Genomic DNA, 114,071 nt, shown 5'->3' with positions numbered 1-114,071 from the left:
TACCGTCTACAAACCCAAGAAAGCGCCCAGTGGTACGACACCTTCCGCCAGCAGGAGGCGGACCTGCGTGGCAATATGCAACGTGTCGAGAACTTCCGGATCGACCTGCTGCACAAGCAAATCAAGTCCGAATTGGCCAAGGTCCGTGTCACCCAGGGGGCGTGCAAAGAGAACCGTCAGGTAATCGCCTGCTTTGATGCAGAAGTGCCCAAAGATGCCAGCCAGAAAATCTATCTCTGGGTACAGGACGGTTGGAGCCTGAACGAATCATCTTTCCTGGCCGAGGCGCGTAAAGCCAACCCGGATCTGCCGACGCTTTACCTCTATATCCCCGCGCGTAACCGTTCCGAGCTGAACAACGCCATCATCCATCAGGAAGCTGCCGATGCGACCCTGAGCCTGCGCGGTATGCCTAATACCGTAGCGGGTGATGATGCCCGCAAGGCGATGGAAACCCGCCAGCGTGATGCACAGAAGCAGGTCGACCAGCTTCTCAAGGAGATTCTTTCAGGCGTACAAGTGCTACAGGCCGGTGGTGCGGAAGTAGACGGCAACAGCATTGCCGAGCGCATTCAAGCCGGCGCTCAAGCTTCCGTGGTACGCCTCTACCGCGAATTCGATATGGCCGACAGCCCACATTGGGCCAAGGTTTACGACCGTGCCCGCAAGGACGGCGGTCAGAACGCCCTGGAAGCCGTGGGTTTCAGTGGTGATACCGAAAAGCACCCGGTATGTGCCTCGCTCCTGCGTTACATCGGCGCTTCCAAGAAAGGCAACGAGATCCGCGATCAGTTTGCTGCAGCCCCCTACGGCTGGCAGCAGGACACTATCGATGGTGCGTTGTTCGCCCTGGTTGCAGCGGGTGTACTGCGTGCCACCGATGCCAGCGGCAATGCGCTGACGGCGCAAAGCCTGGAGCGGCAGAAACTCACCCAGAGCACCTTCCGTCCTGAGACTGTGACGATCCGTCCGGTGGATCTGATCAAGATCCGTGGCTTGATCAGCTCGTTGGGTATCGACTGTCCACCAGGTGAAGAGCAGGCCCGTTTGCCGGCACTGATCAACCTGGCTCGCGAGCTGCACTATGCGGCAGGCGGTGAGGCGCCTGCGCCTGCGCGTCCGGACGCCAGCTTGATTGATGAGATCGCCAAGGAAAGTGGCAATACCCAGCTCAAGTTGGTGCTGGATAACAAGGATGCCATCAAGCCGTTGCTTGACACCTGGCGCAGCCTGGGTGAACAGCTGCGTGTCCGCCGCAGTGATTGGGACCTGCTGCAAACCCTACTGCGGCTTAGCAAGGGCCTGGCCTTCGGTGAGAAGCTCAGTGGCGAAGTGGATGCCATCAAGAGCAATCGCAGCCTGTTGGCCGAGCCCAATCCGCTCGAGAGTCTGATCAGCACCACCGTCAGCCAACTGCGTGAGGCGATCAACCACCACTTCCGCGCCTTCCAAACCGAATACCAAAAGCGCCAGGCTGAGCTGGTGGCAGATAGTCACTGGCAACAGCTCTCTGCTGCCCAGCAGAATGAGCTACTGGCTCGCCGAGGCTTGGTTGAGCCTGAAGCGCTGAGCCTCGGTAGCCGCGAAGAGGTCATCGACAGCCTGGAAACCACCAGTCTGGAGCAGTGGACTGATCGTAAAGACAGCCTGGCTGCCAAGTTTGAAAGCGCCCGCCAGGAAGCGGTCAAACTGCTGCAACCCAAGGTTCAGCATGTCAGCCTGCCTAAGCGCACCTTCGAAAACGAAGCCCAGCTACGCCAATGGTTGACGGAAATCGAGGCTCAGCTGCTGGCCAAGCTGGCGGAAGGCCCCGTGATGGTCTGATTCCTCCCGCAGCATAGTGGCCCGTAGGGTGGGTTAGCCGCAGCGCGGCGTAGCCCACTCAAGCGGAGCCAACAAAATTGAATAATTGATTACTTGGCTTGCCGGTTGATAGGGCAGGCCGACTGAATACCCCAGCACTGGCTGTGGCAAGGACGTACTCATGCGCGAGTTCCTCGACAAAAAGCTTCGCAAACAACTGGAAACCACCGTCATCAAGGCGCGGGATATCGCCGAGCAAGCCGCGCAAGAGGCACTCACCCGGCTCAGTGTTGGCGACGCCAGCGCGGCCAATTACCTGGATGACGAGCAGCGTGCATTGCGCAACCGCCTGCGTGCCCATGGTCGTCAGCTGGGGGACCTGCGCGATGCCCGTACCGGCCAGCAGGAAACTCAGCGCCTTTGTGTGGAAATAGCCTACGAGCATTGGCACCGCATGCTGTTTGCGCGCTTTCTGGAGCAGAACCACCTGCTGATGTACGACCCGCATACCGCACTTACCCTGGAAGAGTGCCAGGAGCTGGCAGCGGATGAAGGCTGTGCCAATGGCTGGGAGCTGGCGGGCAAGCTGGCCTCACGCATGCTGCCCCAGGTATTTCGTGCGGACTCACCCGCTTTGGCGGTCCCCCTAGCCTTTAACCACGTACGTGCGTTGGAAAAGCTGATTGCTGATCTGGACAAGGCCACCTTCGAGGCGGCCGATAGCTTGGGCTGGGTTTACCAATACTGGCAGGCCAAGAAGAAGGATGAAGTGAACGCTTCGGGCGTGAAGATTGGCGCGGACGAGTTGTCGCCCGTAACCCAGCTTTTCACCGAGCCCTATATGGTGCAATTCTTGCTGGATAACAGCCTAGGCGCTTGGTGGGTGACCCACTACCCGCAGCATCGTGATCTGCTGCCACTCACCTACCTGCGCACTGTGCCTGCATCTGCCGAAGGTGATTCCTCCACCAATGAGCAAGTGCCTGCCGCAGGTACCTTTGACGGCTGGCCGCAAAGCTTGGCGCAATTCAAGATGCTGGATCCGTGCTGCGGTTCCGGCCATTTCCTTGTGGCCACCTTGTTGATGCTGGTGCCGATGCGTATGGCGGCCGAAGGCCTGTCAGCAGATCAATCCGTTGATGCGGTGATCAGCCAGAACCTCCATGGCCTGGAGCTGGATCAGCGCTGTGTCGAGCTCGCAGCTTTTGCGGTGGCTCTGGAAGCCTGGCGTTACCCTGGTGCCGGCGGTTACCGCAGCTTGCCGACGCTCAATATCGCTTGTGTGGGGCAGCGTATTCAGACACCACGTGAGCAGTGGTTGGCATTGGCCGGCCACAACGCCGAGATTAAAGCTGGCATGGCCCGTCTGTATGACACTTTCCGCGATGCGCCGATTCTAGGTTCCCTGATTGATCCTGCTCGCAGCCTGAAAGGTGATTTGATTACAGCTGATTGGGGGCAGGTGCAGCCCCTTTTTGGCAAGGCGCTTTCATTAGCCGAGTCCTTAGAAAGCGAGTTATATGAAGCTGCAATCGTGGCTCAAGGCCTTGCTGTGGCGGCAGAGATCTTATCTCAGCAATTTGATTTGATAGTCACTAATGTTCCCTATCTTGGGATTCGCAAGCAGTGCGGAAAACTTCGTGACTTTTGTGAGGCCCAATACCACGCCGGCCGCCATGATTTGGCAGCCGCTTTCATTCTTAGAGCTCTGGAACTTTGTAAGAGCGAAGGTCTAGTGCAAGCTGTATCTCCATCTAGTTGGCTTCAAAGCGGGTCCTACGAAAAACTTCGTCATTATCTTTTAGAAAAAATAAAAATAGACTGGGTTGTGAAGTTGGGTGCTGGAGCTTTTTCCGGGATATCCGGCGAGGTTGTTAATGTCGTGCTTACTCAGTTTCAGAATAAGATGCCGAGTAAGTTTAGTAATATTTTTACCATTGATCTTGAAGGTGCTCAGGGAGCAGAGTCTAAGGCCGTTAGTCTCATTGATGCCAGTATCCTGAAGATAAGCCAGAGTGAGCAGTTCTTAAATCCTGATTCCCGTATTCTTGTTGGTGTGGAGCAAGGAGGGAAAGAGCTATTATCTAAATTCGCTGATAGCTTGGCTGGAATTCAAAATGGTGATTCTCCTCGCTTCCAGCGCATGTTCTGGGAGCTGATCGGTCCTTCTGAATTTTGGGTGCTTCAACAGGTTTGCGTTAATGCGAGTACTGAATTTGGGGGCTGCAACCTCCTTATTAATTATGACTTAAAGGCTGGGCATCTTCGCGAGACGAAAGAAATTAGGCGGTCACGACTTCATGATTCGGATCAAAGAGGGAAATCGGCTTGGGGGAAGAGGGGTGTTTTAATTAGTAGGATGGGTAGCCTACCTGTAACGCTATATGCGGGAGTGCCATTTGATCAAAATGCGGCAATCATGCTGCCTAAAGAAGATAAGTATACTCTACCTATTTGGGTATACAGCCTATCAGATGACTACGCCGAGGCAGTTAGATCTATAGATAACAAGCTGAATGTAACAAGTGCAACTTTAGCAAAAGTTCCGTTTGACTTGACGTATTGGCAAAAGATTGCCGCCGAGCTCTATCCTGAGGGGTTGCCAAAGCCCTACTCCTGCGATTCGACACAATGGCTCTTCCACGGCCACCCACAGCCCGCTACCGAGCCGCTGCAGGTCGCCGTTGCCCGTTTGCTCGATTACCACTGGCCGGCAGAATCGGACTTCGAGATGGAGCTCTCCGATGAGGCTCGCGATTGGATCGCTCGCTGCACTCCGCTGAATGCCCTTTCCGATGACGATGGCATCGTCTGTCTTTCGCCTTTACGCGGCGAGAAAGCGGCTGCTGAACGTCTGGAAAGTTTGTTGCACGCGGCGTTCGGCACGGATTGGACTCCCCAACTTCGCAACCAGCTATTGGAGCAGGTCGGCGCCCAAAGCCTGGAGTCCTGGCTGCGCGACAAGTTCTTCGAGCAGCACTGCAAGCTGTTCCATCACCGCCCCTTTATCTGGCAGATCTGGGATGGCCTCAAGGACGGCTTTAGCGCCTTGGTCAACTACCACAAGCTCGACCGCAACAACCTGGAGCGTCTGATCTACACCTACCTGGATACCTGGATCAGCAACCAGCAGCGTGCCGCGAGTGAGAAAGTGGACGGCGCCGATGCTCGCCTGGCTGCAGCACAGGATCTGAAAACCCGTCTGGTGCGTATTCTCGAAGGCGAAGCCCCTTACGACATTTTCGTACGCTGGAAGCCTCTGGAGCAGCAGCCTATTGGCTGGAACCCTGACCTCAACGACGGTGTGCGCCTCAACATCCGCCCCTTTATGACTGCCGAAGTCCTGCGCCACAACAAAAAGCCCAAGCTCAACATCGAGTGGAAAAAGGATCGCGGCAACGACGTCCCCAGCGCCCCCTGGTACACCTTGGGCCTTGAGTACGGCGAAAAAGAAGGCGCCCGCATCAACGACCACCACCTGACCTTGGCCGAGAAAAAATTGGCTAAACGATAGAAGCTTTGAGTATTAATATTTAAAAAGGAGTTTTCATGGCTTGGCAAATAGTAGCGGCAGCAGTGGGTGGGCTCGCAGTCGGAGTTTGGGGCTGGGTTAAACGCGACAAAGTCGTTGCAGCCTGGGACTCACTAGTGATTGCTCTGAGGGGCAAGAAAGTCACTGTTCTTGGGGCAAGAGGATCGGGTAAAACCACTCTGCTAACTTTCTTGTCTAAAGGCGAGTTGCCCAAAGGCAACGCGCAAACGACATCAGCAAAGCGGGTTGCTGCCAATCGTTTAAAGTTAAAAGATTTGCAGCTTGATTTGAAAGAAACTAAGGACCTTCCTGGTGGTGAAGCAGCCATACAGCAGTGGAAAGAGCTGCATGATGCATCAGATTTTGTTATCTATTTGATTAAAGCCCATGAAATGGATGTGGGGCGAGTAGAGTATGACCTTAAATTGATAAGTGAGTGGCAGGAAAAGCATAAAAGCAAACCTAGGCTGCTAGTTGTTGCTACTCACATGGACCTAGATAAAGGATTCGTTATGCTCAAGGAGAATGAGCAAGGAGATTTCCATGATCGATTTGTCGGGAAGCTTCAGCGTTGCTTTAGTAGCTTCAAGACCATGCCAAGTCTCTATCTGGGCGGCTTAAATAATCAGTCAAATACCGAGGATTTGGTGATTAAAGTTATTGGCTGGATGCACAATGCCTAAGGTCTTGGCGGTATTCGCTCAGGCACTAGATAATCATTCGGATGATCACGTGTTCATGGAGGGTCGGCATCTCCCGAGTAGAGCTGCTGCAGAACGACAGCAAGCATCTGATTTAATATCAACTGTGACCAGTGAAGGTGACAAGGTCTTTGCGTCTGATGGCGTTGAGCTGTTCTGTAGCGGTCCTTTGTGCGTGGTTGAGATTGTTTCAGAACAGTTGGATGCTGCTGGTCGTCTCGCTCCAATATCCGTTTGCATTGATCTGACAGGGGGCGATCAGGTTGCGGATGTGGTTCGGCAGCTAACGGAAATCTCTCATTCGATTGAACGTACGATAAGTCCTGTGTATTTAGATGCTGTTAGTCAGGGCTTGACTGAAGAGCAAAAAAAAAAGCGCCCCATGGGATGTCTCTTCCCATTCCTGTAATGACTGCGTCTCCGTTAGTTGATACTGATTCTTGTAAGGATTCGAGAGAAATGAGTGAGAGTGAATTTCCTGCTTTTCATGGTGCGCGTCGGGCAATAGTGGTCTTGAAGAAAAATGATATCCGCCTTGTTAGAAATGACCCAACCTTTGAAGGCCGAGAGTTCCTTTATGATGACGAGGCATTCGTACTCGAGTATCCGCCAAATGAGGACGAGCTAGGGCAGTCTAAAGCTTTGGAGAATATCGTTTATTCAGATCTGGCGCGACCGGGGGCAGTTTTGGTTCAGAGCCCATATGAGAAAGATTCATATGTCGAGCTTGAGCGAGCAGCTGAAGTTTTTGCTATTGAAAAAATCCACCATTTCTCAAGGCTATGTCAGTTGCTGGGGGCTAATTTTGTTGAAACTGAGCAGGTCGAAATAAAGCGAGAAGGTCAATCGAAAGCATATGATGCGAAAGGCAATATTGGCCCATTAAAAGGTGATGGGAAGATGGCGATGTCAGAGGACCAAAGTCTTACGCGGAAATTTACTATTTCTACAGTAATGGATGGTCGTGAGGCTGATATAGCAGCTGCTGAGAATTTTTTAAGGAGTAAGAGTCTGATGGGTGATAGGGTCATGCGCAGTCTTATAGAGCAGCGAGCAGACGCTACCAATCCCGTTCGCGAGCAGCGAGTTACAATTAGTCTTTCAAGTGAAGCAAAAAGCACATTCAGTATTGTTGGAAGGCTTAATTTGCCAAGTAAGTTTGGTGTTTCGGCAGGGTATAAGAGTGTCGCCACTAGGGAAGAGGAATATTCGTTGACCTTGCTTGTTAAGTTTGATTCTTGAGGTCGCTTTGAGGGCGAGTGATGAGCAAGAAAATTAGTGGTGCCGAATATCCGCTGTCAAAAATATTTAGCTCTGAATTCGACTATGTCATCCCACCTTATCAGCGCCCTTATGCTTGGACAAAAGATCAGGCAGGTGAACTGTTTGATGACCTCTATGATTTTTTTAGGAATGAGGTCGAGGACAGCTACTTTCTGGGATCGATTGTTCTTATTAAGGATGAGGGTAAGCCTGCAGCTGAGGTTATTGACGGGCAGCAGCGTTTAACAACCTTGACGATTTTGCTGTCAGCCCTGACGTCTCTGTTGTCCGGGGACAATCATTCCTCTTTCTACAGTTTTATTCGTGAGCCAGGGAACGTGGCGTTGAAGCTCAATCCCAAGCCTCGTTTGGCACTGCGGGAGAGGGATCGCGGCTTTTTTGCTCAGTATGTGCAAGCGCTTCGATTTGATGATCTGGTACAGATTGATCCTGCTCAACTTGATAATGAGTCGCAGCGAAACATACAAGGAAATGCTCGTCTGCTGAGAGACCGGCTTCAGGAAAAATTTCGAGGTGATGAGGCCGCTTTAGTCGACTTCGGTTCGTTTCTGCTGATGCGCTGCTTTCTGGTTACCGTCACCACCCCAAGTCAACAGTCGGCCTTCAGGGTCTTCTCGGTTTTGAACAACCGAGGCTTGGATCTTCTACCGACAGATATCATTAAAGCGGAGGTCATCGGCAAGCTTCCGGAAGACAAGCGTGAAGCTTTCAATGATCGCTGGGAAGACCTTGAGGTTGCGACCGGCCGCGATGGCTTTAACGAGCTTTTTGGTCATATTCGGATGATCTATGCCCGCTTTAAGGCTCGGCGCATGCTGCTTGAAGAGTTCAAGGATCACGTGCTGAGTCAGGTGACGTCCTCTGAGGCTTTGGTCGATGAGGTGGTTGCGCCCTACGCAGAGGCCTATTTGATCGCCAAACAGTGCCAGTACGTCTCGACTTCATCGGCGGAAAAAATTAACGAGCTGTTCACGTGGCTGAACAGAATTGACAACTCAGACTGGTTACCCGTGGCGATTGCCTTCCTAGCCCGACAAGGCAACGATGCCGCGGCTGTGTTGGACTTCATTTCTCGGCTTGAACGCCTAGCAGCCTTCCTGCACCTGACCGCCAAGAATGTGAACCAGCGTATCGAGCGTTATGCCCTGGTCATCGAGGACATTCTGAAAGGGGTTTACGTCGACAGAGTCGAGCTAACGCCAGGTGAGTGCGCTGAGATGTTGCGAGCTCTGGATGGGAACGTCTATGAGATGACCGCCCGGCGTCGCAACTATTTGATCCTGCGCTTGGACTCATTTGTCTCCGCGATGGCGGCTAACTACACGCCGAATGTCCTGACAATCGAGCACATCCTGCCTCAAACTGTCGATCCTGCTAGTGAGTGGGCAACCACTTGGCCAGACGCCGTTATGCGGATGAAATGGTTGCATCGCTTGGCGAACCTGGTGCCTCTGACGCGTGCCAGAAATTCTAAGGCCCTGAACTATGACTTTGCCAAGAAAAAGTCCGCGTATTTCGCCGGTAGCAGTGGCGTAACGCCGTATGCTTTGACAAGCCAAGTGTTGCACCAGCATGAGTGGACGCCTGCGCAGGTTGAAGCTCGCCAGAAGGATCTTTTGAACGCGCTTTCTGCCAGCTGGCGTTTGGCGTAGCGAATCAGGCATTTTCTGTTTTTAATTGTGAGCAAATTGATGACCGTACTTGAGGCTTTGGCTGCGAGCCTTCGTGCTGCAGCGCAGTACAACGCCAGTTCCCAGGTTGCACCTACAGCGATCCTTTGGCCTGACAAGGATCGCGAGTGGTTGCCTGTGCTTGGTCAACTCCAAAGCGCGCTTCCGGAGCTTTTTTCGCTCGGAAGCTATAAGCCCGATCACCGTCAAGGCCCAGCCATATGGCTCAAGTGCGTAATCGCAGATGCGTTGCCTGAGATCTCTTTACCGGTCGGCCAAACCCCGATCATCTACTTGCCGGGTGTGAGTCGGCAGGATTTGCGGGCGATCACTGCATGTCCTGTAGATCTACAACCATTGGCTGAGCTGCAGTATCGGGGCGTGCTGTGGAGCCAGGTGAACGCCAAGGACTGGACCGTCAATGCATTTCTGATTTCTCGCACTGGTGGCTTGGGGCTGGATGTTGCGCAGGATGCCAAAACCCAAACAGCAATGCTGCGTGCGCTCGAACCATTACTCGATACTGATGTTTCACAGCTCCAAGGCCGACGACTGGAGGCCAGTGACTTCAACCAGCTTCTCAGTACCGATAGCGTACGAGATGTGCTGACGTGGCTCAGTGACAGCCAGGCTGTGCAGGCCAGTTGGGCTGGAGCCCGTTGGGATGCCTTTGTCGGCATCTGCCATAGCGAATTTTTGGTTCATCCCGAGAAAGATGGCGATCTGGTCGCGGCAGAGAATCTTTGCGCCCGGCTGGGGCCCTGGGCACGCGTCTGGGAACGGTTCATTGAGAACACCGCTGCTTTTTCAAGGTTGCCGAGTGTCTTGATGCGCTGCCAGCCAGATCTAGCAGCGGATGTCTCGACCTATCCAAGCTATAACCAGCAGCAGGAAAACGATCTGCTGGCGCAGCTGCGTTCGCTTTCCACTTGCGGTAGCAACGAGCTGCGTAAGGGGCTTATTGACCTTGATGCCCACCACGGTGTGCGTCGGTCATGGGTATGGGCCGAGATGGGGTTAGCGCCTATTGCCCAGTTGCTCGAGCCGCTGGTGCTGATTGCTAAAACAGTTGCTGGCAGTGGTCTTTCCGGCACTACCCCCGAGGAAATGGCCGAGCATTATCGGAGCCATTATTGGATCGTTGACGATGCTCAGCTTCGAGCCCTGGCGATGGCCCGAGAGCCGTCAGTTCAGTTGGTGGTGAGGGATATCCTTAACAGCCTGTATACGCCCTGGCTGCACGAGACGGCGCTGAACTTCCAGCAGCTGGTGAGAGCGAAAGGCTACCCAGGGAGCGACGGTGTCAATGAAGCTGTTGCCACCTATCAAACCTCCAGTGAGGTCGTTTTCTTTGTCGATGGACTGCGCTATGACGTAGCGCAGCGTTTGGCAGTTCGTCTGCAAAGCTTGGGTGATGTTAGGCAGCGGACAAATTGGGCTGCGCTGCCTTCGGTGACGGCCACGGCTAAAGCTGCCGTGATGCCGATTCATCATCAGGTAACGGGGCGTACAACCGATACTGACTTCCAGCCCAGCTTGAAGACTGAGGACAAGCCGCTGAGCGCTTATTACTTCCGCAAGTTAATGGAAGAGGGCGGTTGGCAAGTCCTGGGGGCTGAGGAGAATGGTGATCCGCAAGGATTGGCCTGGGTGCAAACCGGCAATATCGATGAAGCAGGCCACACAGACAATCTGCGTCTGGCAGGCCGGATTGATTCTCTGCTGCAGGACGTATACCTGCGCGTTGAGGAGCTGCTGCAGGCCGGCTGGCGAAAAATCCGTATCGTCACGGATCACGGTTGGCTTTTGACGCCACAGCCGATGGCTAAAGTCGATCTACCCAAGCACCTTGCAGAAGTGCGCTGGGCTCGCTGTGCTGAAATCAAGGGCACCGTCCAGACCTCTCTGCCCACCGTCAATTGGCGCTGGAATCTAGAGCAAACCATTGCCGTTGCACCTGGAGCCAGTGCCTTCCTTGCTGGGCGTCACTACGATCACGGCGGTTTGAGCCTGCAGGAGTGTTTGACGCCAATCATCGAGGTGCTCAGCACCGCTGCGCCGTCGTTGAAGCTCAGTGCCGCCGCTATCACAAAGGTGCAGTGGTTGGGCTTGACCTGTCGCGTAGAGGTACAAAGTACAGCCGCTGATCTGAGTGTCGATCTGCGCAGTAGCCCTGCGGATCCGGCAAGCTCGCTTGTGCGTGCCAAAAGCCTCAAGGGGGGCAAGTGCAGCCTGCCGGTGGAGGACGATGATCGGGAGGGGGATGCAGTCATCGTAGTTGTTCTAGACAGCGCGGGGAATGTGCTCGCTAAGCAGGCGACCTTGGTTGGAGAAGAAGCGTGATCGAACTGGACATTCTTGACTCGAAAGCTGCGGCAGCCTTTGAGGGATATATCGTCCGCAAAGATCTGGTTAGGACCTTTGCCAGGCAATTCCCTGTGCCGACCTATGTTGTCGAGTTTTTGTTGGGCCGATACTGCGCCAGCACCGATCCTGATGAGATCGAAGAGGGTATCGAGATCGTAGAGCGTCAGCTCTCCTCCCGGACCGTTAAGGCCGGCGAGGAGGAGCTGTTCAAGGCACGTGCATACAAGAACGGCACGGTGAAGTTGATTGATCTTGTGAGTGCGCGCTTCAGTCAGAAAGACAACGGTTATCTCGCAAGTCTGCCCAGCGTGCAGCTCACAAACGTTCGCATCGCAGACAAGTTAGTGGACGATAACGAACGCCTTCTCACGGGTGGTTTCTATGCGGAAATCACGCTGGAGTACGACCCCGCGATAGCGGAGGAGCGAGGCAATCCGTTTGGCGTGCAAGACCTGCGGCCCATTCAGCTTTCGAAGCGCGATGTGCTCGACACCCTTGGAGAGGCGCGAAAGTCTTTCAGTAGTGAGGAGTGGAAGGATTTTCTGCTTAGATCTATCGGCCTCGAGCCTGAGAGACTGGATGCCCGAGCCAAGGATGCGCTACTGCTCCGCATGGTTCCTTTCGTTGAACGGAACTACAACCTGGTTGAGCTGGGGCCGCGCGGTACGGGTAAGAGCCATCTGTTTCAACAGGTCTCTCCCTATGCGCATCTAATCTCAGGTGGCAAGGCAACTATTGCCAAGATGTTCGTCAACAACGCCAGTGGACAGCGAGGTTTGGTGTGTCAGTACGACGTGGTCTGCTTTGACGAGATCAGCGGTATTTCCTTCGACTCGAAGGAAGGCATCAACATCATGAAAGGGTACATGGAGTCTGGCGAATTCAGCCGCGGTAAGGAGAGCATCCGTGCCGATGGTTCGCTGGTCTTCGTGGGAAATTTCGATGTAGACGTTGAGCATCAGCAGCGAGTGGGGCATCTGTTTGGGCCGCTGCCTCAGGAAATGCGTGATGACACCGCCTGGATGGACCGGATTCACTGCTTCCTACCTGGCTGGGATGTGCCCAAGATGAATCGCGAGCTGACCACCGATCATTTCGGGTTAGTGAGTGATTTCTTCTCGGAGTGCTTGAGCCGTCTTCGCTATGAGAGCAGGGTCAGTGCGCTGCAGAACCGAGTCCATCTGGGCGGCGCTTTGAGCGGCCGAGATACCAATGCGGTGAACAAGACGGTGTCCGGACTTCTCAAGCTGCTCTATCCCGATTCATCTCAGACGATTTCAGATGAAGACCTTGAGTGGGCAACGCGCCTTGCTCTTGAGGTGCGCCGCCGGGTCAAAGAGCAGCAGAAGCGTATTGGTTCTGCTGAGTTTCGAAACACCCACTTCAGCTACTTCATTGGTGATGACGGTGTCGAGAAATTCGTTGCGACCCCTGAGCTGCGTGCGGATAACGAGATCGGGGATGACCCCCTAGAGCCTGGCCAGATCTGGACAATCAGTGAGGGCGGGGCAGAAATCGATGATAACGCGGGCCTGTACCGGATTGAGGTCAACGAAGGGCCAGGTTCTGGGGTGAAGATCCTCAATAATCCAGTGCCGCCAGCTTTCAAAGAGTCGGTCCGCTACGCAGAGCAAAACCTGTACGCTCGTGCCTCACAACTGATTGGAGATCGCGATCCTCGCGCGCATGAGTTCACTGTCCAGCTGCGCGCTTTTGATGCGGCCAAGCGCGGCTCCAAGCTCGGTGTCGCGGCTCTGATTGCGATGTGTAGCAGCCTGCTGAAGAAGTCTGTTCGGGGCGGGTTGATTGTGGTGGGCGAGATCAACCTAGGTGGGTCTATCGAGCCTGTGCTTAACCCGGTGAGCATCGCCGAGTTGGCGGTAGAGAAGGGGGCTAGTGCCCTACTGATGCCGGTCACCTGCCGGCGTCAGCTCTATGACCTGTCTGATGACATGGCCACGAAGATTGATATCCAGTTCTATCAGGATGCTAGGGACGCGTTTTTGAAGGCGATTGTGGAGTAGGTTGTAAGTCAGTCGTGTCCATGATCCTCGCTAGTTACCGAGCTCGATCGTGCAGTGGAAGGTAGGGCTTTGTTGGTATTGGTCTTCCAAGCCCTTTAAGCTGTTGTAATCAGAGAGTTGAATAATTGGGGGCTTCCTGAGGTAACAGATTCCTCAGCTCAGGAAGCTTCCTGGCCTACTTACCAGCTTTCGACAAATCTCTGTTGAAGCGCTTTCAAGCGTGCCGGCAGGGCATGATGGCAGGTCACTCCCAGATATGTTGCGGCTCGGGTTGCGCCAACATACAAGTAGCGCTCGAATAGTTCTGGCTTCGTCGTCGCGAGTTCGTCGACACCGACAAAGAAGACCGCCTCGAACTCAAGACCCTTGATATGCTGCATATCGAACACACGGACGTCCGTCTCGTCTCCCAAGGTCTGGCCGTCGACACACGCGACTGCACGCAGGTTTATGGACTCCAGCTGCTCCGTTAGGGCTTCAGCCATCGGCTTCACATGTTTTTCCGAGGGAACCAACACGGCAATGCTCGGCATTTCACGAACCAGCCGCTCAATCTCACCAATTCGATCCGCCAGCCAGCTGGAGATAGACTTGCTATCAAGATTCTCTGCCAGGGCCGGCATAACTCCTTCGTGGGTTGAATGCTCTGGCAGGTTGCCGGAAGCCTCAAGGTCGCCCCCCATCAGGCTAAGCAGCTCGCTGGCGAATGCGTTCAACAGTCGGCTCTGTCGATACACCGTGTTGATGCGCCGATACCTCAGGCGATCAGATATCCATTGCAATTGCTCAAGATTTCGCAGGCCATTGCCGGTGATCCGCTGGTTGAAGTCCCCGCAAGCAAAGAACGATCTGGTGCGAGGGTCGCTCAAGTTTTCCATGCAGGCGAGCTGAAGCGCTGAAAAGTCGGTCGCTTCATCGACCAGTACCTGGTACTGAAATTGGTTCGAGATTCTGAGTAGCTCGGTAAACCTAGGTTGATCGAGATGGCGCCTCACGAAGTCCTGTTGGATCAGCTCTCGAGCCGAGCTGAGCATCAGAAGGAGAATCGCGTCGAGTTCTGTAGTGTCGATGTGGGTAGGGCTTTCAGGGCGTTGATATCCGTACGTCTGATCAAGAAGGCACTGACGACGAAACGCTCGGTAACTGATCGGAACGTCCAAAACGTAGCGTTTCCAGGCATTACGGAAACGGCGTAGCGCATTCTGGAAGGTCATCTCGCCGCCCAGGCTCTTCAGCCACTCATCTGAGGGCACGCGTTCGTCGAGCCAGTCCCGAATGCGTGCAGCCCGACTGGTCTTGCCCAGACTACGTCCGCGGTAGCGGCTGCGGGCATAGCTTTGTAAGAAGCGTTGGAATGCCAAGAACGCTTTCTGCACCTCATTATGCGAAGGCTGTGTAGTTTCTTCGCCGCTATCGTCATCAAACTCTTCGCCGTCATCATCTTCGTCGTCGCTTTGCCCGAGCGAATCCAAAAAACTGGCGAGTTCAGAAAATACTTTTTTATTCTTGTTGTAGAGAAGGTTGCCTTGTTCTCTGATGAGTTTGTCTGTCTTCTCGCGGCTTGCCCTAAGCAATGGCTCGATCCGATCTTCCAAATCATTCCAGGCAGCATAGGCTTCGAGCAATTGCCCTGATTCTGTATTCGGGACCGCGCTCAGTACTTGATCAACAACTGGTCGGGTATGCTCTGGAGCCGAGTCACTAAGTAGGGCCGCACCCTCCTGCAAGTCTTTGATAATCCGGTGACGATGAAAAGCTTTAACTGCATCGAACCAATGGCAAGGGTCGTCGATGGTCTCCGTACCGCAATGATGGCGGTCTTCTTTGAGGATGAACGTGCCGCCGGTATTGGTTTTCAAGATGCCGAATACTGATCTTGCTAGCTCATGTCGGCGCTTAGCCCAAGTCTTAATGTGTTCATCGGAGGCCGGGACATTTTCTCGGCTGAAGGCTTCCTTGACGTAATGCTTGAGGAGTTCCGAAGGGGTGAACATCACCCAGCGTGAGCGGTAATGGGCTGCATTCAGCAAGGAGCGTTCGTGCTCGTCCAAAGCCTCCCAGTCAAGCTTCTGACCTAGGCGTTTAATCAGCGTGGTGGTCTTGCCGGTGCCCGGTGGGCCAAGAATGATCAATTGACGATCAATCGGTAAGCGGAAAATATCGTCCTGGAATTTATCCAGGATCGCCTGGTCACGCAGCGCCATGGCACTACGAATCTGGTGCCTTAGACCTTCGACGAATTTTTGTTCGTCGTCAGTGTTTCCAGCCAGCATTGCCGCAAAATCGTCCTGATCATGGGGCGCGATCAGCTTGCGTAAAGAGGGGATGGTCTGGGGCGGTTCATCCTCACGTCGCCAAATTCCCCCGATAGAGTCCCACTGACCATCAGCCTTGTTGGGCTTCAGCTCCAGGTTTTCTAGAACGCGCAGTACAACCCGTGTGTCACCGATCTGAACTTCCACTTCGTCACCGGCGCCGCGGGAGGCCAGACGACCAAGATCAGTTCGATAGCTTGCGAGTTTCGCCCCGTTCAGCGAGATTCCTGTTGTACGACAGATATAGTAGGTATCTATTTCGCCATCGTCCCTCTCAACGGTGACGCGGGAAATGGCTGGTTCGCGAACCAGGTTAAGAAGCGACTGGGTCACGCTGTCGGTGATAGCGGCGATGCGATCAACAACCGTGGAGCCGTTAAATGTGTTGATTGCAGCTAAGGCGCCCGTAGCATCGCTGCCCCGGTTGGCCAATTTTTCGGAGGCGCGGTTCTCGATTTCCTGAATGACGCCCAGCGCGTTATTGGCAAGTTCGACTGCTTCGCTTGCACTCATTGAGGCTCTCCCTGTTCTAGTTTTCCGTGCCTCAAAGTTTTGAAGGCAGTGGTATGCGGAACCCTGCTCTGCGCCGAGGCCAATGTTTAAACCGCTAAACCATATCTGCTTCGCGGGCACAGAGCCAGCATGGCTATGCGTACATGTAAAGAAATTCTGCAGGTCCGATTGAATGCCAGGTACCGATCCAGAGCATTTTGACAAACGACAAGCTACGAGCGGTCGGTCTCCATAAAGGAGCAAGCAGCCTAGTCTGTTGAGCGGGATGCCAAAATTACGTCCAAACGGTCTCCCAAAATGCCCCAGGCCTCGGTTTTCTCCTTCGCATAGTCGTGGTGTAGATAGTGCCGGCGTACCTTGGATCCGCCTAGCAGGTGGTTCTGGCAGCGGTCAATGATCTCCAGTGTGACACCCAGCTCTTGCATCATGGTCGCACCAGTACGGCGCAAGTCATGTGGTGTCCATTCACCTTTGGTGCCATTGCTCAGTACCAACGAGTCGTCGTGATGGCGGCCCGCCAGAGGCTTGCTGCGGTTCTTGAAACGGCACTGTCGGTCTCCGATGAGCTTGCTGACCGTCTTGGTGTCGACGTGGTTTTCTCCATCCTTGCTGGGGAAGCAGAACGGTGTATCGCTGGTTTCTTTGTGCAGTCGCTTGAATTGCTTAAGAGCAAAGGCTGAAAGAAAGACGTGGTGATCCTGGCGCTTACCCTTATGGCCCTTGGTCGCTTCGGCCGGGATGAACCAAGTGCCTTTCTCCAGATCCACGTGGCGCCATTCGGATTTGAGTAGCTCGCCGATACGGCAAAGCGTACTCAAGCAGATCCATACAGCACACTGGACACGTAGGTTGACTGGGCGAATGCCTGAGTATTTCTGGCCGGCGGGTAGCGCCTCATAGTCACGCTCAAGGCGTTCGAAGATATCGCGTAGCTCGCGGATCTCATCCGGCGCAAGCAGGCGGTCGCGTTGTTCTTCGTAGTCGTGGTCGAGCAGCTTGTTGACGTCGATCAGGTCGGCGGGGTTGCCGTCTGCCATCAGGGTGCGCCACGGCTTACGCTTTTCTCCCCAGCGCAGCATCTGACCGATGTCCTTGCTGCGGATCACGACCGTACGGTTCAGGCCGCGTGCTTTGACTGAGCGTAGAACGGTGAGTAAATCTTTCTCTGTCAGGCTGCGTAGCGGCTTCTTGCCAATGAGGGGGAGCACGTCTTTTTTGAAGCTGCGGATCAGTTCAGCATTGCCATCCTGCCGAGAAACGCCGTCGCGTATCCATTCGCCAAACAGGTCTGCCACTGTTTTGTTTTCGGCGGCTTCACGTTCGGCCTCAGCAATCGTAGCGACAATGGCCGCTTGTGCCTCGATCCGTGCGGCTTTGGCGGCAAGGGTAGGGTGCAGGCCTTTCGTAACCAGAGTCCGGGCTTCGTCTCGCTCAGCTCGGATTTGCGCCAGGCTTTTCTTCGGCCAACTGCCCAGTCGCTTTCTGGTTCTGGAGCCATCCAGTTTGAATTCATAGCTGAATTGAACAGTGACTCCGCGTACGCCAGCTCGCACCTCGGCCACCAGCCCTCCATCCTCTCGGAAGACCTTTCCATGATCTTCAGCTGTGAAAGCCTCCAGTTGCTTGATCGTCAGCTTGGCCACACTCTACCCCTAGTAAAATTTTTCGCGTCCGAATTTTGTGCCACTTTTGTGCCACCGAAACGCTTGGCTGCTGGTGGACGATAGTGGACGCCACGGGAAGGTAAAATAGCCTGAAAGCCCCGTAATTACTAGGTTATAGGTTGTTTGCGGTTGTCTATGGTGATCTATGGAAATCCACTAAATAAGCGCATGGGGTGCAAGGGGTCGAGTGTTCGAATCACTCCGTCCCGACCAAAAAACCCTAAAAATCCAGCCATCTAACGATGGCTGGATTTTTTATGTACAATGGTTTTTAGACGCTCCTGAATTTTGCCCCACTTTTTGCCACATCGGCGGTTTTTGCTGCACTCTATCGAGTGAGAGGCTATGAGCCAGTTGTTCCTGTGGGCTTCGATTCTGCTGGCCGACGGAGCGATGCTTGACTTCAGCTCTGTCGAGGCCGCTTGCGCTCATCGAGCACGCAAATCTACGAGATGACGGGCTCTAGAAATCCCTGGCCGATGAACTTGGAGCAAACCTCCGGCACTTGTGCCTGAGGGCTGGACTCATAAGGTGAAGTGCCGCTCTAGCGAGGTGTTGAGTGCGCCACTCCTTCTTGCTGATGGGTACCAAACGCATCCACTTGAGTTGCATCGAGCCTCGGCAAAACCGGAAGCTTGAGTGAGTCCTGGCCCCTCGTGCCATGACAGCCTTCCAACGGGAGTTACTATGACCCGTCTCCGCTTTATCCCCAGCCAACTGACACGTTCCCCACATACGAACGAAGCGCTACTCGCCATTGCCCTTTGGCCTGCGCTGTTCGCGGTCGGCTGCTGGCAAACGCCACAGATCGCCCAGTTCCTGAACGCTCAAGGGCTTGAGATCAGCTCGTTGCAGGTTTTTCTGGCAGGTTTTGGGGCCTACCTGTTTTTGCTCGGCAAGCACCGAATATTCAACCGCCGCCATTTCGTGCGCCACGCAGTCGAGATTGCCTGGTACCGCCGGCTGTGCGAGGTTGAGCAGGATATAGTTGCCGCAGGCCAGGCTGGTACCGATGCGCACAAGGCTGTGATGAGCGAGATAGTGCAGCTTCACAAGGAACTGGGTTTCCTGATCGAAGCGGACAACTTCTATCGCAAGCTGAGAGTCTTGATCAGTGTGATGAGCTGGCTGCGCAGCAAGCTCAAATAACTCAAGTCTTCACCGGCAAAACACAGTCCGGGTTCGCAGCACTGAACTCGGCTTCTACACGTACCCGATCAGGCAGCTCAATCACGACCATGACAACCGAGCTAAACACTCACGACATCAGGCGACTCACCCGTCTCGCACTGCCTGCTGACGATGGATACATCTACCGACTAGGGGCGCGCTGTATGGCTGGTCTGCCCCTGAACTGGTGGACAGCGATTGGCTGGACAAAGACTCCCTGTTTCATCGCGCTGGGCGACACGCTTGAAAGGCGTCGCATCCGTTATATTGCATTCATGCGCCAAGCCGTTCCATCAAGTGCGATTGATTTGATTCGTGCAGCACTGCAGAGGGAAGCTAACCGGAAGTGCTCGTTTCGTGGATGAAATAGAGAGAATCCAAGGTCTTCGGGTTGAACTATGCGGTCAGGGCAGGCCTAAGCGGAAGCTCGAAAAATAAATCTGTCCCTTTTTCTCCTGTGCCAGGGAGCCCGCCTGGTCATCTCCCGCCTACTCCGCCTCCAGCGACGATTCCTCCCGAGGATCACCGAGCACGAAGGTTTCGCCGGTGACCGCCGTCAGCCAGCCCGTGCCCATGTTGCGTAGCAGCCATTGCCATTGGCCGTAGCGGCTGGTCAGTGTGCCTGTGGCGTAGCAGGGACCGTAGAGGTACCAGTCGTGTTCCTGGCGGTTGGTGATGACGATGGCGTGGCGTAGGAAATCGGCGACTTCCTCCGCGCTCACGCTGTAGTCCTTGCAACTGTCCACGGCCGTGTTGGGGCCCTGGCCGATCTCGAGGACTTCGATCTGCTCCACTGGCCCGATCACCGTCATCACTTCATCGGCCAGCAGCGGTGCGGCCAGCAGTTGCAGGCTCAGGCCCAGCATCCATCCTTTCATCTGTGCATCGTCCCTTGGTGGCTGCCTTCAAGTGGTCGCCGCGACTATAGCGGGCAGCGGCCGCCTTCGGTATGACCGGCTTCAAGGATGCGTGGTTTGTTCAAGCCCGAAGCGGGTGCCTGGTCGCAGGCTGTGTGCTCCGATCTTCAAGGAGAACACCATGAGCCATGCACTGCTTCGTTATCTCTACGCCCCCTGTTTCAGCTTCGGCCTGAGCGCCCTGGCGATCTGTCTGGTGGGCTACTGGCACTTGGGTCTGTGGTGCCTGCCGGTTCTGCTGTTGCTGGCCATCGGCCTGTCTGCGTTGGTCGAGGCGCAGGTGCCTTATCAGCCCGAATGGAATCAGCCGCGCCACGATGCGTGGCGTGACCGCTGGCATGCATTGGTCAACGAAACACTGAACAGCCTGGGCGTGCTGAGCATCCCGCTGCTCGCAACGCTGCTACCTACCCTAGAGCTCTGGCCACATGCCTGGCCGTTCTGGTTGCAGGTGCTGATGGCGATCGTTGTCGCCGACCTTGGCATCACCCTGATGCACTGGCTCAGTCACCGCAGTGCCTGGCTCTGGCGCCTGCACGCCGTGCATCACTCGGTGCGGCGCATGTATGGCCTCAACGGATTGATGAAGCATCCGCTGCATCTGGGGCTGGAGGCACTGGCCGGCACGCTGCCGCTGATACTGCTGGGCATGCCGGTGGATATCGCTGGCGTTCTGGCGTTCGCTATCGGCGTGCAGTTGTTGTTGCAACACAGCAATGTCGACATGCGGATTGGCCCGTTGTGCCACCTGTTCGCCTGGGCGCCCGTGCACCGTTTTCATCACCTGCGTTATGGCCGGGCGGGGGATGTGAATTTCGCGCTGTTCTTCAGTTTCTGGGATCGTCTGCTGGGCACGGCCTTTCACGCCGATTACCAGGTAGCCAGTGATGATCTGGGGATCGGTAGTCAGCCGGACTACCCGGACGATTATCTGGCGCAGTTGGCCGAGCCCTTCGTCGACCGCGCCGGGCACGTCGCTGTGCCCGTTCTGCCGGTCGGTTTGCGCCGCTCAGTCGATCAGTTGTAGTTGCAGGTTGTGCAGTGTTCGCGCTTGGATGCCGAACAGGCTGCGCACCGTGCGCGAGAAGTGTGCCGAGTCAGCGAAGTTTGCCGCATGGGCAGCGTCGGTGAGGTTACTGCCCCGCAGCACCATGGCCAGCGCCAGGCGTAGGCGCCGCCAGAGCACCAGTCGGCGGATGGAGAGGCCGACCTGATCACCGAACAGGCGCTCCAGTTGGCTGAGCGACAAGCGAACCTGGCTCGCCAGATCGAGGGCATCGATCTTTTCCAGCAACAGTGCATCGATGCCGAGCAGAGCCTGTTCCACCCGGCGATCCAGTGTTGGCCTCGGCCAATTACGCAATTGCTCGATGAGTGCCTGCGGCGTTGTCGGGGCTTCGACTTGCCAGCCCTGCAGTTGCGCCAGGTGGAACGCCAGAGGTTCGGCGTACAACGCCAGCATCGGCTGGCCTGGCTCGATGAAGGCATGCAGTTGCATCGAGGGCACCAGCAGGCGCCGGCCCTGCACGAGCTTGCCATCGACCATCAGACGTAGCTCGCCGTCGTGGACCAGCATCAACTGGTGGGCGTAATGGGCGTGCGCCTGGGTATCGCCCGCACAGCCGTCGAGCAGGCAATAGTCCCTGGCCAGCCAGAGGCGCCCTTGCCAGCCGGTGCTCATGGGCTTTCCCGCGCGAGGTTGGCGAGGTCAACGAGTGCTGCGTTCATACGGGGTATGCCGGAGTGATTCCGCGCCGATCATACCTGCTGAAGCCGCGTGTATGGACTTTCAACAAGCTGGTGGGAGCCCGCTCGGGAGAGAGGGCAGCCTCAGGCGGGCGGCAATTTCTCCAGAAAACGCATCAACAGGCTTTCTTCGATGCGCAGGCCCTTGCGCGGCGTTGCCAGGCGTATGCCGGCCAGATCGCCAGCCTGAAAGGCTTCGATCAGAGCGGGATGGATGTAGCACTTGCGGCAGACAGCTGGCGTATTGCGCAATTGCTCAGCCACCTCCTTGACCATGGCCACCACATGTTTCTTGGCCGCGCTTTCCGGTTGCCACTCGAGCTCGCGCAGCAGCGTCAGGGCCAGTGCGCTGCCGGCCCAGGTGCGGTAGTGCTTGGCGGTGAAGTCGGCGCCGGTCAGTTCACGCAGATACTCGTTGATGTCGGTGGAGGTCACCGCGCGACGTTCGCCATCTTCATCCAGATACTGGAACAGGTGCTGCCCGGGCAGTTCCAGACAACGCTGGATGATGCGGGCCAGGCGGCGGTCATTGACCTGCACCTCGTGTTCGATACCGCTCTTGCCACGGAAGTGAAAGCGAATCGTGCTGCCTTGTACCTCGACGTGACGGTTGCGCAGGGTGGTCAGGCCATAGGAGCGATTTTCCCGTGCGTAGCGGGCGTTGCCGACCCGGATCAGGGTGTTGTCCAGCAGCATGATCACGGTCGCCAGCACTTTCTCGCGGCGGTGCTCGCGTAGGTTCAGGTGCTGCTGCAGTGCTTCACGCAGCGCTGGCAAAGCCTTGCCGAATGCCAGCAGGCTAGCGTACTTGTCCGCATCCCTGATTTCGCGCCAACGCGCGTGGTAGCGGTATTGCTTGCGTCCGCGGGCATCGCGGCCGGTTGCCTGCAAATGGCCGTTGGCGAATGGGCAGATCCATACCTCGGTATAGGCGGGCGGTATCGCCAGAGCATCGATCCGAGCCACTTGTCGCTTGTCGCGGATGCGTTGGCCCTGGTTGTCGAAATAGCAGAACTTGCCACGCAGCTTGCGGCGGCTGATGCCCGGCATGCTGTCGTCGACATAGCGCAGGTCGGCGGGTAGATCGATGTCGCCAGGCGCCATGCTCATCGCTACGCACCCTGAAAAGAGGCACTGACCGCAGGCGACAGGGCAGTGGCAGGGTAGAGGACGATTTTTGGCATGGGTATCGCTCGTCGTGGCAGATATTCATTAGCCCGCCGAACGCAGCGGTAGTTCCGTCTTTACGAGCTGCAGAGGTGCCTCTGCAGTTGCTGCCAGGCGTCAGGATGATGCGTTGCTCTTCATGGCCTGTTGCCAGCTCCGCGCGCTGGCTTTTACCAGCCAGCAGGCGAGTATGAAGGGCATGGTCAGGGCTGGTAGACCCAGTGCGCTGAAACCCGGTTGCAGAAGCAGGGCAAGGAGAATCCCCACGGCGGGAACCAATGGGCAGCGATAAGCCTGGGCCAGGACAATGGCGGCGAGGGTGGCGTTGTAGCCGTATAGGCCGGCCAGCGCGCCATCGCTGGGCCAACCGTAGAACAGGGCCAGTGCCGAGCCGCTGCTGGAGCCCACTAATGCCCACAGCGCCGTGCGGCTATCGGCCAGGCGCAAGCCGATCAGCAGGCACAGGCCAGCCAGGGGCGAGTCGAGAAAGATGACTTGGCCCAGGCCGCGCAGCACCACGAGCATCAACTGCAGGGCGTTCAGCTCCGGCGCACCGGGCGCGCTGGCTGGCGTTGCGAGTGGCAGCTCCAACTGGGCGACCAGAGTCAGCAACAGCCAACCGAGGAGTACGAAGGGAAAGGTGAACGCGGGCAGCCAGCCATGCTTGCGCATGCATCGCATCCAGGGTGCCAGCAGCAGGCTGGAAAGGGCTGCGCTGGTGATGATCAGCAGCGGCAACAGCGGTGTCCACGGCAGTTTCAGGCTGAGTAGCAGGCCGAGCAGGATACCGTTGTAGCCGTACAGGCCGATGGCGATGTCCGCTGGCGGGTAGCCGCGGCGTCGTGCGATCAGCATCGAGGTCAGGCCGCCGAGCAGAGCACCGGTCAGCAGATCAGGGGCGCCGATGAGAATCGCCAGCAGCACCAGCAGGCCGCAGCCAGGGTGTTGCTGCAGGAAGATCTGGGCGAAGCCGCAGAGCAGGGCGCGCAGGCTTTGCAGGGCAGGGTGTGAGGTTGGTAGTGGAGGCATGATGTCTGTGCCAAGAGCCCCCTCCCCCAGCCCCTCTCCCGCAGGCGGGAGAGGGGAGCTGTCCGTGCCGCTTGGAGGCGTTACGTAGGGTGCGCCGTACAGAAGGTGCGCACGGCGCACCATACGGGGCTGCTCAATGCAGCGTTTCGATCCTCAGGCTGTTGGTGCTGCCGGGTTGGCCGAATGGTTCGCCGGCGGTGATCACCACGGTTTCGCCGCGCTTGGCCATGCCTTGGGCCTGGGCGATTTCTAGCGCGGTGCTGGTGACTTCCTCGACCTTGCGCAGGCGCTCGTTGACCACCGAGTAGATGCCCCAGGCCACGGTCAGGCGGCGCGCTGTGGTCAAGCTCGGCGTCAGGCTGAGGATCGGCGCCTTGGGGCGTTCGCGTGAGGCGCGCAGGCTGCTGGCACCGGATTCGCTGTAGTTGACCAGCGCCGCCACCGGCAGGATCGAGCTGATGCGGCGGATGGCGCAACTGATGGCGTCACTGGCGGTGGCTTCGGCCTGCGGGCGACCGACGTCGAGCTGGCTCTGGTAGTCCGGGCCGTTCTCCACCTGGCGGATGATCTTGCTCATCATCTGCACGGTTTCCAGTGGGTAGTCACCGGAAGCGGTCTCGGCCGACAGCATCACCGCATCGGCACCTTCGGCCACGGCGTTGGCCACGTCGGTGACTTCGGCGCGGGTCGGTGCCGGGGAGAAACGCATGGATTCGAGCATCTGCGTGGCCACCACTACCGGCCGGCCGAGCTGGCGACAGGTGCGCACGATGTCTTTCTGGATACGCGGCACGTTCTCGGCCGGCACTTCCACGCCCAGATCACCGCGCGCCACCATGATGGCATCGCACAGCCTGGCGATTTCCTCCAGGTGGGTCACCGCCGAAGGTTTCTCGATCTTGGCCATGAGGAAGGCTTTACCGCCGATCAGCTCGCGGGCTTCGACGATGTCCTCGGGGCGTTGCACGAAGGACAGCGCCACCCAGTCCACACCCAGTTCCAGGCCGAAGCTCAGGTCGCGGCGATCCTTCTCGGTCAGCGGCGACAGCTGCAGCACCGCTTCGGGCACGTTGACGCCCTTGCGGTCGGACAGTTCGCCACCGGCGATCACTTCGGTGATCACGGCATCATTCTGCTTGGCGGTCACTTTCAGGCGCAGGCGGCCGTCATCCAGCAGCAGGCTCATGCCCGGTTGCAGGGCCTCGATGATTTCCGGGTGGGGCAGGTTGACCCGGCTGGCGTCGCCGGGCGTGGCGTCCAGATCCAGGCGCAGGCTCTGGCCATTGACCAGCTGCACCTTGCCTTCGGAGAAGCGGCCCACGCGCAGCTTCGGCCCCTGCAGATCCATGAGGATGCCGATGGGCTGGTTCAGTTCACGCTCTACCTCGCGCACCCATTGATAGCGTTGAGCATGGTCGGCGTGTTCGCCGTGGCTGAAGTTGAGGCGGAACAGGTTGACCCCGGCTTCCACCAGTTGGCGGATATGCGCGGCGTCGCGAATCGCCGGCCCGAGGGTGGCGAGGATCTTCACTTTCTTGTCGGCGTTCATTGGGCAGGTTTCTCGAGAATCAGAATGGCGCGGAAATCGTTGACGTTGGTACGGGTCGGCCCGGTGACGATCAGCTCGTCGAGGGCGGCGAAGTAGCCATAGCCGTTGTTGTCGTCCAGTTCGTCGCGGGCGCTCAGGCCCTTGATGCCGGCGCGGGCGTAGCTGTAGGGGGTCATGATGGCGCCGGCGTTGTCCTCGGAGCCGTCGATGCCGTCGGTGTCGCCGGCCAGCGCATAGACGCCGGGCAGGCCCTTGAGGCTTTCGGTGAGGCTGAGGAGAAATTCGGCATTACGCCCGCCACGGCCCTTGCCGCGTACGGTGACGGTGGTTTCGCCGCCTGAGAGGATCACGCACGGTGGCTTGATCGGTTGGCCATGCAACTGCACCTGGCGGGCAATGCCGGCATGCACCTTGGCCACGTCGCGCGACTCGCCTTCCAGGTCGCCAAGGATCAGCACCGGGAAACCGGCGGCTTCGGCCTTGGCCGCGGCGGCGTCGAGCGACTGCTGCGGGGTGGCAATCAATTGGAAGTGGCTACGGGCGAGTACCGGGTCGCCGGGCTTGACCGTTTCCGAGCGTGGGTCTTGCAGCCAGCTGCGTACGTTGGCCGGAATGTCGATTTCATAGCGGGCGAGAATCGCCAGGGCGTCGGCCGAAGTGGTTGGGTCGCCCACGGTGGGGCCGGAGGCAATCACCGTGGCTTCGTCACCGGGCACGTCGGAGATGGCGTAGGTGTAGACGGTGGCCGGCCAGCAGGCCTTGGCCAGGCGGCCACCCTTGATCGCCGAGAGGTGCTTGCGCACGCAGTTCATCTCGCCGATGGTGGCGCCGGATTTGAGCAGGGCTTTGTTGATCGTCTGCTTGTCCTGGAGGCTGATGCCTTCGGCCGGTAGGGCGAGCAATGAGGAGCCGCCACCGGAGAGGAGAAAGATCACTCGGTCGTCTTCGGCCAGGTTCGACACCAGCTCCAGCACGCGGCGGGCGACGCGTTCGCCGGCATCGTCCGGCACTGGGTGGGCAGCTTCTACCACTTCGATCTTCTTGCAGTCGGCGCCGTGATCGTAGCGGGTCACCACCAGGCCGCTGACTTCGCCTTGCCACTCCTGCTCGATCACCTCGGCCATGGCTGCTGCGGCCTTGCCGGCGCCGATGACGATGACGCGGCCGCTGCGGTCGGCAGGCAGATGATCGGCCAGCACCTGGCGCGGATGTGCGGCAGCGATGGCGGTTGCGAACAGGTCGCGCAGCAGGCGTTGCGGGTCGAGGTTCATGGTGATGTTCTCTTGCAGATCGATTCCAGTCCGCAGGCGCCGCGTGGCAGCGCCTGGGGAGTGGAATCGACCAACCTGGCAATCGGGCCGTGACACCTCCTGCCAGGAAGGTCGAAAGGGTACCGGGGAGTTGGCTTGTTCGGTGCGCACGGCGCACCCTACGGTTCGCGATACCGCGTAGGGTGCGCTGCGCGCACCGCCTCGTTACTCGCCGCGGATATTGAAATTGGCCATGTGCTCCAGACCCTTGATCAGGGCGGAGTGATCCCAGCCGCTGCCGCCGAGGGCTGCGCAGGTGCTGAAGACCTGCTGGGCGTTGGCGGTGTTGGGCAGGTTCAGGCCCAGCTCGCGTGCACCGGACAGCGCCAGGTTGAGGTCCTTCTGGTGCAGGCTGATACGGAAGCCTGGGTCGAAGGTGCCCTTGATCATGCGCTCGCCGTGTACTTCGAGAATCTTCGAACCGGCGAAACCGCCCATCAGCGCCTCACGCACCTTGGCTGGATCGGCGCCGTTCCTGGCGGCGAACAGCAGGGCTTCGGCCACCGCCTGGATGTTCAGTGCGACGATGATCTGGTTGGCTACCTTGGCCGTCTGGCCGTCACCGTTGCCACCGACGCGGGTGATGTTCTTGCCCATGGCCTGGAACAGCGGCAGGGCGCGCTCGAAGGCGTTCGGGCAGCCACCGACCATGATCGACAGGGTCGCGGCCTTGGCCCCGACTTCACCGCCGGACACCGGTGCGTCGAGGTAGGCAGCGCCAGTGGCCTTGATCTTCTCGGCGAAGGTCTTGGTAGCGGTGGGGGAGATCGAGCTCATGTCGATCACTACCTTGCCGGCGCCAACGCCTGCGGCAACGCCGTCAGCACGGAACAGCACGTCTTCGACCTGCGGGGTGTCCGGCACCATGACGATGATGAACTCGGCTTCCTGAGCGACTTCCTTTGGGTTGGCCAGGGCGATGGCACCGGCTGCAACCAGATCGGCCGGGGCCGGGTCATGGTGTTCGGAAAGGAACAGGGTGTGGCCGGCTTTCTGCAGGTTCTGCGCCATGGGTTTGCCCATGATGCCGGTGCCGATGAATCCGATTTTAGCCATGAGAGATAACCTCGTTGTAAGTGGTGAGCCTGTAGGAGCGGATTTATCCGCGAACACCGTCGAGGCCGGTGCCATGCATCGCGGGTGAACCCGCTCCTACGGATTGGTGCAGTCCGTCAGATCACGTTGTGTGCTTTCATCCAGCCGAGGCCGGCAGTGGTGGTGGTTGCTGGCTTGTATTCACAGCCGATCCAGCCCTGGTAGCCGATGCGATCCAGGTGCTCGAAGAGGAAGCGGTAGTTGATCTCGCCAGTGCCCGGCTCGTTGCGCCCCGGGTTGTCAGCCAGCTGTACGTGATTGATGGCGGCCAGGTTGCTTTCAACCGTGCGGGCCAGGTCACCTTCCATGATCTGCATGTGATAGATGTCGTACTGCAGGTACAGGTTGGTGCTGCCGACCTTGTCGCGAATCTCCAGTGCCTGCTTGGTGTTGTTCAGGTAGAAGCCGGGGATGTCGCGGGTGTTGATGGCTTCCATGACCAGGCGGATACCGGCGCCGGCCAGCTTGTCGGCGGCATAGCGCAGATTATCGACGAAGGTCTTTTCCACGCTGGCGCAGTCCGCGCCCTGCGGGCGGATGCCGGCCAGGCAGTTGATCTGCTTGTTGCCCAGCACCTTGGCGTAGGCGATGGCCTTGTCGACGCCGGCACGGAATTCCTCGACGCGATCCGGGTGGCAGGCGATGCCACGCTCGCCCTTGGCCCAGTCGCCTGCTGGCAGGTTGAACAGCACCTGTTCCTGTTTGTTGGCGTCGAGGCGAGCCTTGATCTCTTCTGCCGCGAAGTCATAGGGGAAGAGGTATTCCACACCGCTGAAACCGGCGTCGGCAGCGGCGGCGAAACGATCCAGAAAGTCCACTTCGGTGAACAGCATGGACAGGTTGGCAGCAAAACGGGGCATGGTGTCGCTCCTATTTTCGTAGCCCGGATGCAATCCGGGGTGTTGCGGTATTTCCCGGATTGCATCCGGGCTACGTCGTCGAGGTAGGGTGCGCCGTGCGCACCAGCGGGACGCGCGGCGCACCCTACGGGTCAGTCGAGCAACGCGATGGCGGTCGGGGCGTCGACGCCGCGCTCGGCCAGCTCCTCGAACTCGTTGATGGCGTTGATCTCGGTGCCCATGGAGATGTTGGTGACACGCTCCAGGATGATCTCGACCACCACCGGCACGCGGTGCTCGGCCATCAGGCGCTTGGCTTCGGCAAAGGCGTTCTGCAGCTCGTTCGGGTCGAACACGCGGATCGCCTTGCAACCCAGGCCCTCGACCACGGCGACGTGGTCGACGCCATAACCGTTGAGCTCCGGCGCGTTGATGTTCTCGAACGCCAGCTGTACGCAGTAATCGATGTCGAAGCCGCGCTGCGCCTGACGGATCAGGCCCAGGTAGGAGTTGTTCACCAGCACGTGGATGTACGGCAGGTTGAACTGCGCACCCACAGCCAGCTCTTCGATCATGAACTGGAAGTCGTAGTCGCCGGACAGCGCCACGACCTGACGCTGCGGGTCGGCCTTGACCACACCGAGGGCAGCCGGAATGGTCCAGCCCAGCGGGCCGGCCTGGCCGCAGTTGATCCAGTGACGCGGCTTGTACACGTGCAGGAACTGCGCGCCGGCGATCTGCGACAGACCGATGGTGCTGACGTAGCAGGTGTCCTTGCCGAAGGCTTCGTTCATTTCCTCGTACACGCGCTGCGGCTTGGCCGGCACGTTGTCGAAGTGGGTCTTGCGTTGCAGGGTGCGCTTGCGCTCGCGACAGGCTTCGACCCAGGTGCTGCGGTCTTTCAGCTTGCCGGCGGCTTTCCATTCGCGGGCGACCTGAAGGAAGGCATCCAGTGCGCTGCCGGCGTCGGAGGCGATGCCCAGATCCGGGTTGAACACGCGGCCGATCTGCGTCGGTTCGATGTCGACGTGGATGAACTTGCGGCCTTCGGTGTACACGTCCACCGAACCGGTGTGGCGGTTGGCCCAGCGGTTGCCGATGCCGAACACCAGGTCGGAGGCGAGCAGGGTGGCGTTGCCGTAGCGGTGCGAGGTCTGCAGGCCGACCATACCGACCATCAGTCTGTGATCATCGGGAATCGCGCCCCAGCCCATAAGGGTTGGCACTACCGGTACGCCGGTAAGCTCGGCAAATTCGACCAGCTTGTCTGTCGCATCGGCATTGAAGATGCCGCCGCCAGCGACTAGCAGCGGGCGCTCGGCCTCGTTGAGCAAGGCGATGGCCTTTTCGGCCTGGACGCGGGAGGTGGTCGGCTTGGCCACCGGCAGCGGCTCGTAGGCATCGATGTCGAATTCGATTTCGGCCATCTGCACGTCGAACGGCAGGTCGATCAGCACCGGGCCGGGACGACCGCTGCGCATTTCATGGAAGGCGCGCTGGAACGCGCGCGGCACCTGGCCGGGTTCCATCACGGTGGTTGCCCACTTGGTGACCGGGCCGACGATGCTGGTGATGTCGACGGCCTGGAAATCTTCCTTGTGCATACGCGCACGTGGTGCCTGGCCGGTGATGCACAGAATCGGGATGGAGTCGGCGGACGCCGAGTACAGGCCGGTGACCATGTCGGTGCCGGCAGGGCCGGAGGTGCCGATGCACACGCCGATGTTGCCGGCATTGGTGCGGGTGTAACCCTCGGCCATGTGCGAAGCGCCTTCGACGTGACGGGCCAGGACGTGATCGATGCCACCGAGTTTCTTCAGTGCGGCATACAGGGGGTTGATGGCAGCGCCGGGGACGCCGAATGCGGTATCAACGCCTTCACGGCGCATCACCAGTACGGCGGCCTCGATTGCTCTCATTCTGGCCATGGCCATTCCTCTCGAGTCGGTTGTTTTTCTGTTGAGGTCAGGATGACGGCTGGGCGAAAGCGGGGGAATTGATGGATACTTCAGTTCTGTCGATATCTGGAGTATCGAATGGATCGTCATACCCTTATCCGTAGTTTCGTTCTGGTGGCCGACAACGGCAGCTTCGCCTCGGCCGCTCTCAGTGAAGGTGTGACCCCCGTGGTGATGGGCCGGCGGCTGGATGCGCTGGAGCAACACCTGGGCGTCAAGCTGATGCATCGCTCCACGCGCGGGCTGCAGCTGACCGACCTTGGCGAGCAGTACCTGGAGCGTGCCCGCAGCCTGCTCAAGGACTTCGACGAGGCGGATGCCAGCGTCGCTCGCGGGGGCAAGTCGGTACGCGGGCATCTGGTGGTTTCTGCACCGGCGGCGTTCGGCCGGCGCCATATCGCGCCCCATGCGCCGGCGTTTCTGGCGCGCTACCCCGATCTCAAGCTGTCGTTCAACTTCACCGACAGCGTGGTCGACCTGGTGCGTCAGGGTTACGACATGGGCATTCGTATCGGTGAGGTTACCGACCCCAACTATGTGGCGCTCAAGCTGTTTCCCAATCGCCGCGTGGTCTGCGGGGCACCGAGCTATTTCGAGCTGTACGGCGTGCCGCGCACACCGGACGACCTGGTGCGGCACAACTGCCTGGCGTTCAACATGCAGGGCGGCCAGCAGCGCGGCTGGACGTTCCTGCGTGAAGGTCGGCAGGTGGCGGTGAAGGTCGCCGGCAACCTCGACTGCAACGATGGCGAACTGCTCTACAACTGGGTCAAGCAGGGGCTGGGGATTGGCTGGCGCTCCACCTGGGAGATCCAGGCCGAGCTCAAGGCCGGTGAGCTGGTGACGGTGCTCGACGAATACGCTCTGCCGGCCTACGACATTCAGGCGGTGTACCCGCAGCAGCGTTATCTGCCGGCCAAGGTGCGCTTCTTCATCGATTATCTGAAGGGTATCTACAACACGCCGGGCTACTGGGAGGCACGCAACGTCTGAGCGTTTATTCGATACTTTGATTGAGTTATTTGATTTTATTTTTTGTGCACAAAATTTATTTTAATTGTGCTCAATGATTGTAATCCGCTTTCTGTTCGGCTATTTCATAGGGCGTTTTCTGATGCCGTGCACCTGTGTGCGTGGATGCCTTTTCTGCAGTTTTGGAGATCGCCTCTGTGAGTAGCCTTAACCTGAACATCGCTTTGCACATCACACTCAATGCCCTGGCGGCGGGGCGTGACCGATCTGCCGCACCGCTGACCGTCGCGGTGCTGGATGCCGGCGGCCATCTGATCAGCCTGCAACGTGAGGACGGCGCCAGTCTGCTGCGTCCGCAGATCGCCATCGGCAAGGCCTGGGGCGCATTGGCACTGGGCAAGGGCTCGCGCTTGATCGCCAGCGATGCGCAGCAGCGCCCGGCGTTCATCGGGGCGGTCAACAACCTGGCTCAGGGCAGCCTGGTGCCGGCACCGGGTGGCGTGTTGATTCGCGACGAGCGCGGCGATGTGATTGGGGCCGTCGGCATCACTGGTGATACCTCGGATATCGATGAGCAGTGTGCAGTCAGTGCGCTGGAGTCGCTGGGCCTGCAGGCCGACGCAGGGGCGTAGGGCGTCGTGGGAGTAGGGTGCGCCGTGCGCACCGGCTGACTTCGCCGTCTTTGAGTCGGGGTAGGGTGGATGTCGCTTTTTGCACCCACCAGGGCGGTGGGTCGGTAACCAGCGAACTATCCTGCGACCTCCGAAACGGCTCTTGACCGTGGTGCGCACGGCGCACCCTATGGGATAGACGTAGGTCGATGACCTCGCGCAGGCGTCGGCGTTTAGGCGCTGGTCACCAGTTCGGATGCGGTCGACGGCGCTGGACTGACTTCGCAGCCTTTGAGCACCAGGCGGATGATGGTCTGCGCGGCGGCTTCGTAGTCGGCGTCATCGAGGGTGGTCTTGCCGGTGACGATGGAGATCTGCCAGTCGAAGTCGGCGTAGGTCTGGGTTGCGGCCCAGATGCTGAACAGCAGGTGATGCGGGTCGACTTTCGCCATCAGGCCCTGATCGACCCAGCGCTGGATGCAGGCGATGTTGTGCTTGGCCTGGGCATTGAGCTGTTCGGTTTGCTCCGGCGACAGGTGCGGCGCACCGTGCATGATCTCGCTGGCGAACACCTTGGAGGCATGCGGCAGCTCGCGGGAGATGCGGATCTTCGAGCGGATGTAGGCGGTCAGCACGTCGCTCGGGTGGCCCGGCTGGTTGAAGGGTGAAGAGGCGGCCAGCAGAGGCTCGATGATGCTTTCCAATACCTCGCGGTAGAGGTTTTCCTTGGACTTGAAGTAGTAGTAGACGTTGGGCTTGGGCAGGCCTGCCTTGGCCGCAATGTCACTGGTCTTGGTGGCGGCGAAGCCCTTGTCGGCGAACTCTTCGCTGGCTGCGCGGAGAATGAGCTCTTTGTTACGCTCGCGTATGCTGGTCATAAGGCCCTGTGTTTTTCTCGGCCGCCGGGCGGCGGTCGGGCATGGTAGCACCGGCTTCGCGCAGGGCTCAAGCCAGTGGCCACGGGCTGCACAGCGTCTATCTGACCTTGAGGTCAGATTTATGTATACAAAAAAATGCTTTTCTGTTTTTATCCTTCGCAGCCTTATCCATGACAAAAAAGTCTTGGCGCGCGACGCTCCAGGAGACCTGCCGTGAATACCCATCAGCTCGTCGACCCGTTCGGCCGGCGCATCACCTACCTGCGTTTGTCGGTGACCGATCGCTGCGATTTTCGCTGCACCTACTGCATGAGCGAAGACATGCAGTTCGCGCCGCGTCAGCAGATTCTCAGCCTGGAAGAACTCTACGCCGTGGCCGATGCCTTCATCGGGCTGGGTGTACGGCGCATCCGTATCACCGGGGGTGAGCCGCTGGTGCGCAAGAACCTGCTGAGCCTGCTGCAGCGTCTGGGCGGCCGCGAGGAGTTGGAGGATCTGGCAATCACCACCAACGGCTCGCAATTGGCAGAGATGGCAGCGCCCCTGCGCGCGGCAGGCGTGCGGCGCCTGAATATCAGCCTGGATTCCCTGCAACGCGAACGCTTTGCCGCCTTTGCCCGGCGCGACAAGCTCGATCAGGTGCTGGCTGGCATCGAGGCGGCGCGCGCCGCCGGTTTCGAACGAATCAAGCTCAACAGCGTGGTGCAGAGCGGTCGTAATGATGATGAGGTGCTCGATCTGGTCGAATTCGCCATCGAGCGTGGGCTGGACATCAGCTTCATCGAGGAGATGCCACTGGGCAGCGTGGTCAGCCACGAGCGGCAACTGACCTTCTGCTCCAGTGATGAGGTGCGTCAGCGCATCGAGCAGCGACATGCGCTGGTGCGCAGCAGCAAGGTCACTGGTGGACCGTCCCGCTATTGGCAGGTGGCCGGTACGCAGACCCAGATTGGTTTCATCTCGCCGCACAGCCACAACTTCTGTGGTGACTGCAACCGGGTGCGGGTCACTGCCGAGGGCAAGCTGGTGCTCTGTCTCGGTCACGACGATGCGTTGGATCTCAAGCGTCTGCTGCGCGCTCATCCCGGCGATGACGAGCGCTTGCGTCAGGCGCTGATCGGCGCGTTACGCCTCAAGCCCGAGCGGCATCACTTCGCGACCGATGAGCAGGTGCAGGTGGTGCGCTTCATGAGCATGACCGGCGGCTGATCACCCGCGTATCCATACAACAATAAAAGGAAGTGCTCGTATGCAGCAGGCTCGACTGTGTCTGTTATCTGCCGTTTTGCTGACCCCGCTGGCCAGTGCCCAGACGCTGGTAGTCGGTGTCGAGGCTCTGTCATTCGCGCCGCATTACAGCCTCGATGCTCAGGGCCGCTATCAGGGGTTCGCCCGTGAGCTGCTCGATGCCTTCGCGGCCGACAGTGGTCTGAGCCTGAGTTACAAGGCACTGCCGGTCGATCAGTTGTTACCGGCGCTGCAGCGTGGCGAGATCGACTTCAAGTACCCGGACAGTCCGCTCTGGGCGCAGACGCAGAAGGCTGGCATGACGCTGCATTACAGCCAGGCAGTGGTCGACTACGTGGATGGTGTGTTGGTGGCACCCGATCGCCAGGGCCAGGCGTCGGAGAACATTCGCCATCTGGCACTGGTGCAGGGCTGGACGCCTCGTGGCTACGAGGAGCGCATTGCCAGTGGGGCCGTGCAGCCACGCTACAACGAGGATCTGCGGCAGATGATTCGTCAGGCACTGAGGAAGGAAAGCGATGGCGCCTACTTCAACGTGGTGGTGGCGACTTATTACCTCGACAACATCCGCGCCCGGCCAGGTGCCCTGGTATTCGACCCGACGTTGCCGCATACCCGCGGTACTTTCCACCTGTCGAGCAGCGCTTATCCCGAAGTGCTGGCACGCTTTGACCGCTTCCTTGGCGAGCGCGCGCAGCAGGTGGCAGCGCTGAAGGTCAGGCACGGGGTAGAGGCCAACCTGGACAGCGAATACATCGGCGTGGAGCGCTGGAAGGTGGATTTTCTTGAACGCCAGAAAGCCAAAACCGGCGCCAGGGCGCCGGTTTCGATTAGCGATTGACCCGATCAGGCAGCGGCGTTGGCGCGCTGCAAGGCACTGGCGTGGTTGCGCATCAGGCCATAGTGCAGGGCAGCGCCGAGCAGGGCGCCGAGAATCCAGCCGTAGCCAGCCAGTTGGCTGAGGCCTGGCATCCACACCGAGGCGACCGAGAACACCGAGGCCACGCCGAAGGCGATCATCGCCTTGCGGTTCCAGCCACCGTTGAAATAGTAGGTCGAGCCCGGTTCGGCGCTGAACAGATGCTGCACGTTCAGGTGCTGGCGGCGGATCAGGTAGTAGTCGGCCACCATGATGCCGTACAGCGGCGCCAGGATCGCACCCAGGGTATCGACGAAGGCGGCGATGCCCATATTGCTGATGAACGACACCCACAGTGCGCCGATGAAAAAGGCGATGGCTGCGGTGATCATGCCGCCGGTTCGGGCGCTGATGCGGCCCGGTGCCAGGTTGGCAATGTCGTAGGCTGGCGGGATGAAGTTGGCCACCAGGTTGATGCTCACCGTGGCGACGAAGAAAGTCAGCGCGGCGATGATGGTCAGAGCCAGGTTATCGACGCGGGCGACGATCTCGGTCGGGTTGGTCAGGGTTTCGCCGAATACCACCACGGTGCCAGCGGTGATGATCAGGGCGATGATGGAGAAGAAGGTCAGGCTGACCGGTAGGCCGAAGAAGTTACCGGCAGTCATGTGCTTGTGGCTTTTCACGAAGCGCGAGAAGTCGCCGTAATTGATCACCACGGCTGCGAAGTAGGCGACCATGGTGCCGACCACGGCGAAGAAGGCTGCAATGGGGCCGCCGGCATATTCACCGGTGCCACGGAAGATGTTGCCCAGCTCGCCGAGCAGGTCGGGGCCGGCCTTGTACCAGATCATGCCCATCAGCGCGATCATCACCAGGTACACCACGGGGCCAGCGAAGTTGAGGAACTTGGCCACCCAGTCGATGCCACGCATGAACAGCGCGACCTGGAACACGCAGACGATGATGTAGGAAATCCAGCCTACGGCGGTCAGGCCGAGGAACTTGGCCTCCGAACCCGGGCCGGCGAGGGCGGTGATCAGCAGCGCTACTGCCGTGGAGGCGAAGTAGGTCTGCACGCCGTACCAGAAGATCGCCACGATACCGCGTACCACGGCGGGGAAGTTGGCGCCGCGCACGCCCATGCTCGAGCGGGCCATGACCGGGAACGGAATGCCGTACTTGACGCTCGGCTTGCCGGTCAGTTGTACCAGTCCCATGACGATGAAGCCCGACAGCACGATGCCGGCCAGTACCGCCCAGCCATTGAGGCCGTAAGAGATGAACAGGGTGGCGGCCAGGGTGTAGCCGAACAGACTCTGGATGTCGTTGGTCCAGACGTTGAAGATTTCGAACCAGCCCCATTTGCGTTTCTCCGGGGCGAGTGGCGCGAGATCCTCGTTATGCAACGAGGGGTCGATGTGCTTGATGTGGAAGTCTTCGGCGTTGGACATGGACAGCTCTCGAATGTTGTTGTGTGGCCGCTAAGCCTGTGAAGAGATTTGTCTGCAGGTTCCATTCCAAGTTGTCGACGATTGTTGAATCAATCTGTGTATACAGCTTTTTCAACAGTGATCTGGATAGGAGCCTGTTGGCTTTGTACACATAAAATCGTGTCTTGAACATGGTTGAATGCCGTTTTGGATACAAAAATGTTGTTTTATTGGGTGCAAAATATTGACCTTTAGGTCAAATTCGTGCTTGTAGTGACGAATTTCTGCACCGTCACGAAGCGTTGCGCACTCGTCTGGGGCGTTATCGCGATCTGAGTAGGCACCCTCTGCCGAGGTGTGAACCCAAAGAAAAGGGGCAATGACGAAACCGTCATTGCCCCTTGCTCGGCATGACATCCCTATCCGACGTCATGCAGCGATTCGTGATGCGTGATCAGAAGTGGTACTTGACCAGGGCCTGTACGGCGGTCTGGTCGAAGCGATCGTCCGAGCCGTCCACTGGCTTGACCCCGTACTTGGCGCGCCACATGTTCACTTCGGTGCCGACATAGAGCTGGCGCTCCTTGCCGAACAGCGCCTTGCCCGCATCCCACTTGACCTGGATCGAGGAGCCAACCGAGGTCTGGGTGCCTGCATCGCGAGACGGTGAGCGCCAGTCGACGAAACCGTCGACCAGAAAGTCCTGATCACCGATGCTGAACGGGTACGCCGCGCTGACGGTCAGCTGGGTGGCGTAGCCGTTGTTGCCCGCGTCGGCGAAGAAGGTGTGGTTGTTGATCTTCACCTGGTACAGGTTGGTCTTGAAGAAGGTGAAGCCGGGGACGTCCCAGTCCAGGCCGATGCCGTACAGGTAGTTTTCCGGGCCCGGGCCGCCATTGCCTTTCTCGTAGGTGAAGGCGGCGAAGACATCCTTGATCGGGCCAGCGGCCAGCTTCTGCCCGGTCAGCCAGCTCAGGCTCACGCGCGGAGAAAACTCCATGTAGTAGAAGGAGTCCTTGTCGTGCTGGCGGAAGCTGCCGTTATCGAAGCTGCCGCGGGTCTGCGTGTTGTCGGCGCGGATGTAGTCGAGGAAGTAGAAGATATCGCCCCAGGCCCAGCCGCTGGCGTGCTCGAAGGTGAAGGTGGTCTGGGTGCGCTGCTCTTCGCCATTGAAGTTCATGCGCTGGAAGTTCTCGCCATACAGATACGACAGGCTGTTGTCCTGCCAGAAAAGCAGGTCGCCGGCGAGGCTCAGCTGGGCGGCGCCAAGCCCACAGGCGAGGGCCAGGCAGTGAGGCAGATGCTTGAGTTTCATGGATTTTCCTTGTTGTTGAGGTGCAGGCGTCTGCTCCCGGCGGCATGCCGCCGGGAGTGTTCGGTTAAGACTGGGGTCAGTTCGAGCGTGGCGCTGGGTCGAGGTCGCGACTGAGGGTGTTCAGGCTGTCTTCGCAGGCGTCGTCCTGGCGGTTCTGCAGCACGGTGTGCAGGTGCGCCTCAGGGTCGTAGTCATCTTCGGCCACGGGCTCTTCTGGCAGGAAAACGTTCAACGCGATGGCGCTGAAGGCGCCGATGGCAATCGGCGAACCGAGGATGTTGCGCAGCATCTCCGGCATCTGCGCCAGTGCTTCGGGCACTGCTGCCACGCCGAGCCCCAGGCCCAGGGAAATGGAGACGATGAGCATGTTGCGGCGATGCAGGCCGGCTTCGGTGAGAATCTTTATGCCGGCCACCGCCACGGTGCCGAACATGATCAGGGTGGCGCCGCCCAATACCGGTTTGGGCATCAGTTGCAGCACTGCACCGACCATGGGGAACAGCCCGAGCAGGACGAGGATCGCAGCGATGTACAGTGCGACATGGCGGCTGGCCACGCCGGTGAGCTGAATCACCCCGTTGTTCTGGCTGAAGGTGGTCATCGGCAGGCTGTTGAACATCGCCGCCATCGCCGAGTTGCAGCCATCAGCCAGCACTCCGGACTTGATCCGGCGCATGTACAGCGGGCCTTTGACCGGTTGTTTGGAGATGATCGAGTTGGCGGTCAGGTCGCCCGCGGTTTCCAGCGGAGTGATGAGGAAGATCACCGCAATCGGAATGAACGCCACCAGGTCGAAGCTGAAGCCGTACTTGAATGGCTGTGGCACGCTGATCAGCGGCACCTCGGCCATCTCGCTGAAATCCACTCGACCGGTCAGCCAAGCCACGGCGAAGCCCAGCGTCAGGGCCACGATCACGGCAGACAGGCGCAGCATCTGCGACGAGGAGCGGTTGAGCACGACGATGGTCAGCAGTACCAGGGCGCCGAGTGCCAGATGGTGCAGTGCGCCCAGATCCTCGGCTCCGTAGCCGCCGGCGAAGTCGGTCATACCGACCTTGATCAGTGACAAACCCATCAAGCAGATGATGGTGCCAGTGACCACCGGAGTGATCACCTTGCGCAGCTTGCCAATGAATTGGCTGAAGAAAATCTCGACGAAGGCGGCGCAGAAGCACACGCCGAAGATGGTCGAGAGAATCTCCTCCTCGCTGCCACCACGGCCCTTGACGATGAAACCGGCGCTGAGGATCACGCTGAGAAAACCGAAGCTGGTGCCCTGCAGGCAGAGCAGGCCGGAGCCGACCGGGCCGATGCGCTTGGCCTGGACGAAGGTGCCGAGGCCGGAGACGAACAGCGCCATGCTGACCAGATAGGGCACGTGAGCGCCCAAGCCGAGCACGCTGCCGACGATCAGGGTAGGAGTGATGATGGCGACGAAGCTGGCCAGCACATGTTGCAACGCGGCGAACACAGCGGGGAGGAAGGCGGGAGTGTCGTCCAGTTGATAGATCAGTTCGTTGCGGACGCTGGGCGTAGCTGGGGCGTTGCGGTCGGTAGTCATGTCATAGCCTGCCATTTGTTTTTATACGGTCATGGGCTTACACGAGGCTTCACGGCACCTCTGCCCTGAGCGAATGAAACCTGTCCACTCGGTCAAGATGTGGCGACTATAACAACTTGGCAACAGGGTTAAAAACAATTTATTTGAAGATTGTGCACAAAAAATAAGCCGCCGGTCAGTTCACACTGCCGGCGGCTTTTGACGGCATCCGTGTGCCGTCCTTGTAAAAAGATGCCGCGTCTTCGTGGGGCGCGGCATGTGTGGCAATCAGTTGATCTGAGCGCCTTTGGCGATCCAGCTACCGATCAGGTCGCGTTCGTCCTGGGTCATCTGGGTGATGTTGCCCAGCGGCATGATCTGGCTGGCCACGGTCTGCGCATGAATCTTCGCGGCCTGGGCCTTCATCTGCTCGGGCGTGTCGAGCATGAAGCCGGCAGGCGGGGCGCTGAACATCGGGCTGCTCGGGGTGACCGAGTGGCACACGGTGCAGCGCTCATGGATCACACTTTCCACCTTGGCGAAATCAGCATTGCCTGCAGCAGGGGCTGCAGCCTCACTGGCGACGGGCTCGGTCGGGGTCGCTTCATTGCTCGTTTCGACCTGGGCTGTGTTTGTGCTGGCCGGTTGCTCCACAGCGGCGACCGGAATGGCCGCTGGTGCACGGCTTGCCGGGGAGGTGACATAAGCCAGGCAGATCATGCCTAGCGCGGCGGCTGGCAGTGTCCAGACGAACTTGTTGCTGTCGTGGCGCGTGTTGAAGTAGTGACGCACCAGCACCGCCAGGATCGCGATGCCCGCCAGGACCAGCCAGTTGTACTGGCTGCCATAGGTGCTCGGGAAGTGGTTGCTGATCATGATGAACAGCACCGGCAGGGTGAAGTAGTTGTTGTGCCGCGAGCGCAGTAGGCCCTTGGCCGGCAGCAGCGGATCGGGCGTGGTGTTGGTCTCGATCGCCTTAACCAGCGCACGCTGGGCCGGCATGATGGTGAAGAACACGTTGCCGACCATGATCGTGCCGATGATGGCGCCGACATGGATGTAGGCCGCGCGGCCGCTGAAGATCAGGCTGAAGCCATAGGCCGCGGCGATGATCAGCACGAACAGCACGGCGCCGAGCAGGGCGGGGCGCTTGCCCAGTGGCGAGTCGCAGAGAACGTGATAGATCACGTAACCGGCGAGCATCGAACCCAGGCCAATGGCGATACCCATTGCAGGGGCCAGCTCGACGCCTGGCTTGATCAGGTAAAGGCTGGGGTTGAGGTAGTACACCACCAGCAACAGGGCGACGCCCGACAGCCAGGTGAAGTAGGCCTCCCATTTGAACCAGTGCAGGTTCTCCGGCATTTTCGGCGGAGCCAGCTTGTACTTTTCCAGGTGGTAGATACCGCCGCCGTGAATCGCCCAGAGGTCGCCCGACAGGCCCTCGCGTGGGTTGCTACGGTTGAGGTTGTTCTCCAGCCAGACGAAATAGAAGGATGCGCCGATCCAGGCGATGCCGGTGATCATATGGATCCAGCGGATGCCCAGGTTTAGCCATTCGGTGAAATGTGCTTCCACGATCTGTACCTCTTTCCCGGGGGAGGCACGCCAGCCCCGGGCTTCTCTTATTGGTGGGGTTCGAGGAGAAGAAGCTCGTCCTCATTGAAGAAATGCTCATCGCAGTTGTTGCCGGAACCACTGCGATCAACCACCAGGAAGTCATCCCGCTTTTCGATCGTCAGCACCGGGTGGTGCCAGACGCCGCGATGGTAATTGACGCCCTGCCTACCATTGCTGAGGAAGGCACGGACGGAACCTGATACAGGTACATCGCCAACTGGCGCGACCACGATCAGAAAGGGGTTGCCGAGCAGCGGGATGAAAGCCTGGCTGCCCAGCGGATGGCGTTCCAGCATGCGGATGGTCAACGGCATCTGCAGCGATTCGGCGCTGAAGATGCTGATGATGGCCTTGTCCTCCGGCTGTGCGGTCTCCACGGTGGCCAGCTTGTGATAGCGGCGGGTGGAACCGTTGTTGATCATGAAGAACTCGCTGTTCTCGGTTTCGATCACGTCACCGAAGGGGGCGAAGGCTTCTTTGCTCAGGGGCTCGATGGTCAGGCTACGCATGGCTGTTCTACTTGTTCTGTTAGAGAGGGGAGGCTGCAGCGCTTACAGTTGCTGCAGGCGGAACATCGCGATCTTGTTGATCTCGGCCAGGGCGGTCTGGAACTCCTGCTCCGGCGTGTTGTGAATGCGTTCCTCGAAGGCTGCCAGGATCTGATGGCGATTGCTGCCCTTGACCGCCTTGATGAAGGGGAAGCCGAACTTGGCCTTGTAGGCATCGTTGAGTTCGGTGAAGCGGGCGAACTCCTCGGCGCTGCATTCGTGGATACCGGCGCCGGATTGCTCGGCGGTGCTGGAGGCGGTCAGTTCACCACGTACGGCAGCCTTGCCGGCCAGATCCGGGTGCGCATTGATCAGTGCCAACTGCGCATCATGGCTGACGGACAGGAGGATGTCGGCCATGCGCTGCTGCAGCGTCTCGATTTCATCGATGGAGCTGTCCAGGCCTAGGTCGTAGGCTTTCTCGGCGACCCACGGCGAGTGCTCGTAGATATCGGCGAAGGCTGCGACGAATGCGTCGCGGCTCAGTTGGGAGGGCGTCAGGGTCTGGAAACGGCTCATGGGCGGCTCTCTTGTCATTCGGTCGCGCGGAAGGGGTGAGTGGCGTGCCAGTGCTTGGCAATGTCGACGCGGCGGGCACACCAGACCTTGTCGTGGCTCTTCACGTATTCGAGGAAGCGCGCCAGCGAGGCCAGGCGAGCGGGGCGGCCCAGCAAGCGGCAGTGCATGCCGATCGACAACATCTTCGGCGCGCCGGCTTTACCTTCTGCGTAGAGCACGTCGAAGGCATCCTTGAGGTATTCGAAGAAGTCGTCGCCCTTGTTGAAACCCTGCACCTGGGTGAAGCGCATGTCATTGGTGTCCAGGGTGTAGGGGATCACCAGATGCGGTTTTTCCGGCGTGCTGGCCGGATCCCAGTAAGGCAGGTCGTCGTCATAGGTGTCGGAGTCGTAGAGGAAGCCACCTTCCTCGCGCACGATGCGTCGGGTATTCGGCCCCAGGCGGCCGGTGTACCAGCCCAGCGGGCGTTCGCCGGTCAGCTCGGTGAGGATGCGGATGGCCTCGAGCATGTGCTCGCGCTCGGTGGCTTCGTCGGTGTTCTGGTAATCGATCCAGCGGTAGCCGTGGCTGCAGATCTCGTGGCCGGCGGCGACCATTTCGCGAATCACCTCGGGGTGGCGCTGCGCGGCCATGGCCACGGCGAAGACGGTCAGCGGAATGTCGTACTGCTTGAACAGGTTGAGCAGGCGCCATACGCCGGCGCGGCTGCCATATTCGTAGAGCGACTCCATGCACAGGTTGCGCTGGCCCTGCAGTGGCTGAGCGGCGACCATCTCGGACAGAAACGCTTCGGACTCCTTGTCGCCATGGAGAATGTTGCGCTCACCGCCTTCTTCGTAATTGAGCACGAAGGACAAGGCGACGCGGGCATCGCCCGGCCAGTGCGGATGAGGTGGGTGTGCGCCGTAGCCGATCAAGTCACGTGGGTAATCAGCGTTCACTGCAGTCTTCCTATCTGGAATGTTGCGGTCTTTGCGCGTCCTGAAATCGATGGCTGCGCGACCTGGATGGCTAATTGTATACAAAGTTAGTTGTCGTTTGTAAATCTGAATTTCGTCATTCCCTTCTTTGTTGAACCAAGCAAGAAACTTGCCTGATTGGTCAGCTATCTGGCGTTCTACAGGCTTGCCTATTGTGCTGTGGAGTGGTTCGGATTGGTGAAGGTGAAGCCATTTGCATGATCTTCGTCGATTTTATTGTGTACAATTTTAGCGTTAAATGTTTTATATTCACCTCGCGTGCTATCCTGCCCAAGCGTTGGAGCACTGCAACGAGCCGATTTCAACAGAGCAGAGGAGGTGCGGTATTCGCAGGCCGTTGGTCGTGACGGATGCCCGAGAGCCATGGGACGTTTGACTACACATGTACTGGATGCCGCGCACGGCTGTCCGGGGAGTGGCATCAAGGTCGAGCTGTATCGCGTCGAAGGCGCGCAGCTGGAGCTGATCAACACCGTTGCGACCAACCACGATGGCCGTTGCGATGCGCCGGTGTTACAGGGCGATGACTACCGCAGTGGTGTCTATCAATTGCATTTCCACGCTGGCGACTACTACCGTGCTCGCGGTGTCAGCTTGCCGGAACCGGCTTTTCTCGACGTGGTGGTACTGCGTTTTGGCATCGATGCCGGGCAGGAGCACTACCACGTACCGCTACTGATTTCCCCCTACAGCTATTCCACCTATCGCGGTAGCTGAAGCGATAGTGGCGCTGCCCGCCAGACGAATGCTTGTCACCCTCAGACTCGTTTGAGTCCCTATGCCCGCTCACACTGCGGGCTTTTTTATGCGGGTGTTTTGCCAGGGCCAAGTTCTGCCCGAGGTTGCCGCATGGGTGAGCGACGGTTCTGATGTCAGGGCTGTATGGTGCGCCGCGCGCACCATGTTGGATGAATCCCGCGATGTCGCGTGCCGACTCTGTGCGCACGGCGCACCCTACCGACGAACGCCAGCGTAACCCGGATGCAATCCGGAGGTGGGTCGGTAAATGTCCGTTGGCCAAGAGCGAGGCATGGGCATGTAGGGTGCGCCGCGCGCACCGGGTCTGATGAATCCCATGGTGCTGCGTGCGGATTCGGTGCGCATGGCGCGCCCTACCGATGTACGTCGACGTAGCCCGGATGCAATCCGGGGCAGGGCGGCGGCATGGCTGCGGATTACATCCAGGTGGCCCCTCTGTCTGGCATTGATGGATCAAACGAAAACCCCGGCACGCGGCCGGGGTCTCGATCAGCGCATGCAGCTTGTCGTCAGAGGAAAGCGAACTTGGCGATGAAGATGATGCACAGCAGGTACAGGCTCAGCGATACCTTGTCGCGCTGGCCGGTCAGCAGCTTCAGCGTGGCGTAGGTAAGGAAGCCCAGGGCGATGCCATTGGCGATGGAGAAGGTCAGCGGCATCATCACCACGGTAACGATGGCTGGGATGGTATCGGTGTGATCCTTCCAGTCGATGTGCGCCATGCCGCTCATCATCAGCATCGCCACGTAGATCAGCGCGCCAGCGGTGGCATACGCCGGAATCATGCCGGCCAGCGGGGCGAAGAACATCGCCACCAGGAACAGCACGCCAACGGTCACTGCGGTCAGGCCGGTGCGGCCGCCTGCGGCAACGCCCGAGGCGCTCTCGACGTAGCTGGTTACCGGGGGGCAACCTACCACCGCGCCGAATGCGCCGGCGGTGCTGTCCACTTTCAGCGCCTTGGACAGATCCTTGATATGGCCATTCTCATCCACCAGGTTGGCGCGATGGGCGACGCCCATCAGGGTGCCGGCGGTGTCGAACATGTTCACGAAGAGGAAAGCCAGAATCACGCTGATCATGCCCACCTCCAGCGCGCCGGTGATGTCCAGCGCGAGGAAGGTGGGTTCGAGGCTCGGCGGCATCGAGATCACGCCGCTGTACTCCACCAGGCCCAGTGCCCAGCCGATAGCGGTGACACCGAGCATGCTGATGAGGATGGCGCCGAACACATTGCGGTGGCTGAGCACGCAGATGGCCAGGAAGCAGACTGCTGCCAGCAGGGTGGCAGGTTGCTGGAAGGAACCCATGGTCAACAGGGTGGCCGGGCTATCGACGACGATACCGGCTGTCTTCAGGCCGATCAGGCCGAGGAACAGGCCGACCCCCGCACCCATGGCGAAGCGCAGGCTGGTGGGGATGCTGTTGAGCAACCACTCGCGAATGCGCGACAGGCTGAGAATCATGAACAGCAAGCCGGCGATGAACACCGCACCCAGTGCCACTTCCCAGCTGTAACCCATCTCGCCGACGACGGTGTAGGTGAAGAAAGCGTTGAGCCCCATGCCCGGAGCCAGGCCCACCGGCCAGTTGGCGTACAGACCCATGAGGATGCTGGCGACAGCCGCGGCGAGGCAGGTGGCGACGAAAGCCGCTCCGTGGTCGATGCCGGCGCTGGCCATGATGTTGGGGTTGACGAAGATGATGTAGGCCATGGTGACGAAGGTCGTCAGGCCGGCCAGCAGCTCGGTCTTGATGCTGGTGCGGTGCTCGGTCAATTTGAAGAAGCGGTCGAGTAGGCCGGCTCTTTCCAGTTGAGTCGCGTGTTGTTCTTGTTTGACGCTTTCCACAGCGGGTACTCCTCATCTCTCTTGTTGTGTACCGCCCAGAGCGTTGCGCAAGGACAATGGCTCTCTGAGGCAGGCGGTGTTTTTGCGGTGCTTCCTGGCTAAGTTGTTGACCGAGCGGTCAAGAAGTCACTCGAGCGCGATTATGCTGTTGTATACAAAAAATGCAATTAATGTTTTCACTGTTGCGGAAATCGCACTCTGGGCGATTCTCGCCACGAAAATGCGCGGATTTGACGACAATCGTCGCTCGGTTTTTATTAAAAAGGCTTTTAAAACAGATAGATGCTGAATTTTCGCGCAGATGGCGGGTAAAGCGCTGAAACACGCCCCAGATGGGGTATCTGGAGTGTTTATCCAATATTGGCCTGAGAAGTACTGCTTATATAAGGAAAGGGTTTGAGTGGTGGCTGGGTTCAGTGAGGAGGTTTCTTGCAGACTCAGCTACGACGTCAGACAACTACAGGTGTAGTGAACGATTGGTTTGTGTACAATCAATCCAATTTTTCCCGAAGTTTTTCTTCTCGGAGCTTGTCAGCCACCGGGTAGAACACAGTAGAGTCGCAGTGTCGGCGACTCTCATTGACGCGAGCCAGAATGAACGATCAATTGCAGCCCCTCAAGAAGCAGCCGCGTACTGGCAAAAGCAGCCGTAGCGGGACTCAGGATGATGTCGTATACGCCCACATCTTCGATGCCATTCTCGAGCAGCGCCTGGCACCTGGCACCAAGTTGAGCGAAGAAGCGCTGGGTGAGATCTTCGGCGTCAGCCGTACAATCATCCGCCGTGCGCTCTCGCGCCTGGCCCACGAGGGCGTTGTCCTGTTGCGCCCGAACCGGGGGGCAGTGGTGGCCAGCCCCAGCGTCGATGAAGCCCGGCAGATCTTCTATGCGCGTCGCCTGGTCGAGCGTGCCATCACCGAACTGGCTGTGCAGCATGCCACCGCCGAGCAACTGGCCGAGCTGCGCCAGATGGTGCGTGACGAGCAGGACAGCTTCTCTCGCGGTGATCGCGGCGCCGGTATCCGTCTTTCCGGCGAGTTCCACCTCAAGCTGGCCGAGGCCGCACGCAATGCGCCGCTGGTGAGTTTCCAGCGCAGCCTGGTTTCGCAGACTTCGTTGATCATCGCCCAGTACGAAAGCGGTGGCCGTTCGCACTGTTCCTACGACGAGCACAACCAGTTGATCGATGCCATCGAGGCGCGCGATGCCGAGCGTGCGGTACAACTGATGATGCATCACATGGATCACATCGACAGCAAGCTGAACCTGGACGAGGAAAGCGCCTCGGATGACCTGCATGCGGTGTTCTCGCACCTGCTGCAGTCCAAGAAGAAACCAGGGCGCAGCGCCGCCAACCGCTGATTACGGGAAGGCCGAAAAGCCCGGTGCCTGTGCATCGGGCTTTTTCATTGCAGCGCTGCCTGCTTGGCCGCGCTGATCGCTCAGGCTAGACTGCCGCGCTTTTTCTCCGTCGAGTCCATACTGCTTCCATGGCCGCTCAAGTCGAACCTTTCTGGAAACACAAGACGCTCGCTCAGCTCGATCAGCGCGAGTGGGAGTCGCTGTGCGACGGCTGCGGGCTGTGCTGCCTGCAGAAGCTCGAAGACGAGGACGACGGCGCCGTGTACTACACGCGTATCGCCTGCAAGCTGCTCGACCTCAACAGCTGTCGCTGCAGTGACTACGCCAACCGTTTCCAGCACGTGCCCGATTGCATCCAGCTCACGCCAGCGCAGGCGGATCAGTTCCAGTGGCTGCCGCCGACCTGTGCCTATCGTCTGGTCAGCGAGGGCAAGGATCTGCCGTCCTGGCACCACCTGGTCAGTGGCGACCCGGACGCCGTGCACGCCGAACGCATCTCCCAGTCGGGTCGCATGCTCAGTGAAAACAGCGTGGCCGAGGAGGACTGGGAAGAGCATCTGATTTTTCGCGCGGGTTGATTCACGCCACGGCTTCGTGGCAAATCTGTTGATCGCCCACGGAATTGCCCCGTAGCGCGGCTGTCTTATGGCCAATTGCCTATTCGCATCAGGAGCCCTGCATGCTGCCTTTGTCTCGTTTGCCTCTGTATTCGTCTCTACTGTTGTTGAGCCTCAGCCTGCCGACCTGGGCGGCGACGCAGAAGGTCGACCTGGATTACCAGGTGCGCTTCCTGCCCGAGAGCGCTCAGGCCGAGGTCAGCATCACCGTGGAAAAAGGTGAACGTATCCGTAGCCTGGATTTCAACCTGGGCGAGCAGGGTCGTTACAGCGACTTCAAGGCCGACGGCCAGTGGTCGGAGGAAGCGCCGGGACGTGGCAAGTGGCAGCCCGCCAAGGGCAAGAGCACACTGAGCTACCGCGTGCAGATCGATCATGAGCGCAAGCCTGGGCGTTTTGACGCCCGCATGACCCCGGATTGGGCGCTGTTCCGTGGTGACGACCTGGTGCCGGCCGCTGTGCTCGACCAGGTGGACAAGACCGATCTGGTAGCGCGTCTGCAGTTCGAATTGCCCCAGGGCTGGAAGAGCGTGGAGACCGGCTGGCCGCGTATCGGTAAGAATCGCTTTCGCATCGACAACCCGCAGCGCAAGTTCGATCGTCCCACCGGCTGGATGTTAGCAGGCAAGCTGGGTACCCGCCGCACTCGCCTGGGCGACACCGAGGTGGCGATTGCCGCACCGGTGGGCGAGGGTATGCGGCGTATGGACGTGATGACCTTCCTCACCTTCGTCTGGCCGCAGATGCAGCAGGTGTTCCCGCGTGACCCGGACAAGCTGTTGATCGTTGGTGCGGGGGATCCGATGTGGCGCGGTGGCCTGTCTGCCTCCAACTCCTATTTCATGCATGCGGATCGGCCGCTGGTGAGCGAGAACGGCACCAGTTCGCTGGTGCATGAGCTGGTGCATGTGTTCGGTCGTATTTATGGGCGCGACCGCAGTGACTGGATCGCCGAGGGGCTGGCCGAGTACTACGCCATCGAGCTGGTGCGCCGTGCGGGCGGTATCAGCGAGGATCGCTATCAGAAGATCCGTGAACAACTGATTCGCTGGAGCAAACCGGTCAACAGCCTGCGTACCGACAACGCCAGTGGCCCGGTTACTGCGCGGGCCGTGCTGTTGTTGCAGGAGCTGGATCGGGAGATTCGGCAGAAGACCAAGGAAAAGGGAAATATGTCCTTGGACGACGTCACCCGCGGGCTCATGCGCCTGGACAAGGTCAGCACCAAGGACTTCATCGACATCACCGAGAATGTCATCGGTGGGCCGTCGAAGACGCTGGATACGCGTTTGCTGCGTTGAGCCTACCGCTCCGGCCCCTATCCAGCGGTTCGAGTCAGAACAAGGGGCCGGAGCGGGTGTTGTTACCTTTGGCCAGGCGGTCATAGAGCACCACATTGACCGTGGCGGCGAGGTTCATGCAGCCCTGGGTCGGGATGTACACCACTTCACCGCCACACCAGTCGAGTATCTCCTGCTGCAGCGAGCCGTCTTCCGGGCCGAAGATGTACAGCGCCCGGTCGGGATGGGTGTAGGCGGGCAGAGCGCGGGCGTCATCGACCAGCTCCACCGCCACCGGTGTACAGCCCAGCGGCAGGATCTTGCGCAGATCATCGATGTTGATCAGCGGGATATCCTGGTGAACCTTCTTGGTGTCGGTGATGAAATCCTTGGCGCGGTCGTAGCGGGTGCCGGTGTAGAACACCGAGCTGACGCCATAGCAGCCCGCCGCACGCATGATGGAACCGACATTTTCCGGTGATTTCGGATTGAACAGGCCGATGCAGGCGTATCTCTTGTTGGCCACGGTGGCGCTCGCAAAAGATCCGATTATACGGCGCTGACTGCCAGGCCCTAGTCCTTTTTCAGCAGGCTGGCCAGATCGCCAAAGGCCTTGTAGGTCGATTTGGCAGACTGAGGGCTGGCGGTGGAGCCTTCGGCGAAATACTGCTGGTCGGTGTAGCGCGAGTGTTCGTTGTCATGACAGAACAGGCACAGCAGCTCCCAGTTGGAGCCATCCGCCGGGTTGTTGTGGTGGTTGTGGTCGCGATGATGCACGGTCAGTTCGCTCAGGCGCTTGCCAGAGAACTCGCGGGCGCAGCGGCCGCAGACATGGGGGTACATTTTCAGCGCTTTCTGCCGGTAGCCTTCTTCGGCCTGGGCGGACAGGTAGTAGCGGTTGTTGCTGGTGCTCATGACAGAACCTGTTATCTGAAGGTGAACGCTTGACTGGATATGTTGCCAGAATAGAACGAAAGCCAGCTGCACAGGAGATATGTCATGCGCTTCCCTCTGCTTGCCGTGATGATTCTGACCTCCAGCCTTGGCACTCTGGCCTGGGCTCAGGAGCCGATGCGCATGCCGTCCACGCCTGGAGCAGGTGCGCCGGGCACTGCGACGCCACAGCCTTACGGCCAGCCGTCCACGCCCAATACGATCAAGCGCCAGGGATCGGCGCCCCTCTTGCCACCGCCCCAGGGACAAACGCCCTCTGGGGCTGCGCCGAAATCCACTGGCGATCAGCCGATTCCGCAACTGGATCAACAGTTGCGCCGCAACAGCCAGGGGCTGGATGGACAGCGCAAGCAGGACTGATCATCGGTTCTTGTAGGAGCGGCTTCAGCCGCGATGCTTGGGGAAGTGCGGCTGAAGCGCAATGCCGCCCAACCGCTCCTACAGGTGTGCTATCCCCAGTACACGGAACAGAAACGCGTACTCCAACGCCACGTCCTTGATGCCCTGATAACGCCCGCTCATGCCACCATGGCCAGCGCCTAGGTCGGTCTTGAGCAGCAGCAGGTTGTCGTCGGTCTTGTTCGCGCGCAACTTGGCGACCCATTTGGCGGCTTCCCAGTACTGCACTCGACTGTCGTTGTAGCCGGCCACTGCCAGGATCGCCGGATAGGCTTGCGCGCGCACGTTCTCGTAGGGGGCATAGGCCTTGATGCGCTCGAATACTTCGCTCTGGTTCGGGTCGCCCCATTCGTCATATTCGGTGACCGTCAGCGGTAGATCCGGATTGAGCATGGTGTTGAGCACGTCGACGAAGGGCACCTCGGCAATCGCCGCGGCGAACAGCTCTGGCCGCTGGTTGACGACCGCGCCGATCAGCAGACCGCCGGCGCTGCCACCGCTGATCGCCAGCTGTGCCGGGCGGGTCAATCCTGCATCGATCAGGCATTCGGCGCAGGCGATGAAGTCATCGAAGGTGTTCTGCTTGTGCTCCAGCTTGCCGGCCCGGTACCAGGCTTCGCCCATTTCGCCGCCGCCGCGTACGTGGGCGATGGCGAAGATGAAACCGCGCTCCAGCAGGCTCAGGCGCGCGTGGGAGAACCACGGATCGAGGCTTTCGCCATAAGCGCCGTAGCCATAGAGATAGAGCGGTGCCGGTGTACCGGCAGCGAATACCTCGCGGCGCGCCACCAGGCTGATCGGCACTTGCGTGCCATCGGCCGCGGTCGCCCACAGGCGACGGCTTTCGTAAGCATCCGCTTCGAACGGGCCTTCTACTGGCGTCTGCTTGAGCACTCGCTGTGCACCTGTGGCCAGCTCCAGCTGGCGTACCTGCGCCGGGCGGCCGAGAGCCTCATAGCGCAGACGAATCACATCGCTGTGAAACTCCAGGCTGTCCTGCACGTAGAGGCTGTACGCGGCATCCGGTAGTTGCACGCGATAGCTGGCAGCGTCCTGCGGTTGTACTTCCAGCACCGGCAGACCGCCCTCGCGCAGGGCGAGTACGATGGCGCGCTGGTTGAGGGTGGCGCCTTCGAGCATGACCTGCGGATCATGGGCGCGGATCTGCTGCCAGTGCGCGCGCTGTGGGGTCGCCTCGCTTGCGCGGTAAAGAGCGAAATTGATGCCGCTCTGGTTGCTGCGAATCAGCCAGCACCATTGGCCGTCCAGCATGCCGTGGTCGGCATCGTATTCATGGTTTTCTTCACGTGGCGCGAGGCAGATGAAATCGCCCTGTGGCTGCTCGGCATCGAGCACCCAGACTTCGCTGGTGGTTTTGCTGCCCAGTTGCAGGATCAGCTGGCGTTCGGAGCTGGAGCGGTAGCAATGCAGGAAGAAGCGGCCGTCGGCTTCCTCGAACACCAGGTCAGCGGTCTGTGTACCCAGGCGGTGACGATGCAGCTTGCAAGGGCGATGGGTGTCGTCCAGCTCGGTGAAGAACAGCGTCTGGCTGTCGTTCGCCCAGGTCATGCTGCCGTCGCAGTCATCGAAGGGCAGCTCGCTGATCGAGCCATCCTCCAGTTCCTTGACGAACAGGCGGTAGATTTCGTCGCCACTGGTGTCGAGGCTGTAGGCCAGACGTCGCTGATCGGGGCTGATGCTGAAGGCGCCGATGGCCAGGAATCCGCCGTCCGCCAGTGCGTTGGGGTCGAGCAGCAGGGTTTCGCTGGCGGCATCGACCTCCAGGGCACCGTCTGACGGGCGACGGCAGCGGTAATGGCGCGGGTACTCGTCGCCAGCCGTGGTGCGCTGGTAGTACAGGTAGTCGCCCCAGGGTGTGGGCAGAGACAGATCGGTTTCGCGAATGCGTCCCTTGATCTCTTCGAAGAGTTTCTCGCGCAGTGCCTGCTGCGGTTCCAGCACGGCATCCAGATACGTATTTTCCGCCTGCAGATACGTCAGCACTTCGTCGGTGTCGCGGTTTGCCAGCCAGCGATAGGGATCGTTACCGGCTTCCTGGCGGGCGAGGGGGGCAGAGGTCATGGCGCAACTCCAAAGCGGGTGGGCGGCGCTCGGGGCACGTGCGAAAAACAACCGGTATGCGCATCGCTGCGTTGAAACTCGCGCGCACGTGCTCGGCCAGGTTTTCAGAAGTGCCCGGCAGGGGCGCCGAGCCGAGTAAAAGCCGCTATCATAAGCGCCCCTTTGCCAGACCTGCCATGCCGGCACCTGCTTATGATGAACGAAAACGACTACCTCCTGGCCTGGGCCGCCTACGGCGTCGCCGCGCTGGGTTGCCTGCTGGTATGGATGCGCATGACCCGCTGGATGTGGCGCTACCTGCGCGAGCCGCTGCGGGTGCTGGTGGCAGTCCTGCTGCTGAGCCCGACCATCGTCGACCCGTCGCGTGACCTGTTCGCCCCGGCCATCGCGGTCACGGCCATGGATGTGCTGCTCAAGGTCGGTAACAACGCCTGGCGCGCAGTTGCTGATCTGACCCTCTACTGCCTGATCGCTTTCTCGGTCTACCTGGTATTCGTCGCCATCCGCTGGCCAATCGAGCGTTGGTGGCAGGGCCGGCAGGAGCACCCCGTGGCAGAAGACGAAGATCCGCGAACCCTGCGTGAGCTGATGGATCAAGGCGATGAGCGTCTGGAGCATCGCTACGAGCGCGGTGGCCGGGTGGAACCGCGTATCTGACCCCTTGCAGCCATTCGCTTAGCCGTTCAGCATGAGGCCATCACGGATGGAGGCCTCATGACTTGTGTGTTCTGTGCCATTGCCGCCGGCCAATTACCGGCGCATCAGCTGTATCAGGATGATGATTTCATCGTCCTGCTGGATATCTTTCCCATGCGCCCTGCACATGTTCTGATCGTCAGCCGTGCCCACGCGCCGTTTCTCAAGGATCTGCCCACAGGCGTGCGAGACCGCCTGCTGGCCCTGTCCGACAGAATCGCCGCGGCCTTGCGCACTGCCGGCTACGGTCGTGAAGGCATCAACCTGGTGATCAACGATGGCCCTGATTCCAACCAGCATGTACCCCACCTGCATCTGCACCTGATTCCACGGCGACCCGGTGATCTGCCAGCCTTGCTCTGGCGTTTGCTGGTGCGTTTTCTGCCACTGGGCCGCAAGCGAATCGAGGCGCGTCTGCAGGCCGAAGCCGAGCAACTGCGTCTTGTGCTCAGCAAGGAGATTTGACCCGATGTGCGAATTGCTCGGCATGAGCGCCAACGTCCCCACCGATATCGTTTTCAGTTTTACCGGGCTGATGCAGCGTGGTGGCCGTACCGGCCCGCATCGCGATGGCTGGGGTATCGGCTTCTACGAAGGCCGTGGCCTGCGCGTGTTTCAGGATCCGCAAGCGAGTAGCGAGTCCGAGGTAGCGCAGCTGGTGCAGCGCTATCCGATCAAGAGCGAGGTGGTGATCGGCCATATTCGCCAGGCCAACGTCGGCAAGGTTTGCCTGGTCAACACCCATCCCTTCACGCGTGAGCTGTGGGGGCGCAACTGGTGTTTCGCGCATAACGGTCAACTGGCCGGGCTGCAGGGCTCGAGCAGCTTCTATCGGCCGGTGGGTGATACCGACAGCGAGGCGGCGTTCTGCGACTTGCTCAACCGGGTGCGCCGCGCCTTTCCCGAACCGGTCTCGGTGGAAATGCTGCTGCCGGTGCTGGTCGCCGCGTGTGCGGCATACCGCCAGCTCGGCGTATTCAACTGCCTGCTCAGCGATGGCGACTGGTTGTTCAGCTTCTGCTCGAGCAAGCTGGCGCACATCACTCGCCGCGCGCCATTCGGCCCGGCGCAGCTCAAGGACGCCGACCTGAAGGTGGACTTCCAGGCGGAAACCACACCCAATGACGTGGTCACGGTCATCGCCACCGAGCCGTTGACCGATAACGAACAATGGTCGCTGTACCAGCCAGGCGAATGGCGCCTGTGGCGCCGCGGCGAATGCATCACTCACGGCAAGGCCTGACTTCATGCTGAGAAGCTATCTGCGTTTGACGTTGTTCGCCTTCGGCCTGCTGCTCGGCGTGCAGGTGCCGGGTTTCATCGATGACTATGCCAAGCGGGTCGAGGCCCATCGCCTGGAGTCGCAGCAGAGCCTCAAAGGTTTTCAGGACACCGCGCAGAAGTTCTTCAAGGGCGATATGGACGCCCTGGTGGCGCATTACCGTGTCAGCGATGATCCGGTGATGCGCAGCGATGCCAGCAGTGTCGGCCATCTGGTGCAGCGTGCAGCCTTGCTGGAGCGTGAATGGCTGGCCATGCAGGGGCCCTGGTACGCCCAGGCCTGGCATCTGGCGACGGGCGCCGATCATGAGCTGTTCAGCGAAACCCTGCAGGCGTATCGCTATCAGGTGCTGTTCACCCCGGATGCAATTCTCTGGGGCGTGATCTGCGCCGTGCTGTTGGCCTGGTTGGCGGAGCTACTGGTGCTGCTGTTCAGCTGGATGTTCGGGGCCGGGCAAACCCGGCGAGCGCAGCAGCGACACTGGCGCTGAAGGCAAAAAACGTCTGGGAGAAGTTTTTGAGGCCGTGGAGCGACGGCCCGCAAAGTGGCCTTCCGTACATGGCAGTCCGCAAAAAGTTGCGCCAGTTCGCCTGAATGCGAGGCGGGGCGTGTTAATGTAATACGACGTTACATTTACCCCTCGCATTACTGGAGTTTCCATGTCGATCAAGGATTCGATCCTGGCAGCCGCGCTGGCTGCTGTCCTGCCATTCATGTCCGCTGCCTATGCCAACCCCGAGACCGAGCCAGAAGACGCTGTGGTCACCGAGGAGGGTGTCGAGACCGATGACTCGGCGCAGTGGATCAGCCCCGAAGAATTCGTTGCCAGCCTGGAGTTCAAGACCGGGCGCATCGTTCTGGGCAATGACCTGGCCACCCTCAATCTTCCTGATTCGCTGGTGTTTCTCGACGGCGATAATGCCCAGCGTCTGCTCGTCGACGGTTGGGGCAACCCGCCGGATGACGTCCCGCCGCTGGGCATGATCCTGCCGGCTGGCGTGTCGCCACTGGCCGATGAATCCTGGGGGGTGACCGTCGAGTATGAAGACAGCGGTTATGTCTCCGACGAGGATGCCGCTGATATCGATTACAGCGACATGCTCAAGGACATGCAGGCCGACATGCGCGAGGCCAACACCTGGCGTGAGGAAAATGGCTATGAGGCCGTCGAACTGGTCGGTTGGGCTGCCGCACCGCACTACGATGCCGCGGGCAAGAAACTGCACTGGGCCAAGGAACTGAAGTTTGGTGAGAGCGAGGTCAACACCCTGAACTACAACATCCGTGTGCTTGGTCGTAAGGGTGTGCTGGTGCTGAATTTCGTCGCCAATATGGATCAACTGGCAGAAATCGAGGCCAGCGTACCGGCCGTGCTGGCGGCGACCGACTTCAACCCGGGGCAGCGCTATGCCGAGTTCGACCCGGATCTGGACACCGTCGCCGCTTATGGCCTGGGTGCACTGGTCGCTGGCAAGGTGGCCGCCAAGACCGGCCTGCTGGCCATGCTGCTGGTACTGCTGAAGAAGTTCTGGTTCATCCCGGTGGTAGTGGGCGGATGGTTGTTCAAGCGCATTGGCCTGCGCAAAAAGGAAACCCCGAGCGAAGAGGTGAGCGCACCTGTCGCTGCAGTTGCCGAGAGCAAGCCGGAGGCGCCGGTGCAGACGCCAGCACAGACCGTGATGGATCTGAACAAGTCGGACGACGCTGACAAACGCTGAAAACCCGTAGCCCGGATACAATCCGGGGTTCAGCCTCACAAGCGCTCCCGGATTGCATCCGGGCTACAAAAACGCCGCGAATCCCTTGCAGGTTTCGCAGCGTTTTTCGTGGTGACTCGATGCCCTACTTGGACAGGTACTTCATGCCATCTTCCAGCCCTTGCAGGGTCAGCGGGTACATGCGCTCTTCCATCAGCTCACGCACCAGGCCGGTGGAGGCGGTGTAGTTCCAGGTGTCCTTGGGGTAGGGGTTGATCCAGATGATCTTCTTGAATTTCTCGGTGAAGCGCTTCATCCAGACGTAGCCGGCTTCCTCGTTCCAGTGCTCGACGCTGCCGCCGGCCTGGGTGATCTCGTAGGGCGCCATGGCCGCATCACCGACGAACACCACCTTGTAGTCGGCGCCATACTTGTGCAGCAGATCCATCGTCGAGGTGCGTTCGCTGGTGCGGCGCATGTTGTTCTTCCACACGCTCTCGTAGATGAAGTTGTGGAAGTAGAAATATTCAAGATGCTTGAACTCGGTCTTGCAGGCGCTGAACAGCTCTTCACAGACCTTGACGTGGGCATCCATCGAACCGCCGATATCCAGCAACAGCAGCAGCTTGACCGTGTTGCGCCGTTCCGGGCGCATCTGGATATTGAGCAGGCCGCCATCTTTGGCCGTGTGGTCGATGGTGCCGTCCAGATCCAGCTCTTCGGCGGCACCCTGGCGGGCGAACTTGCGCAGGCGGCGCAGCGCCACCTTGATGTTGCGCGTGCCCAGCTCGACCTGGTCATCGAGGTTCTTGTACTCGCGCTGATCCCACACCTTGGCAGCCTTGCCCTGGCGCTTGCCGGCATCGCCGACGCGAATGCCTTCCGGGTTGTAACCACCGGAGCCGAACGGGCTGGTGCCGCCGGTGCCGATCCACTTGTTGCCGCCGGCGTGCTTTTCCTTCTGCTCCTCGAGGCGCTTCTTGAACTCCTCGATCAGCTTGTCCAGGCCGCCGAGGCTCTGGATCTGCGCCTTCTCCTCATCGGTCAGCAGGCGCTCGAACTCCTTGCGCAGCCATTCCTCGGGGATCATCGCCTCGATGTGCTGGTTGAGGTTCTGCAGGCCATTGAAGTAGGCGCCGAAGGCCCGGTCGAACTTGTCGAAGTGACGTTCGTCTTTGACCAGGATCGCGCGCGCCAGGTAGTAGAACTCGTCCATGTCGGCGAACACGACGTTGTGCTTGAGCGCGTTGATCAGGTCGAGCAGCTCGCGTACCGACACCGGCACCTTGGCCGCGCGCATTTCGTTGAATAGATTAAGCAGCATGGCTGCGCCCTCATGTCAGTTCTGGCCGGGCTGCTGCGCGTCGGCCATGCGGCGTTGAAAGCTGGCTGCCCATGCTCACGTACTGGAGTACGCTGCGCTGTTCAGCTCGCTTTCGCCTTGCCTGGCTCTAGCTCGCGAGCCCTGTATCGAGTGGGCTGCGCGCCAAGCAGCGCGCAGCAGCCCGATTTTCAGCGAGAAGCGCGGCGTGCCATGAAGGCCAGGCGCTCGAGCAGCATCACGTCTTGTTCATTCTTTACCAAGGCGCCGGCCAGTGGCGGGATGGCCTTGGTCGGATCGCGCTCACGCAGCACCGCTTCGCCGATATTGTCGGCCATCAGCAGCTTGAGCCAATCCACCAGCTCGCTGGTCGAGGGCTTCTTCTTCAGGCCCGGTACCTTGCGCACGTCGAAGAATACGTCCAGCGCCTCGGCCACCAGCTCGCCGCTGATGTTGGGGTAGTGCACGTCGACGATCTTCTTCAGGGTGTCGCGATCCGGGAAGGCGATGTAGTGGAAGAAGCAGCGGCGCAGGAAGGCGTCCGGCAGCTCCTTCTCGTTGTTCGAGGTGATGATGATGATCGGGCGCTGCTTGGCCTTGATCGTCTCGTTGGTCTCGTAAACGTAGAACTCCATCTTGTCGAGTTCCTGCAACAGGTCGTTGGGGAACTCGATGTCGGCCTTGTCGATTTCGTCGATCAGCAGGATCACGCGTTCGTCGGACTCGAACGCCTCCCACAGCTTGCCTTTCTTGATGTAGTTGCGAACGTCGTGAACCTTGTCGGAATCGAGCTGCGAGTCGCGCAGGCGGCTGACCGCATCGTATTCGTAGAGGCCCTGGTGCGCCTTGGTGGTGGACTTGATGTGCCAGGTGATCAGGCGGGCGCCGAAGGCATCGGCCAACTGCTCGGCGAGCATGGTCTTGCCGGTGCCTGGCTCACCCTTGACCAGCAGTGGACGCTGCAGGGTGATGGCGGCGTTGACCGCGAGCTTGAGGTCGTCGGTGGCGACGTAGGACTGGGTGCCTTCGAACTTCATCGGAAAATCCTCGGAACGGTAACGCGCGGGGCCGACCCGCAGCAGAAATTCAGACCGCGACTATAACGCGCAGCTCCGGTGGCTGTGAACGCAGACGCAGTATTCAGTCACTGAATGGGCGGTCACTGCTGATCTTGACTACGCGCTAGCTACCGTCTTGCTGAGGTGGCGGGCGTTCGTAGCGGGGTGTGAAGGCCTCGACGAAGCCATTGCGCAGGATACCGATGAAGGCCTGAAAGGCACTGATGTTCTGCTGTCGCGTGCTGCCGCTAAGCTCAACGCGGGTGGCGATCTGATCCTGGCGCTGGTTCTTCAGCAGTTTCTCGCTGCCGCCAACCAGGGCTTCCCATATCGAGCGGAAGAAGCCCTTGTTCTGATTCTCCACATCCTGCTGCCAGTCGAACACTTCGACATTGCGCAACAGCGGCTTTATATAGCCGCTGAGCTGGGCATCCTCGGCGGATGCTTCGACCACCAGGTCGCCACTGCCGCTCTTGAAGTCGAACTTGCCGTAGGCATTGGCCAGGTCGTTGAGCCGGGTTAGCTGGATGTCGGTGGCACGTACGCGGAACTCGAAATCCTCGAAATTATGGAAGGGATCGAATACCGCCGAAGCCTCCAGCGGCGCGTGGCCGAGCAGTTGGGCGGTGCCTTCGAAACGGGCAACGCGATCACCTTGTTCATCGGCTACGTTGGTCAGGTTGTAGAGGCTGGCCTCGATGGCGTTGGCCTGGATTTTCACTGGCGGTGAGGCGTTGAAATTGTAGAAGCCCAGCGTGCCGTCAATCACGCGCACTTCATTGAGGGTGATCGGCAGCAGCTTGTTCAATTGCTCGCGCCAGTCGACGCCTTCACCCGTCTGGCTATCGTCGCTGCCTTCACCGTCGACGAAGTTCACTTCGGGTTTATCGAACACCACCCTGGCCACTACAGCCTGTTCGCGCCAGAGGTCGCTCCAACTTACCGAGATATCAATTCGCGGCGCTGCGACGAACGGCACCGGTACAGTCTGTTCATCCTTGACGATGCTCAGTCCGTTGATACGGTAGGCGCCGCGCCACAGGGCCAGGTCGACATCCTCGATCTGGCCACGGTAATCGCCCATGTCCGCGAGCTTGTCGTTGAGGTAGTCGCGGATCACGTAGGGCAGGGCAATGTGTAACAGCAGCAACAGGGCGAGCAGGCTGAGGCAGATCCATAGCGGCAGGCTGTAGCGGCGTTTCATCGGGCGTATCCGTCAGGCTTGATCCTGGTCAGTGGACTGTGCTGGTCGGAGCATAGTTCGACCTATCGATGCTGGACGCATAGGGGGATCAGGCATAGGCTGACTGGCTCCCTCATGACAAGGAACCGATACACCATGAGCCGCATTTTCGCTGACAACTCCCAAGCCATCGGCAACACGCCGCTGGTGATGATCAATCGTCTGGGGCCGAAGGGCGTGACCATTCTGGCCAAGATCGAAGGCCGCAACCCGGCTTACTCGGTCAAGTGCCGTATCGGCGCCAACATGATCTGGGACGCCGAGGAGCGCGGTGTGCTCAAGCCGGGCATGACCATCGTCGAGCCGACGTCCGGTAACACCGGTATTGGCCTGGCCTTCGTCGCCGCCGCGCGCGGCTACAAGCTGGTGCTGACCATGCCGGCCTCGATGAGCCTGGAGCGACGCAAGGTGCTCAAGGCGCTTGGTGCCGAGCTGGTGCTGACCGAGCCGGCCAAGGGCATGAAAGGCGCTATCGAAAAGGCCAACGAACTGGCTGCCGCCAACCCGGATTATTACCTGCCGCAGCAGTTCGAGAACCCGGCCAACCCGGCCATTCATGAAAAGACCACCGGCCCGGAAATCTGGCGCGACACGGATGGCGCCATCGATGTGCTGGTGGCCGGCGTCGGCACCGGCGGCACCATCACCGGGGTCTCGCGTTACATCAAGAAGACCCAGGGCAAACCGATTCTTTCGGTCGCCGTGGAGCCTGTAGGCTCACCGGTGATCAGCCAGACGCTGGCTGGCGAGGAGGTCAAGCCGGCGCCGCACAAGATCCAGGGTATCGGTGCAGGCTTCGTACCGAAGAACCTCGACCTCTCCATCGTCGATCAGGTCGAGCAAGTGGCCGATGAGGACTCCAAGGCCATGGCCCTGCGCCTGATGCGCGAGGAAGGCATCCTCTGCGGCATTTCCTGCGGCGCGGCGATGGTAGCGGCGGTGCGGTTGGCCGAAAAGCCGGAAATGCAGGGCAAGACCATCGTGGTGATCCTGCCGGACTCTGGTGAACGCTACCTGACCTCGATGCTGTTCGACGGCCTGTTCACCGAGCAGGAACTGCAGCAGTAATACCCGTCGCGGCGCACCTCGCGTAGGGTGCGCCGCGTGCACCGCAATTCTCGTTTAGCGCGGCGTTGAGTCAGCCCGCGAAGCGCTGATCCAGATAGGCGATGATCGCCTTCGACTCATACAGCCAGGTGCTCTGGCCGTTCTCCTCGATACGCAGGCAGGGCACCTTGATGCGGCCGCCTTGCTGCTCCAGCGCTTGACGGTGCTCGGCATCGTTCTTGGCGTCGCGCAATTCCACTGGCAGGTTCAGACGATGCAGGCTGCGCCGCACCTTGACGCAGAACGGGCAGGCGTGGAACTGGTACAGCGCCAGGTCGGACGTGGCGCGTTGCACTTCGGCCTGGGCCTCGGGGCTGCGCTTGAGTTTGCGCGGACGGCTGATCCAATCGACGAACACGACAATCTGGCCCAGGCCGATACGAAGGGCTTTGAGCAACATGGTTTGCACTCCTGAAAATAGCGACGGCCGTTCGCTGCAGTGAACGGCCGTTGTCGATGGGGTTGGCTCAGCAGGCTGCTGAAAAACGTAGGCGAGGCAGGCAAGACAAGGCAAAAACGACCGAGGAAGCGGAGTGTACGAGTTGTACATGAGCATTCCGAGGTCGTTTTTAACGCAGGATTGCCAACGCAGGTAGTTTTTCCACGGACGTTAGCGAACCAGATTGAGAAACTCGCCACGAGTCGCCGGGTTGTTGCGGAATTCGCCAAGCATCACCGAGGTGACCATGGAGGAGTTCTGCTTCTCCACGCCGCGCATCATCATGCACATGTGCTGGGCCTCGATGACCACCGCCACACCGAGGGCGCCGGTGACCTGCTCGACCGCCTCGGCGATCTGCCGGCTGAGGTTTTCCTGAATCTGCAGGCGGCGGGCGAACATGTCGACGATGCGCGCCACCTTGGACAGACCGAGCACCTTGCCGTTGGGGATGTAGGCGACGTGCGCCTTGCCGATGAACGGCAGCAGGTGGTGCTCACACAGCGAGTACAGCTCGATGTTCTTGACCAGCACCATTTCGCTGTTGTCGGAGCTGAACAGCGCGCCGTTGGTGACTTCCTCCAGCGTCTGCTGGTAGCCGCGGCAGAGGTACTGCATGGCCTTGGCGGCGCGCTTGGGCGTGTCCAGCAGACCTTCGCGGGAAACGTCCTCACCAAGCTGGCCGAGGATCGCGGTGTAGTGTTGTTCCAGGGACATGGAAAATCCTGTTGGGTATCGAGTGGGCGCAGGGTAGGGCGCCGATGTCGGCCTGACAAGTGCGCCAGGCCTGCGCTTATTCGTCGCGACCATCCATCATGGTGCGTTTGAGGATGATGTAAACCGCGCCAGTGCCGCCATGCTTGGCCAGGCAGGAGGTGAAGCCCAGTACCTGCGGGTGCTGGCGCAGCCAGGTGTTGACGTGGCTCTTGATCATCGGTTTGCGGCCATCCATGTGCACCGCCTTGCCGTGGGTGACGCGCACGCAGCGAATCTCCAGCTTGGTGGCTTCGGCGAGAAACTCCCACAGGGTGTCGCGCGCTTTCTCGACGCTCATCCCGTGCAGATCTAGGCTACCCTCGAAGGCAATCTGACCGAGCTTGAGCTTACGCATCTGGCCTTCCTGCACGCCGTTGCCGGCCCAGTACAGCGGGTCTTCGGCACCGACGTCGATGACGAACTGGTCGGACAGCCCATCCACCTTGATCTCGCCCTGGCTGATGGTCGCAGCCTGGCGCAAGGTGTTGAGCTGCTTGCGGTCGGTCTTGGGTTTGCCGGTGTCGGCGCGGTCGTGCTTGAGCGGCTTGACGCCGCGCAGCTCGGCCTGGAACAGGGAAAGGTCGTCGTCTTGCATCGGTGGCTCCGCGAAACAGGCGGGTATTTTATGGCCTGCAGCCCCTGGCGGCCACCCTGCGGGCCGTCGCTGCGCGACGATGAGGGCTCCTGGCTATTTTTACTCTCGCTTATGGCCTTTCAGTCGCGCTTTTTCATCAGATGAGGCGACAGACTCAGGTCACTGGGGCGGCGTAGGCGTCTGCGGCAGCGCCGCCAGAAGACGATACCCAGCCAAAACAGCAGCAGGCCGATCGAGAGCAGGGCGATGGCTTCGCCGTTGGAGTCGCCGAGCGTGCCGAGCACTGGAGCACGCCCGGCCAGCGAAGCGATGCCGGCCATCGACAGCAGAATGCCGAAGGCAGCCAGCAGTGCTCCCAGGGCGGCGCCCAGGCGTAAACGCCAGCTCCCGGACTGGCGTGGACGCAGGCGGCGTGCGTCGAAATCGTCGGACAGCTTCATTCCGATTTCCTTTTGGTTATCGGCGGTATGACCGGTGAGTCTGTTTGGGGTTCCGTACCTTCGGCCGTTGCTGTGAAGGGCGTCAGATCAGCGATTTGGCTTGTGGCACACGAGTGGCAAAGTTGTCGGCCAGGGCGATCATCTCGATGCGATGCACTTCTGCCGCGGTGATCACCTCGCCGTCAGGGGTCGGCAAGTCGCGGGTGGCGCAGGCAGCATCGACGATGGTGCAGCGATAACCATAGTCCTTGGCGGCACGAACCGTGGTGCTGACGCTGGAGTGGGTCATGAAACCACAGACGATCAGGTCGAGGTGTCCCAGTGCCTGCAGACGGTCATGCAGCTCGGTACCGGCGAAGGCGTTGGGCAGGCGTTTCTCCACCACGATCTCGCCTGGGAGCGGTGCAACTTCCGGCAGGTGACGACCGCGCGGGCCGCTGGGGTCGAGCAGGCCGCCAGGGATACCCAGGTGCTTGACGTGAACGATGGCGGTGCCGGCGCTGCGTGCGGCGGCCAGCAGGCTGGCGATTTCCGCCAGCGCAGGATCCAGGCCCGGGAGCGCGAGTACGCCGCTGCGGTATTCTTCCTGGGCATCGATGATCAGCAGGGTCGCATTGCTCAGGCTGGCCGGTGCGTGGCCACGACCGGTTAGCTGGAACATGGTTTGCGGATGGGACATCTCGGGCTCCTGGCTGATGGTGATGATGTGCCATTGTCCCCTTGCCAGCGCAGTCTGTGAACCTCTATTGCGCCATTCCTTGCTCAGGCACCCTTGGCGGAGCAGAATCGGAACCACTCCGAAGGGCTCGGAGTCGTACGCAAAAGGAGTTGCTCATGTCGTTCTTGCCGCAGTTTTCCCCGTTCTTCTGGCTACTGTTTTCCATCATCGTCGCGATTGCCGTGCTGCGTGAGCTGCGCCGTCCGGGCAAGGATGGCGATTGATCCGACATGATCGAAGCACGGATTGCCACCTGTTCATGTGCCTTCTGCCTGCACTGGGCTAAACTTCCGCACTTTTCACCCGGAGGCTGCCCGTGACTGCTCTCACTACCCGTTTACGCACCCTGCGTGACTACATCCGTTGGGCTGTCAGTCGTTTTCAGGCCGAGCAACTGTTCTTCGGCCACGGCACCGACAATGCCTGGGATGAGGCGCGCCAACTGGTGCTCGGTGCCCTGCACCTGCCTTGGGAAATATCTGACGCCTATCTCGACTGCCGCCTGGAAGACGACGAGCACGCTCACTTGCAGGCGCTGCTCAAGCGTCGTATCGAAGAGCGGGTGCCCACCGCTTATCTGCTGGGCGAAGCCTGGTTCTGCGGCCTGCCTTTCGTGGTCGATGAGCGTGTGCTGGTGCCGCGCTCGCCGATTGCCGAACTGATCGACCGTCGTTTCTCTCCCTGGTTGCCGAGCGAGCCGGCGCGTGTGCTCGACCTCTGTACCGGCTCCGGTTGCATCGGCATCGCCTGCGCTTATGAATTCCCCGAGGCTGAAGTGGTGCTGGCCGACCTGTCGTTCGATGCGCTGGAGGTGGCGAATCTCAATATCGAGCGCCATGGTCTGGAAGAGCGCGTGTATTGCGTGCAGGGCGATGGTTTCGCCGAGTTGCCGGGGCAACGTTTCGACCTGATCGTGTCCAACCCACCGTATGTCGATGCCGAGGATTTCGCCGACATGCCGGACGAATACCAACACGAACCGGCCATGGGCCTGGCCTGTGGCGATGATGGCCTGGATCTGGTGCGGCGCATGCTGGCCGAAGCCGCCGACCATCTCACCGAGCGTGGTGTGCTGATCGTCGAGGTGGGCAACAGCCAGGTGCACGTGCAGGCTCTATACCCCGAGGTGGATTTCACCTGGCTGGAGTTCAAGCACGGCGGTCATGGCGTATTCCTGTTGGCGGCCAAGCAGTGCCGTGAGCATCAGGCGTTGTTTCGTTCGCGGGTGAAGGGCTGAGCGGATGGTTTTTCGCGGCTGAAGCCGCTCCTACATTGCGGGTGCGGGCGTAGGGCGGACTCAGGAGCGAAGCGAACAGTCCGCCGCTCCGCGATGGATCAGCGCGTGGCGATCCAGATCAGCAACCCCGCCTGAAACAGACTGAATGCCACCAGGCAGGTAATGGTGAAACGCAGGCCGCTGTCCTCGCGCTTGAAGCGTTCGACCCGGTCTTCCAGCTTGCGTAGCTTGATGTCCTGCTCCTGCAGGTTCTGATCGGCCTGTTGCAGCATCGCGGCAGCATCCAGTAACTCGATGATCTGCACCTTCTCGGCATGCCAGTCGCCATGCAGCGAGCTGACCCGCGGTGCGCTGTAGAAGGGTTTGAGCTGCAACGGGTCGCTGTACTCGATGGTGAAGCCCTGCGCCTTCAGCGCGTGGTCACGACGGGCGCGGGCGGCTTCGTTGAAGTTGTCCTTGGTCGGCAGGGCGCCGCCCTCGACCTGATAGTGCGCGTATTGCTGGCGTGCCCAGGCAATGCCCTGAGCCATGAGAAAACGCCCCAGGCCGCGATTGGCGGGCTCCACGCTCAAGCCCTTGTCCGGGCCGAAGCGGACTTCCTTGCGCTGGTGATCGGCCCACACCTCCAGCAGGTTGTTCTGCCGGTGCAGGCGTTGCCCCGGAACCTGGATGGTCAGGCGCAGCAGGCTCAGATCCTTGGCGTGACGCTCGACCCGGCCGAGCTGGACGAAACGCAGCGGTCTCGGCCCGGTTTCCCGGTCGACCGGCAGCGGCGCCAGACGCAGCAGGCTGAACTGCTCGGCTGGCAGGTCAGTCCAGGGATGCGGCGCGGCAGGTGTTTCACCTGCCACTGCCTCGGCGTCGGGGGCTTGCGCCTCCGGGGCTGGGTTTTCGCTCATGGGCGTCCTGTGTGCTTGATCGTGTTCGTCAATCTGTTATCGACCGTTTTCCTCGGCACTGGAGCGAATGAAGGCAACGATCCGTTCGCCCAGTGCACGGGCCAAGGGTAGCTTCGGATCGTTGTAGGAGGCTACCTGTTCGTTCCACGCGGCGGGGGTGATGCGCATGACATGGTTCATGCCAGGAATCAGCGCCAGTTCGGCATCGGGCTTGGCCTGCTTGAGTACCTCGGCGTTGTCCGGGCTGACCTGGGCATCATGGCTGCCCTGTACGATCAGCGCAGGAATCTGCAGTGCGGCGAAATTCTCTGCCGGATCCTGGCGTAGCAGGCTGATCAGGTAGGGCTGCACGCTGGGGCGATACACCACCTGCAACTCCTTCGGCACCTTGGGTTGCAGTTTGCCGCGGATCAGGTTGGCGAGGATGTGTCGGCTCTCGTCCAGCAACGGCGGTGGCAGGCGCATGGCCAATTGCATGTCCAGCACCTGGCCAATGGGGTAGGCGGGGCCGGCGATGGATACCAGCGCGTCGGCCTGGCTACCGGGAGCCGCCAGGCTGGCGATCAGCGCGCCCTCGCTGTGACCGATCAGGATCAGCCGGTCGAAACGCGGGTCTTCTTTGAGTTGCCTGGCCCAGCCTTCGACATCGGCCACGTAGCGCTCGACGCTGAGGCCGCGCTCGTCCGGCGTTGCAGCGCGGCTAGCCGCTACGCCGCGTTTGTCGTAGCGCAGGCTGGCGATGCCATTGCGCGCCAGAAATTGCGCCAGCTTCTTCAGCGCATCGTTATGGCCACCTTCGGGATTGTTGCCGTCGCGGTCGGTGGGGCCGGAGCCGGCGATCAGCAGCGCCACCGGCACGGGCTTGTCGCTTTGTGGCAATAGCAGACTGCCGCGCAGGGTGCCCTGGTCGGTGTCGAGGCTGATCGGCAGTTGCTGGCTGGTGCTGGGCGTGGCCTGGGCCAGGCCGGTAACTAGGGTGAGGGACAAGAGCAGGGCTCGCAGCATGATGAGGGCAGGGTAGTGGCAGACTGGCATTGGACGCGTTCGGTTGAGCAAGGTTCGGGGTGAACTGCAAGTAGGTGGCAGGTATACTCGCCCACCTTGTGAATCGGGCCTGCGCAGTGGCAGGCCGATGCTGAATCTCGCGGAGCGTCTTCCCATGTCCGGCAATACCTACGGCAAGCTGTTCACCGTCACCACCGCTGGCGAAAGCCATGGCCCGGCGCTGGTCGCCATCGTCGACGGTTGCCCGCCCGGTGTCGAGATTTCTCTGGAAGATCTGCAGCGTGATCTCGACCGCCGCAAGCCGGGCACCAGCCGCCATACCACGCAGCGCCAGGAAGCCGACGAGGTGGAAATCCTCTCCGGCGTGTTCGAGGGCAAGACCACCGGTTGCTCCATCGGCCTGCTGATCCGCAACACCGACCAGAAGTCCAAGGACTACTCGGCGATCAAGGATCTGTTCCGCCCGGCCCACGCCGACTACACCTACCATCACAAGTACGGCATCCGCGACTACCGTGGTGGCGGCCGCAGCTCGGCCCGCGAAACGGCCATGCGTGTGGCGGCCGGCGCCATCGCCAAGAAGTTCCTGGCCAGCCAGGGCATCGTCATTCGTGGCTACATGAGCCAGCTCGGCCCCATCGAGATTCCGTTCAAGACCTGGGACAGCGTCGAGCAGAACGCCTTCTTTAGCCCTGACCCGGACAAGGTGCCGGAGCTGGAGGCCTACATGGATCAGCTGCGTCGTGACCAGGATTCAGTCGGCGCGAAGATCACCGTGGTCGCCGAAGGGGTGATGCCGGGTCTGGGCGAGCCAATCTTCGACCGCCTCGACGCCGAGCTGGCCCATGCGCTGATGAGCATCAACGCGGTCAAGGGCGTGGAAATCGGCGCCGGCTTCGCCTGCGTCGCCCAGCGTGGCACCGAGCACCGTGACGAGCTGACTCCCGAGGGCTTCCTCTCCAACAATGCCGGCGGCATCCTCGGTGGTATCTCCAGCGGCCAGCCGATCGTTGCCCACCTGGCGCTGAAACCGACCTCCAGCATCACCACGCCGGGGCGTTCCATCGACGTCGACGGCAACCCGGTGGACGTCATCACCAAGGGCCGTCACGACCCTTGCGTCGGCATCCGCGCCACGCCGATCGCCGAGGCGATGATTGCCATCGTGCTGATGGATCACCTGCTGCGTCACCGCGCGCAGAACGCCGACGTGCGTGTCACCACGCCGGTGCTGCCGCAGCTGTGATCTGGGCGGCGGCATGAGCGCGGCCCTGCCGTACTGGCGACTGTCCGGCTTCTACTTCTTCTACTTCGCTCTGCTCGGGGGCACGGCGCCATTCCTGGCGCTGTACTTCGACCATTTGGGTTTTTCCCCGGCGCGGATCGGCGAGCTGATCGCCATTCCCATGCTGATGCGCTGCCTGGCACCGAACCTGTGGGGCTGGCTGGGTGACCACACCGGTCAGCGCCTGTTGATCGTGCGCTTCGGCGCGTTGTGCACCCTGGTTTGCTTCGCCGGCATCTTCTTCAGCCAGAGCTACGCCTGGCTGGCACTGATCATGGCCACTCACGCCTTCTTCTGGCATGCGGTGCTGCCGCAGTTCGAGGTCATCACCCTGGCCCATCTGCGCGAGCAGGCGGCGCGCTACAGCCAGATCCGCCTGTGGGGCAGCATCGGTTTCATCGTCGCCGTGGTCGGCCTCGGCCTGCTGTTCGAATGGCTGAGCCTGGACGCGTATCCGGCAGCGCTGCTGGTGATCATGGCCGGCATCGTGGTCAGCAGTTTCTGGGTGCCCAATGCGCAGTCTGTGCTGCGCCCGAACACGTTGGAGCCGGAGGGGTTTCTGCGCCAATTGCGCCGCCCCGGCATCCTCGCGTTCTACATCAGCGTCGGGTTGATGCAGTTGAGCAACGGCCCGTACTACACCTTCCTGACCCTGCACCTGGAGGGCGTCGGCTACAGCCGCGGCGCCATCGGCCTGTTCTGGGCGCTGGGCGTGGTGGCGGAGATTCTGCTGTTCCTGGTCATGGCGCGGCTGCTGCAGCGTTACTCGCTGCGCGCGGTGTTGCTGGCCAGCTTCCTGATCACCGCCGTGCGCTGGCTGCTGCTGGGCAATCTGCCTCAGTACCTACCGGTGCTGCTGTTGGCGCAGTGCATGCACGCCGCCACCTTTGGCGCTTTCCATGCCGCCTGCATCCACTTCGTGCAGCGCAGTTTCGCCGACCACCAGCAAGGCCAGGCTCAGGCGCTGTATGTCAGCCTGGCCGGGATCGGCGGTGCATTGGGCGCGCTCTATGCCGGTTATAGCTGGAAGAGTCTGGGCCCGGCCTGGACGTTTGCCATCGCCAGTCTGGTAGCCTTGCTCGCCGCCTTCATCATTGCCACCCGTCTGCCGCCCGAGCGGCCCTGAATCGAGTGAACCCTTCATGAGCAGCCTCGCCGTTTATCTGCATACCTCTCCGGAACTGCCGAACAAGGTGCTGAACCACGCCGATGACATCGCCAGCACCCTGGCCGCGGCGGGTATCGACTATCGCCAGGTCGAGTTACCGCAGGCCATGCGCCCCGGCTGCGAACAGGCTGAATTCGAGGCGGCCTATGGCCTCTGGCTGCAGGCGCTGATGGGCGAGGAAGGCCATGTGCAGCAGGAGCTGTTCAATTTGCAGCGCAATCACCCGCAGAAGCTGGAGTTGCGCGCACGCCACCTGGACGAGCAGGTACAGGCGGCCGCCAGTGCCTGGTTGTTCGTCGGTGGTTTCGCCCAGCTCAGCCTGCACCTCGACGATCACGTCTACGTGCTGCACGGCGAGAAGGGCGATCTGCTGTCGCTACCAGCCGGCACGCGGTACTGGTTCGATCTGGGGGAGGAGCCGCATGCATTGGTGGTGCGCCTGAGTGCCAGTGACGAATCCCCCGTGCGTACCGATGACGATATCGCCAGTCGTTTCCCACGACTGGACGATTGATGTGAAGGGAACCCATACCCGCCGGCGACTATCCTAAGAGGGCAACCCTTCTCACAGGAGTGTCATCATGGGTTCCACCCTCAATGGCCTGGTCGGCCTGATCATCCTTGCCCTGGACATCTGGGCAATCATCAACGTGGTAAAGAGCAACGCCGAGACCGGTATCAAGATTCTCTGGATTCTGCTGATCGTGCTGCTGCCGGTGATCGGCCTGATCATCTGGGCGTTGATGGGGCCGCGCGGCAACGTCAGGATCTGACCGAAGCCGCCTTTGCCGGTGCGCCCTGAGAATCTGCTCACGATCTCGCGAGCTAGAGCCAGGCAAGGCGAAACCAGGCGAAAAACGCTCGGAGTCGCGTTCGACTTTACGCGTTGTAAATGAGCATTTTGAGCGTGGTTTCAACGCAGCATGGCCGACGCGCAGCAGATCGTGAACAGGTTCTGACATCCGGGGCGCGCCTCGCTCATAGTGCCAACTGCACCTGCGTTGGCTGCAACACACCCTCGAGCTCCAGTAATTGCTGCTTGCGCGGCAGACCACCAGCGTAACCGGTGAGGCTGCCGTCGCGGCCTATCACACGATGGCAGGGCACGATGATGGAGATCGGATTGGCGCCATTGGCCGTTCCCACCGCGCGTACGGCTTGCGGCCGGCCGATGACATTGGCCAGCTCCGAGTAGCTGCAGGTGCGGCCATAGGGAATGGCTTGCAGCGCCTGCCAGACCGATTGCTGGAATGCCGTGCCCTTTGGCGCCAGGCGCAGCTCGAACTGGCGGCGCTTACCGGCAAAGTATTCATCGAGCTGGCTGCACACGGCATCCAGTTCGCGGCCGGCGGGCTGCCAGTCTTCCTCGATACGCCAGGGGCGGCTGTCCAGCTCCATCAACAGCAGTTGCAGGCCGCTTTCGTCGGCCGCCAGAAACAGTGGGCCGATGGGACTGTCGTGGTAGCGGTAGTGCATGGTGTTCAGCCTCCCGAATAGTTATGCCACAGGTGTGCGGCCGCATAGGCCCGCCAGGGGCGCCAGGCTTCGGCGCGAGCCTTGAGGCGACGTGCATCGATGCCTTCCGTTCCCCACACTGGTGCCTTGAGTAGACCCAGGTCGCTGGCCGGAAACGCGTCGGCCTCACCGAACGCGCGCAGGGCGATGTACTCCGCTGTCCATGGGCCGATACCGGGCAGGGCGCACAATCGTTCGATCAGTGCCGCGCTGCCTTCTTGCAGATCAAGCTTCAGACTGCCGTCGGCGATACGTGCAGCGAAATGCTGCAGGCACTGCACGCGTTTGCCGGGCATGCCGATACCTGCCAGATCCGCTTCGGCAAGTGCTTGCGGCGAGGGAAACAGATGACTGATACCCACCGTTTCCGGCGTTTCGATCAAGGTGCCGACACGCTGCACCAAGCGCCCGACGATGGTGACCGCAGCCTTGACCGTGACCTGCTGGCCGACGATGGCGCGCACGGCTTGCTCGAACGGATCGAAGGCCACCGGCAGGCGCAGGCCGGGGTTGCTCAGCAGCAGGGGCGCGAGCAGCTCATCAGCGCCCAGATGAAGGGCAATCGCTTCGGGCTCGCTGTCGAGATCGAACATGCGCCGTACGCGTTGTTCGAGTTGATCAAGATGCGCTGGCGAGGTCAGACGACAGCGCAGCTCCAGCGCGTTCTGCCCCGGCAGCGGGGCAACTCGAAACCAGCCGGGAGTGCCGTCGATGTTGAAGCCGCGGCTGTAGCTGTCCGTGCTCAGTGACTCCAGCCCAGGAATCGCACGCAAGGCAAAGTGGCTATGGAACTGTTGCCAGTCCCAGGGCGGTTGGTAGGGCAGAAGCAGCGTGATGATGTTCATGGCTCGCACCCTAGCGCGGCGTTCGGGTGTTGTCAGCGTGAAGATGACTTTCAAACTGCGGCAGACCTTGCCTTTGTGTGGGGGGCGGTGCGTATGGGCACCCTACATGACGCGCGTATCGACCAGGCGCATGGGCTTTAAGTAGGGTGCGCCGCGCGCACCAGGGACTCTACAGTTAGTAGGGGGGATCGGAATGCCGACCACTCGTAGTGCCAGCGAACAGTCCACCAGCACGTGCGGTTACACAATCGCCTCCCGTTGATAACGCCCTGGCGTGATGCCTTTCCAGCGCTTGAAGGCGTGGATGAAGTTCGACAGCTCGCCATAACCCAGGCGCTCGGCGATTTCCTCCAGACTCAGGCCGCCGGCGGCCAGCAGCTCTTCGGCCAGTGCCTGGCGCACTTCGTCCTGCAGAGCGCGGAAGCTGGTGCCTTCTTCGATCAGGCGTCGGCGTAGGGTACGGCTGCTCAGGTGTAGACGTTCTGCGACCTGCTCCATATCGGCGAGCTGCCCCGGCGATTGCAGCAGCAACTGACGCACGCGTCCGGCCACACCCTGGTGCCATTGATGGCGTGCCAGCAATGCCTGGCATTGCTGCTCGCAGGCATTGACCAGTTGCGGGTTGGCCCGTGGCAGTGGGTTGTCCAGCAGGTCGGCGGTAAAACCCAGGCGATTGTGCGCAGCGCCAAAGCGCGGTATCTGCCCGAAGGCTGCGATAAAGGGCGAGACGTCAGCCGGTGCTGGCTGGCGCAGCTCCAGCGCGAGCAATGGCAGCGCGCTGCCTAGCAGTTCGCGCACAACCACCAGGGCGCCGAGCATGTCGCGCTGCACGATGAAGTCATGCAGCGCCGGGGGGAGGGCGCTGTCGTCGAAATTTAGGCTGACGATATCGTCAGCCACGCTCAGGCTGATGCGGGTGAAGGCGTAGGTCAGACCGTGATAGCGCAGGCCCAGCTCGGCAGCCTGGCGCACCGTGGCGCTGCTGAGAATGGCGTAACCCCAGGCACCGTAAGTGGTCAGGTGGTAGCGCCGACCGGCCTGCAGGCCAAGGTCGCTGACTGTGGGCAGCGCCTCGATCAGGTTGGCGATCAGGTTCAGTTCACGCTCGGCATCGATTTCGCCATTGAGGCTGGCCAGTTGCAGGGGGCTGAGCCCGGTTCCATGCAGGCATCTGTCCAGGCTCAGGCCCAGGTCGAGCCCAAGCTGGGTGAGCAACTGGATGCTGATGATGCTGCGTCGTGCGGGCCAGGGGGCTGACATAGATTGTCCGAAAATCACAATATCCTGGCCGACTATGCCATAACTCGGGCGTGGCGAGGCAAGTAGCATCTGCTCATCGCCACACACGGGTCGGGGAGACCACAATGAACAACAACCCCCGTACGAACGCGCCCTGGCGCGTGTTGATCATCGGCAGCGGTTTTGCCGGTCTGGGCCTGGCCATGCAGTTGCGCAAGGCCGGTGAAGAGGACTTCCTGCTCCTGGAGAAGGCCGGTGAGGTCGGCGGCACCTGGCGCGACAACAGTTATCCGGGCGCCGCCTGCGACGTGCCTTCGCACCTGTATTCCTTCTCCTTCGAGCCCAAACACGACTGGTCGCGCAAGTTCGCGCCGCAGGCGGAAATCCATGCCTATATCCTGCAATGCGTGGAGAAGCACCGGCTGCGCCAGCACATACGCCTGAACAGCGAAGTGCTTGGTGCCGAATTCGATGCCGTACGCGGTATCTGGCGCGTCGAGCTGGTGGGTGGTGAGGTGATCGAGGCGCAGGCGCTGGTCAGTGCCTGCGGCCAGCTCAATCGGCCGGCCTACCCGAAGCTGCCCGGTCTGGAGCATTTCCGTGGCGAGGCCTTTCACTCGGCACGCTGGCGGCATGACGTCGATCTGACCGGCAAGCGCGTAGCGGTGATTGGCACCGGCGCTTCAGCGATCCAGTTCGTGCCGCAGATCCAACCCAAGGTCGCCAGCCTGAGCCTGTTTCAGCGTTCGGCCGCCTATGTGCTGGCCAAGCCGGATCGCACCTACCGCCCCTGGGAAGTAACCCTGAAACGTTATTTGCCGTTGTGGCAGCGCGCTGATCGCCTTCTGCAATATCTGCATCACGAGGGCCGAGCCTTGGCCTTCATCCGCTTTCCCTGGCTGATGCGTCTGTTTCGTCACAGTTTCACCCGCCATTTGCAGCGGCAGATGCCCGATGCCGGCAAGCGTGCGCAATTGCAGCCGGACTATCCCATGGGCTGCAAGCGCATCCTGATCAGCAACGATTACTTCCCGGCGCTGGCGCAGGCCAATGTCGAGGTCGTCGACGCGTCGATTCGCGAAGTGCGTGAACATTCGTTGGTGACGGCCGATGGCCGCGAGCATCCCTGCGACGTGCTGATCTACGGCACCGGTTTCACCGCTACCGATTTCCTCGCGCCGATGCGCATTCGTGGCCTCGACGGACTGGATCTGAACCAGGCTTGGAAGGAGGGTGCTGAAGCCTACAAGGGCATCAGCGTCAGCGGCTTTCCCAACCTGTTCCTGCTCTACGGGCCGAACACCAACCTCGGCCACAACTCCATTCTTTATATGCTGGAGAGCCAGTACGCCTATGTGTTGGGCTGTCTCCAGGCGCTACGCGAACAGGGACTGCGTTACCTCGACCTGCGGCCGACGGTGCAGCGTCACTACAACGCCGAGCTGCAACAGGCGACTCATCGAACGATATGGGAACAGGGCTGCGACAGCTGGTACAAGACCGCTACCGGCAAGAACACCAACAACTGGCCGGGTTTCACCTTCACCTATCGTCTCATGACCCGTTCTCCGGAGCTTGCCGACTATGACTGCGTCCGCTGATTTCAAAGCCCCCGCTGCCGAGCAGATGCTGCTGCGCGGCCTGTTGCGCGGCTTTCTGCGCCTGTTCTTCCGCGGTCTGGTGCGGCCACCGATGCCGGTGGCCGGGCAGCGTCGAGTACTGCGTGCACTCACCACCATCACCCTGACGCCGCGCGGGGTCAGCCGCAGTGCTGCGACCTTGGCCGGACGCCCCTGCGAATGGCATCGACCGCCTGCCAGCAACGGCAGCGTGCTGCTCTATCTGCATGGTGGCGCCTTCATGATCGGCGGGCCGGATACGCACCGGGGCATCTGCGCCAGCCTGGCCAAGCGTGGTGCCCTGGAGGTCTGTGCGCTGGATTACCGACTGGCGCCGGAGCATCCCTATCCGGCGGCGCGCGATGACGTGGTGGCGGCTTACGAGGCCCTGCTGGAAGCAGGCTATCGACCGCAGCAGATCGCCATTGGTGGCGATTCGGCCGGCGGCAACCTGAGCCTGGTCGGTTGCTTGCGCATCATCGAACTCGGCCTGCCGGCGCCTGCCGCGCTGGTGTGCTTCTCGCCGGCCACCGATTTCACTGGCGAGCAGATGCACGAGCCGCCCGCCGGCGATCCGCTGATCCACCCCAGCTGGATCGAACAGGCTGCCCATCTGTATTGCCCGGCCGATCTGCCGCGCAACGACCCGGGCATGTCACCTGTGTTCGCTGACCTCAGCCAACTGCCGCCGACGCTGATTCAGGTGGGCGAGGACGAGTTGCTGCTCAACGATAGCCTGCGTCTGGCCGAGCGCGCCAAGGCGGCTGGGGTGAACGTGCGCCTGGAGCGTTATCCGGGGCTGTGGCACGTGTTCCAGGCGCACGTCGGCATGTTGCGTGCGGCGGATTACGCCATTGCCCGCGTGGTGGACTTTCTCCGTGAACGGGGCGTGTGATGAACAACATCCTTATCAGCGGCGCTGCATCGGGCATTGGCGCCGCCACCGCGCGACTGTTTCACGCACGCGGTTGGCGTGTCGGGCTGCTCGATGTCGATGAAAAGGCGCTGGCAGCTTTGGCCTCCGAGCTGGGCGGCGCCTGGCATGCCGAGTTGGATGTGGTCGATGCCGCGGCGGTGAAAGCCGCGCTGGCCGACTTCTGCACGCAGAGCGGCGGCCAGCTACGCCTGCTGTTCAATGGCGCGGGCATTCTGCGCACCGGCGCCTTCGCCGATATCGAACTGGAGCAGCACACGCGTCTGGTGCAGATCAATGTGCTCGGTGTGCTCAACCTCTGTCACGCGGCCTTTGCCTATCTCAAGGCCACGCCGCAGGCGCGGGTGATCAACATGGGCTCGGCCTCGGGGCTCTATGGCGTGCCACAGCTCGCCAGTTACTCGGCCAGCAAGTTCGCCGTGCGCGGCCTGACCGAGGCGCTGGAACTGGAGTGGCGTGAACACGGCATCCGCGTGGGTGACCTGATGCCGCCATTCGTCGACACGCCGATGGTTCGCAGTCAGGCGCAGCGGCCGCCGGTGATGCGTCGCCTGGGCGTGCGCCTGGAGGCCGAGCAGATCGCCGAAGCGGTCTGGAAGCAGGCCCACACCAGCACTGTGCATCGCCCAGTGGGACTGCAATTCGGGTTGCTGTTCAATCTGGGCCAGATCTCGCCGGGGTGGATCAACAGGTTGCTGATGGGCTGGCTCAGTCGCCCATGAGTTCAGGCGGGGCTCAGGCTGGCCAATTGCCGCTGGTCGCCGGTTTTGTCACAAAGGCTTTCTGCACGACGCGAATCTCTCGCTCAGCGACTATTCTGGAGGAGACGGTTTCAGTCCGGCGTTCTGTCGGGCAGTCGTCGATACGCTTGCAGTAGACACATCGAGCATCTGCTCGATTCTCGGGGCGGCGCCACTTGGGGCCGCGACACCGTCCACAAGGCGGTTGCATTGGGAAAGCGGTTAATCCATCCATAGCCTGAGAGGGGGTCGTTTATGAGCACAGCCTTCCACGAAGACTCCAGCACGTCGGTGCTGCGTCGGATGAAAGAAGGGGGATTCGACTTCGCCCAGTTTCACCCGATCGAGTTCTACGCCATCTTTCCCGACGAAGAACGGGCCAGAATGGCGGCCAGAAACTTTCGCGGCGAGTCGCTCAACGCCCAGATATCCGCCCGCGAGGACGGTATCTGGCACCTGCAAATCAGCAAAGTGATGTACGCCACCCATGCCGGTATTGGCGCCTTCGAACATGACCTGGAGTCCATCGTCGTCCCGCTGGGCGGCAAGATGGATGGCTGGGGCGTTACGCAGGAGGTGAAAGCGTCAGCAATGCGTTAGGAAGACACTGAAAAAACTGTCATGCCTGCGCAGGCGGGTATCCAGAACCAGCAAATTATCTGGGCTTCTGCTTTCGTGGGAGTGGCGATAAATGGCTTTTTCAGAACATCCTCAAGTACGGATGCAGCAGCGTCCATCAGCACAGACCATCGGCCGGTTGTCCGGCCGATGGTTTCAAACTCCAGCCCACCTCGACTTGCCAATCCTTCTCGCGCAGACTGCGCGGCGGAGGTGCTTATGGCTGATGTTCTGATCCTGACTCATATCGATTATTGCCCGCCCGCCCACCTGGCGCAGGTGCTGCAGGCGCGTGGCTGCAGCTTCGACGTGTTGCGTGTCGATCTGGGTGAACTGCGCGGTTACGACCTGGAGCGACCCAAGGCGGTTGCCGTGATGGGCGGGCCGATGAGCGTCAATGACCCGTTGCCCTGGATCGCCGACGAAGTGGCTGCGCTGCAGCGTTTTATAGAACGCGATATTCCCATCATTGGGCACTGCCTGGGTGGCCAACTGCTGGCCAAGGCACTGGGGGCCACCATCCGCCGCATGCCCTACACCGAGGCCGGCTGGCAGCGTATGCAGCGTCGTTCAGAAGCAGCCGATAGCCCCTGGCTGGCGCATTTGCCTGAAGCGTTCAGCATTTTCCAGTGGCATGGCGACACCTTCGCGCTGCCAGACGGCGCCCAGCCACTGCTGAGCAGCCGTTGGTGCGATAACCAGGCCTTCGCCTGGGGGGACAAGGTGCTGGCGTTGCAAGGGCATCCGGAAATGACTGAGGAGTTGATCGAACTCTGGCTCGACGACTGGGCGCATCTGCTCGATGCCAGTCAGCCCAGTCAGCAGAGCATCGTCGACATGCGGGAAAACCTGACTGGGAAGGTCAGGGCGTTGAATAAAGTCGCCGAGGGTTTTTACGAGCACTGGCTGAAATTGGCCGGGCTTTGACGCCTGTTGGTCACGGGGCGCGACGGCTACAAGACCGGCCTGAGGCTACGCCGTAGGAGTCCGCCTCGTAGGATACCTTTGCAGCATGCTGGCGCTTCCAGCTTCTACGGCCCCCAATAATTGAAGTAGTAGATGTTGCCGGGTTTGATTTCGATATCGATCTCCGCGCCGCACTGGATCGTGCGCGTCCCTGGCATGACTTCCCCTGCCTCGTGAAGCCGGTGAGACCAGCGATTGCCATCTACCGAGAGCGACCCGCAGCCACCACCGTTATCGTGTTCAATCACCAGGTAGGTTTTGCCGTCCGTGGATGGCTTGTAGCGGCCTCTGAGCTCATAAGTGGCGTCCGCATCGGTAGAGGCGATGTTCACCAGCAAAAACACCATTGCAATCACAAGAACGGCGCCGAGGGTGATCAGCAGATACTTGAGTACTTGCATCACTGGCTGCGGAGCTTGCTCGGTTTCATAACTCTTCAGGGATCAACATCAGTAGATCGGTCACCCCGACATCCACACCCGCCTGGCTCAGTAGTGTCGTGACCTGACCGCGGTGATGCGTCTGATGGTTGAACAGGTGCATCAACAGGGCGAAGAAATTCTTTCTCGCTTCCGCGCCTTTCATATTGCGATAGCTGAGCAGCTGATCCAGTTGCTCTTCGCGAATTTCCTGCGCCAAGGCCTCGATACAGGCATCCAGTCGTTGGCGCAGTGCCCGCAGTTCACGGATATCCGCTGCCATCGGCTGATCCAGCCGTTCTGGTTTTTTCAGCGTGTCGAGTGCCGCTAGCGCCTGGTAACTGGCCGGATGAAAGGTGTAACGGCCAAGCCAGATCCGGTCGGCCACCACCAGATGATTGAGTGTGCCCAGAATCGAACCGAAGAATGCATTACGCTCGGCGCTCAGCGCTTCGTCGGGCAGGCTGGATGCAGCAGCGTAGAGCCGTTCGTTCATCCAGCTGTTGTAGCGGGCCATCAGGCGGATATGGTCGATTCTCTGCATGGATTCACCTGTTGCCCACGAATTACCGGTGGTTATGGCGGCTGCGCCAGTCTTCTTTCAGCAACCCGTAAAGGGCCGAGTCTGACACTTGCCCGTCGATGATCCAGCGCTGGCGCAGCAACCCTTCCTGGCTGAAGCCCAGGCGCTGCAGAGCACGACCGGAGGCGCTGTTGGTTGGGTCGATTTCAGCCTCGACGCGATTCAGACCCAGGGTTTCGAAAGCATGGCGCAGTAGCTCGCCAGCCGCTTCCTGAACGTAACCCTTGCCCCAGGCAGACGATGCAATGCCAAAACCGATCTCCGCACGACGTGACTCCGGCTGGTAGTTGAACAGCAGACATTTGCCAAGCAGCTCGGCGCTTTCCCTGTCGACGATAGCCAGCGTCAGGCGTTGGCCATCGTGTATGGCCTGTTGCTCGGCGCAGATGAAATCCTGCGCCACGGCTTCGGAGTTCCAGGGTGGCGTGTTCCAGTACTGCATGACCTGAGGATCGGAAAAAATCGCGAACAGCGCCGAAGCGTCCGCTGCTTGCAGAGGGCGCAGCTGGAGGCGATTGGTTGTCAGTGTCACGGAAAGATCAGGCATGGGTTCCCTTGTATTCAGAAGCGCTCGTCGGCAATGGCGGGCAGTACCAGCTCGCGTACGTAACTGGCATCGGAAAGGCTCAGCAGGGTTCGCACCAGGGCGACGACATCGTGCAGCGGGATCAGCTGGCCTTCGCCGTTTTGCGCCGCCTGTTCGACCGGAGTTTGCAGCCCATCCTGGGTGTTGAGATAGCCCAGCTGCAGGCAGGTGACAGCCAGACGCTGATCGCGAAAACCTTCGCGCAGGGTCTCGGCGATGCCTTTGAGGGCGAACTTGCTGGCGCCGAAGGTGACTTCCGGGCGGCCACTCTGTGGCAGGGCCGAGGTGGAGCCGGTCAGGATCAGTTGCGGCTTGGCGCCGCCGAGCAGGCGCGGCAGCAGGCGTTTGAGCAGCAGCAAGGTCGCGCCGATATTGACGCTGACCATCTCGAGAATCTGTGCGTCGTCGTCTTGCAAAAAACTGTAGTCATCCTCGAACGCGCGGGTTTCCCAGATACCCAGGTTGTAGATGATCGCATCCAGATGCTGTGGCGCCTGGGCTTCGATGTCGTCCACGGCCCGCAGAGGATTACTCATGTCCGCTTCGATCCACTGGATGTCCGTGGTCAGATCGACCGGGCGGCTACGCGAAATCCCGATCAGCTCATGGCTTGGCGCCAAACCTTCTACCAACGCACGGCCGAGACCTCGGCTCGCACCGATCACCATGATTCGCATCGCATGACTCCTTGGGTAGTTCGTGGATCATCCATGACTCAGGCGAAAGCGTTGCTCGCCCGAGAAGGGAAAGGCTGGGACGTTAATGGTGGAACTGGCGGCGGGTCAAACGACGGCCGCAGGCGCGCGGTTTCAAGCGTTACAGATTGTCTCCGTCGCGACTTTCGCGCTGCCGAGACCAGGCTTCGTTGCGCAGGAGCCAGGTTCCCGCCTGAGCGGGAACGATGACTTGCTGCTGATGGGGCCGACTATTTGCCGTCTGGCTCCGACCATACGGCAAACTCGTTGCCACCCGGCTCTACGAAGTGAAAGCGTCTGCCTCCCGGGAAGGAAAAGATCGCTTTGACGATCTCTCCGCCGGCAGCCTTGACCTTATCTAGGGTGTCTTCCAGACGGGCGCTGTAGAACACGATCAGCGCGCTGCCGTTGTCGCTGCGTGCGGACATCTCGGCGCTGAAAAATCCGCCATCCAGGCCTTCGTCAGAAAAGGCTGCGTATTCGGGGCCGTAGTCCGTGAATCGCCAGCCGAATGCGGCCTGGAAAAAGGCCTTGGTGGCTGGCAGATCGCGGGTGGGATATTCGACGTAGTTGATCTTCTCGTGGGCAGGCATGCCGGGTTCCTTGGCAGTGAAAGAGTGGGAGTTACTGACGTGATTTGGCCAGGTCGATGGCGGCCTGAATAGCCGCACGTGCTTGCGGGCTGTTTTTCCAGCAGGTCGAACCAAGCTGACCGGCTACTGCAGTGACGATATCGCCGACACTGGCTTCGGCCAGTTCCTGAAGCGAGTTGATGCCGATCTGTTCAAGGCGCTGTACGACGGTCGGGCCTACGCCTTTAACGTTCAAAAGGGCTTGGTGTTCGTCGGTTGGGAAGGGCATTGGGTTGGGAACCGAATAATGAGTCAGGGAGATAAGCGGAGAATCATGCTGTCGCCATCGACCAGACCTGAAACCCGACAGAACAGAGTAGTCCGAGCACGACCAGGGTTCTGTCCCCAAAACTCTTGGCAGAGCGTGCGGACAGTGCTGCGAGAAAGATGCCTAGCGATGCGCCGGTATTCGCGATGGCGAAGCTTCTTTCATAGTTGCTGAACCAGAATGCCGCCGCGCAGAGGATGAGCGCGGCCAGTAGCAGCACGAGTATCGAGTTGAAAAAAGCGAGCGCGTAGTTTTTGTCTTCGCTGCTATCCATGCGAGAAAAGTCCTTGTAACTGGTACATCTGGAGGAGGAGCAAGGAGGGATGAGGATTCGCTTGCCCACCTGCAATGGTCTTCGTTTGAACGAACAGAACCGTGACAGGTTATACACCAGACCGTGCTACTGCTGGCAAGTGGTAACCAGGCGAACAGCTTCGATTTAGAGGGGCTATGGCGGTATGCGCGATTGTTTGCAGAGCTGCCTGCCGTGCTGTGGAGGAGAAGGCGCAGCGGTGAGCCGCTGCGCCTTTTTTTCAGCGGTTGAAACGCTCGACCAGGGCGTATTGGCCCTGTGCGGTGTTGGTCAGAGCTTCGCTGAGTTTGGCGGTATCGTTGGCTTCGCCAGCGGTCTGGTCGGCCAGTTGAGCGATGGTGGTGATGTTGCGGTTGATCTCGTCGGCAACAGCGCTTTGCTCTTCCGCCGCCGCGGCGATCTGGTTGGCCATGTCGGCGATGTTGGCGACCGAGTCGCTGATACCGGACAGCGCCTGATCCGCCTGGAGCACGCGTTCGACGCCCTCATCGGCCTGCTTGCGGCCAATTTCCATGGTCAGCACGGCTTCTTCGGCGGTGCGTTGCAGTTTGGCGATCAGGGCGTGGATCTGTTCGGTGGATTCGGCGGTGCGTTGGGCCAGCGAGCGAACCTCGTCGGCCACCACGGCGAAGCCGCGGCCCATTTCACCGGCGCGGGCTGCTTCGATGGCGGCGTTGAGAGCGAGCAGGTTGGTTTGGTCGGCGATGCCTTTGATCACGTCGACCACGCCGCCGATTTCATTGCTGTCCTGGGCCAGGCGGGTAACGGTCTCGCCGGTGTCACCTACCGACTGCGACAGGCGCTGAATGGCTTCGCGGGTTTCCGCTGCGATGCCGCGGCCTTCGCCGGTCAGGCGGTTGGCTTCCTGAGTGGCGATGGCGGTGCGTGCGACGTTGCTGGCCACTTCCAAAGTAGTGGCGGCCATTTCGTTGACGGCGGTGGCGACCTGTTCGGTCTCGCTGCGCTGGCGCTCTAGGCCGGCGGAGCTGTTGTGCGCCAGCTTGTCGGCTTCACGCGCTTGCTGAGTCAGTTGCTCGGCGGTGTCCTGCAGGCGAGTGAGGCAGGTCTTCAGCCGTGCTTCCTGGCTGAGCATGGCCATTTCCAGGCGGGCTTCGGCGCCGCGGCTGTCGGTGTACATCTGCGCGATCAGCGGGTCGGAGGTGGTTTGCTCGGCAATGCGCAGCAGGCGTTTGACCCCGCGTGTCTGCCAAGCGATGCCGGCCAGGCCCAGCGGAACGGAGAGCATGGCGGCGAGGATGAAGCCCCAGTTGCTGCCCATCCAGTGGCCGATCAAAAAGCCGATCTGGCTGACCAGAATGAAAGGCATCCACGCCTGGACGATGGGTAGCCACTGGTTGCTGGCCGGAATGGCCGATTTGCCGGCGTTGATGCGGGCGTACAGCACTTCGGCGCGGCGCACCTGCTCGGCGGTCGGTTTGACACGGACGGATTCGTAGCCGACGACCTGATTGTTCTCGGTCACGGGCGTGACGTAGGCGTTGACCCAGTAGTGGTCGCCATTCTTGCTGCGATTCTTGACGATGCCCATCCACGGGCGGCCCTTTTTCAGGGTCGTCCACATATGCTCGAACACGGCCGACGGTACGTCCGGATGGCGCACGATGTTGTGCGGCGAACGCAGCAGTTCTTCACGGGTGAAACCGCTGATGTCGACGAAGGCGTCGTTGCAGTAGGTGATTTGCCCTTTGAGATCGGTGGTGGATATCAGACGTTGTTGCGCAGGAAAAGTGCGCTCACGCTGAGTGACCGGCTGGTTGTTACGCATGGCAAGTATCCGTCGTTGTAATGCCCTTTTCATCGGCCGACGAACGGCGAAGTTGAGGGCGAATCCGTTTTTCGCGAGTGTAAACGCTTTTTGAATGGCGTCACATTTTTGTCACGGCATTGGCCATCCCTGGCCCGACGGAGCAACCCTGCCGCCTGGTGCGGCAGGGCAGGTGCATCAGTTGGCGATCATCTGGCGCAGCACGTAGTGCAGGATGCCGCCAGCCTTGAAGTACTCGACTTCGTTGAGGGTGTCGATGCGGCACAGTACCTCGACCTCCTCGTGCTGGCCGTCTTCGCGGGTGATGATCAGCGTCAGCGGCATCTGCGGGCGTAGTTCCACGCCTTCCAGCCCCTCGATGGCCAGCACTTCCTTGCCGGTCAGTTTGAGGCTGGTGCGGTCGGTGCCGGGCTTGAACTGCAGCGGCAGTACGCCCATGCCTACCAGGTTGGAGCGGTGGATACGCTCGAAGCTTTCCGCGATCACCGCCTTGACCCCCAGCAGGTTGGTGCCCTTGGCCGCCCAGTCGCGGCTGGAGCCGGTGCCGTATTCCTTGCCGGCGATGATCACCAGCGGGGTGCCCTCGGCCTGGTAACGCATGGCCGCATCGTAAATCGCCAGCTTCTCGCCGCTTGGTACGTGCAGGGTATTACCGCCTTCCTCGCCGCCGAGCATTTCGTTGCGGATGCGGATGTTGGCGAAGGTGCCGCGCATCATCACTTCATGGTTGCCGCGGCGCGAGCCGTAGGAGTTGAAGTCGGCCTTGTCCACGCCGTGCTCGCTCAGGTAGCGCCCAGCCGGGCTGTCGGCCTTGATGTTACCGGCCGGCGAGATGTGATCGGTGGTCACCGAGTCGCCGAGCAGGGCGAGGATGCGCGCCTGGCGGATATCGGTGATGCGCGGCGGATCGCCAGCGATGTCTTCGAAGAACGGCGGATGCTGGATGTAGGTGGAATCGCCTTGCCAGGCATAGGTGTCGGCCTTGGGCACTGCGATGGCCTGCCATTTCTCGTCGCCGGCGAAGACTTCGGCGTACTCCTTGCGGAACATGGCGGTGTCGACCTGGGCGATGGCCTGGGCGATCTCGTTCTGGGTCGGCCAGATGTCCCTGAGATACACCGGCTGGCCATCCTTGCCGGTGCCGAGGGCGTCGCGGATCAGGTCAATGCGCACGCTGCCGGCCAGGGCGTAGGCCACCACCAGGGGCGGCGAGGCCAGCCAGTTGGTTTTCACCAGTGGGTGCACGCGGCCCTCGAAGTTGCGGTTGCCGGAGAGTACCGAGGCGACGGTCAGGTCGGCCTGGGTGATGGCTTTCTCGATGGGCTCGCGCAACGGGCCGGAGTTACCGATGCAGGTGGTGCAGCCGTAGCCCACCAGATCGAAGCCGAGCTTCTCCAGATAAGGCGTCAGGCCGGCGGCATTGAAGTATTCGGTGACCACCTTGGAGCCGGGGGCCAGCGAGCTCTTCACCCAGGGCTGGCGTTGCAGGCCTTTCTCCACGGCCTTCTTGGCCAGCAGCCCGGCCGCCATCATCACGCTAGGGTTGGAGGTGTTGGTGCAGGAGGTGATGGCGGCGATCACCACGGCGCCGTCTTTCAGGCGATGGGTATGACCCTCATCTTCGTAGTCTACTTCGCCGCTTTGCTTGGAACCGCCAACGGCGGTACCGCCGCCGCCTTCACTGAGCAGGCGGCCTTCTTCCTTGGCTGCAGGCTTGAGCTGCAGGCCGACGAAGTCGTCGAAGGCCTGGTTGACCTGGCCCAGCGAGACGCGATCCTGTGGGCGCTTCGGTCCGGCCAGGCTGGCTTCGACGCTGCCCATGTCCAGGCTCAGGCTGTCGGTGAATACGGGCTCGGCGCCAGGCTCGCGCCACAGGCCCTGGGCTTTGCTGTAGGCCTCGACCAGTTGCACGGTGGCATCCGGACGGCCGGACAGGCGTAGGTAGCCGAGGGTGATGTCGTCCACCGGGAAGAAACCGCAGGTGGCGCCGTACTCAGGCGCCATGTTGGCGATGGTGGCGCGGTCGGCCAGCGGCAGGTCGGCCAGGCCGTCGCCATAGAACTCGACGAATTTGCCCACCACACCTTTCTTGCGCAGCATCTGGGTGACGGTGAGTACCAGGTCAGTGGCGGTGATGCCTTCCTTGAGCTTGCCGCTGAGCTTGAAGCCGATCACTTCGGGAATCAGCATCGATACCGGCTGGCCGAGCATGGCCGCTTCCGCCTCGATGCCGCCTACGCCCCAGCCGAGTACGCCGAGGCCGTTGATCATGGTGGTGTGTGAGTCGGTGCCGACCAGGGTGTCAGGGAAGGCGAGGGTGATGCCGTCTTCCTCCTTCGTCCATACGGTGCGCGCTAGGTATTCGAGGTTGACCTGGTGGCAGATGCCGGTGCCAGGCGGCACCACGCTGAAGTTGTCGAAGGCGTGCTGGCCCCAACGGAGGAAGGCGTAGCGCTCGCCGTTGCGCTGCATTTCCAGTTCGACGTTGTCGTGGAAGGCGCTGGAGGACGCGTAGCGGTCGACCATCACCGAGTGGTCGATGACCAGATCGACCGGCGACAAGGGGTTGATCCGCTGCGGGTCGCCACCGGCCTTGGCCATGGCATCACGCATCGCGGCCAGGTCGACCACCGCCGGCACGCCGGTGAAGTCCTGCATCAATACGCGCGCCGGGCGGTATTGGATCTCGCGGTCGGAGGCGCGCCGGTCGAGCCAGTCGACCATGGCTTGCAGATCCTGCGGTTGCACGGTCTGGCCGTCTTCGTTGCGCAGCAGGTTTTCCAGCAGCACCTTGAGCGACTTGGGCAGGCGGTCGATATTGCCGAGCCGCTGGGCGGCCTCGGGCAGGCTGAAATAGTGGTAGGTGGCGTCGCCGATCTTCAGTTCGCGGCGGCAGTTCAGGCTATCGAGGGAGGGCATTGCACATCTCCTTGGGCCCGCACGGTTCGGGCTGTGTCTGATGGCGGCAGACCTTCAAGCTAGTTCGGCTTGGGCGGTCTGGCTAGCGCATATCCTTTATCGGTTGTTACGCGCTGCCTGTTTCGGGAGGGCCGGTTTTCACCGAACCGCATTCGCTGGCGGTCAGTTTGCCGATCCGTACCTGTGGGCATCGCATATGTAGCTGGACAGGTTTCGCGGCTCGGGGTTCCGGTCTCGGGTATCATGCGCCGCTTGAGGAGAGCCTTTGATGAATACCCTGTTTCTGCATTGCCGCCCTGGTTTCGAGGGCGAGGTTTGCGCCGAGATCGCTGACCTTGCCGCACGTCTGGACGTGCCGGGCTACTCCAAGGCCAAGCCCGGCAGCGCGTGCGCCGAGTTCGTCTGCAGCGAGGCGGCGGACTGCGAGCGGCTGATGCGTAGCGTGCGTTTCAACCAGTTGATCTTCCCGCGGCAGTGGGCGCGTGGTGCTTTCGTCAGCCTGCCGGAAAGCGACCGTATCAGCGTGTTGCTGGAGGCGCTGGCCGATTACCCGGTATGCGGCAGCCTCTGGTTGGAAGTGGTGGATACCAACGACGGCAAGGAACTCTCGACCTTCTGCAAGAAGTTCGAGGCGCCGCTGTGCAAGGCGCTGCTCAAAGCCGGCAAGCTGGTGGACGACGCGAAGAAGCCGCGTTTGCTGCTGACGTTCAAGAGCGGCCGCGAGGTATTTGCTGGCATCGCCGAGGCGGACAACCAGGCAATGTGGCCGATGGGTATTCCGCGCCTGAAGTTTCCGCGTGAGGCGCCGAGCCGTTCCACGCTGAAGCTGGAAGAGGCCTGGCACCACTTCATCCCGCGCGAGCAGTGGGATCAGCGCCTGGCGCCGGGCATGACCGCCGTGGATCTGGGCGCCGCACCGGGCGGTTGGACCTGGCAACTGGTCAATCGGGAGATTCGCGTCACTGCCGTGGACAACGGGCCGATGGCCGAAAGCCTGATGTACTCCGGTTTCGTCGTGCACCAGCGCGCCGATGGTTTCTTGTTTCGCCCGCGGCATCCGGTGCACTGGATGGTCTGCGATATCGTCGAGAAACCGGCACGCACGGCGGCGATGATCGAAACCTGGCTGGGTGAGGGGCTGTGCCGCGAAGCGGTGGTCAACCTCAAACTGCCGATGAAGCAGCGCTACGCCGAGGTGCGGCGACTGCTCGATCGTATCGAGTCTGGGCTGGCGGAGCGCGGCCTGAAGGTCAGCATTGGCTGCAAGCAGCTGTATCACGACCGTGAAGAAGTGACCTGCCACCTGCGTCGGCACGGTAAGTGACAACGTGAACCGGGCGCGGACATTCGTCCGGCCCGGACTCCCGCGTCGCTCCAGGCTCCGCCCGAAGCTGGCGTGCGCGCCATCCATGACTCGCCAGAGCGCAAGCACTGTGCCGCAGTTGGCCGGTGCGTGCTGCCCATCCAAGGTTGTGCGCGCAGGGTGACCTGGAGGTCAGCTTTGCGCGACAATGCGCGCCTGCCTGTGGAGCCCCTTATGTCCGAAGCCCTGACCCTCAACCACGATGACCTGCTCGACGCCAGCGGCCTTAATTGCCCAGAACCGGTGATGATGCTGCACAATAAGGTGCGCGATTTGTCGCCGGGCGGTCTGCTCAAGGTGATCGCCACCGACCCGTCGACCCGCCGTGATATCCCCAAGTTCTGCGTCTTCCTCGGCCACGAACTGCTCGGCCAGGCAGAAGAAGATGGCAGCTATCTGTACTGGATTCGCAAGAAGACTGATTGATTACGGCGGACTGACCCTGCGGTGTTTGCTTCGGCAGCAAAAGTAGGGGCTATGTCTGCGTTAGCTGTTGCCAAGCGGTTCCGGGAAGGCTCGGAACCTTGTAGGGCGGGTGAAACCCGCCATTGGTGCCCTGGCGAGTTACACCCGCCCTACCTGCGAATGCGCTTGCGCGCGCTGCTGGTCAGCCTGATCGATAGCATGATCGCCGCGCAGGTCAGCCCCACCACCAACCCTTGCCACAGACCGCTGGGCCCGCTCGGTTCACCGAACCAGTCGGACAGCCCCAGCGCGTAACCCACAGGTAGGCCGATGCCCCAGTAGGCGAACAGCGTCAGCAGCATGGTCACGCGGGTGTCCTGATAACCCCGCAGGGCACCGGCTGCGGTGACTTGGATGGCGTCGGACAGCTGGAACAGCGCCGAGTAGACGATCAGCATGGCGGCAATCGCGATCACTTCCGCATCCGGCGTATAGATACGGGCGATGGGTTCGCGCAGCAGCAGGATCAGGCTGGCCGAGAGGAAGGCATAGGCCAGCGCGGTAGCCATGCCGACACCGGCAGCAAAGCGTGCCTGGCGTGGCTGCCCACGGCCCAGCGCCTGGCCGACGCGTACGGTCACGGCCATGCCCAGCGAATAGGGGATCATGAACACCAGCGAACTGAAGTTCAGGGCGATCTGATGGCCGGCGACCACGGTGGCACCTAGGCCGCCGATCAGCAGGGCGATCACCGCGAAGATGCTCGACTCGGCGAATACCGAGACGCCAATCGGTACGCCGATGCCCAGCAAGCGCTTGATGGTCGCCCACTCGGGCCAGTCGAAACGCTCGAACAGGCCGCTGGACTGGTAGTACGGCGCCTTGCGAATCCACGCCAGCATGCCCAGCAGGGTGCAGGTCATGACCAGTGCCGTGGCCCAGCCGCAGCCGACTGCGCCCAGTGGCGGTACGCCGAACTTGCCGTAGATCAGGATGTAGTTGGCCGGAATGTTCAGTAACAGGCCGAAGAGGCCCAGCACCATGCTCGGTCGGGTATGGCCCAGGCCATCGCTGAAACAGCGCAGCACGTGATACAGCGCCACGGCGGGGAAGCCACAGGCCACCGGGCGCAGGTAGCCCATGGCCGGAACGATCAGTTCCTCGTCCACCTTCATCAGGCGCAGGACGATCTCCGCATTCCACAACAAGGTCGCTGCGCACAGGCCGACGAACAGCGCCAGCCACAGGGCCTGGCGTACCAGTGGGCCGATCTCGCTCTCCTGGCCCGCGCCAAAGCGCTGCGCCACCTTGGGCGTAGTGGCCAGCAGCACGCCGGTCATCAGCAGGAACACCGGTACCCAGATCGAGTTGCCCAACGCCACGGCGGCCAGATCACGCGGGCTGACGCGGCCGGACATGACGGTATCGACGAAGCTGATCGAGGTGTAGGACAGCTGGGCGATGATGATCGGGGTGGCCAGGGCGAGCAGCTCGCGCAGTTCCTTGCGCACGCGCCCCAGGCGGGTTTCGGCGGACATGTCGACTCTTCGTAGAGGTGAGGGAAAACCGCCTAGTCTACGCGTTGACGCTTCGGTCAGAAAAGCCCGCGCGGGAGGACGCCAGCGCACTGCTGGCATAGAATGGCGCCCTGACCTGCGGAGCCTGCCATGCATATCGTTGCCGACGAAAACATTCCCCTGCTCGATGAGTTCTTCGCCGACTTCGGCACCATTCGCCGCCTGTCAGGGCGCGCCATCACCGCACAGGACGTGCGCGATGCCGATCTGCTGCTGGTGCGCTCGGTGACGCAGGTCGATCGCGCCTTGCTCGAAGGCAGCCGGGTGCGGTTCGTCGGTACCTGCACCATCGGCACCGATCACCTGGATCTCGATTATTTCGCCGAGGCCGGCATCGCCTGGAGCAGTGCGCCGGGTTGCAACGCCCGTGGCGTGGTGGATTACGTGCTGAGCAGCGTGCTGACCCTGGCCGAGCGCGAGGGCGTTGACCCGGCTGCGCGGATTTATGGCGTGGTCGGGGCAGGGCAGGTTGGTGCGCGTCTGGTCAATCTGCTGCGTGGTCTCGGTTGGCAGGTGCGAGTCTGTGACCCGCCGCGCCAGGCCGCCGAGGGCGGCGATTTCGTCAGCCTGGAGCGAATAATCGACGAATGCGATGTGATCAGCCTGCACACGCCGCTGGACGCATCGACGCGTCACCTGTTCGATGCTGCTCGCCTGGCTGCGCTCAAACCCGGCGCCTGGCTGATCAACGCCAGTCGTGGTGCGGTGGTCGACAACGCTGCGCTACGTGCATTGTTGCCTGGGCGAGGCGATCTGAAGGCCGTATTGGATGTCTGGGAAGGCGAGCCACAGGCCGATGCCGAGCTGGCCGCATTGTGTCAGTTGGCAACGCCGCATATCGCCGGCTACAGCCTGGATGGCAAGCTGCGCGGTACGGCGCAGATCTACCAGGCCTGTTGCCGTGTACTCGACGTGTCCGAGCGGGTGCGCCTGGATGATCTGCTGCCAGCGCCCTGGCTGAGCGAGGTGGCGTTAGACGCCAGCGCTGACCCGGTCTGGACGCTGACCACGCTGTGCCGTGCGGTGTACGACCCGCGCCGCGACGATGCCGATTTTCGCCGCAGCCTGGTAGGCGATGCCGACGCCCGCCGCGCCGCCTTCGACCGCCTGCGCAAGCACTACCCCATGCGTCGCGAGATCGACGGCCTGCGTGTGCGTATCCAGGGCGATGCGCCGCAGTTGGTAGCGCTGGTGCAAGCGTTGGGCTCCACTGCCCTGTAGGGTGCGCCGTGCGCACCGATTTTGGAGGTCGAGGCAATTGGTGCGCATGGCGCACCCTACGATAAGGCGTTATCCATGCGCCTTATTTTGTGCTTATTAAATTGCGCACAATTTAATTGCTCGCTATTTTGTTCGGCACTTCCAGCCTCTTCAGGACGATCTCCATGAGCAATGCACTTTTCGATATCCCGGTCACTACCATCAAGGGCGAGCAGAAAACCCTGGCCGACTTCGGCGGCAAGGCCGTACTGGTGGTCAACACCGCCAGCAAATGTGGTTTCACCCCGCAGTACAAAGGGCTGGAGAGCGTCTGGCAGCAGTACAAGGATCGCGGTCTGGTGGTGCTGGGCTTTCCCTGCAACCAGTTCGGCAAGCAGGAACCGGGTGACGAAGGGGCGATTTCCGAGTTCTGCGAGCTGAATTTCGGTGTCAGCTTCCCGCTGTTCAAGAAGGTCGACGTCAACGGCAGTGATGCTCACCCGCTGTTCGTGCAGTTGAAGAAGCGCGCCCCTGGCCTGCTCGGCAGCCAGGGCATCAAATGGAACTTCACCAAGTTCCTGATTGGCCAGGATGGCCAGGTGGTCAAGCGCTTCGCTCCGACCACCAAGCCGGAAGAGCTGAGCAACGAGATCGAAGCCCTGCTCAAATGACAGCCTTCGACAGTGTCCGGCTACAACTGGACGACCAGCTTTGCTTCAAGCTCTACGCTGCATCCCGTGCGGTGATTCGTGGCTACAAGCCGATGCTCGATGCGCTCGGCCTGACCTACCCGCAGTATCTGGCGATGCTGGTGCTGTGGGAGTGGCAGGAAATGGCTCCCGAGCAACCGACGCTGAAGGCGCTCGGCCAGCGCCTGCAGCTGGACTCCGGCACCCTCACGCCGTTGCTCAAGCGTCTGGAGCAGATGGGTCTGGTGCTGCGCCGTCGTGCGGCGCATGACGAGCGTGAGGTGCATCTTGCTCTGAGCGAAGAGGGCAAAGCGCTACGAGCGCAGGTAGTGCCGCTCAAGGCGCAGCTCCTGTGCCAGTTCGGTGACCAGGAGCTGCTGGAGATGGAAGGGCTGCGCCGCAGTCTGGATCGTCTGCTGGCCAGGCTCAGCGAGTGACTTCGCTGGGCAGCCAGGTGTCGAGCATGGCGGCCAGCTCCTCGCGGCGGAAGGGTTTGGCCAGATAGTCGTTCATACCGGCGGCGCGGCAACGCTCGCGCTCATCGGACAGTGCGTTGGCCGTCAGCGCGACAATGGGCAGATCGGGCCAGCGGCCGTTGTCACGGATGCGCCGGCTGGCTTCGTAGCCGTCCATCACCGGCATGTTGCAGTCCATCAACACCAGGTCGACCTCTTCCTGTTCCAGAACCTCCAGGGCTTCGCCGCCGTGCCCGGCGACCAGCACCTGGCAGCCGAGCTTGGCCAGCATGCCCTTGGCGACCATCTGGTTGACCGGATTGTCCTCTACCAGCAGAACGCGGCTGGAGCCCGTGCGAGGCGAATGCGCCTGGGCGCTGTCCTGCGTCTCGGTCGCGTCGCTGTGGAGGATATGCCGCAGCACCTGGAGCAGGCCATTGCGGGCCAGCGGTCGAGCGATCTGCAGCAGCGGCGAAAGACGCTGGGCCTGCTCCTGAGGCAGGAAATTGCCATAGGCGGTGACCAGCAACACGGGAGTGCTCAGCTTGGGGCGAATGCCTTGCAGGCACTCCGGGGCGTCACTGATCAGCAGGTCGGCGTCGATACCCTGCAGGCTGGCGTCGGTGTCCAGGCGCTGGTATTGCAGTCCCCAGACCGGCAGCCACTGGCCAAGCATCTGCTGTAGGCCACTGCTGGCTGGGGTCAGCGCTACGATGCGGCCTTGCAGATTGGGCCGCAAGGCTTGCTCGATATGTGCCGGCAGCGGCAGCTCCGCGCAGAATTCGCTGCCGAAGCCTTCTTTCGATTGCAGGCTGAGGGTGCCGTGCATCGCTTTGCACAGCCGACGGGTCAGTGCCAGGCCGAGGCCGGTGCCGCCATATTCGCGGGTGATGCCCACTTCTGCCTGGGCGAAGGGCTGGAAGATGCGGTTCTGTGCGTCTTCGGCGATGCCGATGCCGGTGTCGCGTACACGGATGCTGATGCCTTTCGCGGTACGCCCCACCAACAGATCGACACGGCCAAAACGGGTGAACTTGAGCGCGTTGGACAGCAGGTTGCTGACGATCTGGCGCACCCGGGTCGGGTCGCCCAATACCTGCGCTGGCAACGCCGGGTCGATCAGGCAGGTCAGTTCGACCGCACTGGCGGCGTTCTGCGACAACAGGCTGGCGGTTTCTTCGGCCAGCACGCCGAGGTCGAAGGGGATTTCTTCCAGTTCAAGCTGCCCGGCTTCGAATTTGGACAGGTCGAGGATGTCGTTGAGCAGTTCCACCAGCACCTTGCCGGAGTCGTGAGCGATGCCCAGCTGCTGGCGTTGTTCGGCGCTCAGCGGGCCATCCAGTGCCAGAGCGAGCATGCCCAGCAGGCCGTTGAGCGGGGTGCGAATCTCGTGGCTCATGTTGGCGAGAAAGGCCGAGCGTGCCTGGGCCATGTTCAGTGCGGTGGTACGTGCCGCTTCCAGCTCCCTGTTGGACTCGCTGAGACGGACGTTGGTGGCCTTGAGCTCAGCGGTGCGCGCTGAGACGATGTTTTCCAGTTCGCCCAGGTATTGGGTCAGACGATCTTCAGCGTTGCGCCGCTGCTCGATTTCCTGGGCGATGCTCGATAGCTGGCGGTTGGTAACTTCGACCAGGGTGCCGATTTCATCGCGTTCGTGCCCCTTCGGGCAGGGCACCGGCTGGTGCTGGGAATCTTGTGGATTGCGTTGGCTGAGCGCGCGGATCACCCCGGTCAGCGGCTTGGTCAGCATGAAGTAGAACAGCACCAGAAGAATCAGTGAGAGCAGCAGGCTGCGGGCGAAGCCGGTCAGCAGGGTGATCAGCGAGCGCTTGAGAAAGTGGCTGCCGAAGGCATAGGTGTCGACCTCCAGGCGCAGTGTGCCAAGGGCTTCGTCGGGGGCGTGGGAAACGTGGAGCGGATCCTGGAACTCGCGCTGAGCACCGAACAGGCTGTCGCTGAAGACGCGATAGCGACTCTCGCTGCGTGGGCGGCTGACGCTGGCCAGAACCAGGCCGCTGTTGTCGATCAGTTCGGCGCGGGTGACCGCCGGCGAGCGCAGCAGACCGAGCACCAGCTCCTGGGCGAGTTCGGCGTCGATGTTGTAGGCGATTCGGGCCGCAGGATTGTGGCTGATTTCCATCAGCGCCCGAATCTCGCGGTTGATGGAGGCCTCTTCGCTGGCATAATCGACCGCTACCTGGGTGACGCTGAGCAGCGTACCAAGGATAAACGCCACCAGGACGGTCAGGCCGGCCTGTTTGAATGACAGGCGATGGGTGAGCGATATATCCATAAAGGCGTGCGTAGTCTCTGATCCTTGGGCGCCTGCCAAGCATAGCTGATAGCGACCCTGTATCGGCAGAGCCTGCAACGTGCGGCTCTGCGCAAAAGGAGTAGTACATCGTGGATTCCCGTTTGCTGGATTTTCTTTCCCGTGCCGAGCAGGTGCTGGAGCGTCTCGAGCCTTTGCTGCCTGCGCTGCGTCCCGTGGTGGACTGGAACCGCAGCGTGGCCGCGCGCTGGGTACGTGATGGCCGTAGCGGCTTCCTGCAGCCGCTGGATGTCAGCCTGGATCTGTCGCTGAGTGACCTGCTCGGCGTCGATGCCCAGCGCGAACAATTGGCGCGCAATACCCGTCAGTTCGTCAGCGGTCTGCCGGCCAACCACGCGTTGCTCTGGGGGGCTCGCGGCACCGGTAAATCGTCGCTGGTGCGTGCCTTGCTCGCCGAGCATGCCAAGGCCGGCCTGCGCCTGATCGAGATCGAGCGCGATCACCTGGCCGACCTGCCGCGAGTGGTCGAGCTGTTGGCCGGCTTGCCGCAACGCTTCGTGCTGTTCTGCGACGACCTGTCGTTCGAGGCGGGCGAGGGCGACTACCGGGTGCTCAAGAGCGTGCTCGATGGCTCGCTGGAGCAGGCTCCGGACAACGTCCTGTTGTACGCCACGTCCAACCGTCGTCACCTGGTGCCCGAGCGTCAGAGCGATAACGAGAACTGGCAGATGGTCGACGGTGAGCTGCATCCCAACGAGGCGGTGGAGGACAAGATCGCGTTGTCCGACCGGTTTGGCCTCTGGTTGTCGTTCTATCCCTTCAGCCAGGAGCACTTCCTGATCGTCGTGCGTCACTGGGTGGACGTGCAGGCCCGCCAGGTCGGCCTGCAGTGGAGCTGGGACGAGGCGCTGGAAAAGGCCGCCATTCGCTGGGCGCTGGGGCGTGGCAACCGCAACGGCCGCTGCGCCTACCAGTTCGCCCGTCACTGGGTCGGGCTGCAACTGCTGGAGCAACAGGCATGATCGATCTTTCCCAGACAGGCTCAGGGCTCGATGGCTACTCGCTGTTGAGCGCGCAACTGCAGGCGCTGCTGTCCGGCGAGCGTGATTTCATCGCCAACGCCGCGCAGTTCTCGGCCTTCCTGTTTCACGAGCTGGCGGATCTGAACTGGGCAGGCTTCTACCTGGTCAAGGACGGCGAGCTGGTACTCGGCCCGTTCCAGGGCAAGGTGGCCTGCGTGCGTATTGCCTTCGGTCGAGGCGTCTGCGGCGCGGCGGCGGCCAGCCTGCAGACGCAGCGGGTCGAGGATGTGCATGCCTTCCCCGGGCACATTGCCTGTGACAGCGCGTCGAACAGCGAGCTGGTGGTGCCATTGGTCAAGGACGGGCGCCTGATCGGCGTGCTGGATCTGGACAGTCCGCTGCTTGGGCGTTTCACCGAAGTGGATCAGGCCGGGATCGAGGCGCTGGCCGCGATCTTCCTGGCGGCCAGCGACTGCTGAAGTGCCTGCTGATCAGCCTCTGACGGCGCTTGGCCGCACCACCAGCCAGAGCGCCAGGGCGATCAGCACGCTGCCCGGCAGGTAATCCCAGCTCAGGGGTTCGCCCAGCAGCAACGCGCCCCACAGGACGCCGAAAGGTGGGATCAGAAAAGTGGTGGTGCTCGCCTTGATCGGCCCGACATCGGCCAGCAACCGGAAGTAAAGAACGTAGGCAAAGGCGGTGCACACCAGACCGAGACCTGCCAGCGACAGCCATACCTCGATCCCACCCCAGCTGGCAGGTGGTTGCAATGCCAGGCTGCCAGCGAACAACGGCAACAGGAACAGGCTGGCGCCCACCAGGCTGGAGAAGGCGGTCAGACGATTGTCCAGGCCGCCCTGCTGGCCGATCCAGCGCCGCGTCAGGAAGCCCGCGAAGCCGTAGCAGGTGGTGGCCACCAGGCAGGCACCGGCGCCCAGTAACAATTGCATGTCGAAGGCTATCGGGCCGGTGCGGGTCAGCACGGCTACGCCAAACAGACCGAGTGCGACACCGACGGCCTTGCTCGCGGTGATGCCTTCCTGAAAGAACAGCGCACCGATCAGCACGCCCATCAATGGTGTGGTGGCATTGAAAATCGCCGAGTAACCGGCCGGCAGGATCAACGCCGCCAGGCAATACATCGCTGAGGGCAGGCCCGCGTTGATCACGCCAAGCAGCAGGCAGATGCGAAATTTGCCGCGAAAATCCCAGTCCGTGCGCAGCACCAGAAGCACTAACAGCAAGCCAAGGGCGCCGACGCTGGCGCGGAAGAAGGCGGTGGGCATGCTGCCTAGTTCCGGCGCCGCGACGCGCATGAACAGGAAGCTGGCGCCCCATATGGCGGCGAGCAGGAGCAGGCGAAGGAGGTCGGCGATACGCAAGGCGGGTATCCGGCAGGTCGGGAGCGAGAGTGTTGCCGTTGGCTGTGCTTCTGGCAATCCGCATCGTGCTTTCGAAGTCGTGCCTGGGGCGCATACAGCTTCGTAGCCCGGATGCAATCCGGGAGCGGTTTTACGGTGCGGAGCCTTCCCCGGATTACATTCGGGCTACGTTTTGTTGGCTTTGCGGCTAAGCTCGGTTCACTCATTGCACAGCAGGGCATTCATATGGGGCAACAATGGCCGGCTGGCGAAATCGCCCGCTTGATCCTCGATGGTTTCGACGATTATCGCGAACATTTTCGCCAGATCACCGACGGTGCGCGCGCCCGCTTCGAGCAGGCGCAGTGGCAGGAGGCGCAGCGCGCTTCGGCCGCGCGGATCAATCTGTACGAGGAAAAGGTCGCGCAAACCCGTGAGCGGCTGGGCCAGGGCTTCGATGCGGCGCTACTGGAGGTGGCGCAGTGGCCGCTGGTGAAGAGCGCCTATATCGCCCTGATCGACCTGCGTTTCGATGACGAACTGGCGGAAACCTGGTTCAACTCGATCTTCTGCAGCCTGTTCAGCCATGACCTGATCAGTGATGGCTGCATGTTCATCCATACCACCCGACCCTCGTTGCGCAGCCATCCATCAGCCGCGCAGACGCGCAGCTATCGACCCATGGGGGAATTGGGCCAGGCCTTGCAGGCGATCTTCGAAGATTACCGTTTCGACGTGCCTTACGAGGATCTGCCGCGTGACCTGCAGCGCCTGGAGACGCAATTGCGTGCCAGCCTGCCGGACTGGATCTGCAAGGATCCGGAACTGTGTATCGAGCTGTTCTCCTCGGTGCTCTATCGCAACAAGGGCGCCTACCTGGTAGGTCGTCTGTACACCCGTGACGAGCAATGGCCGCTGGCAATTCCGCTGCTGCACCAGGAGGGCCATGGCATCCAGGCCGATGCGGTGATCACCGACGAGGCCGAGGTGTCGATCATCTTCTCCTTCACTCGTAGCTACTTCATGGTGGACGTGGCCATCCCGGCGGAGTTCGTCGGCTTCCTCAAGCGCATTCTGCCGGGCAAGCACATCGCCGAGCTGTACACCTCGATCGGTTTCTACAAGCACGGCAAGTCGGAGTTCTACCGCGCCTTGATCGGCCATCTGGCGACCACCGACGATCGTTTCATCATGGCCCCCGGTGTGCGCGGCATGGTGATGAGCGTATTTACGCTGCCGGGCTTCAATACGGTGTTCAAGATCATCAAGGATCGGTTTGCCCACGCCAAGACGGTGGATCGCAACACGGTGATCGAGAAGTACCGCCTGGTGAAAAGTGTCGATCGCGTGGGGCGACTGGCGGACACCCAGGAATTCTCCGACTTCCGTTTCCCCAAGGCCAAGTTCGAGCCGGAGTGCCTGGCCGAATTGCTCGAGGTGGCACCCTCGACCGTGGTGGTGGAGGGCGATACCGTGCTGGTTCGCCATTGCTGGACCGAGCGGCGCATGACCCCACTCAACCTCTATCTGGACAGCGCCAACGACGCCCAGGTACGTGAGGCGCTGGAGGATTACGGCCTGGCCATCAAGCAACTGGCGGCGGCGAATATTTTCCCCGGCGACATGCTGCTGAAGAACTTCGGCGTTACCCGTCATGGTCGCGTGGTGTTCTACGATTACGACGAGATCTGTTTTCTCACCGAGGTGAATTTCCGCCACATTCCGCCGCCGCGTTTCCCCGAGGACGAAATGAGCTCCGAGCCCTGGTACTCGGTGGGGCCGATGGATGTGTTCCCGGAGGAGTTTCCGCCCTTTCTGTTCGCCGATATCAAGCAGCGTCGCCTGTTCAGCCAACTGCACGGCAATCTGTATGACGCCGACTACTGGAAGGGCTTGCAGGAGGCGATTCGGGCGGGCAAGGTGATCGACGTGTTCCCATACCGGCGCAAAAGTCCGGTCATTTGACGTGTACTGGTTGAAATCCGCTTTGGCAGGCCTAATCTCATAGGTGAGCCAGCAGCGCTGGTGATTCCACTCACTTGGCAGGAGGTCGTATCCATGCTCGCCAAGCTGCAAGAACAAGTGCAAAACCTGCTGCAGGCCCTTGGGCTCGCCCCGCAACCCCAACCGATCCGTATCAGTGAGGCCGAGCAGGAACGCCTGCGTCGTGAGGCGCGTCAGCGCCGCTGAGCATCTCTTCATCGACCGGATCGCGTAGGGCGGGTGAAACCCGCCGGCCTGAGAACGGCGGGTTGCACCCGCCCTACGAGTTCGGCAACGCCTTTTATGATCGCGGCCAAAGCCTTGCCCACATCCTTGGTGGGCCGGGCTTTGGCCGCGACTGCGTTTCACCTCAGGGGTGAAACGGTGCTTCTTCCATTATTTCGATCAGCAGCGGTCTATCCGTAGGCGCCTGGCGCAGCAACTCGGCCAGGTGCGCGTGATCCCGTGCGCGCTCGGCGGCGCAGCCGAAGCCGCGGGCGATGGCCAGTAGATCCGGGGTGTAGATGTCGACGGCAATCGGAGTGATGTCACGGCGCTGCATGTAGCGCTTGATCTCGCCGTAACCGCTGTTGTTCCACAGCAAGACGATGATGCCGACCCTGGCTTCGACTGCGCTGGCCAGCTCGGCAATGGTGAATTGCACGCCGCCGTCGCCCATCAGGCTGATCACCGGGCGTTGCGGTTCGGCCAGCTTGGCGCCGATGGCGGCCGGCAGGCCGTAACCGAGAGTGCCGTAGCCGGTAGAGGCGTTGAACCAGCGTCGCGCACCGTCCAGCTCCACCAGGTGATTGCCGCTGTACACGGTTTGCGTCGAATCACCGACGAAGCGCGCATCGGGCAGGGTATCGAGGATGCAGTCGAACAACTGGCGGTAGTGCGCCCAGCCGCTGAAATCCTCGCCCAGACGTTTCTGCACGGCCGCGGTGCGCTGGGCGCCTGGGCTGTTGGCGCTGGCCTGGCGTGGGTCGAACTCGGCCAGCAGCATGCGCATGGCCAGGCGTGCATCGCCCTGGATCGCCAGGTGTGGAGTGAAGTTACGCTGCAGTTGCTGGCCGTCGATGTCGATGCGAATCAGGCGGCCGGGCAGACGAAAGTCGCCGTCGAACACCACGTCGTAATCGGTCTCGCCCAGTTCGGTGCCAATGGCCAGCACCACATCGGCCTCCAGCGCCAGATCCCGTACGGGCCGCAGCGACTGGTTGCTGCCGAGCAACAGCGGATGGGCGGGTGGCAGTAGGCCCTTGGCGTTGATGGTCAGCGCCGTCGGTGCATCCAGCACGGCGGCCAGGGCGCGTGCCTCGGCTTCGGCTGCGACGCAACCACCACCGAGCAGCAGCAACGGGCGTTCGGCCTGTTTGAGCAGCCCGGCCGCCTCACGGATCAGCGTGCGGTTGGGGGCGGGGCGACGCACGGTCGGGCGCGGCGCCAGGGCCATGTGCGAGGCGTCGGCAGTGATGATGTCCAGCGGCAGCTCGATGTGCACCGGGCGCGGCCGCTCACCTTCGAATACGGTAAAGGCGCGAGACAACACTGCAGGCAGCTCCTCGACGCTCATCAGGGTATGGCTGAAGGCGGTGACGCCGGCGGTCATGGCGCGCTGGTTGGGCAGCTCATGCAGGTAACCCTTGCCGAGCCCGAGGCGTTCGCGTTCGTTGACGCTGGAGATCACCAGCATCGGGATCGAGTCGGCGTAGGCCTGGCCCATGGCAGTGAGGATATTGGTCATCCCCGGCCCGGTGATGATGAAACATACGCCTGGCTTGCCGCTGACCCGTGCATAGCCATCGGCCATGAAGCCCGCGCCTTGCTCGTGACGTGGGGTGACATGGCGGATGCCGCTGGCCGGCAGGCCGCGATAGAGCTCGACGGTATGCACGCCGGGAATGCCGAAGACGGTGTCGACGCCCCAGGCTTCGAGTTGCTTGACGAGGAATTCTCCACAGGTGGTCATCGCGGGTTCCTTGTGATGAGGAGTCGAGGTGCCGGCTTGCGTTGCCGGCACCCAGGGTTGAGGTTAGCTGCTCAGGCGAGGCGGGTTGCTCGCGCCTGCGGTCGGGTCAACAGGCTGCCGATGACGAAGGCGAGCAGGCCGACGGCCAGGCTGTAGTAGATCGGTGTATTGGCCTCCAGACCGTCCTTGAACATGAACGACATGGCCGTCGCGCAGCCCAGCACCATGCTGGCGATGGCGCCGGTGGTGGTGGCGCGCTTCCAGTAGATGGCGCCGAGGATCGGGATCAGGATGCCGCCGACCAGCAGGTTGTAGGCCAGGGTCAGGGCACCGATCACGTCGTTGACCACCAGCGCGATGGCCAGCACCAGCAGGCCGGTGAGCAGGGTGAACAGACGTGCCATACCGAGGCTGGAGGCCTGGCCGCCGCGCAGTTTCGGCAGCAGGTCTTCGGTCACGGTGGTGGAGGCGGCGAGCAGGCCGGCGCTGGCGGTGGACATCATCGCGGCCAGGGCGGCGGCGATCACCAGGCCACGGATGCCGTCGGGCAGGGCGTTCTGGACGATGGCGGCGAAGGCGTTGTTGGCGTTTTCCAGTTCCGGCAGCAGCACCTTGGCGCACATGCCGATCAGTGCGCCAACCAGGCCGTAGATCACGCAATACACGCCGGCCATGCTCCCGGCCACGCGGGCCACGCCTTCGCTGCGGGCGGTGAACACGCGTTGCCAGATGTCCTGGCCGATGAGAATGCCGAAGAAGTAGATCAGGAAGTAGGTGAGGATGGTGTCGTAGCCGATGGTGGTCAGGCTTAAGGCGGTTTCCGGCAGCTTGGCCACCAACTCGTCCCAGCCGCCGACGCGGTACAGGCAGATCGGCAGCAGCACGAACATCAGGCCGACGGTCTTGATCACGAACTGGACGATATCGGTCAGGGTCAGCGACCACATGCCACCGATGCTCGAGTACACCACCACCACGCCGCCGGCGAGCAGGATGGCTGCCCAGAAGGGCAGGTCGAACAGCACCTGCAGCACGGTGCCGCTGGCCAGGGTGGAGACCACGGCGATCATCAGGGCGTAGGTGAACATCACCACTGCGCTGGCCTGGCGCGCCATCGGCGTGTAGCGGCGCTCGAGAATCTGCGTGACGGTGAAAATGCGCAGCTTGAGCAGCGGTTTGGCCAGGAACAGGTTGAGCACGATGATGCCCGCGCCCAGCGCGGCGCACAGCCAGAAGCCGGAAATGCCGTGCACGTAGCCCAGGCGTACGGTACCGACGGTGGCCGCGCCGCCGAGCACGGTGGCGGCCATGGTGCCCATGTAGAAGGCCGGGCCGAGGTTGCGCCCGGCCACCAGGTAATCCTCCTGATTGCGGGCACGGCGCATGCCGTACCAGCCCAGGAGCAGCATGCAGGCGGCATAAATGAAGACAACGGAAATATCCAGGATCATGATCTTGTTCTCTTTCTTCTGGGAGTGAATCCGGGCGCAGTGCGCCCGTTTTGCGAGGCGTAGGCTGTACTCAGGCGGCTTCGGCATCCTTCAGGCCGGGCGCGACGCTGTCTGGCGAACGAACCCAACGTGCGCCGGCCGGCCCGTAGACACTGGCCGGTTCCGGGAACAGGTTGAGCAGGGCGAGGTAGAGCACGGCGGCCATGCCCAGGGTCAGTGGCAGGCTGATGTCGATACCGTCAGCGAGTTCGCCGAACGGACCGACGAACTGCCCCGGCAGATTGACGAAGCACAGGCCCAGCGCCGCACTGGGAATCCAGGCGCCAAGGCCGCGCCAGTTCCAGCCGTGGTGGAACCAATAGCGTCCGCCGCGTTGGCCGCGAGTGAACACCTGCAGATCGTCCGGGCAATAGAAACCACGGCGCACGATCAGGCCGAGGATCATGATCACCATCCACGGGCTGGTGCAGGTGACGATCAGCACGGCGAAGGTGGACACGCTCTGCACCAGGTTGGCGGCGAAGCGGCCGATGAAGATGAAGGCGATAGCTGCCAGGCCGATCAGCACGGTGGCGCGTACTCGGCTCAGCACTCGCGGGAACATGCTCGACATGTCCAGCCCGGTGCCGTACAGCGCGGTGGTGCCGGTGGACATGCCGCCGATCACCGCGATCAGGCACACCGGCAGGAAATACCAGACCGGGGCGATGGCCAACAGGCCGCCGACGTAGTTGTTCTGCTCGATGTACTGCGGCGCCTGGACGGCGACGATGGTGGCGGTGGCCAGGCCGAAGACGAAGGGAATCAGCGTACCGAGTTGTGCGCCGATCACCGCAGTCATGATGCGCGACTTGGCGGTGTGCTTGGGAATGTAGCGCGACCAGTCACCGAGGAAGGCGCCGAACGACACCGGGTTGCTCATGGCGATCAGCGCGGCACCGAGGAAGGCGGCCCAGAAGCCCGGATCGTCCTGGCCGAGGCTGCCAGCGTAGTGCAGGTCGAAGGGCCCGGCGAAGGCGGCGATGCCGAGCAGGAACAACAGGCTGGCGCTGACCACGGCGACCTTGTTGACCCACAGCATGAAGCGAAAGCCATAGATGCATACCGCCAGTACCAGCACGGCGAACAGACCGTAGGCTAGACCCAGGGTCAGGTCGGTTTCCGGCAGGCCGAGCAGGCGTTTGGCGCCGCCGACCAGGGCATCGCCCGAGCTCCACACCGACAGCGAGAAGAAGGCCACGGCGGTGAGCAGCGAGAGGAAGGAGCCGATGATGCGCCCGTGCACGCCGAAGTGGGCGCCCGAGGAAACCGCATTGTTGGTGCCGTTGAGGGCGCCGAACAGGCCCATCGGCGCGAGGATCAGCGAACCGGCGACGACACCGAGCAGGATGGCCCAGAAGCCGGCCTGGAAGGACAGGCCGAACAGTACCGGAAAGCTGCCGAGCACCGCTGTGGCGAAAGTATTGGCGCCGCCGAAGATCAGCCGGAACAGATCCAGTGGCCCAGCGTGACGTGCCTGCTCGGGAATCTGTTCGATGCCGAAGGTTTCGATGCGGGTGATGTGTTGAGCGTCATTATTGTTGTTGTGCATGATCGATCTCCAGCGCCGGTTCAGGTGGGCGGCAGGGGTTGCGGCATGGCCGACAGATGTTCATGGCAAGCAAGCCATGGGGCGTTTTCGTGTTCTCGGCGAAAGACAATGGTCTCCCGCTCGTGGCTCTCGACGTCCTGGTCGGCGAGGTGCAGGCGGGGGATGACGTCGTGGCACAGCAGCGCCACGTTGTCGCCGAGCACCTGCACCCGCGGGTTGAGCGAGCGACAGGCCAGCACGCGCATGCCGTCGCGCTGCCAGCTGTCCCACAACTGGCGGTAGGCCGCGCGGTTGGACAGGGTCTGTTCGCTGGTGTGGAAAACGAAGCTGGCATCGGTGCTGAAGGCGGCGAAGTAGGCATCGCTGTCGTTCGCGGCGAAGGCGGCCACCAGTGTGCTGGCGGCCTCCAGTACCTGGGCCTGGATGTCCATGGCGAGCCTCAACGTTTGTTCACGCCGGGCAGTACGCAGAGCATCTCGTACAGCAGGTTGGCGCCGAGCAGCGAGGTATTGCCGGTGGTGTCGTAGGGCGGCGAGACCTCGACCAGGTCACCGCCGATCAGATCCAGGCCGTCGCAGCCACGGATGATCTCCATGGCCTGGATGGTGGTCAGGCCGCCGATCTCCGGGGTGCCGGTGCCGGGCGCCCAGGCCGGGTCGATGCCGTCGATGTCGAAGGACAGGTACACCGGGCCGCCGCCGACCTTCTCGCGCACCTCGGCCATCAGCGGCGCCAGCGACTGGTGCCAGCACTCTTCGGCCTGCACCACGCGGAAACCCTGTTTACGGCTCCAGTTGAAGTCCTCGGCGGTGTAGCCCTGGGCGCGCAGGCCGATCTGTACCACGCGCTCGCTGTCGAGCAGGCCTTCCTCTTGGGCGCGGCGGAAGGTGGTGCCGTGGGCGATCTTCTCACCGAACATGTGATCGTTGACGTCGGCGTGGGCATCGACGTGCACCAGACCGATCTTGCCGTACTTCTTGTGCAGGGCGCGCAGGATCGGCAGGGTGATGGTGTGGTCGCCACCCAGGGTCAGCGGCTTGATGCCGAGTTCGACGATCTCGTCGTAGGCCTCTTCGATGATGCGTACGGCGTCGAGCAGGTTGAAGGTGTTGATCGCCACGTCGCCGATATCGGCCACGTTCAGCGAGTCGAAGGGGGCGGCGCCGGTGGCCATGTTGTACGGGCGGATCATCACCGACTGGGCGCGGATCTCGCGGGGGCCGAAGCGGGTGCCGGAGCGCAGCGAGGTGCCGATGTCCAGTGGCACGCCGACGAAGGCAGCGTCGAGCTGGCGTTTTTCCTCGGGGCTCTGGATGTGCGGCAGGCGCATCATGGTGGCGATGCCGCCGAAGCGGGGCATTTCATTGCCGCCCAGGGGCTGGTGGAAGGTCTTGTCCATGGGTAGGCCTCAGGCTCGTTCTGGTTGTGGCCGGAGTCTTGACCGGCCAGACGCTGGGAAAAATCGGCTGGGGCAAAAACTTACTTCACGAATACCTGAAGTAAGGCTGGAAGCCCCATGCCAGCTGTGTTCTGTTGTGGTGAAGAGGGTCGTGATAGGCACGGCGTAGCCTACTGCCGGTAGCTGGGATCGAGTCGATCGAGCTTGCGCAGCCAGGCTTGCCAGATCAGCTGGCGTTGCCATTCGGCGCCCTGTAGTTGCTCGCAGGCGTGTTGCGCCAGGTGCGCGGGAATCTCGCTGCAGGGCTGGCCACCGCCGGTGGCGGCGAGCTGGATCTCGCAGGCGCGGTTCAGGTAATGCATGACGTAGAAGGCATCGGCGACGCTGGCGCCGACGCTGAGCAGGCCGTGGTGGCGCAGCAGCAGGGCGATGTTGTCGCCCAGCGAGGCCTGGATGCGCACTCGCTCGTCCAGATCCAGCGCCACGCCTTCGTAGGCGTGATAGCCCAGGCGCCCGTGGAATTCGGTGCTGATCTGGTTGAGCTGCAAGAGGCCGTTATCCTGCGCGGCCACCGCCATACCGGCCAGGGTATGGGTGTGGATCACGCAGTGGGCGTCGTCGCGGGCCATGTGCACGGCGCTGTGGATGGTGAAACCGGCGACGTTGTAGTCGGCGTTGCCCTCGACCACCTTGCCATGCATGTCCACCACGATCAGGTCGCTGGCGCGAATCTCCTCGAAGAACAGGCCGAACGGGTTGATAAGAAAGCGCGGCTCGCCGTCGCCGGGCAGGCGCACGGAGAAGTGCGTGTAGAGGGTGTCGTCCCAGCCGAACAGGGCGGCCAGTCGGTAGGCCGCGGCCAGGTCGCGGCGCAAGGTGGCGATGTCGTTCATGCGTTCTCCAGGCCGATGAAGCGGCGTACGCGTTCGTGATTGCCGGTGCGGATGGCCTCGGGTGAGGCGTCGAGCTGGACATGGCCGTTTTCCATGAACAGCACGCGGTCGGAAATCGACAGGGCAAAGTCCATCTCGTGGGTGACGATGAGCATGGTCATGCCCTCGCGGGCCAGGTCGCGAATCACCGCGAGCACGTCGCCCACCAGTTCCGGGTCGAGCGCCGAGGTGGGCTCGTCGAACAGCATGATGTCCGGTTTCATCGCCAGGGCGCGGGCGATGGCCACACGCTGCTGCTGGCCGCCGGAGAGCTGGTGCGGGTACTTGTTGGCGTGGGCCAGCAGGCCGACCTTGTCCAGCAGGGCCAGAGCCTGCTGACGCAGTTCGGCAGCATCGCCCAGGCCGTGGTAGCGCGGCGCGAGCAGGACGTTGTCGAGAATGGTGCGGTGCGGGAACAGGTTGAAACTCTGGAACACCATGCCGATGCGCCGTACACCTTCGCGTTGGCGACGGTTCTCGGGACGGTCGCCGGCTCGGATGAAGGCCTCACCGAACAGCACGATCTCGCCTTCGTCGATGCTTTCCAGGCCGTTGATGGTGCGGATCAGCGAGGTCTTTCCGGAGCCGGACGGGCCGATGATGGAAATCACCTCGCCGGGTTGCACGCTCAGGTCGATGCCCTTGAGCACATGGTGATCGCCGTAGTGCTTGTGGATATTGCTCAGGTGCAGTGCTGCCGGGGCGCCGGGCTCGCGAACCTGCGTGCTGCCGGCGGTCACTTGCGGCAGGTCGCTGCGCAGCTCGACTACCTGGGCATCGACGAGCGTGCCCGGCTTGCGTCGACCAAGATCGAGGTGGCGTTCGAGATATTGCAGGCCCCAACCGAACAGGCTGACGATCAGCACGTAGTACACGGCCACGGCGCCGAGGGTTTCCAGTACCAGGAAGTTCTGCGCGTAGAGGCGCTGGCCGACCAGCAGCAACTCGCTGAGGGAGATCACCGAGACCAGTGAGGTCAGCTTGACGATGGTGACGTACTCGTTGGTCAGCGTCGGCAGGGCGATGCGAAAGGCCTGCGGCACCACGATCAGCCGTTGCGCGCCGAGCCGGCCGATACCCAGGGCACGGGCGGCCTCGCGCTGACCCTTGGCCACCGACAACAAGCCACCACGGTGAATCTCCGCCATGTACGCCGCTTCGGTCAGCACCAGGGCGAACAGGCCGGCATAGAAGGGATTCGACAGCACCTTGCCGCTGGCCGGGATTAGCTGTGGCAGGTTGTAGACGAAGATCAGTAGTACCAGCAGCGGTACGCTGCGAAAGAACCACACGTAGATCGCGGCCGGTGCGCTGAGCCAGCGGCTGGTGGCCTGCTTGGCACTGGCCAGACCAAAGCCCAGCGCCAGGCCGAGCAGCCAGGCCAGGCTACTGAGTTTTACCACCGTCCAGCACGCGGCCCAGAAGGCCGGCATGGAAAACAGGGAGAAGAAATAGCTCCATTCGAACGGCATATGGGGCACCTGCGACTCAAGCCGAAAAAAGGCCGCTGGCCGGAGCGAGTACCGGCCAGCGGGGTGAAGCGGTCATGTCATGTAGCGTTCGTGGGCGAGCCATCAGGTTCACCCACGGGTTGGCTTCAGGCTTCTTCCAGGTTGTATTTCTTCAATAGCTCGCTGTACTCGCCGCTGGCCTTGAACTCGTCCAGCGCGGCTTTCAGGGCGTCGAGCAACTGGGCGTTGCCTTTCTTCACGTAGATGCCCAGCACCTGCGGGTAGATCGAGCCCTTGGAGCTGATGGCGATACGGCCCTTGGCGCGTTCGACGATGCGCAGCGAGGCGGCGTCGATCTCCAGGTGTGCCTGGATATGGCCGGAGAGCAGCGCCTGGGTGGTTTCGGCGGTGGTCGGGTACTGGTTGATGGTGATCGCGCCGGCACCTTGTTCCTTGCAGTAGCCGTCGGAGACTTTTTGCAGCGCCGGAATCCACGAGGTGCCCTGTTGCAGGCCGACGGTCATGCCGCACAGCTCCTCAGGAGTGGCCGGTTTTTTCTCGGCGTCGCTGCGCACCATGATCGCTGCACCGGTCTTGGCGTAGGGGATGGCGTCGGCTTTTTCCAGGCGTTCGGGAAGGATGTACATGCCGGAAATGATGGTGTCGAAGCGGCCAGCGTCGAGGCCGAGGATCAGGTTGGGGAAGCTGATATCGCTGAAGCTGGCGGTCAGGCCCAGGCGCTTGGCCAGAGCGGCCGAGACTTCCGGGTCGAAGCCGAGCACCTTGTCGCCTTCGTAGTATTCGAATGGCGGGTAGGAAATCTCCATGCCCACCTTCAGCTCGCCGCTGGCGAGGGTCTTGGGCGTTTCGGCGGCGTGGGCGGTGGCGAACAGGCCAACGAGGGTGCACGTGAGGGCCAGGGCGGTGGTGCGCAGCGGGGTACGGGTTGCCATTGTGCTTATCTCCGGATCAGTTTTTTGTGTTGGCAGCGGGCTACATAGGGGAAAGTCACAGCGCGCTCGGCTGGTGCTTCAGATGGCCGAAGCTGGACGGCCGGCGGGCGCGTTCGGGCAGCTGCAACTGGCCGTCCTCGACGCGCTTCTTGAGGTATTGGTAGGTCTGCAGCGCCTGGCTCCACATGTGCTCGCCGATGCTGATGGCCTCGTAGCTCTGGCCGGCGGCTTCGAACTGCGGCAGCGGGCGGATCTGCGTGTGGTAGTCGCAGGCATAGAAGAACGGGAACGAGTAGCGCTCCTGGCTGACCTTGCGTACGCGGTGCGAGGTCGCGACGAAGGTGCCGGCACTCATCACCTCGAGCATGTCGCCGATGTTGACGACGAAGGTGCCCTCGCGCGGCGGTGCGTCGATCCATTGGCCGAGGTCGTTCATCACCTCCAGTCCCGGGCGGTCGGCGAGCAGGATAGTGAAGCACTCGTAGTCGGTGTGTGCGCCGATGCCGGGCGCGTCCTGCGCGTCGCCATCGAAGGGGTAGTGGATCAGGCGCAGTTTCGACGGCGGGAAGTTGGCCATCTCGTCGAAGGTGTTTTCCGGCAGGCCGAGGGCCAGGGCGAAGCCACGGAACAGCGTGCGGCCAAGCTGGAAGATGCGTGCGTAGTAGGCCTGCACCGCCTCCTTGAAATTGGGCAGGGTTGGCCAGTCGTTGGGCCCCAGCAGCGGCGTGCCGGCCAGCACCAGCGGGTTGTCGGCGGGGACTTCGAAGCCGATGTCGAAGGCTTCCTTGTGATCCGGCTTGCCGACGCTGTAGCGCTCCTCGCCCTCGGGTACGAAGCCCTTGTGGCTAGCCGAGGTGCCGATGTAGTGGCGCATCTTGTCGTCCAGCGGCTGGGCGAAGTAGTTCTCGGCGGCGCGGTGCAGGCCGTCGATCAGTGCCTGCTCGATGCCGTGGCCGCTGATGTAGAGAAAGCCCACGTCACGTGCGGCGCGGCCCAGGTTCTCGGCCACGGCCAGGCGTGCGGCCGGATCACTGCTGAACAGGCCGGCGATGTCGACCACGGGGATTTCGGTGAAATGTTTGGCCTTGTTGTTCATCACGGCTCCTCAGCGACTGGTGAAACGGTGGAAGTGCTGGCGCTCGCAGCGCGCCATCCACTGGTTGAGCTGCCACAGGTCGGCCACCGGCACGTCGGTAAAGGGCAGGTGATGCAGGTAGCCGTCCGGGCCGAATTCGGGGGTCAGGGTGGTGGTCTGCAGGCCGCGTTTTTCCTGGCTGCTCCAGATGTTTTCCCAGTGGCGCTGATGAAAGGCCAGTACCTCGGCGTATTCCGGTGCGCCGGGGTGCGGCACCTGTGGGCCCTGGTCGTAGCCCACGCGGGCCTGGATATGGTCGACCCGCTCGATGAACGCGGAAAGGTCATCGGTGGGGTCGTCCAGCAGGCGCTCGCAGGTCACCAGCCAGTGGCTGATGTCGCTGGTAAAGCGCAGTTCGGGCACCTGGCGGATCACGTCGAGGGTGACCCAGGGGCTGTACAGCGAACGGCCGCGATGAATCTCGAAGCAGACGTGCAGGCCACTGGCATCTGCCAGTTCGACGGCACGGGCGAAGAAGTCGACCTGTTCGCTCAGTGCCCAGCGGTCGTTGCCGGGCAGTACGTTGACCAGGCGCGGTTCGAGTTCGGCAGCCCAGTCGAGCTTTCTGCGCAGGTCTTCGAGGTGCGCCTGGGGGCTGTCGCTCTGACGCGGCAGTACCGGGGTGGAAGTGAACAGGGTGGCGATATAGGGGACGTTCTGTTCGCGTAGCAGGCGGGCATTTGCACTGCGTTGCGCGGTCGTCTCGGGGATGCGCGCTTCGATACCGTCGAAGCCGGCACCGAGCGCTTCGTCGAGCGCTTGCTGCCAACTGCCGCGATAACCCCAGAGGGTGCGGAAGATTTCCAGTCGCATGGCCGTCTCCTGGAGAGGGCGAAGGTCAGCGGCAGATTGGCAAAGGGGCGTGGTGTATCGCCCGAAATGGCGTCCGGTTCGAGCCGGTGCCTGGTTATGGCTGCATTGTTGGCTCAGCGCGCGAACGGATTAAATCGCGTTGAGCAAATACTTAGTTCAGTGATTACTGAACTATCGATGTTCCGTGCCTTGCCCCGGATTTCATCCGGGCCACCAAGCCAACGCCGTTCCGTAGGGTGCGCCGTGCGCACTGATTGTTTCGCAGGTCAGTGTGTGGAGTTAGGCAGCGTTTCAGAGCGGCTTCAACCGCGAAACTCGCGGATAAATCCGCTCTGAAACGCTGCACTGCTCTGGATGCCGACGGTGCTTGTATGGCGCTACACTGGCGCCCTGTTAATCCGCCGTGCGCCCTCATGTCCTTCGCCTTGCCCGACCTGAAACTGTTGAAGATCTTCGTCGCCGTGGTGCGCCACCAGGGCTTCGCCGCGGCGCAGCAGGAGCTGAACCTGTCCACTTCGGCGATCAGCACCTACATGAGCCAGCTGGAAAGCCAGCTCGGCATCGTGCTTTGTCATCGTGGTCGTGGCGGCTTCAGCCTGACCAGCAAGGGCGAGCTGTTCTATCAGGAAACCCTGCGCCTGCTTGGCGAGCTCGAGGGCTTCGAGCGTTACTCGGCGGCGCTCAAGGGCGAATTGCGCGGCACGCTCAATCTCGGTGTGCTGGACTCCACCGTCAGCGACCCGGCCCTGCCGCTGGCCGAGGTGATCGGTGCCTACAGCCAGGAGCACCCAGGCGTGCATATGCACCTGTCGGTGATGAGCCCCTACGAGCTGCAGCTGGCGGTGTTGGACAACCGCCTGGATCTGGCCATCGGCGCTTTCTCCACACGCATGAACGGCCTGGTCTACCAGCCGCTGTACCGTGAGCAGCATTGGCTGTACTGCAGCGAACGGCATGCCCTGTTCGAGCAGCGGCGGATACCCGAAGAACTGATCACCCAGCAGCGCATGGTTGGCCGTGGCTACTGGAGCCAGGCCGAGCTGGCACGCCACGGTTTCAAGCACAGCGCGGCGACCGTGGAGTCGATGGAAGCACAACTGATTCTGGTGCTTTCCGGCGCCTATATCGGCTATCTACCGGAACACTACGCCCAGCACTGGGTGGATCAGGGCAAGCTGCGTGTGCTGCTGCCCGCCACCTTCGGTTACCAGGCACCGTTCTCGCTGATCCTGCGGCGCGGCCGTACACGTGAACCCCTCATTCAGACGTTTCGTGATCTGCTCAAGACGCAACTGAATCAGATCTGAAACAGGGTCGCCTTTATCCTTCGAAAGACGTAAAGCCAGCGGCTGGCGCGCTTATTAGGCTGTGCTAGTACTTATTCATACGTCTGTACCAATTCCAATGCGAACAGGGAAGCCTTGATGCGCCAGAACCTGCCTGTGAGTCAGCGTGAAAGAACCTTCCCAGCTGACGAACGACTGATTTCCACCACCGACCTCAACAGCAAGATCACCTATTGCAACGATGCATTCGTAGAAATCAGTGGCTTCACCCGTGAGGAACTGATCGGGCAACCGCACAACCTCGTGCGCCACCCGGACATGCCGCCTGCGGTATTCGGGCACATGTGGGAGACGATCAAGCAGGGCAAACCCTGGATGGGCATCGTCAAGAACCGCTCGAAGAACGGCGACTTCTACTGGGTCAGCGCCTATGTCACGCCCATCTACGAGAACGGCCGCATGTCCGGTTACGAGTCGGTGCGCTCGCTACCGAGCGAGGCGCAGAAACGTCGCGCCGAAACCCTTTACGCGCGTTTACGGGCGGGCAAGTCGCCGGTGCCCAAACTGGAGTACTGGACATACGATCTGCTGCGCTCCTGGCCGTTGATCGCGGCTGCACTACTGATTCTCGCCGCACACTGGGTCGTATCCGGGCCGTGGCTGATGGCCTTCATCATCCTGATTCTGTTCGCGCTGGGCTCCTACCAGCTCTACAGCAAGCGCCAGTTGATCCGCAAGACGCTGTCCGAGCACCCCAAGGCGTTCACCAGCGCTTTGGTCGCCCTGACCTACAGTGACAACCGCGGCGCTCAGGCACTGTTGGACATGGCCATGATCAGTGAAGAGGCGCGCCTGCAGACGGCCCTGACCCGGCTCGAGGATGCCGGGGTGAGTGTGAAGAAACGGGCGGCGCAGTCGGCGGAGTTGTCCCATTCGAGCGCCCAACTGCTCGACCAGCAGCGGGCCGAGACGGATCAGTCGGCCACGGCCATCAATCAGATGGCGGCGACTATTCAGGAAGTGACGCACAACGTGCAGAACACCTCGCACGCTGCCGAGGAGGCCGACCGCCTGGCGCGTGAAGGGCGCGACCTGGCGGTCGGCAGCCTGGACTCGATGCGGCAGATGGCCAAGGCGGTGAACGATATCGGTCAGGCGGTCAACGAACTGGCCAACTCCACGCAGTCGATCGGCAGCGTCGCCGATGTGATCACTTCGATCGCCGAGCAGACCAACCTGCTGGCGCTCAACGCTGCTATCGAGGCGGCAAGGGCAGGGGAACAAGGCAGGGGATTCGCGGTGGTGGCCGATGAAGTGCGCTCGCTGGCGTCGCGTACCCGCCAGTCCACCGAGCAGATTCACCAGATCATCGCCGACCTGCGTGCGGGCGCCGAGCGTGCGGTGGTGACGGCGGGCAAGGGCGAGGAGATTTCCCGTGGCAGCGTGCAGAGCGTCGAGTCGGTACGCGATGCGCTGGAGGGCATCAGCTCGGCGGTCACGCGTATCACCGGCATGAGCCAGCAGATGGCGGCGGCCTCCGAGGAGCAAAGCCACGTGGCCGAGGACATCAGCCGGCAGATCACCCGTATCGCCCAACTCTCCGATCACAGCGCGGGGCAGGCGCACCAGGGCGCAGCCATCAGCCGTGAGCTGGAAGAGATGGCCGACTACCTGCACAGCCTGGCGGAGCGCTTCAACCGCTGAACCAGTAGCCCGGATGTAATCCGGGGAGTGGTGCAAGACTGTTCAGTGAACAGGCTTAGGGAAATGGGCGATGTTCCCGGATTGCATCCAGGCTACGCGGGCAGGCAGCGTTCTGGCACACTGCGCGGCATGCCTCGTCCGACCTGCTCCCGCTGCCAGCGCCCGCTTGGCCATTGCCTGTGCGCACTGATTCCCGACCTCGACAGCCGTACCCGCGTGCTCATCCTGCAGCACCCGAGCGAGGTCGGTCATGCCCTCAATACCGCTCGCCTGGCCGCGCTGGGGTTGCGCAATGCCGAGTTGCGCGTGGGTGAGGTGTTCGATGATCTGCCGCAATTGCTGGCACAGCCGGGGTATCGAACCTGCCTGCTGTTTCCCGGTGATGAGGCCGCGGCACTGACGGCTTATGCTGCGGACGAGCAGCCGCTGCTGCTGGTGGTGCCCGATGGCACCTGGCGCAAGGCCCGCAAGTTGTTGCACCTCAATCCGTCGTTGGCGGCGCTGCCGCGCGTCAGTCTGAGCGTTGCTGCCCCGTCGCGTTATCGCCTGCGCAAGGTGCCGGAAGAAGGTGCGCTGTCGACCATCGAGGCAATTGCCACGGCATTGGATACGCTGGAAGCACCACGGTGTTTCGATGCGCTGCTCAAGCCGTTCGATGCGTTGATCGAAGGTCAGATCGCGGCAATGGGGGAAGAGGTCTTTATCCGCAACCACCAGCGTTAGGGGCGGTGCGCCCAGTGATATGTAGGGTGTGCCGCGCGCACCAGGTCTGACGATCTTCTGGGTGTCGAGGTTAGCTCGGTGCGCATGGCGCACCTTACGATGCCGAGGCCCGGATGTAATTCGGGAACATGCTAAGTGCGAGTCGGGCGCATGTAGGGTGCGCCGCGCGCACCAGGTCTGACGATCTTATGGGTGTCGAGGTTAGCTCGGTGCGCATGGCGCACCCTACGAT

At 61.3% G+C, this 114,071-nt stretch carries 103 protein-coding genes and 3 pseudogenes (1 of these 106 only partly in view); 48 read left to right on the top strand and 58 right to left on the bottom strand.

The features are described from left to right. The 8 genes from brxC to brxL form a co-directional block, all read left to right on the top strand. On the top strand, nt 1-1,824 hold the 3' portion of the coding sequence (brxC, locus tag HS968_RS15945; RefSeq protein WP_182367101.1) for a BREX system P-loop protein BrxC. It extends 1,641 nt beyond the left edge of the window; only the last 1,824 of its 3,465 coding nucleotides appear in the window; its start codon lies beyond the left edge, outside the window; it ends in the stop codon at nt 1,822-1,824. A gap of 160 nt (nt 1,825-1,984) precedes the next feature. Continuing rightward, on the top strand, nt 1,985-5,317 hold the full coding sequence (locus HS968_RS15940) for an Eco57I restriction-modification methylase domain-containing protein (RefSeq protein WP_182367099.1): 3,333 nt from the start codon (nt 1,985-1,987) through the stop codon (nt 5,315-5,317). A 35-nt stretch (nt 5,318-5,352) separates the two neighbouring features. Further along, nucleotides 5,353-6,018: a GTPase domain-containing protein gene (locus HS968_RS15935; protein WP_088135365.1), complete on the top strand. Its 666-nt coding sequence runs from the start codon at nt 5,353-5,355 to the stop codon at nt 6,016-6,018. Further along, nucleotides 6,011-6,445, top strand: coding sequence for a hypothetical protein (locus HS968_RS15930; RefSeq protein ID WP_182367096.1), 435 nt, complete (start codon nt 6,011-6,013; stop codon nt 6,443-6,445). The genes HS968_RS15935 and HS968_RS15930 overlap by 8 nt, the downstream gene beginning before the upstream one ends. A 50-nt stretch (nt 6,446-6,495) precedes the next feature. Then, nucleotides 6,496-7,278 carry a hypothetical protein gene (locus HS968_RS15925; RefSeq protein WP_182367093.1) on the top strand — a complete coding sequence of 261 codons (783 nt, stop codon included), beginning with the start codon at nt 6,496-6,498 and terminating at the stop codon, nt 7,276-7,278. Between the two features lie 20 nt (nt 7,279-7,298). Continuing rightward, nucleotides 7,299-8,972 (top strand): DUF262 domain-containing protein, encoded by a 1,674-nt coding sequence (locus HS968_RS15920; protein ID WP_182367090.1) that lies wholly within the window; start codon nt 7,299-7,301, stop codon nt 8,970-8,972. A 39-nt stretch (nt 8,973-9,011) separates the two neighbouring features. Continuing rightward, complete coding sequence (pglZ, locus tag HS968_RS15915) at nt 9,012-11,333, top strand: BREX-1 system phosphatase PglZ type B (RefSeq protein WP_182367087.1); 2,322 nt, start codon at nt 9,012-9,014, stop codon at nt 11,331-11,333. Beyond that, a complete protein-coding gene (gene brxL, locus HS968_RS15910; protein WP_202884191.1) occupies nt 11,330-13,381 on the top strand; it encodes a protease Lon-related BREX system protein BrxL in 2,052 nt (683 codons plus the stop codon). Before pglZ ends, brxL begins: the two co-directional genes overlap by 4 nt. Nucleotides 13,382-13,560: 179 nt before the next feature. Here the strand turns inward: brxL and HS968_RS15905 are convergent, their stop codons facing one another. Further along, complete coding sequence (locus tag HS968_RS15905; RefSeq protein ID WP_182367085.1) at nt 13,561-16,209, bottom strand: ATP-binding domain-containing protein; 2,649 nt, start codon at nt 16,207-16,209, stop codon at nt 13,561-13,563. 248 nt (nt 16,210-16,457) lie between these two features. Beyond that, complete coding sequence (locus HS968_RS15900; RefSeq protein WP_182367082.1) at nt 16,458-17,852, bottom strand: tyrosine-type recombinase/integrase; 1,395 nt, start codon at nt 17,850-17,852, stop codon at nt 16,458-16,460. Between the two features lie 708 nt (nt 17,853-18,560). On the opposite strand from HS968_RS15900, the gene HS968_RS15895 reads away from it, so the two are divergent. Then, nucleotides 18,561-19,022: a hypothetical protein gene (locus tag HS968_RS15895; RefSeq protein ID WP_182367080.1), complete on the top strand. Its 462-nt coding sequence runs from the start codon at nt 18,561-18,563 to the stop codon at nt 19,020-19,022. Nucleotides 19,023-19,531: 509 nt separating this feature from the next. Here the strand turns inward: HS968_RS15895 and HS968_RS15890 are convergent. Beyond that, a complete protein-coding gene (locus HS968_RS15890) occupies nt 19,532-19,921 on the bottom strand; it encodes a hypothetical protein (protein WP_182367078.1) in 390 nt (129 codons plus the stop codon). A gap of 160 nt (nt 19,922-20,081) precedes the next feature. Between HS968_RS15890 and HS968_RS15885 the strand changes: the two genes are divergently transcribed. Continuing rightward, a complete protein-coding gene (locus HS968_RS15885) occupies nt 20,082-20,987 on the top strand; it encodes a sterol desaturase family protein (RefSeq protein ID WP_182367076.1) in 906 nt (301 codons plus the stop codon). Here HS968_RS15885 and HS968_RS15880 read toward each other — a convergent pair. From HS968_RS15880 to gcl, 8 genes are all read right to left on the bottom strand, one after another. Then, entirely contained in the window at nt 20,970-21,641 is a 672-nt protein-coding gene (locus HS968_RS15880) for a helix-turn-helix transcriptional regulator (protein WP_182367074.1), read from the bottom strand. The genes HS968_RS15885 and HS968_RS15880 overlap by 18 nt on opposite strands. Before the next feature lie 149 nt (nt 21,642-21,790). Continuing rightward, nucleotides 21,791-22,816 (bottom strand): DNA topoisomerase IB, encoded by a 1,026-nt coding sequence (locus HS968_RS15875; RefSeq protein WP_182367072.1) that lies wholly within the window; start codon nt 22,814-22,816, stop codon nt 21,791-21,793. Between the two features lie 174 nt (nt 22,817-22,990). Next, nucleotides 22,991-23,902 carry an urea transporter gene (locus HS968_RS15870; RefSeq protein WP_182367070.1) on the bottom strand — a complete coding sequence of 304 codons (912 nt, stop codon included), beginning with the start codon at nt 23,900-23,902 and terminating at the stop codon, nt 22,991-22,993. A gap of 133 nt (nt 23,903-24,035) precedes the next feature. Further along, nucleotides 24,036-25,451, bottom strand: a complete 1,416-nt coding sequence (pyk, locus tag HS968_RS15865) for a pyruvate kinase (RefSeq protein WP_182367068.1) — start codon at nt 25,449-25,451, stop codon at nt 24,036-24,038. Next, nucleotides 25,448-26,722: a glycerate kinase type-2 family protein gene (locus HS968_RS15860; RefSeq protein WP_182367066.1), complete on the bottom strand. Its 1,275-nt coding sequence runs from the start codon at nt 26,720-26,722 to the stop codon at nt 25,448-25,450. The genes pyk and HS968_RS15860 overlap by 4 nt, the downstream gene beginning before the upstream one ends. Before the next feature lie 204 nt (nt 26,723-26,926). Further along, complete coding sequence (locus HS968_RS15855; protein ID WP_182367064.1) at nt 26,927-27,817, bottom strand: 2-hydroxy-3-oxopropionate reductase; 891 nt, start codon at nt 27,815-27,817, stop codon at nt 26,927-26,929. Nucleotides 27,818-27,933: 116 nt separating this feature from the next. Next, nucleotides 27,934-28,716, bottom strand: coding sequence for a hydroxypyruvate isomerase (gene hyi / locus HS968_RS15850; protein ID WP_182367062.1), 783 nt, complete (start codon nt 28,714-28,716; stop codon nt 27,934-27,936). A gap of 131 nt (nt 28,717-28,847) precedes the next feature. Then, nucleotides 28,848-30,623, bottom strand: coding sequence for a glyoxylate carboligase (gene gcl / locus HS968_RS15845; RefSeq protein WP_182367060.1), 1,776 nt, complete (start codon nt 30,621-30,623; stop codon nt 28,848-28,850). A gap of 108 nt (nt 30,624-30,731) precedes the next feature. Here gcl and HS968_RS15840 point away from each other — a divergent pair, with 108 nt between their 5' ends. Together HS968_RS15840 and HS968_RS15835 are read left to right on the top strand one after the other, a co-directional pair. Then, on the top strand, nt 30,732-31,646 hold the full coding sequence (locus tag HS968_RS15840; RefSeq protein WP_182367058.1) for a LysR family transcriptional regulator: 915 nt from the start codon (nt 30,732-30,734) through the stop codon (nt 31,644-31,646). Between the two features lie 176 nt (nt 31,647-31,822). Beyond that, nucleotides 31,823-32,257 carry a GlcG/HbpS family heme-binding protein gene (locus HS968_RS15835; protein WP_182367057.1) on the top strand — a complete coding sequence of 145 codons (435 nt, stop codon included), beginning with the start codon at nt 31,823-31,825 and terminating at the stop codon, nt 32,255-32,257. A 212-nt stretch (nt 32,258-32,469) separates the two neighbouring features. Here HS968_RS15835 and HS968_RS15830 read toward each other — a convergent pair whose 3' ends face one another. Beyond that, nucleotides 32,470-33,114, bottom strand: a complete 645-nt coding sequence (locus HS968_RS15830; protein WP_119691744.1) for a TetR/AcrR family transcriptional regulator — start codon at nt 33,112-33,114, stop codon at nt 32,470-32,472. Between the two features lie 213 nt (nt 33,115-33,327). On the opposite strand from HS968_RS15830, the gene moaA reads away from it, so the two are divergent. Continuing rightward, nucleotides 33,328-34,323: a GTP 3',8-cyclase MoaA gene (moaA, locus tag HS968_RS15825; RefSeq protein WP_182367055.1), complete on the top strand. Its 996-nt coding sequence runs from the start codon at nt 33,328-33,330 to the stop codon at nt 34,321-34,323. A 40-nt stretch (nt 34,324-34,363) separates the two neighbouring features. Further along, nucleotides 34,364-35,203: a transporter substrate-binding domain-containing protein gene (locus HS968_RS15820; RefSeq protein WP_182367053.1), complete on the top strand. Its 840-nt coding sequence runs from the start codon at nt 34,364-34,366 to the stop codon at nt 35,201-35,203. Between the two features lie 5 nt (nt 35,204-35,208). On the opposite strand, the gene HS968_RS15815 is transcribed toward HS968_RS15820, so the two are convergent. The 7 genes from HS968_RS15815 to puuE form a co-directional block, all read right to left on the bottom strand. After that, entirely contained in the window at nt 35,209-36,675 is a 1,467-nt protein-coding gene (locus HS968_RS15815; protein ID WP_106739992.1) for an NCS1 family nucleobase:cation symporter-1, read from the bottom strand. Between the two features lie 433 nt (nt 36,676-37,108). Further along, nucleotides 37,109-37,969 carry an outer membrane protein OmpK gene (locus HS968_RS15810; RefSeq protein WP_182367051.1) on the bottom strand — a complete coding sequence of 287 codons (861 nt, stop codon included), beginning with the start codon at nt 37,967-37,969 and terminating at the stop codon, nt 37,109-37,111. A gap of 76 nt (nt 37,970-38,045) precedes the next feature. After that, nucleotides 38,046-39,545 carry a uracil-xanthine permease family protein gene (locus HS968_RS15805; RefSeq protein WP_182367049.1) on the bottom strand — a complete coding sequence of 500 codons (1,500 nt, stop codon included), beginning with the start codon at nt 39,543-39,545 and terminating at the stop codon, nt 38,046-38,048. Between the two features lie 252 nt (nt 39,546-39,797). Beyond that, entirely contained in the window at nt 39,798-41,087 is a 1,290-nt protein-coding gene (locus HS968_RS15800) for a urate hydroxylase PuuD (RefSeq protein ID WP_182367047.1), read from the bottom strand. 47 nt (nt 41,088-41,134) lie between these two features. After that, nucleotides 41,135-41,638: an ureidoglycolate lyase gene (locus tag HS968_RS15795; protein ID WP_106740001.1), complete on the bottom strand. Its 504-nt coding sequence runs from the start codon at nt 41,636-41,638 to the stop codon at nt 41,135-41,137. Nucleotides 41,639-41,680: 42 nt separating this feature from the next. Next, complete coding sequence (gene uraD, locus HS968_RS15790; protein ID WP_182367044.1) at nt 41,681-42,196, bottom strand: 2-oxo-4-hydroxy-4-carboxy-5-ureidoimidazoline decarboxylase; 516 nt, start codon at nt 42,194-42,196, stop codon at nt 41,681-41,683. Nucleotides 42,197-42,210: 14 nt separating this feature from the next. Continuing rightward, a complete protein-coding gene (gene puuE / locus HS968_RS15785; protein WP_119691736.1) occupies nt 42,211-43,137 on the bottom strand; it encodes an allantoinase PuuE in 927 nt (308 codons plus the stop codon). Nucleotides 43,138-43,539: 402 nt separating this feature from the next. On the opposite strand from puuE, the gene uraH reads away from it, so the two are divergent. Next, nucleotides 43,540-43,893 (top strand): hydroxyisourate hydrolase, encoded by a 354-nt coding sequence (uraH, locus tag HS968_RS15780; RefSeq protein WP_179624625.1) that lies wholly within the window; start codon nt 43,540-43,542, stop codon nt 43,891-43,893. 551 nt (nt 43,894-44,444) lie between these two features. Here uraH and HS968_RS15775 read toward each other — a convergent pair. Beyond that, nucleotides 44,445-45,785 (bottom strand): NCS2 family permease, encoded by a 1,341-nt coding sequence (locus HS968_RS15775; protein WP_182367042.1) that lies wholly within the window; start codon nt 45,783-45,785, stop codon nt 44,445-44,447. A gap of 594 nt (nt 45,786-46,379) precedes the next feature. Here HS968_RS15775 and HS968_RS15770 point away from each other — a divergent pair. The 3 genes from HS968_RS15770 (at nt 46,380) to HS968_RS15760 (ending at nt 49,065) form a co-directional block, all read left to right on the top strand. After that, entirely contained in the window at nt 46,380-47,147 is a 768-nt protein-coding gene (locus tag HS968_RS15770) for a GntR family transcriptional regulator (protein WP_182367040.1), read from the top strand. Nucleotides 47,148-47,275: 128 nt separating this feature from the next. Then, a complete protein-coding gene (locus HS968_RS15765; protein WP_182367038.1) occupies nt 47,276-47,725 on the top strand; it encodes a YcgN family cysteine cluster protein in 450 nt (149 codons plus the stop codon). Nucleotides 47,726-47,826: 101 nt separating this feature from the next. Continuing rightward, nucleotides 47,827-49,065: a hypothetical protein gene (locus tag HS968_RS15760; RefSeq protein WP_407681633.1), complete on the top strand. Its 1,239-nt coding sequence runs from the start codon at nt 47,827-47,829 to the stop codon at nt 49,063-49,065. Between the two features lie 34 nt (nt 49,066-49,099). Here the strand turns inward: HS968_RS15760 and HS968_RS15755 are convergent, their stop codons facing one another. After that, the gene (locus tag HS968_RS15755; protein WP_106740020.1) at nt 49,100-49,570 is read right to left on the bottom strand and encodes an RNA methyltransferase; all 471 of its coding nucleotides are present in this window, start codon (nt 49,568-49,570) and stop codon (nt 49,100-49,102) included. A 47-nt stretch (nt 49,571-49,617) separates the two neighbouring features. Next, a pseudogene (locus HS968_RS15750) lies at nt 49,618-49,917 on the bottom strand (YajD family HNH nuclease); the annotation flags it as partial. 126 nt (nt 49,918-50,043) lie between these two features. On the opposite strand from HS968_RS15750, the gene HS968_RS15745 reads away from it, so the two are divergent. Next, nucleotides 50,044-50,358: a hypothetical protein gene (locus tag HS968_RS15745; protein WP_182367036.1), complete on the top strand. Its 315-nt coding sequence runs from the start codon at nt 50,044-50,046 to the stop codon at nt 50,356-50,358. Nucleotides 50,359-50,436: 78 nt separating this feature from the next. Here the strand turns inward: HS968_RS15745 and HS968_RS15740 are convergent, their stop codons facing one another. Beyond that, a complete protein-coding gene (locus tag HS968_RS15740) occupies nt 50,437-52,479 on the bottom strand; it encodes a S9 family peptidase (RefSeq protein ID WP_179624629.1) in 2,043 nt (680 codons plus the stop codon). Between the two features lie 192 nt (nt 52,480-52,671). Between HS968_RS15740 and HS968_RS15735 the strand changes: the two genes are divergently transcribed. The 5 genes from HS968_RS15735 (at nt 52,672) to HS968_RS15715 (ending at nt 56,175) form a co-directional block, all read left to right on the top strand. Beyond that, nucleotides 52,672-53,136, top strand: a complete 465-nt coding sequence (locus tag HS968_RS15735) for an MFS transporter (RefSeq protein ID WP_179624630.1) — start codon at nt 52,672-52,674, stop codon at nt 53,134-53,136. Nucleotides 53,137-53,193: 57 nt separating this feature from the next. Next, nucleotides 53,194-53,640, top strand: coding sequence for an HIT family protein (locus tag HS968_RS15730; protein WP_179624631.1), 447 nt, complete (start codon nt 53,194-53,196; stop codon nt 53,638-53,640). A gap of 4 nt (nt 53,641-53,644) precedes the next feature. Beyond that, complete coding sequence (locus HS968_RS15725) at nt 53,645-54,418, top strand: class II glutamine amidotransferase (RefSeq protein ID WP_179624632.1); 774 nt, start codon at nt 53,645-53,647, stop codon at nt 54,416-54,418. 4 nt (nt 54,419-54,422) lie between these two features. Continuing rightward, a complete protein-coding gene (locus HS968_RS15720; RefSeq protein WP_119691727.1) occupies nt 54,423-54,947 on the top strand; it encodes a DUF2937 family protein in 525 nt (174 codons plus the stop codon). Between the two features lie 169 nt (nt 54,948-55,116). Further along, nucleotides 55,117-56,175 carry a DUF2167 domain-containing protein gene (locus HS968_RS15715; RefSeq protein WP_182367034.1) on the top strand — a complete coding sequence of 353 codons (1,059 nt, stop codon included), beginning with the start codon at nt 55,117-55,119 and terminating at the stop codon, nt 56,173-56,175. Between the two features lie 124 nt (nt 56,176-56,299). Here HS968_RS15715 and HS968_RS15710 read toward each other — a convergent pair whose 3' ends face one another. From HS968_RS15710 to HS968_RS15700, 3 genes are all read right to left on the bottom strand, one after another. After that, the gene (locus tag HS968_RS15710; RefSeq protein ID WP_182367032.1) at nt 56,300-57,478 is read right to left on the bottom strand and encodes a vWA domain-containing protein; all 1,179 of its coding nucleotides are present in this window, start codon (nt 57,476-57,478) and stop codon (nt 56,300-56,302) included. Between the two features lie 188 nt (nt 57,479-57,666). Continuing rightward, nucleotides 57,667-58,512 (bottom strand): AAA family ATPase, encoded by an 846-nt coding sequence (locus HS968_RS15705; protein ID WP_119691724.1) that lies wholly within the window; start codon nt 58,510-58,512, stop codon nt 57,667-57,669. Nucleotides 58,513-58,657: 145 nt separating this feature from the next. Continuing rightward, nucleotides 58,658-59,737, bottom strand: coding sequence for a DUF748 domain-containing protein (locus HS968_RS15700; RefSeq protein ID WP_182367030.1), 1,080 nt, complete (start codon nt 59,735-59,737; stop codon nt 58,658-58,660). A 135-nt stretch (nt 59,738-59,872) separates the two neighbouring features. Between HS968_RS15700 and cysK the strand changes: the two genes are divergently transcribed. Then, on the top strand, nt 59,873-60,844 hold the full coding sequence (gene cysK, locus HS968_RS15695; RefSeq protein WP_182367028.1) for a cysteine synthase A: 972 nt from the start codon (nt 59,873-59,875) through the stop codon (nt 60,842-60,844). 70 nt (nt 60,845-60,914) lie between these two features. Here cysK and HS968_RS15690 read toward each other — a convergent pair whose 3' ends face one another. From HS968_RS15690 to HS968_RS15670, 5 genes are all read right to left on the bottom strand, one after another. After that, entirely contained in the window at nt 60,915-61,283 is a 369-nt protein-coding gene (locus HS968_RS15690) for a glutathione S-transferase N-terminal domain-containing protein (protein WP_179624637.1), read from the bottom strand. Nucleotides 61,284-61,493: 210 nt separating this feature from the next. Then, the gene (gene folE, locus HS968_RS15685; protein WP_119691720.1) at nt 61,494-62,039 is read right to left on the bottom strand and encodes a GTP cyclohydrolase I FolE; all 546 of its coding nucleotides are present in this window, start codon (nt 62,037-62,039) and stop codon (nt 61,494-61,496) included. Between the two features lie 76 nt (nt 62,040-62,115). Further along, nucleotides 62,116-62,673, bottom strand: a complete 558-nt coding sequence (locus tag HS968_RS15680; protein ID WP_182367026.1) for a Smr/MutS family protein — start codon at nt 62,671-62,673, stop codon at nt 62,116-62,118. Between the two features lie 119 nt (nt 62,674-62,792). Then, complete coding sequence (locus HS968_RS15675; RefSeq protein WP_179624640.1) at nt 62,793-63,113, bottom strand: hypothetical protein; 321 nt, start codon at nt 63,111-63,113, stop codon at nt 62,793-62,795. Nucleotides 63,114-63,195: 82 nt separating this feature from the next. Beyond that, nucleotides 63,196-63,792: a cysteine hydrolase family protein gene (locus tag HS968_RS15670; protein WP_106740063.1), complete on the bottom strand. Its 597-nt coding sequence runs from the start codon at nt 63,790-63,792 to the stop codon at nt 63,196-63,198. A 355-nt stretch (nt 63,793-64,147) separates the two neighbouring features. On the opposite strand from HS968_RS15670, the gene prmB reads away from it, so the two are divergent. After that, nucleotides 64,148-65,068 carry a 50S ribosomal protein L3 N(5)-glutamine methyltransferase gene (gene prmB / locus HS968_RS15665; RefSeq protein WP_119691716.1) on the top strand — a complete coding sequence of 307 codons (921 nt, stop codon included), beginning with the start codon at nt 64,148-64,150 and terminating at the stop codon, nt 65,066-65,068. A 98-nt stretch (nt 65,069-65,166) separates the two neighbouring features. Here prmB and HS968_RS15660 read toward each other — a convergent pair whose 3' ends face one another. Next, nucleotides 65,167-65,967: a hypothetical protein gene (locus HS968_RS15660; protein WP_182367024.1), complete on the bottom strand. Its 801-nt coding sequence runs from the start codon at nt 65,965-65,967 to the stop codon at nt 65,167-65,169. Nucleotides 65,968-66,003: 36 nt separating this feature from the next. Further along, on the bottom strand, nt 66,004-67,002 hold the full coding sequence (locus tag HS968_RS15655; protein ID WP_182367022.1) for an alpha/beta hydrolase: 999 nt from the start codon (nt 67,000-67,002) through the stop codon (nt 66,004-66,006). A gap of 124 nt (nt 67,003-67,126) precedes the next feature. Between HS968_RS15655 and aroC the strand changes: the two genes are divergently transcribed. The 4 genes from aroC (at nt 67,127) to HS968_RS15635 (ending at nt 70,198) form a co-directional block, all read left to right on the top strand. Continuing rightward, entirely contained in the window at nt 67,127-68,218 is a 1,092-nt protein-coding gene (aroC, locus tag HS968_RS15650) for a chorismate synthase (RefSeq protein WP_182367020.1), read from the top strand. Between the two features lie 13 nt (nt 68,219-68,231). Further along, complete coding sequence (locus HS968_RS15645) at nt 68,232-69,383, top strand: MFS transporter (protein ID WP_182367019.1); 1,152 nt, start codon at nt 68,232-68,234, stop codon at nt 69,381-69,383. Nucleotides 69,384-69,399: 16 nt separating this feature from the next. Beyond that, the gene (locus HS968_RS15640) at nt 69,400-69,939 is read left to right on the top strand and encodes a cupin domain-containing protein (protein WP_182367017.1); all 540 of its coding nucleotides are present in this window, start codon (nt 69,400-69,402) and stop codon (nt 69,937-69,939) included. A 67-nt stretch (nt 69,940-70,006) separates the two neighbouring features. Next, nucleotides 70,007-70,198 (top strand): PLDc N-terminal domain-containing protein, encoded by a 192-nt coding sequence (locus tag HS968_RS15635; protein WP_106740079.1) that lies wholly within the window; start codon nt 70,007-70,009, stop codon nt 70,196-70,198. A gap of 205 nt (nt 70,199-70,403) precedes the next feature. On the opposite strand, the gene HS968_RS15630 is transcribed toward HS968_RS15635, so the two are convergent. The 3 genes from HS968_RS15630 to HS968_RS15620 form a co-directional block, all read right to left on the bottom strand. After that, the gene (locus HS968_RS15630; RefSeq protein WP_182367015.1) at nt 70,404-70,901 is read right to left on the bottom strand and encodes a methylated-DNA--[protein]-cysteine S-methyltransferase; all 498 of its coding nucleotides are present in this window, start codon (nt 70,899-70,901) and stop codon (nt 70,404-70,406) included. 5 nt (nt 70,902-70,906) lie between these two features. Continuing rightward, nucleotides 70,907-71,785 (bottom strand): DNA-3-methyladenine glycosylase family protein, encoded by an 879-nt coding sequence (locus HS968_RS15625; RefSeq protein WP_182367014.1) that lies wholly within the window; start codon nt 71,783-71,785, stop codon nt 70,907-70,909. Between the two features lie 240 nt (nt 71,786-72,025). After that, a complete protein-coding gene (locus tag HS968_RS15620; protein WP_202884190.1) occupies nt 72,026-73,045 on the bottom strand; it encodes an AraC family transcriptional regulator in 1,020 nt (339 codons plus the stop codon). A 104-nt stretch (nt 73,046-73,149) separates the two neighbouring features. Here HS968_RS15620 and HS968_RS15615 point away from each other — a divergent pair, with 104 nt between their 5' ends. The 5 genes from HS968_RS15615 (at nt 73,150) to HS968_RS15595 (ending at nt 77,862) form a co-directional block, all read left to right on the top strand. Beyond that, on the top strand, nt 73,150-74,625 hold the full coding sequence (locus HS968_RS15615) for a flavin-containing monooxygenase (RefSeq protein ID WP_182367009.1): 1,476 nt from the start codon (nt 73,150-73,152) through the stop codon (nt 74,623-74,625). Beyond that, the gene (locus HS968_RS15610; RefSeq protein WP_182367007.1) at nt 74,609-75,538 is read left to right on the top strand and encodes an alpha/beta hydrolase; all 930 of its coding nucleotides are present in this window, start codon (nt 74,609-74,611) and stop codon (nt 75,536-75,538) included. Before HS968_RS15615 ends, HS968_RS15610 begins: the two co-directional genes overlap by 17 nt. After that, entirely contained in the window at nt 75,538-76,299 is a 762-nt protein-coding gene (locus HS968_RS15605; protein ID WP_182367004.1) for an SDR family oxidoreductase, read from the top strand. Before HS968_RS15610 ends, HS968_RS15605 begins: the two co-directional genes overlap by 1 nt. 273 nt (nt 76,300-76,572) lie before the next feature. Continuing rightward, nucleotides 76,573-76,917, top strand: a complete 345-nt coding sequence (locus tag HS968_RS15600) for a ribonuclease E inhibitor RraB (RefSeq protein ID WP_119691705.1) — start codon at nt 76,573-76,575, stop codon at nt 76,915-76,917. A 237-nt stretch (nt 76,918-77,154) separates the two neighbouring features. Further along, the gene (locus tag HS968_RS15595; protein ID WP_182367001.1) at nt 77,155-77,862 is read left to right on the top strand and encodes a type 1 glutamine amidotransferase; all 708 of its coding nucleotides are present in this window, start codon (nt 77,155-77,157) and stop codon (nt 77,860-77,862) included. 104 nt (nt 77,863-77,966) lie between these two features. Here the strand turns inward: HS968_RS15595 and HS968_RS15590 are convergent, their stop codons facing one another. The 9 genes from HS968_RS15590 to acnA form a co-directional block, all read right to left on the bottom strand. Then, on the bottom strand, nt 77,967-78,302 hold the full coding sequence (locus HS968_RS15590; protein ID WP_182366998.1) for a hypothetical protein: 336 nt from the start codon (nt 78,300-78,302) through the stop codon (nt 77,967-77,969). A 25-nt stretch (nt 78,303-78,327) separates the two neighbouring features. Continuing rightward, the gene (locus HS968_RS15585) at nt 78,328-78,864 is read right to left on the bottom strand and encodes a DinB family protein (protein ID WP_182366995.1); all 537 of its coding nucleotides are present in this window, start codon (nt 78,862-78,864) and stop codon (nt 78,328-78,330) included. 22 nt (nt 78,865-78,886) lie between these two features. After that, nucleotides 78,887-79,450, bottom strand: a complete 564-nt coding sequence (locus tag HS968_RS15580; protein ID WP_182366992.1) for a GNAT family N-acetyltransferase — start codon at nt 79,448-79,450, stop codon at nt 78,887-78,889. Between the two features lie 14 nt (nt 79,451-79,464). Beyond that, nucleotides 79,465-80,166 carry an SDR family NAD(P)-dependent oxidoreductase gene (locus HS968_RS15575; RefSeq protein ID WP_182366990.1) on the bottom strand — a complete coding sequence of 234 codons (702 nt, stop codon included), beginning with the start codon at nt 80,164-80,166 and terminating at the stop codon, nt 79,465-79,467. 248 nt (nt 80,167-80,414) lie between these two features. After that, nucleotides 80,415-80,777 carry a VOC family protein gene (locus HS968_RS15570; RefSeq protein ID WP_179624656.1) on the bottom strand — a complete coding sequence of 121 codons (363 nt, stop codon included), beginning with the start codon at nt 80,775-80,777 and terminating at the stop codon, nt 80,415-80,417. 31 nt (nt 80,778-80,808) lie between these two features. Next, the gene (locus tag HS968_RS15565) at nt 80,809-81,045 is read right to left on the bottom strand and encodes a helix-hairpin-helix domain-containing protein (RefSeq protein ID WP_179624657.1); all 237 of its coding nucleotides are present in this window, start codon (nt 81,043-81,045) and stop codon (nt 80,809-80,811) included. Between the two features lie 43 nt (nt 81,046-81,088). After that, complete coding sequence (locus HS968_RS15560; RefSeq protein ID WP_119691697.1) at nt 81,089-81,358, bottom strand: hypothetical protein; 270 nt, start codon at nt 81,356-81,358, stop codon at nt 81,089-81,091. A 259-nt stretch (nt 81,359-81,617) separates the two neighbouring features. Further along, the gene (locus HS968_RS15555; protein WP_119691696.1) at nt 81,618-83,183 is read right to left on the bottom strand and encodes a methyl-accepting chemotaxis protein; all 1,566 of its coding nucleotides are present in this window, start codon (nt 83,181-83,183) and stop codon (nt 81,618-81,620) included. 177 nt (nt 83,184-83,360) lie between these two features. Continuing rightward, entirely contained in the window at nt 83,361-86,102 is a 2,742-nt protein-coding gene (acnA, locus tag HS968_RS15550; protein WP_182366987.1) for an aconitate hydratase AcnA, read from the bottom strand. A gap of 268 nt (nt 86,103-86,370) precedes the next feature. On the opposite strand from acnA, the gene rlmM reads away from it, so the two are divergent. Continuing rightward, nucleotides 86,371-87,426: a 23S rRNA (cytidine(2498)-2'-O)-methyltransferase RlmM gene (gene rlmM / locus HS968_RS15545; protein ID WP_182366984.1), complete on the top strand. Its 1,056-nt coding sequence runs from the start codon at nt 86,371-86,373 to the stop codon at nt 87,424-87,426. Nucleotides 87,427-87,639: 213 nt separating this feature from the next. Further along, the gene (gene tusA / locus HS968_RS15540; RefSeq protein ID WP_119691693.1) at nt 87,640-87,891 is read left to right on the top strand and encodes a sulfurtransferase TusA; all 252 of its coding nucleotides are present in this window, start codon (nt 87,640-87,642) and stop codon (nt 87,889-87,891) included. A gap of 149 nt (nt 87,892-88,040) precedes the next feature. Here the strand turns inward: tusA and HS968_RS15535 are convergent, their stop codons facing one another. Further along, complete coding sequence (locus tag HS968_RS15535) at nt 88,041-89,408, bottom strand: MATE family efflux transporter (RefSeq protein WP_182366982.1); 1,368 nt, start codon at nt 89,406-89,408, stop codon at nt 88,041-88,043. A gap of 129 nt (nt 89,409-89,537) precedes the next feature. Between HS968_RS15535 and pdxB the strand changes: the two genes are divergently transcribed. From pdxB to HS968_RS15520, 3 genes are all read left to right on the top strand, one after another. Further along, on the top strand, nt 89,538-90,668 hold the full coding sequence (gene pdxB, locus HS968_RS15530; protein WP_182366979.1) for a 4-phosphoerythronate dehydrogenase PdxB: 1,131 nt from the start codon (nt 89,538-89,540) through the stop codon (nt 90,666-90,668). Between the two features lie 164 nt (nt 90,669-90,832). Continuing rightward, nucleotides 90,833-91,318, top strand: a complete 486-nt coding sequence (locus tag HS968_RS15525) for a glutathione peroxidase (RefSeq protein ID WP_182366977.1) — start codon at nt 90,833-90,835, stop codon at nt 91,316-91,318. Continuing rightward, nucleotides 91,315-91,773, top strand: a complete 459-nt coding sequence (locus HS968_RS15520) for a MarR family winged helix-turn-helix transcriptional regulator (RefSeq protein ID WP_182366975.1) — start codon at nt 91,315-91,317, stop codon at nt 91,771-91,773. Before HS968_RS15525 ends, HS968_RS15520 begins: the two co-directional genes overlap by 4 nt. Here HS968_RS15520 and HS968_RS15515 read toward each other — a convergent pair. After that, on the bottom strand, nt 91,763-94,084 hold the full coding sequence (locus HS968_RS15515) for a hybrid sensor histidine kinase/response regulator (RefSeq protein ID WP_182366973.1): 2,322 nt from the start codon (nt 94,082-94,084) through the stop codon (nt 91,763-91,765). The genes HS968_RS15520 and HS968_RS15515 overlap by 11 nt on opposite strands. A gap of 110 nt (nt 94,085-94,194) precedes the next feature. On the opposite strand from HS968_RS15515, the gene HS968_RS15510 reads away from it, so the two are divergent. Further along, on the top strand, nt 94,195-95,085 hold the full coding sequence (locus HS968_RS15510) for an ATP-binding protein (protein ID WP_119691687.1): 891 nt from the start codon (nt 94,195-94,197) through the stop codon (nt 95,083-95,085). Beyond that, nucleotides 95,082-95,564, top strand: coding sequence for a GAF domain-containing protein (locus tag HS968_RS15505; RefSeq protein WP_119691686.1), 483 nt, complete (start codon nt 95,082-95,084; stop codon nt 95,562-95,564). Before HS968_RS15510 ends, HS968_RS15505 begins: the two co-directional genes overlap by 4 nt. Nucleotides 95,565-95,576: 12 nt before the next feature. Here HS968_RS15505 and HS968_RS15500 read toward each other — a convergent pair whose 3' ends face one another. Next, nucleotides 95,577-96,467: a DMT family transporter gene (locus HS968_RS15500; RefSeq protein ID WP_119691685.1), complete on the bottom strand. Its 891-nt coding sequence runs from the start codon at nt 96,465-96,467 to the stop codon at nt 95,577-95,579. A 225-nt stretch (nt 96,468-96,692) separates the two neighbouring features. Here HS968_RS15500 and aceK point away from each other — a divergent pair, with 225 nt between their 5' ends. Both aceK and HS968_RS26535 read left to right on the top strand, forming a co-directional pair. Beyond that, nucleotides 96,693-98,411, top strand: a complete 1,719-nt coding sequence (gene aceK / locus HS968_RS15495; protein ID WP_119691684.1) for a bifunctional isocitrate dehydrogenase kinase/phosphatase — start codon at nt 96,693-96,695, stop codon at nt 98,409-98,411. 93 nt (nt 98,412-98,504) lie between these two features. Then, nucleotides 98,505-98,636 (top strand): PA1414 family protein, encoded by a 132-nt coding sequence (locus tag HS968_RS26535; RefSeq protein WP_272970048.1) that lies wholly within the window; start codon nt 98,505-98,507, stop codon nt 98,634-98,636. 163 nt (nt 98,637-98,799) lie between these two features. Here the strand turns inward: HS968_RS26535 and HS968_RS15490 are convergent, their stop codons facing one another. The 10 genes from HS968_RS15490 to HS968_RS15445 form a co-directional block, all read right to left on the bottom strand. After that, on the bottom strand, nt 98,800-100,401 hold the full coding sequence (locus HS968_RS15490) for a 5-guanidino-2-oxopentanoate decarboxylase (RefSeq protein ID WP_182366971.1): 1,602 nt from the start codon (nt 100,399-100,401) through the stop codon (nt 98,800-98,802). A gap of 71 nt (nt 100,402-100,472) precedes the next feature. Then, nucleotides 100,473-101,852 (bottom strand): sodium:solute symporter, encoded by a 1,380-nt coding sequence (locus HS968_RS15485; RefSeq protein ID WP_182366969.1) that lies wholly within the window; start codon nt 101,850-101,852, stop codon nt 100,473-100,475. A gap of 70 nt (nt 101,853-101,922) precedes the next feature. Continuing rightward, on the bottom strand, nt 101,923-103,443 hold the full coding sequence (locus HS968_RS15480) for a purine-cytosine permease family protein (RefSeq protein ID WP_182366967.1): 1,521 nt from the start codon (nt 103,441-103,443) through the stop codon (nt 101,923-101,925). A gap of 20 nt (nt 103,444-103,463) precedes the next feature. Beyond that, on the bottom strand, nt 103,464-103,874 hold the full coding sequence (locus tag HS968_RS15475; RefSeq protein ID WP_182366965.1) for a YybH family protein: 411 nt from the start codon (nt 103,872-103,874) through the stop codon (nt 103,464-103,466). An 8-nt stretch (nt 103,875-103,882) separates the two neighbouring features. Then, complete coding sequence (speB, locus tag HS968_RS15470) at nt 103,883-104,842, bottom strand: agmatinase (protein ID WP_119691679.1); 960 nt, start codon at nt 104,840-104,842, stop codon at nt 103,883-103,885. 170 nt (nt 104,843-105,012) lie between these two features. Further along, complete coding sequence (locus tag HS968_RS15465; RefSeq protein ID WP_202884189.1) at nt 105,013-105,735, bottom strand: class II aldolase/adducin family protein; 723 nt, start codon at nt 105,733-105,735, stop codon at nt 105,013-105,015. After that, a complete protein-coding gene (locus tag HS968_RS15460) occupies nt 105,732-107,246 on the bottom strand; it encodes an amino acid ABC transporter permease/ATP-binding protein (protein WP_182366962.1) in 1,515 nt (504 codons plus the stop codon). Before HS968_RS15460 ends, HS968_RS15465 begins: the two co-directional genes overlap by 4 nt. Before the next feature lie 125 nt (nt 107,247-107,371). Continuing rightward, nucleotides 107,372-108,178, bottom strand: coding sequence for an ABC transporter substrate-binding protein (locus tag HS968_RS15455; RefSeq protein ID WP_182366959.1), 807 nt, complete (start codon nt 108,176-108,178; stop codon nt 107,372-107,374). A gap of 55 nt (nt 108,179-108,233) precedes the next feature. Beyond that, nucleotides 108,234-109,274, bottom strand: a complete 1,041-nt coding sequence (locus HS968_RS15450; protein WP_182366956.1) for an isopenicillin N synthase family dioxygenase — start codon at nt 109,272-109,274, stop codon at nt 108,234-108,236. A 9-nt stretch (nt 109,275-109,283) separates the two neighbouring features. Then, nucleotides 109,284-110,126 (bottom strand): sugar phosphate isomerase/epimerase family protein, encoded by an 843-nt coding sequence (locus tag HS968_RS15445; protein ID WP_182366953.1) that lies wholly within the window; start codon nt 110,124-110,126, stop codon nt 109,284-109,286. A 413-nt stretch (nt 110,127-110,539) separates the two neighbouring features. Here HS968_RS15445 and HS968_RS15440 point away from each other — a divergent pair, with 413 nt between their 5' ends. The 4 genes and pseudogenes from HS968_RS15440 to HS968_RS15430 all read left to right on the top strand — a co-directional run bounded on the left by HS968_RS15440 (nt 110,540) and on the right by HS968_RS15430 (nt 113,839). Beyond that, nucleotides 110,540-111,433, top strand: coding sequence for a LysR family transcriptional regulator (locus HS968_RS15440; protein ID WP_119691673.1), 894 nt, complete (start codon nt 110,540-110,542; stop codon nt 111,431-111,433). Nucleotides 111,434-111,550: 117 nt separating this feature from the next. Next, nucleotides 111,551-111,829: pseudogene (locus HS968_RS26765) on the top strand (PAS domain-containing protein); the annotation flags it as partial. Between the two features lie 321 nt (nt 111,830-112,150). Continuing rightward, a pseudogene (locus tag HS968_RS26760) lies at nt 112,151-113,116 on the top strand (methyl-accepting chemotaxis protein); the annotation flags it as partial. A 129-nt stretch (nt 113,117-113,245) separates the two neighbouring features. Beyond that, entirely contained in the window at nt 113,246-113,839 is a 594-nt protein-coding gene (locus HS968_RS15430) for a tRNA-uridine aminocarboxypropyltransferase (RefSeq protein ID WP_182366947.1), read from the top strand. Nucleotides 113,840-114,071 lie beyond the last annotated feature (232 nt).

This window comes from Pseudomonas berkeleyensis (assembly GCF_014109765.1).
Lineage (GTDB): Bacteria > Pseudomonadota > Gammaproteobacteria > Pseudomonadales > Pseudomonadaceae > Aquipseudomonas > Aquipseudomonas berkeleyensis.
The sequence above is the reverse complement of the archived record's forward strand: the minus strand, read 5'-3'. Positions and strand labels throughout refer to the sequence as shown.

Bases quoted from the DNA above. Each gene is read 5' to 3' on its own strand.
- HS968_RS15605 (WP_182367004.1), top strand. From the start codon at position 75,538: ATGAACAACATCCTTATCAGCGGCGCTGCATCGGGCATTGGCGCCGCC.
- HS968_RS15525 (WP_182366977.1), top strand. From the start codon at position 90,833: ATGAGCAATGCACTTTTCGATATCCCGGTCACTACCATCAAGGGCGAG.
- HS968_RS15440 (WP_119691673.1), top strand. From the start codon at position 110,540: ATGTCCTTCGCCTTGCCCGACCTGAAACTGTTGAAGATCTTCGTCGCC.
- HS968_RS15635 (WP_106740079.1), top strand. From the start codon at position 70,007: ATGGGTTCCACCCTCAATGGCCTGGTCGGCCTGATCATCCTTGCCCTG.
- HS968_RS15710 (WP_182367032.1), bottom strand. From the start codon at position 57,478: ATGCTGCTTAATCTATTCAACGAAATGCGCGCGGCCAAGGTGCCGGTG.
- HS968_RS15555 (WP_119691696.1), bottom strand. From the start codon at position 83,183: ATGCGTAACAACCAGCCGGTCACTCAGCGTGAGCGCACTTTTCCTGCG.
- HS968_RS15725 (WP_179624632.1), top strand. From the start codon at position 53,645: ATGTGCGAATTGCTCGGCATGAGCGCCAACGTCCCCACCGATATCGTT.
- HS968_RS15925 (WP_182367093.1), top strand. From the start codon at position 6,496: ATGAGTGAGAGTGAATTTCCTGCTTTTCATGGTGCGCGTCGGGCAATA.
- HS968_RS15840 (WP_182367058.1), top strand. From the start codon at position 30,732: ATGGATCGTCATACCCTTATCCGTAGTTTCGTTCTGGTGGCCGACAAC.
- HS968_RS15445 (WP_182366953.1), bottom strand. From the start codon at position 110,126: ATGCGACTGGAAATCTTCCGCACCCTCTGGGGTTATCGCGGCAGTTGG.
- HS968_RS15795 (WP_106740001.1), bottom strand. From the start codon at position 41,638: ATGCGTAGCCTGACCATCGAGCCCCTGAGCAAAGAAGCCTTCGCCCCC.
- pglZ (WP_182367087.1), top strand. From the start codon at position 9,012: ATGACCGTACTTGAGGCTTTGGCTGCGAGCCTTCGTGCTGCAGCGCAG.
- HS968_RS15640 (WP_182367017.1), top strand. From the start codon at position 69,400: ATGAGCAGCCTCGCCGTTTATCTGCATACCTCTCCGGAACTGCCGAAC.
- HS968_RS15720 (WP_119691727.1), top strand. From the start codon at position 54,423: ATGCTGAGAAGCTATCTGCGTTTGACGTTGTTCGCCTTCGGCCTGCTG.
- HS968_RS15600 (WP_119691705.1), top strand. From the start codon at position 76,573: ATGAGCACAGCCTTCCACGAAGACTCCAGCACGTCGGTGCTGCGTCGG.
- HS968_RS15455 (WP_182366959.1), bottom strand. From the start codon at position 108,178: ATGGCAACCCGTACCCCGCTGCGCACCACCGCCCTGGCCCTCACGTGC.
- HS968_RS15815 (WP_106739992.1), bottom strand. From the start codon at position 36,675: ATGTCCAACGCCGAAGACTTCCACATCAAGCACATCGACCCCTCGTTG.
- HS968_RS15830 (WP_119691744.1), bottom strand. From the start codon at position 33,114: ATGACCAGCATACGCGAGCGTAACAAAGAGCTCATTCTCCGCGCAGCC.
- HS968_RS15730 (WP_179624631.1), top strand. From the start codon at position 53,194: ATGACTTGTGTGTTCTGTGCCATTGCCGCCGGCCAATTACCGGCGCAT.
- HS968_RS26535 (WP_272970048.1), top strand. From the start codon at position 98,505: ATGCTCGCCAAGCTGCAAGAACAAGTGCAAAACCTGCTGCAGGCCCTT.
- HS968_RS15655 (WP_182367022.1), bottom strand. From the start codon at position 67,002: ATGCCAGTCTGCCACTACCCTGCCCTCATCATGCTGCGAGCCCTGCTC.
- HS968_RS15860 (WP_182367066.1), bottom strand. From the start codon at position 26,722: ATGAACCTCGACCCGCAACGCCTGCTGCGCGACCTGTTCGCAACCGCC.
- HS968_RS15905 (WP_182367085.1), bottom strand. From the start codon at position 16,209: ATGAGTGCAAGCGAAGCAGTCGAACTTGCCAATAACGCGCTGGGCGTC.
- HS968_RS15740 (WP_179624629.1), bottom strand. From the start codon at position 52,479: ATGACCTCTGCCCCCCTCGCCCGCCAGGAAGCCGGTAACGATCCCTAT.
- uraH (WP_179624625.1), top strand. From the start codon at position 43,540: ATGGGACGTTTGACTACACATGTACTGGATGCCGCGCACGGCTGTCCG.
- HS968_RS15705 (WP_119691724.1), bottom strand. From the start codon at position 58,512: ATGAAGTTCGAAGGCACCCAGTCCTACGTCGCCACCGACGACCTCAAG.
- HS968_RS15490 (WP_182366971.1), bottom strand. From the start codon at position 100,401: ATGACCACCTGTGGAGAATTCCTCGTCAAGCAACTCGAAGCCTGGGGC.
- folE (WP_119691720.1), bottom strand. From the start codon at position 62,039: ATGTCCCTGGAACAACACTACACCGCGATCCTCGGCCAGCTTGGTGAG.
- tusA (WP_119691693.1), top strand. From the start codon at position 87,640: ATGTCCGAAGCCCTGACCCTCAACCACGATGACCTGCTCGACGCCAGC.
- HS968_RS15595 (WP_182367001.1), top strand. From the start codon at position 77,155: ATGGCTGATGTTCTGATCCTGACTCATATCGATTATTGCCCGCCCGCC.
- HS968_RS15735 (WP_179624630.1), top strand. From the start codon at position 52,672: ATGATGAACGAAAACGACTACCTCCTGGCCTGGGCCGCCTACGGCGTC.
- HS968_RS15565 (WP_179624657.1), bottom strand. From the start codon at position 81,045: ATGCCCTTCCCAACCGACGAACACCAAGCCCTTTTGAACGTTAAAGGC.
- HS968_RS15855 (WP_182367064.1), bottom strand. From the start codon at position 27,817: ATGGCTAAAATCGGATTCATCGGCACCGGCATCATGGGCAAACCCATG.
- HS968_RS15935 (WP_088135365.1), top strand. From the start codon at position 5,353: ATGGCTTGGCAAATAGTAGCGGCAGCAGTGGGTGGGCTCGCAGTCGGA.
- HS968_RS15535 (WP_182366982.1), bottom strand. From the start codon at position 89,408: ATGTCCGCCGAAACCCGCCTGGGGCGCGTGCGCAAGGAACTGCGCGAG.
- HS968_RS15610 (WP_182367007.1), top strand. From the start codon at position 74,609: ATGACTGCGTCCGCTGATTTCAAAGCCCCCGCTGCCGAGCAGATGCTG.
- aroC (WP_182367020.1), top strand. From the start codon at position 67,127: ATGTCCGGCAATACCTACGGCAAGCTGTTCACCGTCACCACCGCTGGC.
- HS968_RS15590 (WP_182366998.1), bottom strand. From the start codon at position 78,302: ATGCAAGTACTCAAGTATCTGCTGATCACCCTCGGCGCCGTTCTTGTG.
- HS968_RS15765 (WP_182367038.1), top strand. From the start codon at position 47,276: ATGGCCGCTCAAGTCGAACCTTTCTGGAAACACAAGACGCTCGCTCAG.
- HS968_RS15660 (WP_182367024.1), bottom strand. From the start codon at position 65,967: ATGAGCGAAAACCCAGCCCCGGAGGCGCAAGCCCCCGACGCCGAGGCA.
- HS968_RS15920 (WP_182367090.1), top strand. From the start codon at position 7,299: ATGAGCAAGAAAATTAGTGGTGCCGAATATCCGCTGTCAAAAATATTT.
- HS968_RS15430 (WP_182366947.1), top strand. From the start codon at position 113,246: ATGCCTCGTCCGACCTGCTCCCGCTGCCAGCGCCCGCTTGGCCATTGC.
- HS968_RS15575 (WP_182366990.1), bottom strand. From the start codon at position 80,166: ATGCGAATCATGGTGATCGGTGCGAGCCGAGGTCTCGGCCGTGCGTTG.
- HS968_RS15930 (WP_182367096.1), top strand. From the start codon at position 6,011: ATGCCTAAGGTCTTGGCGGTATTCGCTCAGGCACTAGATAATCATTCG.
- HS968_RS15820 (WP_182367053.1), top strand. From the start codon at position 34,364: ATGCAGCAGGCTCGACTGTGTCTGTTATCTGCCGTTTTGCTGACCCCG.
- HS968_RS15450 (WP_182366956.1), bottom strand. From the start codon at position 109,274: ATGAACAACAAGGCCAAACATTTCACCGAAATCCCCGTGGTCGACATC.
- HS968_RS15475 (WP_182366965.1), bottom strand. From the start codon at position 103,874: ATGGACATCCAGGCCCAGGTACTGGAGGCCGCCAGCACACTGGTGGCC.
- uraD (WP_182367044.1), bottom strand. From the start codon at position 42,196: ATGAGCCGTTTCCAGACCCTGACGCCCTCCCAACTGAGCCGCGACGCA.
- HS968_RS15620 (WP_202884190.1), bottom strand. From the start codon at position 73,045: ATGTCAGCCCCCTGGCCCGCACGACGCAGCATCATCAGCATCCAGTTG.
- HS968_RS15585 (WP_182366995.1), bottom strand. From the start codon at position 78,864: ATGCAGAGAATCGACCATATCCGCCTGATGGCCCGCTACAACAGCTGG.
- HS968_RS15885 (WP_182367076.1), top strand. From the start codon at position 20,082: ATGAGCCATGCACTGCTTCGTTATCTCTACGCCCCCTGTTTCAGCTTC.
- HS968_RS15505 (WP_119691686.1), top strand. From the start codon at position 95,082: ATGATCGATCTTTCCCAGACAGGCTCAGGGCTCGATGGCTACTCGCTG.
- HS968_RS15770 (WP_182367040.1), top strand. From the start codon at position 46,380: ATGAACGATCAATTGCAGCCCCTCAAGAAGCAGCCGCGTACTGGCAAA.
- gcl (WP_182367060.1), bottom strand. From the start codon at position 30,623: ATGGCCAGAATGAGAGCAATCGAGGCCGCCGTACTGGTGATGCGCCGT.
- acnA (WP_182366987.1), bottom strand. From the start codon at position 86,102: ATGCCCTCCCTCGATAGCCTGAACTGCCGCCGCGAACTGAAGATCGGC.
- HS968_RS15520 (WP_182366975.1), top strand. From the start codon at position 91,315: ATGACAGCCTTCGACAGTGTCCGGCTACAACTGGACGACCAGCTTTGC.
- HS968_RS15690 (WP_179624637.1), bottom strand. From the start codon at position 61,283: ATGTTGCTCAAAGCCCTTCGTATCGGCCTGGGCCAGATTGTCGTGTTC.
- HS968_RS15870 (WP_182367070.1), bottom strand. From the start codon at position 23,902: ATGCCTCCACTACCAACCTCACACCCTGCCCTGCAAAGCCTGCGCGCC.
- HS968_RS15890 (WP_182367078.1), bottom strand. From the start codon at position 19,921: ATGAAAGGATGGATGCTGGGCCTGAGCCTGCAACTGCTGGCCGCACCG.
- HS968_RS15700 (WP_182367030.1), bottom strand. From the start codon at position 59,737: ATGAAACGCCGCTACAGCCTGCCGCTATGGATCTGCCTCAGCCTGCTC.
- HS968_RS15875 (WP_182367072.1), bottom strand. From the start codon at position 22,816: ATGAGCATGGCGCCTGGCGACATCGATCTACCCGCCGACCTGCGCTAT.
- cysK (WP_182367028.1), top strand. From the start codon at position 59,873: ATGAGCCGCATTTTCGCTGACAACTCCCAAGCCATCGGCAACACGCCG.
- HS968_RS15615 (WP_182367009.1), top strand. From the start codon at position 73,150: ATGAACAACAACCCCCGTACGAACGCGCCCTGGCGCGTGTTGATCATC.
- HS968_RS15680 (WP_182367026.1), bottom strand. From the start codon at position 62,673: ATGCAAGACGACGACCTTTCCCTGTTCCAGGCCGAGCTGCGCGGCGTC.
- hyi (WP_182367062.1), bottom strand. From the start codon at position 28,716: ATGCCCCGTTTTGCTGCCAACCTGTCCATGCTGTTCACCGAAGTGGAC.
- HS968_RS15895 (WP_182367080.1), top strand. From the start codon at position 18,561: ATGACCCGTCTCCGCTTTATCCCCAGCCAACTGACACGTTCCCCACAT.
- HS968_RS15465 (WP_202884189.1), bottom strand. From the start codon at position 105,735: ATGAACGACATCGCCACCTTGCGCCGCGACCTGGCCGCGGCCTACCGA.
- HS968_RS15630 (WP_182367015.1), bottom strand. From the start codon at position 70,901: ATGCACTACCGCTACCACGACAGTCCCATCGGCCCACTGTTTCTGGCG.
- HS968_RS15625 (WP_182367014.1), bottom strand. From the start codon at position 71,785: ATGAACATCATCACGCTGCTTCTGCCCTACCAACCGCCCTGGGACTGG.
- rlmM (WP_182366984.1), top strand. From the start codon at position 86,371: ATGAATACCCTGTTTCTGCATTGCCGCCCTGGTTTCGAGGGCGAGGTT.
- HS968_RS15745 (WP_182367036.1), top strand. From the start codon at position 50,044: ATGCGCTTCCCTCTGCTTGCCGTGATGATTCTGACCTCCAGCCTTGGC.
- HS968_RS15515 (WP_182366973.1), bottom strand. From the start codon at position 94,084: ATGGATATATCGCTCACCCATCGCCTGTCATTCAAACAGGCCGGCCTG.
- pyk (WP_182367068.1), bottom strand. From the start codon at position 25,451: ATGAACGCCGACAAGAAAGTGAAGATCCTCGCCACCCTCGGGCCGGCG.
- HS968_RS15805 (WP_182367049.1), bottom strand. From the start codon at position 39,545: ATGGCAGGCTATGACATGACTACCGACCGCAACGCCCCAGCTACGCCC.
- HS968_RS15675 (WP_179624640.1), bottom strand. From the start codon at position 63,113: ATGAAGCTGTCCGACGATTTCGACGCACGCCGCCTGCGTCCACGCCAG.
- aceK (WP_119691684.1), top strand. From the start codon at position 96,693: ATGGGGCAACAATGGCCGGCTGGCGAAATCGCCCGCTTGATCCTCGAT.
- HS968_RS15940 (WP_182367099.1), top strand. From the start codon at position 1,985: ATGCGCGAGTTCCTCGACAAAAAGCTTCGCAAACAACTGGAAACCACC.
- HS968_RS15880 (WP_182367074.1), bottom strand. From the start codon at position 21,641: ATGAGCACCGGCTGGCAAGGGCGCCTCTGGCTGGCCAGGGACTATTGC.
- HS968_RS15485 (WP_182366969.1), bottom strand. From the start codon at position 101,852: ATGATCCTGGATATTTCCGTTGTCTTCATTTATGCCGCCTGCATGCTG.
- HS968_RS15480 (WP_182366967.1), bottom strand. From the start codon at position 103,443: ATGCACAACAACAATAATGACGCTCAACACATCACCCGCATCGAAACC.
- HS968_RS15560 (WP_119691697.1), bottom strand. From the start codon at position 81,358: ATGGATAGCAGCGAAGACAAAAACTACGCGCTCGCTTTTTTCAACTCG.
- HS968_RS15715 (WP_182367034.1), top strand. From the start codon at position 55,117: ATGTCGATCAAGGATTCGATCCTGGCAGCCGCGCTGGCTGCTGTCCTG.
- pdxB (WP_182366979.1), top strand. From the start codon at position 89,538: ATGCATATCGTTGCCGACGAAAACATTCCCCTGCTCGATGAGTTCTTC.
- HS968_RS15810 (WP_182367051.1), bottom strand. From the start codon at position 37,969: ATGAAACTCAAGCATCTGCCTCACTGCCTGGCCCTCGCCTGTGGGCTT.
- HS968_RS15460 (WP_182366962.1), bottom strand. From the start codon at position 107,246: ATGCCGTTCGAATGGAGCTATTTCTTCTCCCTGTTTTCCATGCCGGCC.
- HS968_RS15645 (WP_182367019.1), top strand. From the start codon at position 68,232: ATGAGCGCGGCCCTGCCGTACTGGCGACTGTCCGGCTTCTACTTCTTC.
- HS968_RS15760 (WP_407681633.1), top strand. From the start codon at position 47,827: ATGCTGCCTTTGTCTCGTTTGCCTCTGTATTCGTCTCTACTGTTGTTG.
- HS968_RS15570 (WP_179624656.1), bottom strand. From the start codon at position 80,777: ATGCCTGCCCACGAGAAGATCAACTACGTCGAATATCCCACCCGCGAT.
- HS968_RS15670 (WP_106740063.1), bottom strand. From the start codon at position 63,792: ATGTCCCATCCGCAAACCATGTTCCAGCTAACCGGTCGTGGCCACGCA.
- speB (WP_119691679.1), bottom strand. From the start codon at position 104,842: ATGGACAAGACCTTCCACCAGCCCCTGGGCGGCAATGAAATGCCCCGC.
- HS968_RS15580 (WP_182366992.1), bottom strand. From the start codon at position 79,450: ATGCCTGATCTTTCCGTGACACTGACAACCAATCGCCTCCAGCTGCGC.